This is a genomic window from Providencia sp. PROV129 (assembly GCF_028482245.1).
Lineage (GTDB): Bacteria > Pseudomonadota > Gammaproteobacteria > Enterobacterales > Enterobacteriaceae > Providencia > Providencia vermicola.
Map to the genome: position 1 here is coordinate 1 of NZ_JAMPQD010000023.1, position 109,083 is coordinate 109,083.

Consider the following 109,083-nt stretch of genomic DNA (forward strand, 5'->3'; position numbering starts at 1 on the left):
AAAAACCTAACAGTTTGATTCTGTCTCCTTTTAGAAAAGGAGTCAAGAGGAATGGCCAAAATTGCCCTTGTAGGGTTAATTACCGTGTGTCTTACGGTATTGAGTTTTTCAGGCATGATGCAAGAAAGATTGTGCTCGTTAAGCATCAGTAGCGGAAATACTCTGGTTCAAGCTACTTTATCGTGCGGTAAGTAGTCTTGTGGGGGGGTTATCTCCCCCACATTTCTCTTTGATAAGTTTTGGATGATACAAGCACCCTGTCTCGCTTATGGGCGGTAAACCTTAATATTATCAAACCCTTGTTCTTTGAGGTACAACGCCTGTAAACGGCTCATCACCCCACGGTCACAATATAATAGATAGGTTTTATCTTTTGGTAAGTCACCAAATTGTGTGCTGAGTTTGTAGAATGGAATATGTTTGATTTCCATACCTTCAACTTTCAAAGGTTTATCTTCGAACTCATCAATAGAGCGGATATCCACAATCACTTCATTTTCCACTGAAAGCTCACTGACCATTTCAATTTCAGGGACTTTCTCTAGACTTTCTTGTGCGATTTGGCGAATATCGATATTTTGTGCCTGCTCAACAACAGACTCTAAAATACAAAAGTCAAAGTTAGCTTCTTCCGCTTCGATCCGTGCTTTTACCGCTTTCACTGTTGGGCTTTTCGAAATCACACCACAATATTCTGGCATGGTTTTCGCAAAATCTTCCGTCCCAATTTGACGAGCTAATTTGATAATGTGCTCTTTGTCATGGGAAATCAGCGGTCTTAATATTAACGTATCAGACGCATTATCAATCAAACGTAAGTTTGTTAAGGTTTGGCTAGAAACTTGCCCAAGTGCTTCCCCCGTCACAATCGCTTGCACACCATAACGCTCTGCAACTTTCGACGCCGCACGCACCATCATACGTTTTAATACAACACCCATTTGGCCATCGTCGACTTTTTCTAAAATTTCTGCGACGACAGGTTCAAAGTTAACGGCAATAAAGCGCACTTTATGGGAGCTCCCAAAACGGTTCCATAAATAGTGAGCAATTTGTTTCACACCAATTTCATGGGCTGCGCCGCCTAAATTAAAGAAACAATAGTGCACGCGACAGCCGCGGCGCATTAGCATGTAGCTGGAAACGCCTGAGTCAAAACCGCCTGAAATTAACGATAAAACATCTTCTTGAGTACCAATTGGGAAACCACCGATCCCTTCAATACGCGCTTTCACTAGGATGAGTTTGTCATCTTCAATTTCTAAATGTACGGTGGTATCAGGGTCTTTAAGCTTCACTTTCGCAGAAGCAATGTGTTGATTTAACCCACCGCCAATGTAGCGCTCAGCTTCAATAGATGAAAACTCATGTTTACCGCGGCGCTTTACACGCACACAGAAGGTTTTATTTTCCAATGATGGGCCGTAAGCTTCGTGAGCCATTTCAAAGATATGGTGCAAACTGGTAAACGGTTTTTCTTCAACTTCAAGAATATGGTGAATACCTGGAATACGACTGAGCATGTCACAAATTTCGTCATGCTTCGTTTCCCCTTTCACACGCACTTCTATGTTATCCCAATTACGGACAACCGAAATTTCTTCGCCAAGTGACTTAAGCACGTTACGGATATTACTGGTCAAAATTTTAATAAAACGTAGCCTAACAGTTTGGCTTTTAATGGTAATTTCTGGGAATAACTTAATGATAAACTTCATAATAGCTGCATGTTCATGGTTGTTGGGGCTAACGAATGTATCTCACAGTGACACATGTACACGTTACCAATTGTCAATAAAGAGGCGTATTATAACACTATCTTGCGGACTGAATCTAAAAACACCAATAATAAATTGTAACCGTAGCAAGACTGCGTTAGTCTGCTAAATATTTAAAATACTCCAAATATATTGATTTAACATTAGTGGCTAAATAACATGGCTAAAGAAAAATCTCAGCAAGTTCCAACTGTTAGTTTCGAAAACTCACTTCAAGAGCTGGAGCAAATTGTTGCTCGCCTCGAATCTGGCGATCTTCCACTAGAAGATGCGCTCAATGAATTCGAGCGTGGTGTCCAAATCGCCAAACAAGGTCAAAAAGTACTGCAACAGGCCGAACAACGCGTACAAATATTGCTTAGCGATGATGAAAATAAACCCCTTGCCGATTTTTCACCTGAAACTGAATAAATTATGTCTGAACAACTTCCAGATAGCTTTGCACTGCAACAAAAACATGCCTACGACAGAGTTAACCAATACCTATTAGATACGCTAAATGCACTGCCTTTTGCAGAACTGCCATTAGCCAATGCAATGCGTTACGGTGCATTATTAGGTGGGAAACGTTTACGCCCCTTTCTAACCTATGCAGTCGGCTCCATGCTGGGTGTCAGTGAAGAAAACCTTGATGCCCCCGCCTCAGCAGTTGAATGTATTCATGCTTATTCATTGATTCATGATGATTTACCCGCTATGGACGATGATGATTTACGTCGCGGCCAGCCGACTTGCCATATCAAGTATGGTGAAGGTAATGCCGTTTTAGCGGGTGATGCCTTACAAACCCTCGCGTTTCAGTTACTTGCTTCAGCGAAAATGCCTGATATTTCTGATAAAGACCGTATCGCGATGATAGCTGAACTAGCTTACGCCAGTGGCCTAGCAGGAATGTGTGGTGGCCAAGCCCTTGATTTAGATGCAGAAGGCAAACATGTTGACCTTGCTTCATTAGAACGTATTCATCAACATAAAACTGGTGCACTCATTCGTGCAGCGATTCGTCTTGGGGCATATGCCGCTGGCGATAAAGGCCATCAATTGTTACCAGCCTTAGATAAATATGCTGAATCCATTGGACTTGCCTTTCAAGTTCAAGACGATATCCTAGACGTCATTGGGGATAGTGCGGTAACGGGTAAGCGCCAAGGCGCGGATGCTGAACATGAAAAGAGTACTTACCCATCGCTACTCGGCCTTGAGGCTGCACAGAAAAAAGCGCGTGAGCTATATCATGATGCAATAGACGCTTTAGAGACGATCCAATCCCATGGGTATAATATAGAGATGCTAAGTGCTTTAGCTAATTTTATTATTGAGCGTAAAAGCTGACAATATGCTTTGCCTTTAGGCATTAAGAAGACTGATAATTACGGCATTGATTACCCGATGTAGTTTAAGCTGTAAAACGGGCTTTACCTTAACTATTTGATGTGATGGGTCAGTGGCTAATAGAACAAATCGCGAAACATCGATTTTTATGTATGTCTAGCGTAAGAAAATACAGCCCCTTACTGTCGCTGAAAATAGGATGGGTATTTTTGATTAATTATAAGTGAGCACCTAATGAGTATTGATATCGCTAAATATCCAACGCTAGCATTGGCTGAGACGCCTGATGAGCTTCGTCTGCTGCCCAAAGAAAGCTTACCTAAGCTTTGTGATGAACTCAGACAATTTTTACTGAGTAGCGTGGGTCGCTCTAGCGGTCACTTTGCCTCTGGTCTTGGTGCAGTAGAACTGACTGTTGCCTTGCATTATGTCTACAAAACCCCCTTTGATAACCTAGTTTGGGATGTCGGCCACCAAGCGTATCCCCATAAAATCTTAACGGGACGCCGTGACCGTATTGATACTATTCGTCAAAAAAATGGTTTACATCCATTTCCATGGCGTGGTGAAAGTGAGTATGACATTTTAAGCGTTGGCCATTCCTCAACATCCATTAGTGCTGGTTTAGGTATGGCCATTGCGGCAGAAAAAGAGAAACAAAACCGTAAAACCGTGTGTGTCATTGGCGATGGTGCAATCACGGCAGGGATGGCATTTGAAGCCATGAACCACGCAGGAGATGCCGCGCCAGATATGCTGGTTATCCTCAACGACAACGAAATGTCGATTTCAGAAAATGTTGGCGCGCTCAATAACCATTTGGCGCACTTACTTTCTGGCAAGCTGTACACCACATTACGCGAAAGTGGCAAAAAAGTGTTCTCTAACATGCCACCGATTAAAGAATTACTGAAGAAAACCGAAGAACACATCAAAGGTATGGTGGTGCCTGGTACAATGTTTGAAGAGCTTGGCTTCAACTATATTGGCCCTGTCGATGGACACGATGTTGTTGCACTCACCCAAACATTGAAAAATATGCGTGACTTAAAAGGGCCACAATTTCTGCACATCATGACCAAAAAAGGCCGTGGTTATGAGCCTGCGGAAAAAGACCCAATTAGCTGGCATGCAGTACCTAAATTTGACCCAAGTACCTTTACGTTACCGAAAAGCAAAGAAACTGGCCCAACATTCTCCAAAATTTTTGGTGATTGGTTGTGTGACGAAGCAAAAGATGATGGCAAATTAATGGCTATCACGCCAGCCATGCGTGAAGGCTCTGGTATGGTGCGTTTTTCAAAAGAATTTCCAGACCAATACTTCGACGTCGCTATCGCTGAGCAACACGCTGTAACCTTTGCTGCAGGTTTAGCGATTGGTGGTTATAAACCGATTGTCGCTATCTATTCAACGTTCTTGCAACGTGGCTATGACCAAGTTATTCATGATGTAGCAATCCAAAAAGTCCCCGTGATGTTTGCAATTGATCGCGCAGGGATCGTAGGTGCCGATGGGCAAACTCACCAAGGGTCTTTTGATATTTCATTCCTGCGCTGTATACCAACCATGGTTATCATGGCCCCTAGTGATGAAAATGAGTGCCGCCAGATGCTACACACTGGCTACCACTATAACGATGGTCCAAGTGCTGTCCGTTACCCTCGTGGTACGGGTACAGGGGCTGAACTCCAGCCTTTAGCACCATTACCTATTGGTAAAGGAGTCATCCGCCGCAAAGGTGAAAAAGTGGCTATTCTGTGCTTCGGGACCTTACTCAGCCACGCGCTTGAAGCCGCAGAGCAATTAAATGCGACCGTTGTGGATATGCGCTTTGTGAAACCCTTGGATGAAGCATTGATCCTCGAGATGGCAAATAGCCATGATGTGTTAGTGACACTCGAAGAAAATGCCATCATGGGTGGCGCAGGGAGTGGCGTGAACGAGTTTTTAATGCATGAAAAGAAAATAATTCCTGTATTAAACCTTGGCTTGCCAGACTACTTTATCTCCCAAGGTAGCCAAGAAGAGCTGATTGCCGATCTTGGATTAAATGCCAAAGGCATTGTTAATTCAATCACAAGCTACCTGAATAAATAACCTTTTATTAAATGAGAGTCATTATTTCGTGTAATGACTCTCATTTTCTTTCAAATACGCATTAATTGAGTATTAGATTAGTTTGTTATAAAAATAGTCATCTAAAATAACAACATTTACATATTCCCCTTAGTTTAATAACATCCCTTTCAATAAAAAAACCAAATATAATCAGATAATAAACAACAATGTTTATCTCTTCACCCAAAAATAGAATATAAACAAAATTATTACCTTGAATGTAATTTTCAAAAATAAACACATGCAAATTATTTTTAAATCTATTATTATGAACCTTGTCACTGTATGACTGCGCAATTTAGGCTCTGACTTATATTCGTTATAAATTACTTAACTATCTAAAAGCAAAGTAAAATAAATCAATAACAAATATATTATTTTAACAATTTTAACCAGGCTTTAATAATTAATTATTTTCCTTTAATTTATTACGGGAGATAAATAACATTATTCCAACTACAATTTACATATAGTTTCTCTTTATTTATTCAATTTTAATAATTAGATTTGGGAGCGCTTATGTGTGGACAATATATTAACGAACCCTTGTATTTATCCATAGCACATTGGGTAATGAAGCAAGGTCGTTGGACAACCGCCAGAGAAATATCTAACAATTTCGATATTCCGCATCCTAATGCTGTTAATATTGTTTCTTATATTCTATCGGATGTGGCTGAGATCCAATGTGAAGTTAAAATGATCCCGAATAAACTATCGGGTCGTGGGTGCCAATGCCAGCGTTTAATTAAAGTGAGTAAAATTGATAACCAACTTTATTCTCGTTTAAGAAACCACCAATCGGAAAAAGTCACCATAGATTCCCCCGTGAAAGCGGCTTCAATGCCACCAAGTGAACTGAATAGAGAACAGAAATGGCAATGGATGTTATCCAAAGCACAGCGCCGCTAGTTAATATGTTATATCAATAAAAAAACGCAGGTTTTAAACCCGCGTTTTTTTATTTCCGACCAATACCTATTATTGCCCTTTAGGCTTCACTTCTGTGGTACCAAATAGTTTTGGTCGATTAATTTCAATTTCAGTGAGGGGCTTAGTCTCGTCTAACCCAACAAGATAACGCCCAGCAAGATCCTGGTACTCTTTTGTATTCAATTGCTTCCAATGTAGTTCTTCATCCTTAACCTGACGAAGAAATCGTGCGGGGCTCCCCACTAACATTTGCCGTGGTTCGCCTTGAAAACCAGCTTTAACAAAACTCATTGCAGCAACAATGCTTTCCTCACCAATCACGGCGCCATCCATGATGACGCTATTCATTCCGACTAAAGCATCGCGGCCAATGATACACCCGTGTAAAATAGCGCCATGACCAATATGCCCGCACTCCCGCACAATCGTTTCTACATCACTGTAACCGTGCATAATGCAGCAATCTTGAATATTGGCCCCTTTTTCAATCACTAAGCGCCCATAATCCCCTCTGAGTGACGCATTCGGCCCAACAAATACTCCTTCTTTGATAATTACATCACCAATCACGACCGCGGAAGGATGAACATACGCCGTTGGGTGTATCACGGGCCTTACGCCTTCAAATGAATAGAAGCTCACAATTGACCTCTCAGGTGGCTAGATTATCGGCCTTTCCAACTTGGAGAACGTTTCTCTGCAAACGCTAACGGCCCTTCTGTCGCATCTTCAGAGTGTAAAACCGCTGGGTAATTGGTTAATACCCCACTGCGCATCAGTTTGTAACCCTCTTCGACAGTCAACTCCCCAGTTGCACGGAAAATTTCTTTTAATGCCGCAACCGCTAATGGCGCGCTTTGCGTGATTTGCTCTGCCAGCTCACGGGCTCTATCCATCAATTTTTCAATAGGCACCACATCATTCGCAACGCCCCAACGCAATGCTTCTTGAGCATCCATGCGCCTGCCTGTCATTACCATTTCATTCACGATAGGTGCAGGCACTATTTTTGGCAGACGTAAAACACCGCCACTGTCTGGAACAATCCCTAATTGGGCTTCTGGCAACGCAAAACTGGCATTTTCTGAACAAATAATCATATCTGCCGCCAATGCGAGTTCGAAACCGCCACCAAATGCATAACCGTTAACCGCCGCAATCACGGGTTTATTAAGATTAAAAATCTCAGTCAACCCAGCAAAGCCACCTGGACCAAAATCAGCATCAGGGGCTTCACCTTCCGCAGCGGATTTTAGATCCCACCCTGCAGAGAAAAAACGTTCCCCTGCCCCTGTAATAATGGCGACTCTTAAAGATGGGTCATCTCGAAAGTTAAGAAAAACTTCACCCATTTTGAAACTGGTTTTTGCATCTATCGCATTCGCTTTAGGCCTATCGAGTACGATTTCCAAAATGGAGCCATTACGGGTAATTTTTAATGATTCACTCATAGTGCAATCCTTTCGTCATCATAGGGGGATACCTCTGTTTTAAGTAATAAACAGAGGTATCCTCAGAATTAATAGAATGATCCGATTATTGCAGATGTTTTTTCAGTACTTTCCCAGAACAATTTCGCGGCAAATCTTTGCGCACTTCAACACATGTTGGTACTTTAAATTTCGCCATTTGTTTTTCACAAAAGGCAAAGAACTCCTCCTGCGTTAAGGTTTCCCCTTCTTCCAGCACAATAAACGCCTTAATGGCTTCGTCACGTATATCATCCGCAACACCAATGACCGCTACATCCACAATGGCAGGGTGTGAGGCAATGATATTTTCGATTTCACTACAAGAGACGTTCTCACCACCGCGTTTGATCATATTGCTGCTTCTATCAACAAAATAGAAAAAGCCGTCTTCGTCTTGGTAAGCGAAGTCCCCTGTATGCATCCAACCTGCGCCATCAAAGGCTTTTTCTGTAGCCTCGGGGTTATTGTAATACGCTTTAAACAGCGTTTTACCGCGCTCACCTTTAACACACAGTTCGCCAATCACTCCTGTTTCAACGGGTTGGTTGTTTTTATCCCGAATTTGCGCTTGGTAGCAAAAACCAGGGCGGCCAATTGATGGCCAGCGGCGGATATCACCAGGTCTGTCCCCAATCAACCCCACTATCGTTTCGGTCATACCATAAGAAGTTAAAAAGCGTTTCACGCCAAAACGTGCCATAAATTGCTCTTTTTCTTCATCGCTTAAATTGAGATAAAACATGGCTTCTCGCAGGCAATGCTCTTTTTCGTTATCCGCCAGCGGTTGGCTTAATAACGTTCGGATCATCATTGGGATTAACTCAGTCACAGTGGCACGATGCCTAACAATTTGCTGCCAAAAACGCCGCGCACTGTATTTTTCGATTAAGACAAACGTTGCACCAACGGAGAAAGCTGCCATCGATGCCGTACATTGACAGTCAATGTGGAAAGCAGGCATCACCGTTAAATACACATCATCGGCACGTAACGCGTTTTGCCATGAAGAGTAGTACCCCGCAAAACGTAAATTATAGTGGGTGATAATCACCCCTTTAGGCTTTGACGTTGTTCCTGAGGTAAATAAGATTTCCGCAGTATCGCTCACACTGAGCTCAACAATTTGTGTGAGCGCCGCTGGCTGAGCCGCTTGTTCTGATAAAAAGTCCGAAATGCCATCTTGTTGTCGGACGGGTGTATCTGCAATTAAAAAAACATGTTCAAGACAAGTGCTTTCATCCGCCAAAACACGTTGATAAATATCTAAAAATACGGTGCAAGTCACTACCATACGAGGTTGGCAGTTCTGCATAATCCACGCGCTTTCGTTATATTTATACCGTGCGTTGATGGGCACCATAATTGCGCCGATTTTCGCTAAACCAAACCAGCAAAAGAAAAATTCAGGGCAATTATCCAGATGTAAGGCAACTTTATCCCCTTTTTGAATGCCATAGGCTAAAAAGAGATTCGCTGTGCGATTGATTTGCTCATTCATTTCTAAATAGCTGAATTCACGAATATTTCCATCGCAAGACTCAAAGATAAGCGCCTTATTGTCTTGGTGAGTTAACGCAAGGTCGTCCCACATTTGACGCAAATTTTGTCTACCGATTACATCCATTAATTGTTTTCCCTCTATTTCCCCAATGAACATTCAGGCCAACAGGAAAGATTGACCTGAATAATCACTTAATTACTCAACAATTTTCGCTAGCCCTTTATCGACCAGCTCCCGAATATCATTTTCGTTGTAGCCAATGTTTTTTAGTATTTCAGTGGTGTCCATACCGTGAGATGGCATACCACGCCAGATTTGTCCTGGATTGTTTTTGAATTTTGGCATCACATTTGGGCCACGACAGGTTTCCCCATCCATGGTTTGCCAACTGGTGATGGATTCACGGGCAATATATTGTGGGTTAGTTTCTAACTCAGGAATGGTTAACACTTTAGCGCTCGCAATATTCAGCTCAGCTAACCTTGCAAGTACCTCTTCGATGGAACGTGCGCCTAACCACTCATCTAATTTTTCCTCAACGAGTGGCCCATATGGGCATTCAACACGGTGAATCAGTTGTGTGCCTTCTGGGATCTCAGGAGTACCCAATAAATGTGCGAGACCAATATCTTTGAAAATTTCTTGGATTTGCGTGATACCGACAATTTCCATGACAATATAACCATCGTTACAGCTATACAGGCCGCAACCTGCATAGTACGGGTCTTTCCCTTTGGTCATACGTGGGCAAACTTCACCACCATTGAAATAATCCATCATGAAGTATTGCCCCATACGCAGCATCACTTCATACATTGCCACGTCGATGCTTTCCCCTTTCCCTGTTTCGCGCGCTTTATATAACGCAGCTAATGCCGCGGTTGTGGCGGTCATACCCGAGAAATAGTCTGCCGTATATGGGAAAGCGGGCATTGGTTGGTCTTTATCACCGTTTTGAATCAGGTAGCCACTGAAGGCTTGAGCAATGGTGTTATATGCAGCAAGATTGGTATATTGCGGGTCGCCATACTGGCCAAAGCCCGATAAGTGAGCGATAACCAATTTTGGATTGTGCTCCCACAGCACTTCATCCGTGATCCCTCGGCGGGCAAAAGCAGGGCCTTTACTCGCCTCTATAAATATATCCGTCGTTTCCATTAACTTAAGAAATGCTTCTCGTCCTTCATCCTTAAAGATATTCAATGAGAGCGCCCGTAAATTACGTCGCGATAGCTGCGGGTAATTTGGCTGGACACGAATAGTGTCTGCCCATGCCACGTTCTCAATCCAAATAACTTCTGCCCCCCATTCCGCAAACATTTGCCCCGCGAATGGGCCTGCAATTTCAATTCCTGAAAATACGACTTTAACCCCAGAAAGCGGGCCAAATTCAGGCATAGGTAAATGCGCTGCCATGTTCGATTCTCCTGTGAAACTCGGTTGACCCTCTAACCATGATCAAAGGGTCAATCCACGACGGTTACGTCATTAGCGGTACTGTTTCAGTACACTGCGGCCTAGTGTCAGTATTTGCATTTCATCTGAACCACCCGATACGCGGTCAACACGCAGGTCGCGCCAGAAACGTGCGATCCGATGTTCACCCGCGATACCAACGCCACCCAGTACTTGCATCGCAGAGTCCACCACTTCGAATGCGGCATTTGCACAGAAGTATTTACACATTGCTGCATCACCTGAGGTGATCAGCCCGTTATCACTCTTCCATGCAGTTTCGTATAACATGTTGCGCATTGAATTGAGCTTGATCGCCATATGTGCAAATTTTTCTTGAATTAATTGATAACGACCGATTGCTTCGCCGAATTGAACGCGTTGGTTGGCATAACGCGCCGCATCTTCAAATGCACACATCGCTGTACCGTAGTTAGTTAGCGCCACTAAGAAACGTTCATGGTCAAACTCTTCTTTTACGCGGTTAAAGCCGTTTCCTTCGCGACCGAACATGTCTTTTTCATCCAGTTCGACGTTATCAAAAGTAATTTCACAGCAGCTATCCATGCGCAGGCCCAGCTTTTCAAGTTTGTTAACCTTGATACCTGGTTTGCTCATATCCAAGAACCACTCAGTAAAGACGGGTTTATCTGGCGAATCTGCATCACGACTCATCACGACGATATATGGCGTATAGGCACTACTGGTGATGAAGCATTTGCTACCATTAAGGTAAACTTTGCCATTACGACGCTGATAAGTAGTTTGTAGGCTACCGACGTCAGAACCTGCGCCAGGTTCTGTAATCGCAGAGTTCCACATTTGTTTACCTGTACCACGGAACGCCATGATTTTATCAATTTGCTCTTGAGTCCCTTCTCTCAGTACGGTATTGAAACCACCCGGCAGTTGATACAGCACGTATGTTGGCGCACCTAAACGCCCCAGTTCCATCCACACCGCAGCAACGGTGATAAACCCTGCATCTAAACCACCATGCTCTTCTGGAATCAGCAGGTTATCGATTTCCATATCCGCTAACGCTTTGACAAAGCGTTCAGGGTATTGGCTGTCGCGGTCGCATTGTGCGAAGTAGCTTTCCCAGTTTTCACTGGCCATCAGTTCACGGATCCCTGCGACAAACAGCTCCTGCTCATCATTCAATCTAAAATCCATATCAATAACCTCTTAAATGTTGTTTCTGAGTAAATTAGTCATTTTTCCAATGCACTCTGGCATCTTTAATAAACGAGAGCGTTACCATTATGTTGACGAAAAAAAGTGGGCATCCTCCGGCAATTATCGCTGTTTGAATTGGTTTCAATCCGCCTAGAGCCAGTAAAACAATGCCGATGACACCAACTAAAACAGACCAACCGATGCGCACTAACAATGGCGGCTCTTCACCGTCTTTCACTGCGCGACAAGTCGACATGGCGAGGGTGTAAGAACAAGCATTAATTAGTGTCACAGTGGCGATAAAGCAGAGGATGAAGAAGCCCCAAATTGTTACAGTACTCAAAGGTAAGGCAGCCCATGTCTCAATGATGGCGCGTGGAACGCCAAACTCATCAATCAGTTTTGGAATGTTAATAATATTTTGGTCGACAAGTTGCAGTGTGTTACTGCCTAAAATCGTCCAAATCAGAGTGGTACCTGCGGTCAGACCCGCGACCATACCAATACACAGTTCACGAACGGTACGACCTTTAGAGATACGTGCGAGGAAAATACACATTTGAATTGCGTAGATAACCCACCAAGCCCAATAGAATACTGTCCAGCCTTGTGGGAAACCGCTTTTACCGACCGCATCTGTATAGAACAGCATGCGCGGCATATACATCATTAATACCCCGATAGAATCGGTAAAGTAGTTAACGATAAAACTTGCACCACCAACAATGAATACCCATCCAAGCATTAAGAAACTCAGGTAGCTACGTACATCACTGGCAATTTTCACCCCTTTTTGCAGACCGAATGCCACACAGATTGCGTTCAAAACAATCCAGCAGAAAATAATGATCGCATCAAGCTGTAAAGTGTGAGGGATACCGAATAAATACTGAATACATTCAGTCACTAGCGGAGTTGCTAACCCTAAACTAGTGCCCATCGCAAGGATTAACGCCACTAAATAGAAGTTATCAACAATTGTTCCGAACCAACCATTAACGCGTTTTTCACCGACCAGCGGTACTAATGTACTACTTGGGCGGATAACATCCATTTTACGTACAAAGAAGAAGTAACCAAAAGCAACCGTTAAGAAGCTATAGGTTGCCCACGGTAATGGCCCCCAGTGGAATAAGCTATAGGCAAGCCCAATACTTTTCGCCTGAGTTGAATAAGGGGCAAATTCAAAAGGCGGCGTTGAAATATAATAATAAATTTCAATAGACCCCCAGAAAAGTACCGCTGCCGATGTACACGAAGCGAACATCATGAAAATCCAGCTCGCACGGCTAAATTCAGGCTTCTCTTCCCCTAGACGTTTTTTAGCGTATGGCCCTAAAATCAACCAAAACCAGCCACCAAGCATCACGACCATATACCATTCAAATGCCCAGCCCCACACGTTTGTCACGTAGCTAAACACTTGGTTGATCACTTCATTCGAAGCATCAAGGTCACGGACGGTTAACCAACACAATAGTCCAACAATGATCAATGGAGGAAAAAACACTTTCGGTTCTATCCCACCCTTTTTATTTTCTTTGCTCATAGTTCGATCCCGATTTATTATTTAATACATAAGTTTTAAAATAGATATTATTCGCAATACCTCTCCACTTATTTATTATTTAATTCCTATAAATTTAATTAACTATTAATCCAATCACTATTCAAATCATGTCGGCTCGTCATTAACAATTCTGTTATTAAGGTCACAATATTATTCGTGATAAATATTTGTTACTGTTTTTTCGTGTTTTTATTATCAAAATAACCAATTAATACAAACAGATAAAATATCTTGTAACGGCAATGTTATTAAATACCTTCAGTATTGGTGATTAGGGTAGCAATATTGAACATTTCGTCGCTAAGTTGATGATTTTTACAATATTGGTGAGTAAGGTAGCAGTATGAATATTTAAAACACGTTTAATTTCAAGTTTTCAATATTGGTGACCTAGGTTTTATTTTTAAATATCCAGTTCATGATAATTATATAATCCGAAACCAAAACGGATCATATTTATTAAATATATTTTTAGGAGATGTAATGAATATTATTACATGCTATAAATCTGTTCCTGATGAACAAGATATTATTATTAATAGCTCAGATGGCTCTTTAGATTTTTCCCGTGCGGATACCAAAATTAGTCAATATGATTTGAATGCCATCGAAGCGGCTAATCAAATTAAAGCACAACAACCCGATAGCAAAATCACAGCATTAAGTATTGGTGGCAAAGCGCTGACCAACATGAAAGGCCGTAAAGACGTGTTATCTCGCGGCCCAGATGAATTAGTCGTGGTTATTGATGACCAATTCGAACATGCCCTTCCTCATCAAAGTGCCATTGCCCTTGGTGCAGCCGCACAAAAAATAGGTTTTGACTTAATCATTTGTGGTGACGGTTCTGCTGACCTCAATGCGCAGCAAGTCAGCATTCTACTGGGTGAAAGCCTGCAAATTCCTGCCATTAATGGCGTGAAGAAAATTGTTTCTCTTGGGGCTGATAACATTGTCGTTGAGCGCGAACTTGAAGATGAAATTGAAACATTGTCGCTTCCGCTGCCAGCCATTATTGCAGTGACCTCCGATATTAACGTCCCTGTTATTCCGTCTATGAAAGCAATTTTAGGCGCTGCGAAAAAGCCAGTTCAAGCATGGGGCATCGCTGATATTGCACTCGCAGATGTCGCCGCTTTATCGGCTCAATCGATTGCAGCACCGAAGCAAAAAGTGCGTCAACGCATCATTATTGAAGGTGATGGCGAAGACCAAATTGCACAATTTGCTGAACATTTAAGAAAAATTATTTAATCGGAGGCGTCATGAGCAAATTATCAACCGTTTGGGTCTTTAGCGATATGGCTTCTCGTCTACCCGAATTGATTGGCGGAGCACTCACCCTCGGTGAGCAAGTGAATGTATTAGCATTAGATGAAGCACAAAGTTCCCAAGCATTTCAATTGGGTGCAACACAAGTCTTTCAATTAACGGGCAAACCTGATGACCGTATTTTGGAAGACTACACTGACACCATCGTTGCGACCATTAAACAACATGGCGACAAAGGCCTGTTACTACTACCGAATACACGTCGTGGAAAATTACTGGCTGCTCGTTTAGGTGCAAGACTGCAAGCTGCCGTATCGAATGATGCGGCATCGATTGCTATCGAAGCCGACAAAGCAGTCATTAAACATATGGTCTACGGCGGCTTAGCTTTTGGCCAAGAAACCTTAAATAGCATCTTTTCCATTGCAACCGTTACCACAGGCACCTTTGAAGCAGCTGCAAGTGATGCATCACGCAGCGGGACGGCTCAAACTGCACAATGGGTCGAACCAAAACAATCTGTTGTACGTACCTCGGTTCAGAAAAAAGCAGGCAACTCCGTGGAATTAGACAAAGCTCGCCTTGTAGTGAGTGTGGGTCGCGGAATCGGCAGCCAAGAAAACATTGCCATTGCCAAAACGCTTGCGGATGCCATAGGTGCTGAAATTGCCTGCTCCCGCCCTGTCGCTGAAAATGAAAAATGGATGGAGCACGAGCGCTACGTTGGGATTTCCAACTTAATGCTCAAACCTGAACTTTACCTTGCTGTCGGTATTTCAGGGCAAATCCAGCACATGGTCGGGGCAAATGGCGCACAAACTATCGTTGCCATTAACAAAGATAAAAACGCACCTATCTTCCAATTTGCCGATTACGGCATTGTCGGTGATTTATTCAAAATTCTGCCTGCTTTAACGCAACAATTGGCGAAATAAGCCTATCGCAGTGGAGTTGTCACTCCACTGCTTAGTATGATTTGGAGAAACTATGTCCGATGATATTTTTGATGCAATCATTGTTGGCGCAGGCCTAGCGGGTTCTGTCGCTGCACTGGTGCTTGCCCGTGAAGGTGCGCAAGTTCTCCTAATTGAAAGAGGAAACTACGCTGGCGGGAAGAACGTCACAGGTGGGCGGATGTACGCCCATAGTTTAGAACGCATTATTCCTGGATTTACCCAAGAAGCGCCTATCGAACGCATGATCACCCGTGAAAGGCTGTCATTTATGACTGAAACTGGTGCCGTCACCGTCGATTTTCAAAATAGCGCCGAGCAGAGCCCAGACGAAACATCTTGGTCTGTTTTACGGGGAAAACTCGATCCGTGGCTGGTAGAACAAGCTGAAAATGCGGGAGCGCAATGCATTACAGGTATCCGAGTTGATAAACTGGTCGAGCGGGACGGCAAAATCGTTGGTGTCGAAGCGGATGGTGATGTGCTTGAAGCCAAAGTTGTTATTTTGGCTGATGGGGTGAATTCACTGCTCGCCGAACAAATTGGCATGACGAAGCGTGTGAGCGCTGAACATGTCGCTGTTGGGGTTAAAGAATTAATCGAACTCCCTAAAGATGTTTTATGTAATCGCTTCAATATTAAAGACAATGAAGGCGTTGCATGGCTATTTGCTGGCTCGCCAACTGATGGGCTAATGGGGGGAGGATTCTTATATACCAATGAGGACACTGTCTCTTTAGGTCTGGTTTGTGGTTTGCATCATATCAAAGATGCCAAAAAATCTGTTCCACAAATGTTAGAAGATTTTAAGCAGCACCCCGCTGTCGCCCCGTTAATTGAAGGCGGCAAGATGATTGAATACGCTGCACACGTTGTGCCAGAAGCGGGCTTAAAAATGCAGTCGGAACTTGTCCGTGATGGCGTGTTAATTGCGGGTGATGCAGCGGGTATGTGTATGAACCTTGGGTTTACCATTCGCGGCATGGATTTAGCCGTTGCCTCGGGTGAAGCGGCAGCTAAAACTGTGCTTAATGCAATGAAAAAAGAAGACTTTAGCAAGCAAGGGCTCAGTGAATATCTTTCACTATTAAATGAAGGCCCACTGCGTGACATGAAGATGTACCAAAAAATGCCTGAGTTTTTGGATAACCCACGTATGTTTACCGCTTACCCAGAAATGGCAATTGGGATTGCGAAAAAATTATTTACCATTTCGGATGAAGCGCCTGTTCCACTGCGTAAAACCATGCTGCAACATGCGAAAAAAGTGGGCTTCATGAATTTAATCAAGGATGGAATTAAAGGAGTGAGAGCAATATGAGCCAGCCAGTTAACGTTGATGTCAAACTTGGTATCAATAAATTTAATGTCGATGAAGAAAATCCACATATCGTCATCAAAGAACACCCTGATATGCAAGTGCTCGACACTTTAACAAAGGCCTGCCCCGCAGGTTTATATAAAAAACAAGAAGATGGCTCAGTCCGTTTTGACTATGCTGGCTGCCTTGAGTGCGGTACTTGCCGTATTTTAGGCTTAGAGAGTGCACTCGAAAAGTGGGAATACCCACGTGGCACTTTCGGCATTGAATTTCGTTACGGCTGATTAGTATTACTCTCGAAGTTTCAAAGACTTCGAGAGTTTTATAGCGTATTTTACGCTGACACTGGGATACACAATGAAACCGAAAAGTTTTGATGATATTCAATTCTCCTCCGTGCATCGGCGGATCATGCTGTGGGGCAGCGGCGGGCCTTTTCTTGATGGTTATGTATTGGTTCTGATCGGTGTCGCACTTGAACAACTCACCCCTTTACTCAATTTAAGCAGCGAGTGGATAGGCTTACTCGGCGCAGCAACCCTTGCAGGGTTATTTATCGGTACATCACTCTTTGGCTATATATGTGACCAAGTCGGTCGACGCAAAATGTTCCTCATTGACATTGTGGCGATCGGCGTCATTTCTGTCGCCACCATGTTTGTCTCCACGCCATTGCAGCTACTTCTCATGCGCTTTTTGATTGGCATTGTGATTGGCGCTGATTACCCCATCGCTACCTCAATGATCACCGAATTTTCAAACACCAAACAAAGGGCATTTGCCGTCGGCTTTATTGCGGCGATGTGGTATGTGGGGGCAACTTGCGCCAACCTTGTGGGCTATGTGCTGTACGATGTCGAAGGCGGCTGGCGCTGGATGCTAGGCAGCGCAGTAATCCCTTGCATCGTTATTTTGATCGGTCGCTTTGATTTGCCTGAATCGCCACTGTGGTTGATACGTAAAGGGCGAATTAAAGAATGTGAAAAAATGATGGAAAAACTATTCGGGCAACCCGTGGTGTTTGAAGCGGAAGAACAGAAGAAAACACATTTCCTGCAATTATTCACTAAACGTCATTTTTCCTTCGTCTTATTTACCGCAATTATTTGGACTTGCCAAGTGATCCCAATGTTCGCCATCTATACCTTCGGCCCACAAATTGTTGGGCAGCTCGGTTGGGATCAAGGTAAAAACGCCGCACTTGGTAACGTCGTGATCAGCCTATTCTTTATGTTAGGTTGCCTGCCTGCCATGTATTGGCTCAATAAAATGGGCAGACGTCCCTTACTTATTGGCAGCTTTGCCATTATGACACTTGCACTAGCGACCCTCGGGCTATTTTCCAACCTTGGGATCTGTCTGGTGATCATTATGTTTGGGATCTACGCCTTTTTCTCTGGAGGGCCTGGGATCTTACAATGGCTCTATCCAAATGAACTGTTCCCAACGGATATCCGTGCTTCTGCCGTCGGTGTGATCATGTCAATTAGCCGTATCGGAACCATCTTTTCTACGTGGGCTCTGCCTGTGTTTATCAGTGAATATGGTATTAGTAATGTGGTATTGATGGGGGCGGGAGTGTCGTTATTAGGTTTAGTCGTTTCGATATTGTTTGCTCCAGAAACCAAAGGGTTAACGCTAGCACAAACATCAGTAATGGGAATTAGTCGTCGAAAGGAATAATTTTGTTAATGATGACAAGCAAGCAAGGCCATCCATTGATGGCCTTCTTATTTTACTCATAAAAATGAGAGCAAATTAAACTTAACACATAGCCAGACAGTTACATAAGCGAAAATCGCAGCGATGATATCGTCGATCATAATGCCAAAACCGCCGCCAACTTTACGGTCAAAAATACGGATCGGCCAAGGCTTCCACATATCGTAAATACGGAAAATAAAGAAAGCAGTGACAACCCACTCAAAATCCACCACAGGGATCGCCATCAACGTAATCCACATACCGATAAACTCATCCCAGACAATACTACCGTGGTCATGAATTTTCATGTCGTCCGACGTGCGTTGGCAAATCATACAGCCAATCCAGAAGCCTGCAACAATCACCACCCATAAACTCCAAACGGGCATCCCTGACATCAATAGCCAGAATGGGATTGCAGCGAGTGAGCCCATCGTTCCAGGAACAATCGGCGATAATCCACTGCCAAACCCCGTAGCAAGTAAATGCCATGGGTTACGCATGTTTAGCCGTTTTTTCGCTTCTACTTTTTCTTGGCTAGTCGCCATAAACACCTTCCGAAACAAAGTGATCGAAACCTTTAAGGTTTACATCAACTTCTTGGTTATTGCAAAAGTAGCGGATCCCTTCGGATTGGGGTTTGATCTGCCCAATACAGGTAAAACCAGAGCCTGTATGTGCTAACGCCATTTCTAGCGCACCACGGTTGATTTCAGGTACTGTGAAGCACAATTCATAATCTTCACCGCCACTGAGCGACCATAAGCGCCCTTGTTCTACACTACAACTTTGTTTTAACGCCTCCGATTGTGGCAACGAATCTAAGTTGATCCGCGCACCGCAGCCACTGGCTTTTAAAATATGGTTTAAATCGGAAACCAAGCCATCAGAAATATCAATCGCTGAAGAGGCTAAATTACGCAGGGCTTGGCCTTGTAAAATACGCGGTTGAGGACGCAAATGGCGAGCAACTAACCACGCATTGTCTTCGGTGTTCGCAACATGCAGTCTATCTTGCAAAATAGCGAGCCCTGCCGCGCTATCCCCCAATGTGCCTGTCACATAAATCCAATCGCCATTACGCGCACCAGAACGGGACATTGCTTTACCAACTGGCACTAAGCCATGCACTGTATAGGTTAAGCTCATAGGCCCACGAGTCGTATCACCACCAATTAATTGCATTCCATAATAATTTAGTTGTTCGAACAAACTATCACTAAAAGACTGCAACCATTCACAATCGACACAAGGCAGTGTAATAGCTAAAGAAACCCATGCAGGATCAGCTCCCATTGCAGCAAGGTCACTTAAATTAGAGGCTAATGATTTGTACGCAAGGTCAGCGGGAGAAATCGTAGGTAGGAAATGAATGCCGGAAACGAGAGTGTCAGTACTCACAGCAAGTTGCTGTTTTTCCGGGATGGTCATCAACGCACAATCATCACCAATACCGATATTCACATCACGTCGGTTAGTGGTTTGACGGTTAAAGTAACGTGCGATGAGGTCAAATTCGCCATATGACATGGTAGATTTTCCGTTTTCGCTATCTCTATTTTCGTTTTAAACGAAATAAATAATTTATACTCTGAATAATTCAAGTTACAAATAGGCGGCAAATGACTGCACTTCCTAAAATAGACTAAAACCTGCATTTGAGCCAATTCTAGCCAATACACCCGTAACTTAAAGTACGACGAGCCTATAAGTACAAAGGTAGACTGAAACCCAGCCTACCTCTCGACTACTGTAGTGTTACAGGAGGGAACCCTGATATTATTATTTTTTACGACGAACCGCTGGTGCCGCTTTATCTAATACACCGTTAACGAATTTATGGCTATCTTCTGCGCCGAATACTTTCGCTAATTCAATACCTTCATTAATTGCGACTTTGTAAGGCACATCTTCACGGAAGCTCAATTCAAACATAGAGACACGTAAAATCGCTTTTTCTACCTGACCCAGCTCTTCGAGTTGACGAGATAAATATGGCGCCATCAGTTGATCAAGCTTAGTTGCATTGGTCGCAACGCCTGATAACAGTTCACGAAAATAGTTTACGTCAACGTCTGACATGTCCTGTTCAGCAATAAACTCATATTCGACTTCAGCAATTGGATTGCCAGATAATTGCCATGAATAAATGGCCTGTACAGCACACTCACGAGCGCGGCGACGAGCAGCAGGTTTCACAAGATTCCCCTTAAATTTAAAAACTATACACAATAATTTGTGTCGCAAAGAGGTTTACACACTCTCCGCGACGTCACATTATTTGTGTATTATTTGCCTTTGATGGCTTTAATCACATTAATCATTTCAAGTGCTGTTAAGGCAGCTTCAGCGCCTTTGTTGCCCGCTTTAGTACCCGCACGTTCAATAGCTTGCTCGATATTTTCAGTGGTTAATACACCAAAAGTTACAGGCACTTCGCTATTCATTGCAACATGGGACAGGCCAGAGCTGCACTCACCCGCAACGTATTCAAAATGAGCAGTACCACCACGGATAACCGTACCTAGTGCAATAACGGCATCATATTTTTTAGTTTCAACTAGCGCTTTCGCGGTTAATGGCAGTTCATAGGCACCCGGGACCCAAACGATAGTAATGTTGTCGTTTGAAACTTGGCCAATACGCTCTAACGCATCAACAGCGCCTTCCAGCAGACTATCATTAATAAAGTTGTTAAAACGAGCAATAGCGATAGCAACACGCGCTTTCGGCGCAGCAACAACACCTTTAATTACGTTCATAGTCTTCCTCTAATATTAATTATAACCCGCGGGGCGCGGATTTTATCACATTCTTTCGTTTATCGTATGCGCGAATTTCAAAAAAACGCACTTACCAGACAGGGCGTAGCCTGACACGCAGGTCATCACCGACTTTCGTCACATCTGTAAATTCAAATCTTGGCGCATCCACCAAGGCATTTAATGCAGGGAAATCAACCAAACCACGTGCATTGTTGCCCAGTAATTTAGGGGCAATATACACAATCAGTTCATCAACAATACCCAGCTTGAGTAACGATCCCGCTAATTTGGCCCCCGCTTCTACCCAAATACTGTTTACGTTACGTTTCGCCAGCTGCATCATTAAAATAACCAGATCAGTGCCGTTATCATCAGCGGGAACGGCAATCTGCTCAACTTTTCCTTGCCATGATGTGTTTGCTTCTGGGGTTGCGCGAACTAACCAACACTCACCATCAAGTTGTGTGACTTTATGGTCAGCCGTCACGCGGTTGTGGTTATCCAGCACAATACGGATTGGCTGGCGCACTTGGCTTTCTGGGTAAACGTGTTGAATATCCGCGGGGAGCTCGTTCCAACGCACTGTCAGAGATGGGTCATCCGCAATCACAGTGCTACTGGTGCTTAAGATGGCGCTAGCCTGGGCACGAAACTCTTGGACATCTTTACGCGCCGCAGCACTGGTGATCCACTTACTTTCGCCTGTCTCTAACGCGGTTTTACCATCGAGTGAGGCGGCAAGTTTTAACTGAATATACGGGAAGCCAGTACGCATGCGTTTTAAGAAACCGCGGTTTGCCGCTTCGGCTTCCTCTAATAAAACATTACTGCGAGTTTCAATTCCCGCTTGAGACAACATGTACAGACCACGCCCAGCGACCTGTGGGTTGGGGTCTTGCATCGCGGCAACAACACGACTCACGCCTGCGTTAATCAATGCTTCTGCACAAGGTGGTGTACGGCCATGATGGCTACAAGGTTCAAGGGTGACATACGCCGTTGCCCCTTTCGCTTTCTCGCCCGCCATTCGCAGTGCATGCACTTCCGCATGGGGTTCACCCGCTTTTTGGTGATAGCCTTCACCCACAATTTCGCCATCACGTACAATCACACACCCGACGTTCGGATTCGGTGATGTGGTAAAACGGCCAAGACGTGCTAATTCAAAAGCACGCGCCATGTAAATGTTATCTTGTTCAATCATTGGCGCTAATCCTGTAATTTCGCGATTTCTTCGCCAAACTCACGCACATCTTCAAAACTACGATAAACCGAGGCAAAACGGATATACGCCACTTTATCGAGCTTTTTCAGCTCATCCATTACCAAGCTACCAATTAATTTCGACGGAACTTCACGTTCCCCTGTCGCACGGAGCTGGGACTTAATAGAAATAATGGCTTGTTCAATATCATCAGAGCTAACAGGGCGTTTTTCCAACGCTTTTTGCATACCGCGATTGAGTTTTTCTTCATCAAACGGCTCACGCACTTCATCACTTTTAATGACTCGGGGCATGACAAGTTCTGCCACTTCAAACGTGGTAAAACGTTCATGACAAAGCAAACATTGGCGGCGTCTACGGACTTGAGCACCTTCACCAACCAGACGCGAGTCGATGACTTTCGTATCTACAGCTGAGCAAAATGGGCAATGCATAGCGTTTCCTGAGTCCTATTTACGGAGGGATAGTTTACCCTACTATGCAAGAAAAAACACCTTGTAAGGTAACTTACAAGGTGTTCGTAACTCTTCATATTTCGTGTTGTGAGGGTGTTAGCTGCACTCCGATACCCTAGTCACATAGTTTACTATGTTCCTAGGGATATCGCTCGCTTGCTGCCTACTCACAACACAAACTATTTTGAGTACTAATTGGCTTAGTTATTTATCGTTTTTAAAAACTAAGGCAGTAATGACTCTTGGTCTGCGCCTTCTTTTTCGACTTTTACTTGCATCAAGTGTTCACGCTTCATACCCATCTTCAGTGCTAATGCAGAAGCCACATAAATAGATGAGATAGTACCGATAGTTACACCGATTAACATAACCAGTGAGAAGCCTTCCAACATTGCACCACCGAACAGGTACAACATCAGAACCACTAATAATGTGGTGGCTGATGTCATGATGGTACGGCTCAATGTTTGCGTCAAAGAGACGTTCATGATTTCGTACGGTGTACCACGACGAATTTTGCGGAAGTTTTCACGGATACGGTCGGAAACAACGATACTGTCGTTCAGCGAGTAACCAATAACCGACATCAATGATGCTACGATGGTCATATCTATCTCAATATGGAACAGAGACAGAATACCCAAGGTAATCACCACGTCATGGGCAAGAGACAATACGGCACCCGCTGCCAGACGCCATTCGAAACGGAAACCGACATAAATCAAAATACAGATAAGCGCAGTTAACAGAGCTAATGCCCCTGTTTGCGCCAGCTCTGCACCGACACTCGGCCCCACGAATTCGATTCGTTTTACAGTGGCTTTATCATCAACGTTTTGGTTGATAATCGTAATAATCTCTTTGCCGACTTCTTGACCCGCAGTACCTTCAATTGGCGGGATACGGATCATGATGTCACGGCTGCTACCAAAGTTTTGAATCAATGGGTCTTTATGGTTCGAGTTAGACAAGCTATCACGAATTTTATCCAAATCAGCAGGTTGACTTAGGTTAATCTCAATAACCGTCCCCCCAGTGAAATCTAGACCCCAGTTAAACCCTTTTAGTCCGATAATGACAACTGATGCAACCAATAACAGAGCTGAAATCGTGAAGGCAACGTTGTCCCAGCGCATAAAGTCATAGACTTTACGGCCATAGTTCAATTGTTCAACAGTATAATCCTGTGCCACAACGTGCTCCTTAAATTGACAGCTTGTTAATACGTTTACCACCATATAGCAGGTTCACAATCGCACGTGTACCTACAATCGCTGTAAACATAGAGGTTGCGACACCAATCGCTGTCGTAATTGCAAAGCCTTTAATCGACCCCGTCCCCACTGCATATAGAATGATAGCGGTGATCAATGTCGTTAAGTTTGCATCGATAATACTTGAGAAGGCACCTTTATAACCTTCATGAATCGCTTGCTGAACGGATCGCCCGTTTTTCAGCTCTTCTTTAATACGTTCGTTGATCAGTACGTTAGCATCGACCGCAACCGCAAGGGTTAATACGATACCCGCAATACCTGGCATGGTAAGTGTTGCACCTGGCAACAACGACATCACACCCACAATTAACACCAAGTTCGCTAACAGCGCGCTACTCGCAATCAAACCAAATTTACGATAGTAGATAATCATAAACAGGATAGACGCTAACAGACCCGCGATACACGCCTTCAGACCTTGCTCGATATTTTGCATACCCAGTGTTGGACCGATAGTACGTTCTTCAACGATTTGAATTGGCGCAATCAACGCACCTGCACGTAATAATAATGAAAGCTGGCGTGCCTCATTACCATTATTGATACCAGTGATACGGAATTTGCTACCAAAACGTGCAGAAATACGTGCAGCATTGATAACTTTTTCGTCTTTCACCAAGATTGAACGGCCAGTCGCATCTTTTTTACCGCTGTCTTTATATTCAACAAACAGCGTTGCCATTAGCTTGTCTTGGTTATCACGCGTAAAGTCAGACATGATAGAACCACCAGAACTATCAAGGCTGATGCTCACTTGCGGTGCACCGTTTTCATCAGCTTCAGAGGTGGAGTCAGTGATATGATCCCCCGTTAAAATAACGCGTTTATACAGGACATATGGCGCCCCTTCACGGTCATATTTAACTTCAGAGTCACCTGGTACACGGCCACTTTCTGCAGCGGATGAATCCACGCTGGTATTGACAAGGCGGAATTCTAATGTAGCGGTTGCGCCTAAGATTTCTTTAGCACGTGCTGTATCTTGAATACCCGGTAACTCAACCACAATGCGGTCTGCACCTTGGCGTTGAACTAAAGGCTCAGCAACACCTAATTGGTTTACACGGTTACGGATGATAGTAATGTTTTGAGAAACAGCATAGTTACGAGCTTCGCGTAAGCGCTCGTCGGTCATCACAGCGATCATCGTGTTGTCGCTGCCATCACTAAACACGAGGTCTGGATATTTACGTGCTAGTGCTTTTTCTGCTTGGCTACGATCGTCAGCATTACGGAAGCGAACTTCAACGCTGTAATCATTGCCTTTACGAATAGAAGAGTACGCAATGCCTTCTTGACGCAGGTCATTACGCAAACCATCCATGTTTTGTTCCTGCAACTTACCTAATGCAGTGTCCATATCAACTTCCATCAGGAAGTGAACCCCACCACGCAGGTCAAGACCCAGCTTCATCGGCTCACCGCCGACAGCTTCGAGCCACTTAGGCGTCGCAGGTGCAAGGTTTAATGCAACAACATACTGGTCACCCAGTGCATTCATGATGACTTCACGAGCACGTAACTGAACATCAGAGTTGTTGAAACGGGCTAAAATTGCCCCATTTTCCAGAGAGATAGACTTACTCTCAATGTTGTCATCTTGTAACGATTTTTGGACTTGGACCAGCGTTTGTTCATTGGCGGCGGTTCCCCGCACGCCAGTGATCTGAACAGCCGGATCCTCACCATATAGGTTAGGAAGCGCATAAAGCAGACCGATGAGGATCGCAACGATCAACATCAGATACTTCCACAAAGGATAACGGTTTAGCACGGCAGTTCCCTTCGGGAAAATCAGAATTAAATTGCTTTCATTGTGCCTTTAGGTAAAACAGCAGCAACGAAATCACGTTTGATGGTTACTTCTGTGTTCTCACTCAGTTCAAGAACAACATAACCTGTTTCAGACACTTTAGTCACACGTCCGATTAAACCGCCAGTTGTTAAAACTTCATCACCTTTAGTGATAGATTCCATCAATTTACGGTGTTCTTTCGCACGTTTTTGCTGTGGACGCAAAATCATGAAATAGAAGATCAGCGCAAAAACAACAAGCATGATAACCATGGTGTATGGGCTACCTTGCGCTGGTGCACCTGCTGATGCCGCTGCTTCAGAAATAAAAAAACTCATTCAACTTTCCTCATTGTTTTATTGAAAGCAATTTTAAGTACAGACTCTAACTAATTCAGTGCGTTTATATTCGAAGTCTAACGAATAAACCAAGCTAACTATGCTACACAGATTAGCGTGATTTCGCACTTAAATTCATTCGATATTTAACGAAGGTTCAGGTTTTCCAATCTTTTGATAGAAATCTTTCGCAAACTCTTCGAAATTACCGTCTTCAATGGCTTGGCGGATACCCGCCATTAAACGTTGATAATAACGTAAATTATGGATGGTATTGAGCCTTGCGCCAAGAATTTCATTACATCTATCAAGATGATGCAAGTAGGCACGACTGTAATGACGACAAGTGTAGCAGTCACAATCCGCGTCGAGCGTTGATGTGTCAGATTTATACTTCGCATTACGAATTTTTACCACGCCATTCGTGACAAATAAATGCCCATTTCGTGCATTTCGTGTTGGCATCACACAGTCGAACATGTCGATACCACGACGAACGCCTTCCACTAAATCTTCTGGTTTACCGACTCCCATTAAATAACGCGGTTTTTCTGCCGGAATTTGTGGGCAAACATGCTCTAAAATACGGTGCATGTCTTCTTTCGGTTCGCCAACGGCAAGGCCGCCTACAGCGTAACCATCAAAGCCGATTTCCACCAGCCCCTTAACCGAAATATCACGTAAATCTTCGTAAACACTGCCTTGGATGATACCAAACAGGGCATTTTTATTGTTTAACTCGTCAAAACGTTGGCGGCTACGTGCAGCCCAACGCAGTGACATTTCCATTGAGGTCTTTGCATAATCCCAATCTGCTGGATATGGCGTACATTCGTCGAATATCATTACGATATCTGAACCGAGGTCGTACTGAATTTCCATCGATTTTTCAGGGCTTAAGAAAACTTTCTCACCGTTAATTGGGTTACGAAAATGTACGCCTTCTTCTTTAATTTTACGCATCGCGCCAAGACTAAAGACTTGGAAACCGCCAGAGTCCGTTAAAATCGGGCCTTGCCATTGCATAAAGTCATGGAGGTCACCATGCAACTTCATGATTTCTTGGCCGGGACGTAACCACAGGTGGAAAGTATTGCCTAACAGGATTTGGGCACCCGTTTCTTTCACTTCTTCTGGGGTCATACCTTTTACGGTACCGTAGGTGCCCACTGGCATAAATGCAGGGGTTTCAACCACACCGCGCTCAAACACTAAACGGCCGCGGCGTGCATTGCCATCGGTCGTTTGTAATTCATATTTCACGTTTGCCTCCAAACATCAGAAAAACAGTCTGATGTTATCGATAATATTAATTTGCTAAGCAAGCAGCTGATGCCACCGCTTATCACTGATTATTCGCCAATTTTTTCGAATTTTGCATTCGCATTGGGGGTGATAAACATCGCATCACCATAGCTAAAGAAACGGTATTGCTCAGCAACCGCTTCTTTGTACGCATTCATTGTGTTTTTATATCCAGCAAATGCAGAAACCAACATAATTAATGTCGATTCAGGCAGATGGAAGTTAGTGATGAGTGCATCAATCACCTGATATTCATAACCTGGATAAATAAAAATTTGGGTATCATCAAAAAATGGAGCAATTAAGGCATCTTGGCTGGCTTTAGCTGCGCTTTCTAATGAACGAACTGACGTTGTTCCCACTGCAATAACACGGTTACCACGCGCTTTACACGCCAATACCGCATCAACCACATCTTGTGGCACTTCCGCATATTCGGAGTGCATGATGTGGTCTTCGATGGTATCAACACGAACAGGCTGGAACGTCCCCGCGCCAACATGTAACGTGACAAACGCCATTTCGACACCTTTTTGGCGCAAAGCTTCAAGCAAAGGCTCATCAAAGTGTAGGCCAGCCGTTGGTGCTGCGACAGCCCCCGGTTTTTCACTATACACGGTTTGATAAAGCTCTTTGTCCGCTTCTTCATCAGGTCGGTCGATGTAAGGTGGCAATGGCATATGACCAATTTGGTTCAAAATGCTCAACACATCCCGTTCATCATCAAAACGGAGCTCAAATAAAGCTCCATGACGCGCCACCATCGTGGCGTTGACGCTTTCATCTTCACCCAGCAACAATTCAGAGCCTTCTTTCGGCGCTTTTGAGGCGCGAACATGTGCTAATACACGGTGCTCGTCCAACATGCGTTCAATGAGAACTTCAATTTTACCGCCGCTAACTTTACGACCAAATAGCCTTGCAGGGATCACGCGAGTATTGTTGAATACCAGTAAATCCCCTTTCTCCAATTTTTCTAGAACATCCGTAAAAACACCATGCGTTAGCTGCCCCGATCCGCCATCTAGACTTAATAAGCGGCAAGCGCTACGTTCAGCCTGTGGGTAGTGGGCAATCAGTTCTTCAGGTAATTCAAAAGTAAAATCAGAAACACGCATTGTATTGACATCAATCTAAAAAAAACAGGCGACTAGTCTAGTGCCGCACCGCCTTTGGCGCAAGAAATAAGCGCAAAATCGCACAAAAAACCACCATTATTTAACAAATATTTTGTTAGCAAAAAATTCTGTACGCTATTTATCCATTCGATGAATGAATTATTTCTGTTTTTCCTTTTATCTCTCAATACTCATACCTCATGAATTTCGAATTAGAGCAAGGCAGCAAGCAAATTGATCCCTAGGAGCATACACAAGTATGTGACTAGGGTCGGTTTGTGCCGCTAACACAGCTATAATTTGAAAGACTTAAGGACTTTGGTTTTTATCTCAATATTTATACCTCATGAATTTCGAATTAGAGCAAGGCAGCAAGCAAATTGATCCCTAGGAGCATACACAAGTATGTGACTAGGGTCGGTTTGTGCCGCTAACACAGCTATAATTTGAAAGGCATCAGGTATACTATAAGAGAATGAATTACCTAGCGCACCTCCACCTAGCCCACCTCGCTGACAGCTCCCTGCTCGGCAATACAATGGCTGACTACGTTCGCGGCAACCCTGCGGGCATTTACTCGTCCGAAATTGTCTCTGGCATTATGATGCACCGTGCCGTCGATCGAATTACTGACACACATCCCTTAGTCAAAGAAGCCAAATTGCTGTTTCGTGAGGAATATCGGCGTGTTGCGCCGATCACCTTGGATTTAGTATGGGATCATTTTTTGTCTTTGCATTGGTCGACAATTGAGCCAGCCATTTCATTGCCTGAATTTGTGCGTTATTGTCGAAATATTATCGAACCTCAGCTTTGTCATACCCCTGAAAAATTTCAGGAGCTAAATGAGTATCTCTGGCCGCAGCAATGGTTAATTCGCTACGCAGACAAAAGCTATATCGGTAAATCCCTGAATGGGATGGCGAAAAGAAGGCCTAAACTGAGTGCGCTAAGTGGTTCATTTGATGATTTTTTATTGCAGTATAGTGAACTTGAAAATATTTTCTTTCAATTTTACCCACAAATGATGGTGAATGCGCTGCAACAAATTTTTGTACAAGATGTCACAATACAGGCAAAGGAATAAATTAATGCTTGCACTTTGGCAGAATAAAACTATCTTATTGATATTAATTTATTAAACCAGTACAATTGATAGCTAAAACCTATCACAATAATTGGTTTAAATGTCTTTATTATCAAAAGATAATTTTTTATCCTTTTGGAAGTCTATGTCCGAAAATACATAATTTTTTGTAAAATCTCTCGGACAAAAATCAAACTCATAGGAGTAAATTATGGTTCTGGTAACACGTCAAGCCCCTGACTTTACTGCTGCTGCTGTTTTAGGTAACGGTGAAATCGTTGAAAACTTCAACCTGAAAACCCACCTGAACGGCCGTCCAGCTGTGATCTTCTTCTGGCCAATGGACTTTACTTTCGTTTGTCCTTCAGAGCTGATCGCATTTGACCACCGCTATGAAGAATTCAAAAAACGCGGTGTTGAAATTGTTGGTGTTTCTTTTGACTCTGAGTTTGTTCATAACGCATGGCGTAAAACCCCAGTAGATAACGGCGGTATCGGTGAAGTTAAATACCCGATGGTTGCTGATATCAAACGCGAAATCATGAAAGCTTACGGTATTGAACACCCAGAAGCAGGCGTTGCCCTGCGTGGTTCTTTCCTCGTTGACAAAAACGGTGTTGTTCGTCACCAAGTGGTTAACGACCTGCCATTAGGCCGTAACATCGACGAAATGCTGCGTATGGTTGACGCACTGCAATTCCACGAAGAGCACGGTGATGTTTGCCCAGCTCAGTGGGAAAAAGGAAAAGAAGGTATGAATGCTTCTCCAAAAGGCGTTGCTGACTACCTGACCAAAAACTCTGCAAAACTGTAATCAATCGATTTAGTTTTTCGAAAGCGGGCACTGCCCGCTTTTTCTTTTCATAAGCTCGTCCTAAGAAACATCTCAAACAACCCCAAAATCTTCCTTATCATTTATCTCTGACTATAAACCTTTCCTTATTTATATTACTGTTACAATTAGAATCATTTAATTACAAATAAATAACAAAGCTAGGTATCGGAAAATGAAATTAAAACTCATCACCTCAATCGCCCTCATCAGTGCATTACTTGCAGGATGTGATAGCAGCCAAACCGCATCAGAAAGTAACTTCAAAAAGTCTATCCAAGATTACCTCGATACTAAGAAAGCGATTTGTATCAATGTAGATCCTATGCCAGCAGGCTTTATCACCAAATTCAGCTACCGTAATATTGAACAACTGGATACTTTAGTGAATGCAGGTTTACTGGCAAAAAGCGAAAAACAAGTCACCGTGAAAGATATGTGGAGTGGAGAGCAAGTAGGGGATGGCGTCGAATATACATTGACCAGTGAAGGGCAAAAATTTTATAACGAGAAGCAAGCCCAATCTTCAGGCCGTGGCAGTTTCTGCACGGGTAAGTTAGTCGTTAACGAAGTCACTAATTTTACTGAGCCAGCTGAGCGCGGTGGTCAGCAGATTTCTATCGCCAACTACACGCAAAAACTGGAGGATGTTGCTGCATGGGCAAAAAATGAAAAAGTGATTGCGGCTTATCCTCAAATTAAATCAGCACAAACACATGCTGAACGTGCACAGCAAAGCCCTCTCATTTTAACCAATAATGGTTGGGTCCACATGGCATTGTTTAATAAGAAATAATATACTTCATGGGCTCTTTTTGAGCCCTTTTCCTATCCATATTTAAATCCTGCTTATTGATAAATAACCCTACCCAGTTAACACTTCTTAACTCAAATATTCAACGTTCTGCACTATTGTATGCTATACATTAAAAACACAAATAATTAACAAATTATTCATATTATTGATTTGTGTTACATCAAACTTTACCTTAACTGGGAGATACGAATGATCAGAACATCATTACGCCCTGCTGCATTATTGCTTTCCTTATTATTTTCAAGCCAACTCTTTGCTGCATCAGAACCTGCCGTTGAAGCCAAAAAAGGCATGGTCGTTTCATCTCAACATTTAGCCTCACAAATTGGCGCAGATATCTTGAAATCAGGCGGAAACGCTGTGGATGCTGCAGTGGCAGTTGGCTATGCCCAAGCCGTTGTTAACCCGTGTTGTGGCAATATTGGCGGTGGCGGCTTTATGACCATTCACTTGGCTGATGGTAAAGACCTCTTCATTAATTTTAGAGAAACCGCCCCTGCCGCAGCAAGCGCTGACATGTATCTTGATAAAGACGGTAAGTTAATCAAAGACGCAAGCCTGTATGGCTACCTCGCTTCGGGTGTGCCAGGTACCGTAAAAGGCCTTGATTACGCATTAGAAAAATACGGCACGATGAGCCGCCAACAAGTGATGGAGCCTGCAATTAAGCTTGCCAGAGAAGGCTTCACCCTAACCCGTGCAGATACCGATGTGCTGGATACAACCACCGAGCGCTTTAAACAAGACCCTGAAGTTGCGCGTATATTCTTAAAACCTGATGGTAGTGCTTTCCAGCCTGGTGACTTATTGGTACAAACCGATTTAGCCAATACCCTTGAAAAAATTGCCAAAAATGGGCCGTCCGCTTTCTATGAAGGTGAAATACCGAAAGCTGTCGAGGAGGCGTCAAAGAAAAATGGCGGCATACTCACCGCGAAAGATTTTGCCGATTTTACTATCACGGACACAACACCAATTAGCTGTACCTATAGAGGCTATCAATTTATTTCTGCGCCACCGCCAAGCTCTGGTGGTGTTACTATCTGCCAAACCTTAAATATTTTAGAGGGTTATGACCTTAAAGAGATGGGCTTTAATTCTGCTGAATATATTCATACCCTAACCGAGGCTATGCGCCACGCCTATATGGACCGAAATACGTTTCTTGGCGATCCTGAGTTTGTGGATAACCCAACCGAAAAATTGTTAAGTAAAGCCTACGCCGAAGAGCTGCGCAAAGAAATCAAGCCAAACCAAGCGACACCTTCAACACAAGTTCAGCCAGGTATGGGGCCTCATGAAAAGCCAGAAACAACGCATTACTCGGTTGTTGATGAAAAAGGAAATGCCGTTTCAACTACTTACACAATCAACGGTCGATTTGGCTCCGTGGTTATCCCTCCAGGAACAGGTTTCTTCCTTAATGATGAAATGGACGATTTCACCACAAAAGTTGGAGAGAAAAACCTTTATGGCTTAGTACAAGGTGAACGAAATTCTATCGCGCCGGGTAAACGTCCACTTTCATCAATGAGCCCAACTATTGTCACCAAAGACGGCAAAGTATTCTTAGTGCTTGGCTCACCGGGAGGCTCACGAATTATTTCTATCACCCTGCAAACTGCTTTGAATATCATTGACCACGGTATGCCACCACAAGAAGCCGTCAATGCACCGCGTATTCACCATCAATGGCTACCTGATGAGGTATATTACGAAGAGCGCGGTGTGTCGAAAGATAGCTTAGCCCTCCTCGATAAGATGGGCTATAAAATGGTTGAGCAAACACCTTGGGGCGCCGCTGAGCTAATCATGGTTGCTATCCCTGATGGTGCTGGCGTCAGTGCTAAGTCATCGGGTAATGACTCCGCCGTTTCTGGTAAAGTCCGCGAAGGCTTTATTTACGGCTCTAATGATGTTCGCCGACCAGCAGGTAGTGCGGTAGGCGTGGATTAATTCAGCGTAATAAAACCAAGCCCTGTACTATCATGGGCTTGGTTAAACCCGAATATTCCTTAACTCATCGATAATGCTAGGTTTTTTTTCAATAAGAAATAAAATTTTAAGTGCCATGCCCGATGGGAATCTACGCTTTTGCTCCCAACTACGGACTAAATCCACACTTGAGCCAATCGCCTCAGCAAACTCTTGTTGCTTCATTCCAGTATGTTTGCATCCGCTAGTGCGACTTATCGTGTCACCATATTCATAATTTTCTAACAAAAATGTCTGAAATAATTGAAACTCATCATCGTCCATCAATAACTTTCGCTCACGACTAAATACTGTCGTTTCAATAAGCTCTAAGTAGTTCATCTGCACCTCCTTGCGCATACACACCACTTCATTCGTACCGAGTACTAATTCCAACAAAAAAACTCTACATTTACTTGGTAAGTACATTTCAGTTTTGAAAACACTCAAAAAGAAAAAGGGAGCCAATCGGCTCCCTTTTATTTGATAATTCAGATAATTAAGCTTGCTTATGCTGCACTGATGGTGACACCACTTTGTCACAGACAATCGCGACAACTAAGACAACAAGCGTAGGTAATACCCAAACTAAATCTTGTTTATACAATGGCATCGCTGTCATCCACTCTGGGATATAGACTTTCAAATGTTCGGACGCTTTCACCGCACCAATTAAACCGACCACAAAGCTTACCAGCATCGTTGGGGCTATCACCACCGTTGGATTTTTCCACCATTTCAATGTAAAGCTCAGTAAGATCAAGACAATACAAGGTGGATAAATTGAAACCAGTACAGGTAATGAGAAGGCAATTAATTTACTCAAACCTAAGTTTGAGATGACCATAGAGAAAATACCTAAGATCAACACCAGCTTACGGTAAGAAATTGGCACGTAGCGGCTAAAGAACTCTGCACAAGCACAGGTCAAGCCAACCGCAGTCACCATACAAGCCACAAAAATCAATACCGCAAGGAAGAAGCTACCGTAGCCACCAAACGTGTATTGCACATAAGTATGTAGGATATCCGCACCATCTTCTGGATTTGGGATCAGCGAGCCACTGTTTTCACCCAGTTTAAACAAGGATAAATACACCAGCGTCAACAGTACCCCAGCAATTAAGCCTGCCCACATGGTGTAGCGAGTGAGTAATGATGAGTTTTCGATACCCCTTGAACGCGCCGCATTCACGATAACAATCCCAAACACCATCGCCCCGAGGGTATCCATAGTGAGGTAACCGTTAATAAAGCCATTTGAAAAAGCCATATCACGGTAGTCTACCGTCGACGGGATTGGATCGCCCGCAGGCCACATCACCGCTGCAACACCCAAAATAGCCAATGCCAGCATTTTAACAGGCGCCAAAATGTGCCCTACGCTATCCAGCAGTTTCCCTGGATATAGCGAAATACCAATTACCAACACAAAATAAACCGCGCTATAGATAAACAGTAACATATCAGATTCGCCACCAAATAATGGTGCGATCCCGACTTTATACGATACTGTTGCAGTTCTTGGTGTGGCAAATAACGGGCCGACAGATAAATAAGCGACTACCGCTAGCAGTAAACCTGCTGTTTTCCCCACTGGCGAACTCAGGGCTTCAATTCCGCCCCCAACTTTCGCCAATGCAATAACGGTTAATACAGGTAGACCCACACCCGTGACTAAAAAGCCAAGTGCGGCGGTCCAAACTTGTTCCCCTGCCTGTAAGCCAACCATCGGAGGGAAAATAATATTTCCTGCCCCGACAAATAACGCAAAGGTCATAAAACCTAATGCGATGATATCTCTTGATGATAAACGATGAGCCATATTATGTTAATTTTTAGTAGCGAAAATAAAAAATTACGGATATGCACTTAGCAACCCTTTGAAATATATATAGCGAGATAGAATTCTGATAAACATACTGTTAACAATATAAAAAAGTATGCCTGCTTGCCTATGACAAAACGAAAAATCAAAAAACAGAAAAAATCGCCAATAACTGACAACAAGTAGAACTTTTATAGGGCAAAAAGGCAATAGCAAACCCGAAAACAAGAGGAAATAACTAAACTAATTTTCAGAACCAGTGATTCCTTTCAGTAAAATCACAATACTCGTTATATGATTTGCTCGAAAAATAATCAACTCATCATTTTGTCATTCATTTTTTTTACTAATTGGTAGGATATATAATATCAAAATCATTAATTGGCAGGATAATATAAAAAAATAATGTATTAACAAAATTAATTAATAGGTAAGCAAACAGGATCCACTTTATTAAAAAGTTGATTATATTAATAAAGTGGGATCATTTAGGATTTTTTCAATTTTTTATCATCAACGATTAGCACAGGTGGCAAAGTAAATGAGAACTCACTCCCTTTACCAACTTGGCTAGTGACCACCAGCTGGCTGCTATGGTGCTGAACGGCATGTTTCACAATAGCCAACCCAAGCCCTGTTCCACCACCACCTTGACGTGAACGTGCTTTATCCACACGGTAAAAACGCTCTGTCAAACGTGGAAGATGCTCTGACGGGATCCCTGGCCCATTATCCTTCACACTAAATTGAGCACCAAGACTGGTTTTACGCCAATCCACACGAATTTTTGTGCCTTCAGGCGTATGGTTAATAGCGTTATACACTAAGTTCGCCACAGCACTGCGCAGTTGCTCCTCATTGCCATGTACTCGCAGTGATTCATCGATATTAAACTCAAATTGCTGGCGGCCCTGGCTTAAACTTAACGCTTCTTGCTCAATCATTTTGAGGATTACTGGAATGTTTACCTGCTCATCAAGGTTGATTTGTGGTGCAATTTCGATACGAGATAACTGCAAAAGCTGTTTAACCAAATTATCCATTCTATGAGCTTGCTCTTGCATCACATTCAGCGCTTTTTTATTGACGGCTGGCATACCTTCCTGGTCATCCATTACCTCAAGATATCCCTGAATAACGGTAAGTGGAGTGCGTAGTTCGTGGCTAACGTTAGCAAAAAAATCCCTACGCGCTTTCTCCAACCGACGTTTTTCAGTGACATCTCGCGCCACCATCAGTAGTTGCCCTTCGGTATAAGGCAAGATACGAAACTCAACAATTTCCCCACTATTCAGCTCAATGGTTAATGCTTGGTCGTAGCTTTTGATTGAAAAATAACGACTAAAATCAGGGTAGCGCAATAAATTGAAAATATGTTGGCCATTATCTTCTGGCCAGCGAAAGCCTAACAAAGCCTGAGCGTGGCGATTACACCAAAAAATATTGCCTTCCGTGGTCATCATCACAACGGCGTCGGGTAAGGATTCAGCGCCACTACGAAAACGTTTAATCAACTGCCCTAATTCGCGGCGACGTTTACGATTACGCTGCTGCATCTGGTAAATACCGTAAAATATCGGCTCCCATCCTCCTCGCCCCTCGGGTGGTAACATACTTTTATCCAACCAAAGCCAATAAGATAGTTTTAGCAGGTTATATGCATGCCACACTAAGGCTGCCAGTAACGAAACCACCAACAGCCAAGGCAAATGCCCGATAAAAATGGACAAAATCAGCGCTGGCAAGATAAATAAAAACAGCCCCCAAACCAGCTGTTTAATCGATAAGCGTTCAAGCACGCATGTCTCTCCCTAGTTTGTCGTTAATAACGAACAGAGAAACGGTAACCCGTACCGCGTACTGTTTGCACCATTTTATCATGACCTTCAGTTTCTAGCGCTTTTCTTAAACGCCGAATGTGCACATCCACCGTTCTATCTTCGACGTAAACATTCGCGCCCCACACATAATTCAAGAGCTGCTCACGGCTGTATACACGCTCAGGGTGAGTCATAAAGAAATGCAGAAGCTTATATTCCGTTGGCCCCATATCAATCGGGGTGTCATTACTCGTCACACGGTGGGAGGTTGGGTCTAACGTTAACCCATTCATTTCGATGATATCTTCTGTCGACATCGGAGAGATCCGACGGAGAATAGCTTTAACGCGAGCAATTAACTCTTTCGGGGAAAACGGCTTAATCAAATAATCATCAGCGCCGACTTCAAGCCCTTTCACACGATCTTCTTCTTCCCCGCGTGCTGTTAACATCATCACGGGAACATCACGCGTCGCGCTATCGCGCTTCATATGTTTAATCACTTGGAGACCTGAACCACCAGGGATCATCCAATCCAATAAAACCAAATCAGGGAGAGGATCAACTAACTGTGCAATTGCGCTGTCATAATCATCAGCTTCAATTGGCTGAAAACCATTCTGTTCTAATACAAAACAAACCATTTCTCGGATGGGCGCTTCATCTTCAACCACTAGAATGCGTCTTGCCATGATTGTTCCTGTAAATAAGAAGACATTGTTAATGTGAACGCATTATGCGTCACTTTTATGACAGAATTATGAATGTCTATTCGCAAATCAAATATTTCTCCTTATATTAGCGGGTAAATGTCATCTAAGTGAAATAATTCCGCCATAACACGAGAAAAACACGAGGTTTTGATAGGATCAGGTATACTGGATAGCAGTAATTTATGCCCTTTATCAAAGACAGGAACGGATGGCTCATGCGCATTATTCATACCTCTGACTGGCATCTTGGCCAATACTTTTTTACCAAAAGCCGTGCGCCTGAGCACCAACACTTTTTAGATTGGTTAGTAAACCAAGTCGAAATTCATCACGTTGATGCCGTTATCGTAGCAGGGGACATTTTTGATACAGGGTCACCACCTAGTTATGCCCGCGAGTTATATAATAAATTTATTGTGGACTTGCAAAAAACGGGTTGCCAGTTGGTTATTTTGAGCGGTAACCACGATTCCGTCTCCGTTCTGAATGAATCGAGCGCATTATTAAGCTACCTCAATACCCAAGTGGTCACCTCTGGCAGTGAACCGAATGTTATTACTCTACACAATAAACAATCGCAACCCATTGGCCTCGTGTGTGCCATTCCTTTTTTACGCCCTCGGGATATTCAATTGAGTGTTGCAGGGCAAAGTATTGAAGAAAAACAGCTTTCGCTACAAACCGCTATTCATGACCATTACCTAGCCAGCTACCAATTTGCCCTCGAACAACGCGCAATGCTCGGCGTGGATATTCCAATTATTGCTACGGGGCATTTAACTGTCATTGGCGCGGAATTAACCGATTCCGTGCGTGATATTTATATTGGCACATTAGAAGCCTTCCCTTCAGGGGCGTTCCCCCCTGCGGATTATATTGCTCTTGGCCATATTCATCGCCCTCAAGTGATTGGTGGAAAACAACATATTCGCTATTGCGGATCCCCTATTGCCCTCAGTTTTGATGAAATCGCCCAACAAAAAAGTGTCTGTTTAGTTGAATTCACAGGCAGCGAATTAACCGAAATCACCCCGTTAGCGATCCCTATTTTTCAGCCCTTACAGACGATTAAAGGCTCATTAAAAGAAATAGAACAACAACTTAGCGTATGGCAAGATTACCAAGGTGAAAATGCAGTTTGGTTGGATATTGAGGTGGCCTCTCAAGATTATCTCGCGGATATTCAACAACGCATCGAAGCACTCACACAAAACCTTCCCGTTGAAGTCGTGTTACTGCGCCGTGCAAGAAAGCAAAAACAAGGGCAAAACCTTGCGTTGGCCAATGAAACCCTGAATGAACTTACAGTAGAAGAGGTTTTCTTACGCCGCCTTAGCGAAGAAACGCTAGAAGACCCTGAACGTGAACAGCGTCTAACCCAACTTTTCCAACAATCCTACGACGCATTACGCCAAGAGCAAGGGTAATTGATATGAAAATCTTAAGCTTACGCCTCAAAAATATTAATTCTCTCAAAGGTGAATGGAAAATCGACTTTACGCAAGAGCCGTTTGCCAGCCAGGGGCTATTTGCCATCACAGGCGCAACGGGTGCGGGGAAAACCACCTTATTGGATGCCATCTGCTTAGCGCTATATCATCGGACACCACGATTAGATTCAATTTCCGCAAGCCAAAACGAACTGATGACCCGCCACACCGGGGACTGCCTTGCAGAAGTGGAATTTGAAGTCAAAGGTGCGGCCTATCGCGCATTTTGGAGCCAACGCCGCGCAGGTAATAAACCAGATGGCAACTTGCAACCACCGAAAGCGGAACTTGCCCAAGTGGCTGATGGCAAAATCATTACCGTTAAGGTATCTGAAATTCGCGACCAAATAACCAAAATTACAGGGTTAGATTTTGGCCGCTTTACAAAATCCATCTTGCTATCGCAAGGGGACTTTGCCGCTTTCTTAAACGCTTCCGAAAAAGAACGCGCTGACCTACTTGAAGAAATTACAGGCACAGAAATTTATAGCCAAATCTCCAAATATATTTTTAACCAACACAAGCAAGCAAAAACAGATTTAGATCTCTTAAAAGCCAGAGCGCAAAGTATTAATTTACTTACGGAATCAGAATACCAAGAGCTGCTAGAACAGCAAAATACGTTACTGAAACACGAAACTGAAATAAAGCAAAAGCGTGCACAGCATCAACAGGAACTTAATTGGTGGCAACAACACAACCAGCTCACTGTGAGATTACAATCACTTGATAATGAACTAAAAAATGCCCAACTTGAATACCAAACGGCGCAACCACAACTGAAGAAACTGTCGAATGGCGAACCTGCGGAGTCGCTACGCCCTCTTTGGCAAAATATTGAAAGCCTACAGAGGCAACTCACTGAATACACAGAACAACAACAGCAGTTACAACTCAATCTGGAAAAACAACAGGCCGAACGAACGCCGCTACAAGCCACACTCATTCAATCTCAGGATGAACACCGCAAACATATTGATTTTGTAAAACAACAAAACCAAATGATTGATGAAACAGTTCGCCCTCTCGATAACCAAATTTTGCAGTTAACGCAGCAACAACACGAATTAAAACAACAAATAGCTGAAAAAAAGGTAACTTTTGAACAAAAACAACAGTGGATAAATGAGACACAAGGCCAGATTCAACAAGCAACCCATCAACTTAACGAGTTGAACATATTTCTAAATGAAAAACAAAAAGATGCAGATATCAACGCGCAAATAGGCAGTTGGAAACAGCAAGGGCGTTTTATTTTTGAATTAGGTGATCAGCTCAATACCTTATTACAGAAACAAAAGAAACTCTCAAACGAAATTGAACAACTGCAAGTGGATAAACAAAAACGCACAGAAGAATTAACACAAACTACGTCCACCTTAGAAAAACACACACTCGCGTTTAAAAGACAAGAACAACAATACAAAGCCGACCAAGAAAAATACGATATTTACGCAGTTAATCAACAGATTGAGCAACTGCAAACGCGTTTACAGCATGCCAAATTATTACCGTTAATGCTGTCCCAATACCTGAGTGCGCAAGCCCAATTACAGCAACACAATCAGCAACATGCTGATTTACAGCAACAGAGCAGCCAAACACAAAAAGAACGCGAACTGACTGAGTCTCAAATCAATGAGTTGGCACCTCGCATCAAACTAACCAATGAAAAGTACCAATTAGAACAGAAAATTGTCAGTTTAGAGCAAGAACGTCAACAACTCGTTTCAGGAAAACCGTGCCCACTATGTGGTTCCACGCAACATCCAGCGGTACAAACATACGAATCCATTCACCTGAGCGAAACACAACAGCAACTCATTCACTTAACTGAGCAGCTTGACCACCTTAAACAACAACAAACTAAGTTATCCACGCTATCCGAAACACAGCAGCTACGCCAAAAAGAGCAAGCACAACAATTGCAGCAAACCACTGCTCACCTAGATAGCTTGGTTCACAACTGGAAAAAAACATGTGAGCAAGCACTTACACCTGAATTAGCACTGAACGAGCAGGCTGTGAGTGCCTTTATCAATGAGCTAACCGCTAAACTAACACAACAACAAAAAATCACCCATGAATTCATGACATTAGAGCGTGAATATCAGCAAGCTAAGCAGTTGCAGCACGACCAGCAAACGTATTTAACTCAACAACAAGCAGGCCTTTCACTCATTGAAGAGCGATTAAAATATCAAACCCAATTATTTGATGAATCGCAGAGAGAACTAGCTCAATTACAGCAACGAAAAAATGAACAAACTGAGCAATTTCAAACAGCTTTAGTCCATTTTGATCTGAACTTACCAGAAAGTGAAAACTTTGATAAATGGGTGAGTGATATCACTCAACGTGGTGAGTTTTACAATACTCAAAAAGTCACCGCGCAGGCTCTAAACCAAAAAATTGAGGTCACAGGCGCCACACTTAAATCTGAATCCGACCAATTAAAGCAACTCAATCAGCAAATTGAAAAAGAAGAAACTCAATTTAAACAAGCTAATATAGTCCTTCAGCAAAAAAACGCTGAGCGCAAAACACAACTTTCAGGACTACCTATACCTCTATTTATCCAACAGATGAATACTCAACAAGAGGCGCTTTCGTTAGCTCAAGAACAACTTAGTCAACAGCTAAATGAAGTTGATAAAAATATTGCCTCACTTAATGGTCGCTTGCAGGAGATTATCAAGACACTCAATAAAGCCAAATTCGAACATCAACAAGCGCAAGAGCAATTTAATGATGCACTGGCAAAAAGCCCATTTAGCACGCAACAAACCTTCCTTGAGGCATTGTTAAACCTTGAAGAAAAACAACAGTTAGAAGCGTTAAAGCAACGAGTCAGCCAAACGCTATTGCAAAGTGAGACCCGCCATCAAGAAAGCATGCAAGCACTCGAAGCCCTTAGTCAGCAACGTTCCACAGATTTTTCGTCACTTTCTGAGGCACAATTAAACGACATTATCACAACCCTCGATGAGGAAATTAAACAATATAATCAACAACAAGGGCGCATTATTAATCGCTTAGATACCGATAGACAACAACGCCACCAGCAACAAGATTTACTGCAAGAAATAGAAAAAAGCCAACTCAGTTACGATGATTGGAGTTATTTAAATGCACTCATTGGTTCCGCTGAAGGGGATAAATTCCGCCGCTATGCACAAGGCCTAACGCTTGATTGTTTGGTAACGTTAGCCAACCAACAACTCGATAAGCTCCATGGCCGCTATATATTGCAACGTAGCCACCAAGCTAACTTAGAGTTACAAGTTATCGATAGCTGGCAGGCTGATTCTGTCAGAGATATCAAAACGTTATCTGGGGGGGAAAGCTTTCTTGTTAGTTTAGCATTAGCACTGGCACTTTCAGACATGGTCAGCAACCGCACACAATTAGAGTCACTATTTCTAGATGAAGGATTTGGTACTTTGGATGCCGAAACACTAGATATTGCCCTTGATGCTCTTGAAAGTCTGAATGCTTCAGGGAAAATGATTGGCGTTATTAGTCATGTAGAAGCGATGAAAGAGCGTATTCCAGTACAGATTAACGTGAAAAAAGCCAATGGCCTTGGTTTTAGCGAGCTACCATCTCAATATCGGTTAAATTAGTCAAGAAAATGGAGAGGAGCAAACCTATTCCTCTCCATAATATTTAATCGCTTAGATGGCGTCTAATGCTTGCTCTAATGCATGTTTTAGGTCATTTACATTCTCGATACCAATAGATAAACGCACTAAGTTATCACTAATCCCAATTTTCTCACGTACTGCTTGTGCAACACCTGAGTGCGTTGTTGAAGCAGGGTGGCTTGCCAATGATTCCGTTCCCCCCAAGCTCACTGCTAGTTTAAAAATCGCGAGATTATCTAAAAAACGGAACGCATCAGCTTCATCTTTTCCAACATTAATGGAGAACGTTGAACCTGCACCACTACATTGTTTCTGATAAACGTGGTGTTCAACACTGCCTTTCGGAAAAAATGCAGGGAAATGCACTTTGCTCACTTTCGGGTGCTGATATAAAAATTCAGCCAGCGTTTGTGCACTGTTATTTGCCCTCTCCATCCGCAATTGCAGCGTTTCCAAAGAACGTCCTAACATCCAGCTTGAATGCGGGTCTAATTGCGTTCCGATGGCATTACGTTGCGCTTTGACTTTTTTCACCAGTTCATGACTACCTGCAACAGCCCCTGCAACAAGGTCCGAATGTCCACCCACATATTTAGTTAGTGAGTACACACTTAAATCCGCACCTAATGCGAGAGGTTTTTGAAATACAGGGCCCAATAACGTATTGTCACAAATCAATAGTGGGGCTTCTCCACCTTGTTTTTGACCAATTAGTTTCGCTGCTTGGCTCAATAACTCAATATCAACCACTGTATTTAGCGGGTTTGATGGCGTTTCAATATAAATGGCCGCAATCTTTTGGCCTTGCTCAATACTATTTGCCACGTCTAAAACAGCGTTTAAATCACAGCCATTTTGAAAAGGCACTGATGTAATACCAAACCGCTTTAACGTATTGAGAAACAAAGTTTCTGTTCCACCATAGAGTGGTTGTGAATGCAGTAATACATCTCCAGGTTGTAACACCGCCATCAAACAAGTGGTAATCGCTGACATACCGGATGAAAATAAAGCGGCACTTTGTGCCCCTTCATACAACGCTAACCGGTCCTCAACAATTTCACTGTTGGGGTGATTAAATCGTGAATAGACGAGCCCTTGCTTCTGGTGACTAGGCGCTTGTGTGCGCCCACTAACCAAATTAAAGAAATCTTTTCCTTCCTGAGCCGTTTTAAATACAAACGTTGACGTCAGAAAAACGGGAGGCTTAATCGACCCTTCTGAAAGCTGCGGGTCATACCCATAACTCATCATTAAGGTTTCAGGCGATAATGCCCTTCCATTTAAGTCTTTTTTGTAACTTTGATCTGACATACTTAGCTCCAACTGATTTTCTTTTATCAATGTCAATTTGTTCTATTCGTTATAGGATATTACTGTTATTTATTATTTGCGCATATTCCGCAGGGTAAAATCTGCGTGTTACCGCTAAATGTGAACGTAAACGGCCTTTAATCACATTTTTTCCTAAATTGGTAAATAAAGGGTTGAGAGGATCGCTATCAGGCCCTAAAGCTTGTTGTGCTAAATAACTTGGTAAGGTTAATAATGGCACTTCATCAGCAAAAATACTTGGTGTAATAAAGTAAGCGATGGAATAACGGGAATCACTGTTTTTCTTTCTCACAACTTGGTGCACGTTAGCTCGTAAATAACCGTTAGTTGCTAATTCAAACACTTCACCAATATTTACAACAAATGCATTTTCCAATGGCGCGACATCAATCCAGCCATTATCCGTTTCGACTTGTAGGCCGCCACTGTTGTCTTGCCACAATAAGGTTAAAATACCTGCATCTTTATGAGCACCAACACCTTGTTCTCCATCGTTATTATCTTCTCTCGCGGGATAGTGTATAAGCTTCAATAAATGCTGGGCAGGTTCAGCAATAATGTGCTCAAAGCTATTTTCAGGGAGATCTAAAGCAACCAAAAATGCTTTGATGAGCTTCACTGCAATGGCACGCATATCACTTTGCCATGCCAGCGCTTGCTGTTTCAGCTCGGGTAAGGCCTGAGGCCATTGGTTTGGTCCATGTAAGTTAAACCAAATTGGGTCATTTTCTGTCAGTTCGAGCGCGGGTAACTCTTCACCAATATCAATTTGTTCACGGTAATCAGGCTGATTTCGAGTGCTTTCTTCTGTTGACGCAGTGTAGCCGCGAAAATGGCGAGAATGCGCCATAGAAATCGTTTCTTTTTCTGCCTTTGGTAAGGCAAAAAATTGTTTTGTCGTGGTTAAGAGCTGCTCACGAGATTCTGGTGTAATGTTATGACCAACTAAATAAAAGAAACCGATTTCACGAGCGATAAAACGTAGCTTTTTATAAAAGTCATCTCTGGTTTCAGGATTATCAAGTTCATGTAAATCAATAATAGGCAATTGTGTTAAAGACATAATTAATCAACCTTTTAAATTATTTTTTAGATGGTGAAGAATTTTCACGTTTATTTTTAATATCTGATTAGATACCACAATAAATATTGCTAAAAATAATTTAAAACTATATCGATATAACAATTTCGAATGAGTTCATGTGTATTTTCTGTATATAACCAAAAGCTTAGAGTCTGAATAAAATATTATTTATAAAAAACTATTTTTGTTTGATTAGATATCACCAACAAAAATTATTAGAGATAATCGAATGAAAAAAATATCTGCATTATTATTAGCTTTGTCATTTTCTACGCTAACCGCTTGTTCACAAGAGGAAAGTTCAACCGATAAGCCAAATCAGCAAGAACAAACATCGCAAAAAATTATTATTGGCAGCCATGGAAGTGATGCTGATATATGGAAATTTATTGCGCAATCTCCAAGTGCGAAAGAAGCAAATTTAGATATTGATGTCAAAATCATTGATGATGGGATCACACTTAATGTGGCAACAATTGATGGGGACGTTGATGTCAATGCATTTCAATCATGGGGTTTTTTAAAAGACTTCAATAAAAACCATAATAATAAATTGGCCGCGATTTCCACCACTTATTTTGAACCAATGGGCATTTATTCGGTAAAACATAAAAACCTTGCAGATTTGCCTAAACAAGCCATTGTGGCTATCCCTAATGATGCAGCTAATCATATACGCGCACTAAAATTACTTGAAAAGGCTCAATTAATCACATTAAAACCTGATTTTAATCAAGCGACTGGATCGACTAATGATATTATTGCAAACCCAAAAAATTTGGTATTTAGACAAATAAAATATGCACATGGCCCAAGAGCTTTGCCTGATGTCGATATTGCCATTATCGGTAATACTGCAGCACAAGAAGGTGGACTTAATGTGTTAAAAGATTCTTTATTTAGAGAACAAAATGATGACACTATCAAGAACAATATTAATTTATTAGTCGTAAAATCGGATAATAAAGATGACCCTAAATTTGCTAAATTAGCACAGTTGTACCACACTGAAGCTGTCAGAAAATATATCATTGATAACTTTGGTGGAACTAAAATTGAAATTACCAAAGATGTCAGTGAACTCAATTAAGTAAAACTAGTTATCATTTTTGTCTAGCGGGATTACGCCCCCGCTAGACCCTTTATCTTGATACATCTTTCCCCCTTTAATATCCTCAATTTTTTTCTACCCATTTGATGCCCAATGTCCTATTTTAACTTATCAAAAACTAAATACTGCAAAAAAATAAATTTAATATATTGAATTTATTACTTATTTATAAAAATAAATCTTAGCCTAAAATTTTGAACCTTACGGTTAAATTTTTTTTCTATGATTTTAACTTTCCCCCGTTATAGTAGTTACTATTGAAACGAACTGCGGCTTCTAAGATAGATTCTATAAAATGCCGTGCGCTAATGAAGATCTAGGAGACTAAAATGTCTAACGCATTTATCGAAATGATTAAAAATCGTCGTACTATTTATAACCTCGGCGATGCTTTACCTGTATCTGAAGAACACGTAACAAAATTAATTAAAGAAGCTGTAAAGCATTCACCATCGTCGTTTAATTCACAAACTTCGCGTGTGGTCATTCTGTTTGGCGCTGAACATAAGAAATTATGGAATATGACCAAAGAAGCTCTGCGTAAAATTGTGCCAGATCAAGCTTTTGCCGCTACCGAACAAAAAATTGATAGTTTTGCAGCGGGAGCAGGTTCTATCCTGTTTTTTGAAGACCAAGACATTGTAAAAGGTTTGCAAGAGCAATTCCCTTTATATGCAGATAACTTCCCAATTTGGTCAGAGCAAGCAAGTGGTATTGCACAATTCGCTGTGTGGACTGCGTTGTCTCAAGAAAATATCGGCGCATCATTACAACACTACAATCCATTAGTGGATAATGATGTACAAAAAACGTGGAACACACCTGCTAATTGGGTCTTACGTGCTCAAATGGTATTTGGTTCGATTAATGCGCCAGCAGGTGATAAAGCCTTTATGGATGACGATGTACGTTTCAAAGTTTTCAAATAAAATGAAACAGTAAGATTTTAAAATAAATGCCCTTATAAAACTATTTATAAGGGCATTTTATTTTCACCATTTATTAAATCCCCCACAAAATAAATCATCACTAACGATTACCTTAATAAAGAAAATAGAACACCAAATTACTTTTATATTTAAAATTTATTTAATGGAACAATAAATTCAAAAAACATATTTACCAATAAAATTTAACTTAAATAAAAAGATAATTTCACACTACCCTTCTTTGCTATTAATTCAAAAAAAACAATGATTAACGATCAATCGCATGATATAAGAATCAAATAAATTTTGATGTTTATCAATGAACTAAATCGCTCCAATACTAAAATCCAAATATATTTAGAAAATTTAGTTTGCATTACTAATAATTGAACTACACTAAAAGTGAAGGCAAAAAAACACTGTTCTCAGTGTTATTTAGGGGGTGGACTATGAAACGTTTATCTTTACTCACATCTGTAGTTGCTATAATCATTTCAAGTTGTTCTTTCACCTATGCTAGTAATAACTCATCAGGAGGGACAATCACATTCACTGGTTCTGTGTATGAACCACAATGTGCTATAAATGCGAATGACCAAGAACGTGTCAATGTTGTGTGCTACCGAAAAGGAAAAGACATTTCAATGACAGGCTCTTTAAAAAATGGCAAAAAAATAGAATCTGAGTATGTTAAAGTCGAATACGATAAGTTCAGTAAACTACCTATGTTGAATGTGTTTTATGAATAATTTATTAGGTGTCAAAAATCAATAACCGCTCGACGTGTTTCGATAGTTGTCAGTAAAATGCGCCGAGCGTTATTTATTTACCATCAAAATATCTTCCTACCCCATTTTTCTTATTTTATTAATATAAAAAAGCCCACCCAATAGGGCAGGCTCACTATAACGTTAATTAAAACGCTTACTTAGCCGTTAGATCCACTTGGTAGATAGCGAAACCAATGTCATCAGTACCCACTTTTTTCATTGGATACTGTGCATTTTCTTTAATAAAGTTAGCCGCTTTTTCACTTGGTGCAGTTTCAAAGCGAACATCCAGTTTTTTGTCTGTCTTAATTGGTGTAAATGACCAGTTGTTTGCCGCTTTCGTTGAAATTTCACCTTTTTCTTTAGACACTTTAGCAATATACGCGGCTAAAATTGAACGGTTTTCATCTGGAGAAGCAAATGCAATATTACTATCACCTGTACCTGCGAATTTACCACCGTAGCCACGATAGTTGTTGGTTGCCACTAAGAAAGTTGCTTTTGGATCAATCGGTTTACCTTGGTAAGTGACGTTTTTGATTCGGTTAGCATCTTTATTCACGGTTTGGCAATCAACATCATATTTCGCAGGCTGGGTCAGGTCGATTTGATAATCCACGCCACTTATTGTGTCGAAGTTATACGTTCTGAAACCGTTCCAGTTCAGCAAGCTTTGTGGCGCCGTTGATTGTGGGTCGATTTGGTTATACATACCCGCAGAACATTCTAGCCATTCAACTACATCCGCCCCCGTTGCTTTAACCACAACTAACGTGTTTGGATACAGGTAAAGATCCGCTGCATTACGGAACGTTAAATCACCTTTTTCGACTTCAATAAATTCAGTTGGTGAATTCTTACGACCACCCGCTTTAAACGGTGCGGCTGCTGCTAACACGGGTAAATCGGCCAGATCAGGGTCACCCTGAATGAAATTTTTGGTGTAATCGATTTGCGCATCATTGACAATTTGTACCGTTGGGTCACTTTGCACCAACGCTAAGAAGCTGTACATGTTTTCAGACGCTTTACCAATATGTTTACCGACAAACTTACGGGTATCTTCGTGCTCTTTTTCGATAATTTTCGCAAGGTCGCCATCACGTTCAACAAGGGCTTTTTTATTTGGTTTGTCATAAACAGGGCGAGCATGTGCTGTTGCATCAACCACTTTCCATGCACCATCGTCATTGCTAACCACTAAGTCGACAACCCCTAAATGATCCCCCCATTGACCTGGCATAACAGCTGGAACACCATTGACAGTTCCTTTTGCAATGTCGACACCTTTGATATCGCTAAAGTCTTTACTTGGGAACACACCATGTGAGTGACCAAACATAATGGCGTCAATTCCTGGGACTTCACTGAGATAATACACGGAGTTTTCAGCCATTGCCTTGTAAGGCTCTTGAGAGAAACCTGAGTGAGGAATAGCAACAACTAAATCAGCGCCTTCTTTTTTCATTTGAGGCACAAATTTTTTCGCCGTTTCAGTAATGTCATTAACTAAAACTTTGCCTTCTAAGTTTGGTTTATCCCAAATAAGAATTTGAGGTGGAACAAAACCGATGTAACCCACTTTAATGGTATGCGTTTTCCCGTCTCTATCTTTAACTGGCGTATCAACAATAATGTATGGGTTGAAGTAGTTTTTACCTGTTTTTGCATCAATAATATTGGCATTGATATATGGGAATTTTGCCCCCTCAATGGCTTTATGCAAGAAATCTAATCCAAAGTTGAACTCATGGTTACCAAAGTTACCGACGGTGTAACCCATTGTATTCAGTAGTTTGTGCGCAGGGTGAGATTCGCCATCTTTTAGGCCTTCACCAACGATATAGTCAGCCAGTGGGCTACCTTGGATTAAGTCTCCGTTATCCACGAGTACAGCGTTTGTAGCTTCTTGTTTTGCCGCTTTAATTAAAGTCGCAGTACGAACATAACCAAATTGTTCTGTTGGTTTATCTTTATAATAGTCGAAGTCTACAAGGTTACTGTGAACGTCTGATGTTTCCATAACACGTAAATCAACCGTTGCCGCGTTCGCATTAAATGCGACTAACATAGCAAGTGTTGAGAGCTTCAATACTTTATTCATTTGATCCCCTTAGTTGCCTTTATTGAGAGAAAATTGCCTCTCGAATCCGTATACACACCTTATGCCATTGAGCAAATAACCAACAAAATGGCATTAAAATTTTACACAATGTGCATAACGTCAATTTTTAATGATAATACACTGCAAACAGTAACCATTTTTTGTGACTAAATCACGGTTTTCATCTTTTTATCGAGCCTGATTTTTATATCTGTCACAAAAATGAATTATTCATGACAAATTCACGCCAAATAACTGAAATTATTTTTTTAGTGTTTTGTGAATAATTTTCGTAGGAAAAAAAGAATTGTGATTGATATCACTTAGTATTGAGAAACTTATTTAACTTAAATTTTATGTTTTATAAATATACGTATTATTTAATTTTTAATTAATATAAATTTAATTTAAGCAATAAAAGATGATTATTTAAACATGAAAACTAACACTCTATTTCTTGTTAATTTTCATCACATCCACGCTTTTTCTAAATAATGCGAGTTGTGGCAAGGCGGCAAAATGAAGACATCCCTAGGAGCATACACAAGTATGTGACTAGGGTGGCTGAATGAAGCCAACGTAGTCACAGCTTGAAGTATGATGAAAAAATGAGTAGCCGAGTACAACTGACACCGCCACAACGTAAATTAGGACAAATAGAGAACCCTATTATTTTCTAACTAATTTTCGGTGTGGCTAGGCGGCAAAGGAGGCTAGCTCAGGGAGCATACACAAGTATGTGACCTGAGTAGCCGAGTGCAGCTAACACCGCCACAACGTAAATTAGGACGAAAATAGCCAAGCCGCGCCGCGTACCCCGCTCGAATCGCCATGCACCGCTTTACGAATGGGTGTATCACACTCACGCCCAAATACCCATGAGCGAATGCGTGTGGGTAGCTCTTCATAGAGGCTATCTACGTTACTCATTCCTCCCCCTAACACAATGACATCAGGGTCAAGCATATTGATCGCCTGCCCTAATGCTTTTGCTAGTCGATTCAAATAATTATCCATCGCAATTTTAGCAAATTTATCCCCTTCTTGGGCTAACTTAACAATGTCTAAACCTATTTTTGCCTCACCCGATAATTTAGCATAATCGGCCATAAAGCCTGTCCCAGAGACAAACAACTCTGTGCAGCCTGTTAAGCCACAATAGCAGTTTTCATTTGATAAGAACTGCCTGTCGCTATCATCTTGCCAGGGTAATGGATTGTGTCCCCATTCCCCTGCTACGCCATTGCCGCCTGAGTGTAGTTGCCCATCAAGTGCAATACCTGCGCCACACCCCGTCCCAATGATCACGGCAAAGACCACTTTTGCCCCCGCACCTGCGCCATCAACTGCTTCGGATACCGCTAAACAATTCGCATCATTCGCGACTTTAACTTCACGCCCTAATAATTTTCCTAAATCGGCATCAAAAAACTGGCCATTCAGCCATGTTGAATTGGCATTTTTCACTTTTCCAGTCACAGGAGATAAGGTGCCTGGAATTCCAACTCCCACACTTCCTGTTTGCCCAGTTGCCGTTTCCGCATCATTTACCAAACCGACAATAGCGCTGAGTGTTGCAGGATAGTCGCCTTTTGGTGTTGAAACACGCTTACGAAATAAGGTTTCACCATCATCATCTAATGCAATCACTTCAATTTTCGTGCCACCTAGGTCAATTCCTATTCTCATTGCGCAGCTCTCTTTGATTTTCTTGTTTATCTTCACCATCATGACCTGTCTAGGATGCTTTTTTCAAGTATAAGAGATAAAAACTGAGGGATTGCTTAACTTCCTTAATAGGACCTTAGGCCAAATATATTTTTTTCGCTTAATAACCGACAATTCGTTATCATAGGCCTTTGCTCTAACTGGCTATTTATCAACAAAGGTAGGTTTTTCATGTGGTTCAAGAATATATTGGTCTATCGCCTGAATCGAGATTTGGCACTCTCTGCAGACGATCTGGAAAAACAACTTGCCGCACTTGCCTATCACCCTTGCGGCAGCCAAGACATGATGCAAACAGGTTGGGTCGCGCCGATGAATGGTGCAGATGCCTTAACCCACGCTGCAGGTAACCAAATTCTGATTTGTGCTAAAAAAGAAGAAAAAATGCTGCCATCTCCTGTCATTAAACAAGAAGTACAGGACAAAATAGAGAAACTCGAAGCAGACCAAGGCCGAAAACTCAAAAAAACTGAAAAAGATGCCTTAAAAGACGAAGTCGTTCACACCTTACTACCTCGCGCATTCAGTAAATTTAGCAAAACCTATATTTGGATTGATACCGTCAATCAACTCATTATTGTCGATGCAGCAAGTGCGAAACGCGCTGAAGATAACTTAGCCTTATTACGTAAAAGTTTAGGCTCTCTTCCTGTTGTTCCTCTTACATTTAAAGACCCAATTGAACTCACACTCACCGAATGGATCCGTTCAGGCTCACTCCCTCAAGGCTTTGCTGTGATGGATGAAGCTGAGCTAAAAGCTATCTTAGAAGAAGGCGGAATTATTCGCTGTAAGAAGCAAGATCTGATCTCTGATGAAATTGCGACACATATCGAGGCAGGTAAACTCGTCACGAAGCTCGCTTTAGATTGGGAAGAGCGCATTCAATTTATGTTATCTGATGATGGTTCGCTAAAAAGACTTAAATTCAGTGATACATTGAAAGACCAAAATGACGACATCGGCAAAGAAGATTACGCACAAAAATTTGATGCGGATTATGTTCTAATGACAAGCGAACTGAGCGCCTTAATCGCTCGCTTGGTTGATGTTCTGGGCGGTGAAGCAGAACACTAACCCTTCTTAAATTTTCTTTCTTATCTCACGATGGCAACGCACTAAAAAGTAAGTTGCCATTTCTTTTTAGACTCCGCTTGCATAGCCACAATTAAGTCATTGACTGGTTGTGAAATCTCTGGTTGATTAAATTACAATCCTGTAACAAATTTACTTTAGTTTCAAATTTGTTAAATAAAAATAATAAATATCAGCCTCCATTATTGGAATTATGGTCAATATTCTATCGAAGGAATAGTCATGAAAGAGCTTATCGAACCTGAAGTGGATGAAAATTCATTAGTTACCTTACAAAAAATCACTGCGGACAATTTCTCAGAAATTTGCCTACTTAGCCACACACTGAGTGAAGCACAACGTAATATGGTTGCTGATAATGCTTACTCAATGGTTGAGGCACAGTTTTCAGACTGTGCCTGGTACAGAGGGATTTATGCGGATGATACCCCCGTTGGATTTATCATGCTGCACTCTGGTTTAGATGATGACGAGCTCGAATATGATGGCATCATGCTCTGGCGCTTCATGATAGCGGAGCCTTACCAAAAATTAGGCTTTGGTCGCGAAGCATTAATCCAAGTAATACGTTATCTAAAAAAGAAAGGTTATCCACGCCTTTATAATAGCTGTGGTGAAGGGGAAGAAAGCCCATTTGAGTTTTATAAAAAACTGGGGTTTATTCCAACTGGCGGATACATCGATGATGAATGTGAGCTGGTGTTAGATATTGCTAGCTGGCAGGACGAATAACCACCACTAATTTAAAATATGAATGCATTGCATCATGATAATCACTGCATTGCTCTAAATAGTCATGAGGTGGCAAGACGGCGAGTGAGGATACGCGGCGGCAAGAATTCATCTCGTCAATCAATGAATGATATGGCCTATCATACCGCCAAGATACCCTAAATAATTTGTGTTGCAGCTAGGCGACCACCGAACAAGCTCTAGGAGCATACTAAAGTATGTGACTAGAGCCTGTGAGTGCAGTCAACAACGCGGCGGCAAGAATTCATCTCGTCAATCAACGATTGATATGGCCTATCATACCGCCAAGATACCCTAAATAATTTGTGTTGCAGCTAGGCGACAATCGAATAGGCTCTAGGAGCATACTAAAGTATGTGACTAGAGCCTGTGAGCGCAGTCAACAACGCGGCGGCAAAAATTCATCTCGTCAATCAACGAATGATATGGCCTATCATACCGCCAAGATACCCTAAATAATTTGTGTTGCAGCTAGGCGACCACCGAACAAGCTCTAGGAGCATACTAAAGTATGTGACTAGAGCCTGTGAGTGCAGTCAACAACGCGGCGGCAAGAATTCATCTCGTCAATCAACGATTGATATGGCCTATCATACCGCCAAGATACCCTAAATAATTTGTGTTGCAGCTAGGCGACAATCGAATAGGCTCTAGGAGCATACTAAAGTATGCGACTAGAGCCTGTGAGTGCAGTCAACAACGCTGCGGCGCAAAGTATGACGGGTATCTCGGGTATCCGTTATTTTTGGATAAGATAACGTATCGTCGGCCCATCTTGCTGGATATCCAAAACCGTATAGCCGTAGTTTTTTGCATCTAACGGAATATTATTAATGGATTGTGGGCAATCGCTTACCACTTCTAATATTTCGCCACTTTTTAGTGATGGCATCGCTTCTAATGTTGCGACTGCAGGGTATGGGCAAGGTTCCCCGACCATATCTAAACGATAATCAGGGATAATTTCTTTCTTACTCATATTGCCTCCGCTGATGTTTGCTGTGATTTTTGTGTACGCTTACGGAAAAAGTGCTTCTCCCAGACTAACATCAGCACAAAAGCCACTGCCAATAATGCATACGTCACCAACAGACCACCTTGTGGCCCAAAGGTCTCTAATAAATTCACTTTGTCAAAATCGGTCGCTAACCAAGGGCCTAAATCATCCCAATAATAAGCGAGGATAGTGGCACCAATAATATTACCAAAACCAACCCACCAATAGTGAACCTGGCCTTCCACTGCTCGGTACATCCAACCTGTTTCACAGCCACCCGCTAGGACAATACCAAAACCAAATAGTAAGCCGCCAATCACTGCATTTGGGCCTGCCCATAAAATTTTAGGTGTAGCCCCCAATTGAACATAGCTAAAGATACCAATCGCACTGACAGCCATCCCAATAATAATGGCTTTAGCCATATGGGTTCGACCAGTGATCCATAAATCACGAAAAGCAGAAGTAAAACAAATTTGAGCTCGTTCAATTAATAAGCCGAAGCCAATTCCACAAAGGATAGCAAAACCCATCACTGGAGAGTCAAGCAAGGTATAAAAACCCCACGCCAATGCTAAGGTAAAAATAATCATCCCTAACTTAAAACGTCGTTTCGCCACATCATGATTTTGCGTTAATGGTGATGCCGCACTGACTTTTTTCAGTTTGACTGGGATCCTAAACATCGGCATCAATGTAAACTTAGCGCCAAAATATGACCCTGCCGCAGTCGCAACAGCAAAATACCATGCGTGTAGAGAAAACTGAGGGATCCCAGTAAAGAATGCTGCCAAATTACATCCCATCGCTAAACGCGCACCAAATCCAGCAATAATACCACCAAGAATAGCTTGGAAAATGCGAATACGATGCTGTGGCATTCGTAATTTAATATTATTGGCCCAAAGCGCTGCGGCAAAACACCCCGCAAACATACCAATAATCATGACACCATCGATACGATCAAGTGGTGATCCTTCAAAGCCAATGACTTTGAAATAACCCCACGTTTCTGGATGAGCGCCAAAGAGTTGCATAATGTGTCCACCCCAGCGAGTGAACTCACCCGTAACGGCCCAAAATGTACCCGTTAAGCCAAAGTAGTAGGTTGATAAAATACCTGCGGCAATCACTGCGGGCAAAGGTTTCCAAAAACCGATGAGATAGTGAGATTTGAAATCAGACCAAGTCATTGTTACATCCAATTTATTCACGCCAGATCCTGGCAGAGAAGTTCGCCGTTGTATAATTATCTTTATAATCTGTTATATCGATACCCCACAGCGAAGTGAAAATATCATACGCGGATATTTCTTTTCGTGAAGTTCTTTTATCAAAAAATAGGGAAAAGATTGATTTTCTGCATTATTAAGGGGCATTTGGTGCTAGATTGGCGGTTATTCCATTCTGATTATGTTATTGGTGCGAAAAAATACACATTTATTATACGATAAAATATTGAGTAAAAAAAAAGCGTTACCTTAAAGGTAACGCTGGAAATGTAGTCTTATTTTATCTATAGAGGAGTATAATATGAAATTGCCATTTCTGGCTTCGCTTGCTATGCGTAGTCTGTAGTCAGCCCATTTGACTCCAGTAATAACATTCATGTTGACTCAAAAATATAATGTTCTACCTGAGTTACCCAATTAAGTAGTTATATCTACTTTTAATATAAAGCCTAAAATCTTGCTAATCTAAATTATTTTTAAAATTAGCATGGCTTGATTATTTCCCTAGCTCGAGTAAATTTCAAAAATAAATAACTTGGTATAATAAAATATTTAAAAGTGTTTCCAAATGTTATTGATTGTATTATAGCCTAACACTTAGGTTGCGCAAGTGTTTTTTTGTTTAACTTAAGAAGTCATCTAAATTTAATTAAATTACTAAATATCAAATAGTTAAAGAAATCAAGCAACATAAAACGCCTATTGTTAAGATATTACAATCTATTTACATATATACATATTTACTATTCATTCACTATTTACTTTATATTTAAATTAAATATATTTATATTATTTTAAATATAAAGTGCTGATGTAAATATATTCAAAATAAATACTCGATTCTAATTTCATAAAAAATACTTACATAATCATTATCTTTCTTCGAAGTAAAAATAATCCTTTTTTTATTTACATCCATATACCTATTCTATCAAAACTAAATTTCCCCATAAAAAACAATCATTTTATCTAAATTTTAATTTTTTAATTTACCCATGTGATTTCTGTGGTTTTATTATTATATTGATAAAATAGTCATTATTAATAAAACCATTCAAATATAATGGTTTATTTTTTGTTATGTTTTGTTGGTTTAATCACATTGAAAGTAGTCAAATACACCCTATTTCAGACTACACTAAGCTACATTTTCAATGAAAAACCGCATTAAAAAAAGAAGCTCAGCTTATAATTGAGTCAAAAATGTCACGTTGAAATACGGTTTCATTCAATTACCTTATCTGAAGCCAGATAAAAAATATCGAATATTCATCAGTTATTTTAATATACTTCTTGTTTTATCACTTTATCTTAGCTCTAAATACCCCATAAGAGAGTATTTTACATGCGACTAAGGCTCTGTCCTCTCAATCAAACACAAATAAAACGTGTGAATATAGGATAAAAATCTTTTAATCATGATTTAATCATACAAATAAAGATGATATTACACAGAATAATTAGCATTCGATAGAAAAATCAGGCAGCTATACACTCGCTTTGATGCACTTTTGTTTGATTCATAAAAAACGCGCTTTATCCTTAAAGATAAAACGCGTGATAACCGCTGATATCGTTGATATTGACTATTTAGACGAAGTAGCTTCCATTCCAACTAAGCCAATTTTTAGATAACCCGACTGGCGTAATGCATTCATCACATCCATCATCGTTTCATAATCAACACTTTTATCTGCTTGGAAGAAGATCGTTGTTTCTTTATTTGAACTTGTTGCTTGGTCAAGTGTTGCAGAAAGCTGTTCTTTTGATACAGCTTGATCGCCAATAAATAACTGGCTATCCGCTTTAACTGTTAAGAACACAGGTTTTTCTGGCCGTGGCTGCGGCTTCGCGGTTGAAGCAGGTAAGTCAACTTTAATATCTACAGTTGCCAAGGGGGCCGCGACCATGAAGATAATTAATAAAACCAACATCACATCGATAAACGGTGTTACGTTAATTTCATGCATTTCACCGCTATCATCTTGTTCGTCACCTAAACGCATTGCCATAATAATTACCTTGCTTTGCTATTTGCCAGATCAAGATCACGCCCTAATAATAATACAGACTGTGCAGCCACATCCCCTACCTGACCACGGTAGTTATTAATCATTCTGGCGAAAATGTTATAAATTACCACTGCTGGGATCGCAGCGATAAGACCAATTGCCGTTGCAAGAAGTGCCTCTGCGATACCAGGCGCAACCACTGCTAAGTTAGTGGTTTGTGAATGAGCGATCCCGATAAAGCTATTCATGATGCCCCATACCGTTCCAAACAAACCAACAAAAGGAGAGATAGCACCAATAGTCGCTAAGTAACCATTACCACGGCCCATATATCGGCTGATTGCAGCAACGGCCCTTTCAAGGCGGAATGACGTCCGCTCTTTCGTACCAGACAGGTCGGTACTATTTGCCGATAACGCTCTTTCTGTTACTGCTTCATTAAGCAGCATTCGTGTAATACTATTTCCTTTGAAACCTTCAGCAATTTTCACGGCTTCATCAAGGGATTTCACTTCTGCGATCGCTTTCGCTTCGTCTTTTAAACGACGACGAGCAACTAAAATTTCGAGGCCTTTAGAGAAGAAGAGTGCCCATGTAATGACTGATGCAATAACCAAACCTATCATCACCGTCTTCACGACATTATCCGCATTTTGGTACATGCCCCAAACAGATAAATCCTGATCAAAACCCCCTGTTGGCGCCTCTGTCGCAATTTCGATATTTTCATTCACAACAGCAGTATTGACTGCAGGCTCAGAAGATACGGGAGCAACTTCACCATTTGGTGCTGTAATTGGCGCCGCAGGATTTGCAGCAGGTGTCGATGATGTATTTTGAGACGCAGCTGGTGTTGTTGCTGGTGTGGTTTCAGCGACCGCCGTCCCCATCAAGCCGAACGCCAATAGAATAGAAGCTGTTAGTTTACGCATCAGTTGGCCTTTACTCTCTTTTTAGTGTTGTATAAAAAAATTCATATCGATGATTGTGCCATTCATCGACTAACCTTTAAAAGCGAAATTTAACTCGCGCTGTTCGTCTCTTTTCAAAAAGACGGTGCTGATGATATCAAAGACAGCGCGAATTGATAGTAATTATCATTAGTATTCACAAATTTTTTTATATTTTTTGTTCTCAAACAATGAAGTCCACGCCTATTACACGGGTATTACTTGTTTATTCTTATTAATGCAATAAAGGTATTCAATGGACAAATATACTCCCCCCTTCTTCTATACCAATACGATTTATTGAACTTTGTAATACTGAAGAAAACTCAAGTTACATTTCCCCACGAATGCATTAACGTCATAGTATCCACGCCTCTGGATAGGCTAAATTTGAAACCATAAAGGAAAGATCATGGCAAACACCAAACCAGAAACCCAATTAGTGCACATTGGTCGGAACCCTAAATTCACACAAAAAGGTGTAAATCCTGTCATTCAACGAGCATCTTCGATTATCTTTGACACGCTTGAAGAAAAACGTCATGCAACTCGGCATCGTGCGGATGGTGTGCTTTTTTATGGCCGCCGAGGCACACAAACCCATTTTGCTTTCCAAGAAGCCATGGCTGAATTAGAAGGTGGAGCAGGTTCTGTACTTTACCCATCAGGTGCTGCTGCCATCACCAATGCAATCTTATCCTTTATTTCTGCAGGAGAGCACATTTTAGTCACAGGCTCCGCTTATGACCCAACACAGAATTTTTGCGACCATATTTTAACCAAATTACAGGTTAAAACGACCTACTTTGACCCGCTCATTGGCGAAAAGATTACAGATTTGATTCAACCGAATACGCGCATTGTCTTTTTAGAATCTCCAGGTTCAATTACCATGGAAGTCCACGATTTACCTGCTCTCGTTCAAGCTATACGTAACAAAGCACCTGAAATCATCATTATGATTGACAATACATGGGCAGCGGGTGTCCTGCTCAAACCTTTATTGTTCGATGTGGATATTTCAATACAATCCGCAACAAAATATATTAATGGGCATTCTGATGGCATGTTAGGAGTCGCAGTAGCAAATAAGCGCTGCATCGAAACTTTACGTGAAAATTCATATCTGCTTGGGCAAACCGCAGACCCCGATACCGTTTATATGGCTAATCGTGGTTTGCATACCCTCCCTACGCGCCTAAAACAGCATCAAGAAAACAGTATACAAGTAGCAAACTGGCTGCAAGAACGCCCCGAAGTCGAACAGGTTTTTCATCCAGCCCTGCCAACTTCGCCTGGTCATGAATTCTTTATTCGGGATTTTTCAGGGTGTAATGGCTTATTTTCTTTTCAACTTAAGTCACGCCTATCCACTGAACAGTTCGCTGCTTTTATCGAAAATTTAGCTCATTTTAAAATGGGGTATTCATGGGGTGGATTTGAATCGCTAATTTTAGGTTACCAAAAAGAAGATTTACTCAGCATGAGACAATATGATTTTCAATTGAACGAAGGGACTTTTTTCCGTGTTCACGTGGGGCTTGAACACCCACAAGATTTAATTGATGACCTACAATTGGCTTTTGAACGCATTTAAAATAAAAAATGAAAATTGCGGAAAACACTAAAATGTTTTCTGCAATTCATCGACTAATGAATGAATACCCCCAAACAAATCAAACCCAATCTTATTTTTTCCTGTAATATAAATAAGGAAATTCGCTTTTAGACAAATACAGGAATGATTATGGAAGTCCTACGCGAAATCGTACTAGCGCTTTGGGATCACGATTTCCTAAAACTCTCCAACCCCGAAGTACTTTGGGTTATTTATACCGTACTTTTTGTTGTTATTGTTTTGGAAAATGGGGTTCTTCCCGCCGCTTTTCTGCCTGGAGATACCTTGTTAATCCTTTCTGGCGCATTAATCGCCAAAGGAGTTTTGCACTTTATCCCAACCATTTTATTGCTCGCCACAGCTGCGAGTTTGGGTTGTTGGTTAGGGTTTATGCAAGGTAGATGGCTCAGTGAAACGAAAACGGTCAAGCGTTGGCTAGCCCAAATTCCTGATGAGTATCATGCAAAAGCAAATAATATGTTTAATAAACAAGGTTTATACGCCTTACTTATTGGTCGTTTTTTAGCTTTTGTTCGTACATTATTACCTTTACTTGCAGGGCTCTCTGAATTAAGCCATCGCCGTTTTCAGTTTTTCAATTGGCTAAGCGGGCTTTTGTGGGTAGGTATTATCGTTTCTTTAGGCTATGCCCTTAACCAAATCCCGTTTGTAAAAGAGCACGAGCAAGTGGTTATTAGCGCATTAATGATCATCCCTGTTATCTTATTAATTAGTGGATTAATTGGCTCTATTGTGATGTATTGGAAACACCGCAAGGCATTAAGTAGCAATAAATAACACAAATATCTATGGCCGCAATATTGCGGCCACTTGCATTATTTCCCCATCAAAATATTCACCGCTGAAAATAAATATTGCCCGATTTCTGGCGTCATCCAAGTACCTTGAGAAACTTTAGGCTCTTCACGGTAAACTGTGCGGATCTTTTCCTGAATGATAGGGTCACCTCCAGTGAATTGAATAAACATGTCTAACCATGTACGAGCCAGCACTTGTACTTCAGGTGAGTCTGGAGATTTATGTGCTTTCAATGCATTATGCAGCCCAGCAATCAGCTCAGGCCAAACTTGCCCCGCAGTAAAATAATGTTGCCGAACAAGCGCAAACTGCTCTTCTGTTAAATGGGGCTTAAACAGCGCTAATTGATATTCACTAAACCCTTGTGCAACAAATTGGATCATTGACTCAGAAATACCTGATGAATAAGCTAACGCGTTGTCTGTTAAGTGAATTTTATTCAACCTTGCAAAAAAATCTGGGTTTCCACCCGTATCTCTTTCCAGAGCGACCATCCATTCATACCCCAGTTGCTGTGCTTCAATTGATTGAGGTGTCATACCTTGTTGCATTAATGCATTCACCGCCGCCACTCGTTGCTGCCACTCTTGGTTTTTCAGCGTATGTGCGGTGTATAGCGGTAATTGTTCTAACTCTTGCGGTGTAAAATATTTATCAAACATCGTCATCATCTCCAATACAGAGAACCAATCGACCTGAGTTGAGGTATCGCCCATTTGCATCTGTTTTTGAAGTTGCTCCAACCGAAAACGCAATGTTGCCATTTGCTGCATTTGTTCAGTTAATAAAGCAATTCGTTCCTGCAGAAGGTTTGTCATATCTCCACTCTGACCATCCAATATTTCACCGATGTTTTTGAGTTTGACTCCAACTTGGCGCAGTAATTGAATTTGCGTTAATCGCTCAATACATTGCATGTTATAGAGTCTGTAACCTGCATCGGTTCTTGCAGTTGGAAGCAATAAGCCAATTTCTTCATAATGATGAAGTGTTCGGATGGTTAACCCCGTTTTTTCCGCGATTTCACCCACTTGAAATAGCATACGTTCCTCCTGTAAGTGAGACTGAGGTTACGGCCTCACGTTACGTGAGAGTCAATGACCATTTTGCCTTTTTTTATTTTTTTTGCACCTTTCCCCTTCAAGTAAGCAATATATAAAAAAAGCCCCAGTCGGCAGGCTACCGCTGGGGCTCAATTCAATACGCGTTGATTACTTAATCAACGCGTGCATCTCTTGGACTGAAATCACTTTTTCAGTCGGATCTGCACTCAGTGACATTGTGGTTGCAAAACCACCATTCAACGTCGTGTCATAGTGAACCTTATACTGCAATGCGCTGCGACGGATTAGTTTTGAGTCTTCAATCGCTTGACGCCCTGCGGTTGTATTCACGATGTAATCGTACTCACCATTCTTAATTCTATCTTGAATGTGTGGGCGACCTTCATGTACTTTGTTAACTAAGCGCGGGTTAATCCCTGCTTCACCAAGAACAATCGCCGTACCGTGCGTTGCATCTAGCTCGAAGCCATGTTTTAGCAATTTAGCCGCTAAATCAACAACGCGAGTTTTATCGCCTTCACGCACGGACAACAATGCTCGACCTGATTTTTTCATGGTTGAGCTGCTACCTAACATCGCCTTAGCAAACGCTTCTGCAAAAGTACGACCAACTCCCATGACTTCCCCTGTTGAACGCATTTCAGGGCCAAGAATTGGGTCAACACCTTGGAATTTGTTAAATGGCAGAACCACTTCTTTGACTGAATAGTAAGGAGGAATAACTTCTTTCGTCACACCTTGCTGGGTCAATGTCTGGCCAACCATAACACGAGCAGCCACTTTTGCCAGCGGTACGCCCGTTGCTTTTGAAACAAATGGGACAGTTCGCGCAGCACGAGGATTCACTTCAATCAAATACACTTCGTTATTTTTGACTGCGAATTGAACATTCATTAATCCACGTACACGTAATTCGAATGCTAAGCTGCGAACTTGCTCACGCATCACATCCTGAATTTCTTGGCTCAGTGTATACGCTGGCAATGAACAAGCAGAATCACCAGAGTGAACGCCCGCTTGTTCGATGTGCTCCATGATCCCGCCAATCAGCACCATTTCACCATCACAAATCGCGTCAACATCCACCTCTACAGCGTCATCTAAGAAACGGTCAAGTAGTACTGGTGCATCATTTGAGACACTGACTGCAGTTTGGAAATAACGGCGCAGGTCGATTTCATCATACACGATTTCCATCGCACGACCGCCGAGAACATATGATGGGCGTACAACGAGTGGATAACCAATTCCAGCCGCTTTTTCAACAGCTTGCTCAATCGCTGTCACCGTCGCATTTTGCGGTTGTTTTAAATTCAAACGATTAACCGCTTGTTGGAAACGTTCGCGGTCTTCTGCACGGTCAATCGCATCAGGGCTAGTTCCAATGACAGGAACACCGGCGGCCTCAAGTGCACGTGCCAATTTCAGTGGCGTTTGACCACCATACTGTACGATCACACCTTTTGGCTGCTCAATACGCACAATTTCTAGCACATCTTCGAGCGTAACAGGTTCGAAATAGAGACGGTCAGACGTATCATAGTCAGTTGAAACGGTTTCTGGGTTACAGTTAACCATGATAGTTTCATAGCCATCTTCACGTAGCGCGAGTGAAGCGTGCACACAACAATAGTCAAACTCAATACCTTGACCAATACGGTTAGGCCCTCCCCCCAGAACCATCACTTTTGGCTTGCTATGGTTTGGGTTGGATTCACACTCATCTTCATACGTGGAATACATATAGGCAGTATCGGTTGCAAACTCAGCAGCACAGGTGTCAACACGCTTATAAACGGGGTGCAAATCATAACTTTGGCGTAATTTACGTAGCTCAGCTTCTGATACACCAACTAAACTTGCTAGGCGTGCATCCGCAAACCCTTTACGTTTTAATACGCGTAAGAAATCTTTGGTTAAGCCGTTGATACCTAACTCCGCAACTTCTTCCTCTAGACGCACCAGCTCTTCAATTTGTACTAAGAACCAGCGGTCAATGTTGGTTAAGTTGAAGACACCATCAACGGACAAGCCCGCTCGGAATGCATCTGCAATAAACCAGATGCGTTCTGCGCCTGCATCTTTTAATTCACGACGAATGCGCGTCAGTGCTTCAGGGTCATCCTGTTCAACTTTAGGATCAAAACCTGTTGCGCCCACTTCTAAGCCGCGTAACGCTTTTTGCATCGACTCTTGGAAAGTGCGGCCAATCGCCATCACTTCACCCACCGATTTCATCTGCGTGGTTAAACGGTCATTGGTACCCGCAAATTTCTCAAAGTTAAAGCGTGGAATTTTAGTCACAACGTAGTCGATAGAAGGCTCAAACGAAGCAGGTGTACGGCCACCAGTAATATCATTCATCAGTTCATCGAGGGTATAACCGACCGCCAGTTTCGCTGCAATCTTCGCGATTGGAAAGCCCGTCGCTTTAGAAGCTAGCGCTGACGAGCGAGAAACCCGCGGGTTCATTTCAATAACAATTAAGCGCCCATCTTTTGGATTAACCGAAAACTGAACGTTTGACCCCCCCGTCTCAACACCAATTTCGCGTAAAACTGCCATCGAGGCATCGCGCATGATTTGGTATTCTTTATCTGTTAAGGTTTGAGCGGGTGCAACGGTGATTGAGTCACCAGTGTGGATCCCCATTGCGTCAAAGTTTTCGATTGAGCAGACAATAATGCAGTTGTCATTTTTATCGCGAACAACTTCCATTTCATACTCTTTCCAACCAATCAATGACTCATCAATTAATAATTCATTGGTTGGCGATAAATCTAAACCGCGCGTACAAATCTCTTCAAATTCTTCACGGTTGTAAGCGATACCACCCCCCGTTCCGCCCATCGTAAACGATGGGCGAATAATACAAGGGAACCCCACATCGTCTGCAACGGCATACGCTTCTTCCATGTTGTGAGCAATACCTGAGCGTGCAGTACCTAAACCAATTTTTTTCATCGCTTTATCAAAGCGTTGACGATCTTCGGCTTTATCAATGGCGTCTGCTGTTGCACCAATCATCGTAACGCCAAACTCAGCAAGAACCCCTTTACGCTCAAGTTCAAGCGCACAGTTAAGCGCTGTTTGCCCACCCATTGTTGGTAAAATTGCATCAGGACGTTCTTTTTCAATAATTTTACGAACCACTTCCCAGTGAATCGGCTCAATATACGTCGCATCGGCCATCTCTGGGTCGGTCATAATCGTCGCAGGGTTAGAGTTAACTAAAATGACACGATAACCTTCTTCACGTAAGGCTTTACATGCTTGAGCCCCAGAATAATCAAACTCGCATGCTTGACCGATAACAATTGGACCCGCACCTAAAATCAGAATGCTTTTTATGTCTGTACGCTTTGCCATGATTTGCTCCCGATTATTGTGCGTTTTGACGTGGTGTGGTTTGACGATATTCGTTAATCAAATCAATGAAGTGATCGAATAAATTGGCTGCATCATGTGGCCCTGAACTTGCTTCAGGATGGCCTTGGAAACTAAATGCAGGTTTATCTGTACGGTGAATACCTTGTAGTGTTCCATCAAATAGTGACTTGTGAGTCACACGCAATGTATCGGGAAGTGTAGATTCATCGACTGCGAAACCATGATTTTGTGCCGTGATCATCACAACATCTCGATCCAAATCTTTCACAGGATGATTTGCTCCGTGATGACCAAATTTCATTTTCAGGGTATTTGCACCGCTAGCTAAAGCCAATAATTGGTGCCCTAAGCAAATACCAAAAACAGGGATATCCGTTGTTAAAAATGTTTTAATCGCCTTGATTGCATAATCACATGGCGCTGGGTCGCCAGGGCCATTCGACAAGAAAATTCCGTCTGGATTCATTGCGAGTACTGCTTCTGCTGATGTTGTCGCAGGCACCACCGTTAAACGACAACCACGGTCAACTAACATGCGTAGAATGTTGCGTTTTGCACCGAAGTCGTAAGCAACAACATGCAATGGTAACTCTTCAACTGATTTAGCACCTTGTTGGCCGTTTTCTAGCGTCCATGAGCCTTGGGTCCAACTATAGGCTTCTTTAGTACACACTTCTTTTGCCAAATCTAACCCATTAAGCCCAGAAAAGTTACGTGCTTTTTCTAGCGCAAGCGCCACATCAGGGTTATCTCCTGCAATAATGCACCCATTCTGAGCCCCTTTCTCTCTTAATAAACGGGTCAGTTTACGTGTATCGATATCTGCAATTGCCACAACCTTGTGGCGCTTCAGATACTCGGATAGCCCTTCTTGCCCACGAAAGTTACTGTAAACCAATGGTAAGTCACGAATGATTAAGCCTTGAGCATGAACATTTAGGGATTCTTCATCATCAGCATTAGTGCCGACATTACCAATATGGGGATAAGTGAGAGTAACAATTTGGCGGGAATAGGAAGGGTCTGTAATTATTTCTTGATATCCGGTCATTGACGTATTGAAAACGACTTCTCCAACTGCGGCCCCTTCAGCACCGATGGCACGCCCGTGGAATTGGGTTCCGTCTTCCAGAACCAATATAGCTGACTTAATCAAAACACCCTCCGGAGAATAATAAATCACGTTTTTTGCATATTAATTCAGATTTTGCGATCTAAATCAATGCCAAAATGAGTTTTTAAGCAAATTTTTGGCAAATTGCGCGCATTCTAATGATGAGATAGGGTCTTGTCTAGAAAAAAATGCATTTTTTACACTTTTATCTTACTTTTATAGACAACAACCCCAGTTTACTTAACGTGAGCACTGAAAATGATAGCCAATATGAATAAGTAAACGGTTGCCAAGTAAGATAACTGCACAATTGATAATAACGCAGCTTGAATTGAGATTAAAGGGAAATTAACTCGAATAAAAGTCAGTTTTACAGATAAATTAAACGGAAAATATCAATTTAAAATAAAATAATAACAAAAGCCATTATAAACCAATAAATAATAAATAATTTATTGATTTATAATGATAATTTAAAATAAAAAATCAAAGATCATCAAGACAAAGCACATCTTTCATATCATATAACCCAGATTTTTTAGAAAAAACCCAAGAAGATGCTTTAATAGCACCATTTGCAAAGGTCATCCTGCTCGATGCCTTATGTGTGATCTCTACGCGTTCGCCGATATCAGCGAACATCGCCGTATGTTCACCAACAATGTCTCCTGCTCGAATTGTTGCAAAACCGATAGTGCCAGCTTCACGCTCACCAGTATAACCTTCACGGGTATATACTGCGCAGTCTTTTAGATCCTTTCCTAGCGCACCCGCAATAGATTCCCCCATAGCTAATGCAGTACCAGACGGAGCATCAACTTTATGACGATGGTGAGCTTCCACAATTTCAATATCGGTGTAAGTTCCCATCACTTTTGCTGCTTTTTCCAGTAATTTAAGGACTAGATTAACACCGACGCTAAAGTTTGCCGCGAACACAATTGGAATGACTTTTGCCGCATCAGCAATAGCTTGTTTCCCTTGTTCATCAAAACCTGTTGTGCCAATAACCATGCCCTTTTGGTTAGCTTTGCAAAATGCTAAATAATGCAGCGTGCCTTCAGGCCGGGTGAAATCAATAACAACATCAAAATCATCAACGACTTTATCAAGAGAATTCGTAATATAAATTCCTAGTTTACCAACTCCTGCAAGCTCACCTGCATCTGCGCCAATCAGCGAAGAGCCTTCTCGCTCAATAGCAGCGCCTAATTGAATGCCATCTTGTTGTTGTGCCGCTTGAATTAACTGCCGTCCCATACGACCACCTGAGCCGACAATCGCAACACGTACCACTGAATTTTCCATGGTTCATCCTTTTTCATTATTGATGCAAATGACTAAATTTAAACTGAGTATCTCACGTGAATATCAATATTTTTCACAAACAATTTAGTTTATTATTGCGTTACAGATTAACCATCATGATGAGATTCTGCCAGTATTAATCGACAGTTATTAACAAAAACGTAGAACGCGGACTGATTATCAGAAAAAGTGTTGATGATAAGAAAAGTAGGAAAGAAAAAATCAGAATAAAAAAGACCGAGCCACCTTGATGATACAAAATGACTCTTTGAATAATATGCTGCTATGTATGCTATGTATTAGTTAATTTCTTTAACTTCGACTCGCAATTCTTTTGGCACTTCAAAAACAATATTTTCTTCACGGCCTTGTAGTTCAACAACAGAGTCTGCACCAAGCTCTTTTAATCTATCAATAACTTGACGAACTAAAATATCAGGCGCTGACGCCCCAGCCGTTAAACCAATAATATTTTTATCCGTTAGCCACTCAGTTTGGATGTCTTCTGCACCATCAATCAAAAATGCAGGTTTTTGCATTCTTGATGCAAGTTCAGCAAGACGGTTTGAGTTTGATGAGTTTTTAGAGCCTACAACTAGCACAATATCTGCACGCTCAGCCAGCTCTCTTGCCGCTTCCTGCCTATTGGTTGTTGCATAACAAATATCATCTTTACGTGGCCCAACAATACTAGGGAAACGTGCGGTTAGTGCATCAATGACATCTGAAGTGTCATCCACAGAAAGTGTCGTTTGTGTCATAAACGATAAATTATTTTCGTCTTTAACTTTCAATTTCCAAACATCTTCTGGGCTTTCAACAAGATACATACCACCTTCAGGGTTGCTATATTGCCCCATTGTCCCTTCGACTTCTGGATGCCCCGCATGCCCAATCAAAATCGCTTCTTTACCTTTACGGCTTGCACGAGCGACTTCCATGTGTACTTTAGTCACTAGTGGGCATGTTGCATCAAATAGCATGGTCAAATCACGAGAACGTGCTTCTTGGCGGATAGCTTGTGACACACCATGTGCAGAAAAAATTAAGATTGAACCATCTGGTACTTCAGAAATTTCTTCAATAAAAATAGCACCACGCTGACGCAAATCATCAACTACATAACGGTTATGAACCACTTCATGACGAACATAGATAGGTGCGCCGTATAGTTCTAATGCCCTTTCTACAATGCTAATTGCGCGGTCAACACCAGCACAAAAACCACGAGGGTTAGCCATTAATATTTGCATTGTGATTCTCCAATTGCGGGTCTACTTCAAGCACTTCAATTTCAAAGCTAATTTGTTGCTCAGCGAGTGGGTGATTAAAATCAACAGTGATCGATTCACCTTCGATCGATTTTACTACACCAGGCATTTCGCTGCCATTCATTGCGGTAAATAACATGATAGTCCCAATTTCAGGGATACCTGTATCCATAAAATCACGCAATGAAAAATACTGCACTAAATCAGGGTTATGTTTACCAAAAACAGTATCACCAGGTAATGAAAAATTTTTCTTTTCACCTTCGTTAAGCCCAATTAATTTGTCCTCAAGTTCAGGTGATAACGAATCATTCCCTAACACAAACAACGCAGGCTTTCCTTGTGCGTGTGAAGAATCGGCTGTAGAGCCATCTTCCAATTTCAATGTGAAATGCAGTAAAACTGCGCTCTGAGCCTGTATTTGAGTAGACATAAACCAAACCTATTTTGTCATAAAATTCAGCCCAGAAAATCTGGGCTGTGTGTCATTACATTGTAACCTATTGTGCTACCAATTTATTTGGCTTTTTCCTGCTTTGGCTTTTCTGGTAAAAAACCTTCCAAAATAACTAAAGCAGCACCAATACAAATTGCCATATCAGCTAGGTTGAATGTTGGCCAGTGCCAATTACCGACATAAATATCAAGGTAATCAACGACAAACCCATGAACCAGACGGTCGCTAAGGTTGCCAATTGCCCCGCCAATAATGAGTGCGTAAGCAATATTGGATAGGCGTTTTTGCGCGCTTTGGCGGTACATCATCACCATTAAAATAATGGAAATTCCCACCGCAATACCCGCAAAGAACCAACGCTGCCAGCCGCCTTCATCAGCCAAGAAACTAAATGCCGCACCAAAATTTTGGGCGTACATGATGTTGAAAAATGGCATTACAGCATGTGGTTCATACAGATTCAGGTCTTTTAGCACCAACTGCTTTATTCCTAAATCTGCCACGATAATCACGATGGTTAGCCATAACCAACGCAGGCCAGTAGAACAAATAGGCGTCTTCATTAAGCAAACTTACGCAATTCGCCGTCACCGGCTACGTTCGTCACACAGCGACCACAAATTTCTGGTTGCTCGCTTGATGAGCCGATATCGCTCGCATAATGCCAGCAACGTGGGCATTTTTCGCCTTCCGCTTTACTAAAGGCAATTTTAAGGCCTTTTAACTCGCTCTCTTGCGCATCAGCAGACGCCGTTGCAATATCCGCGACAGTCGCTTGAGAAGTCAGCAGAACGAAACGCAGTTCATCACCTAAACTTTGCAGTTTGTTTGCTAAGTCTTTATCTGCATATAACGTCACCGCAGCCTCTAGTGAGCCACCAATGTGTTTATCTGTACGCGCTTGCTCTAACACTTTATTCACTTCACCGCGAACCGCCAGCAGTTCAGACCAGAAGCTGTTATTCATTTCATTTGACTCATCTAAACCAAATAAGCCGTTATACCATTCTTCGGTTAGAACGAATTGAGCATGTTTTCCTGGTAATTCATTCCAGATTTCGTCTGAAGTGAAAGAAAGTACTGGGGCTATCCAACGTACTAACGCTTCAACGATATGGAACAGAGCTGTTTGGCAGCTACGACGCGCTAAGCTGTCGCCTTTCGCTGTGTACTGACGGTCTTTAATGATATCCAGATAGAACGAACCCATTTCGATAGAGCAGAAATGCATTAAACGCTGAATAACGGAAAGGAAATCATATTCATCATACGCTTTGGCGATTTCTTGTTGTGCTTCAAGCGCACGGCTAACCGCCCAACGGTCTAACACCACCATGTCTTCAGGTTTCACCATGTCCGTTTCTGGATTGAAACCATTAAGGTTCGCCAACAAGAAGCGGGCAGTATTACGAATACGGCGATATGAATCCGCTGCACGTTTTAAGATTTCATCAGAGACCGCGATTTCACCTGTATAATCCGTCGAAGCAACCCATAGACGCAGAATATCTGCACCCAGTTTATTCATGACATCTTGTGGACTTACCGTATTGCCTAATGATTTAGACATTTTACGGCCTTGGCCATCAACGGTGAAACCGTGCGTTAACACTTGGCGATATGGCGCTTTGCCTTTCATTGCTGTTGATAACATCAATGAGGACATGAACCAGCCACGGTGTTGGTCAGAGCCTTCCAAGTACATGTCAGCTGAATTACCATGGAATTCAGGACGTGCATCAACCACGGCAAAGTGTGTAGACCCAGAGTCAAACCAGACGTCTAGTGTATCTGGTACTTTACGGTAGGTTTCAGCTTCATCACCCAGTAATTCAGCTGGGTCAAGATCCCACCATGCTTGAATACCGTCAACTTCAACACGTTTAGCGACTTCTTCCATTAATTCTAACGTACGAGGATGCAGCTCTTCCGTATCTTTATGAACAAACAAAGACATCGGCGTTCCCCAAGTACGCTGGCGAGAGATACACCAGTCAGGGCGGTTTTCAACCATTGACTCAATACGTGCGCGACCCCAACCAGGGATCCACTGAACGATATCAATTTCTTTCAATGATTGTTCGCGTAAGCCATTTTTATCCATGCCAATAAACCATTGTGGTGTTGCACGGAAAATAACGGGGGTTTTATGACGCCAGCAACATGGGTAGCTGTGCGTGATTGCTTTTTTATACAGCAACGCGCCTTTTTCATTTAACAGCTCAACAATTAAATCATTAGCTTTAAAAATGAACACACCATCCAGTGTTGGATAGGTATTGGCTAAGAAACAACCGTCTGGCCCAACAGGGTTTGCTGTCTCTAAACCGTATTTTTGGCCAACCACATAGTCCTCAGGACCATGGCCTGGCGCAGTATGAACGGCACCTGTACCTGCATCTAATGTAACATGGTCACCTAAGATAGCAGGAACATCAAAGCCCATAAATGGATGTTCAAAACGCAGCAGTTCAAGCGCAGAACCTTCACATTCACCTAAAACTGCCCATTCGTCGATACCAACAGTTTTCATTACATCTTCAACAAGGTCAGCTGCTAAAATGACTAATTCGCCATTCGCTTGTACCAAGTTGTATTTAAATTCAGGATTCAACGAGATTGCGCGGTTAGCAGGCAATGTCCACGGTGTTGTTGTCCAGATAACCAGTGATGGCGTTTTATCACTCGTAACCCCGAATTTTTCACACACCACTTTGCTATCTACTGCAGGGAAACGAACGTAGATAGATGGGGAAGTTTTGTCATAATACTCAACTTCAGCTTCAGCTAATGAAGAACCACATGCTGTACACCAATGAACAGGCTTAGCACCTTTCACTAAATGGCCGTTTGCAATGGTTTTTGCTAACGCTCTGATGATGTGGGCTTCGGTTTTGAAGTCCATGGTTAAGTAGGGTTTATCCCACTCACCTAATACACCAAGACGTATAAAGTCAGCTTTTTGGCCTTCAATTTGCTCTTTTGCATATTGGCGGCATTGTGCACGAAATTCAGCGGCGGAAACTTTTTCTCCTGGTTTACCCACGATTTGTTCAACTTTGTGTTCAATCGGTAAGCCATGGCAATCCCAACCAGGAATATACGGGGAATCATAACCCGCTAATCCTTTGGATTTAATAATAATATCTTTGAGAATTTTGTTAACTGAGTGACCAATATGAATACTGCCGTTAGCATATGGAGGGCCATCGTGCAGAATAAAGGTTTTCTTGCCCGATTTTGCTTTACGGATTGCTTGGTACAAACCTTCTTTGTACCAGCGCTCTAACATCTGTGGTTCGCGTTTAGCGAGATCGCCACGCATTGGGAACCCTGTTTCTGGTAGATTCAGGGTATTTTTATAGTCACTCATCGATTCTCAGTTCCAATTTTCCGCTAAATTATCTGATTCCTATTGCAGTAAGATATTCTCTTGCTGCAATTACATCATTAGCAATTTGCTCCTTAAGCGCTTCCAACGAAGCAAACCGCTGCTCATCACGTAATTTCTTACGTAACACTACATCGATATGACGCCCATATAAATCCATAGTGGCATCAATCAGATGAACTTCTAACTGCGTTCCTTTTCCAGATACAGTCGGTCGTGTGCCGATATTCGCCACACCAGGCAAAGGCTTATCACCTAAACCATAAACTTCTACAGCATACACACCCGTCACTGGTGTGACTAAACGTTTTAATGGTAGGTTTGCCGTCGGAAAACCTATTGTTCTGCCAAGCTGGTTACCATGAACCACTCGCCCACTAATACGATAGGCATGCCCTAACAGGTTTTCCGCCAATTCAAGGTCGTTAACCTGAATAGCCTTACGAATGGCCGTGCTGCTGATGCGAAGACCTGAATCACAAAAGCTTTCTGTATCAGCAACCTCAAACCCAAACTCTTCACCTGCTTGCTGCAAAAAGGCAAAATCCCCCATGCGATTTTTCCCAAAACGGAAATCATCACCGATGGCGAGATATTTCACCCCTAATTTGTCAACCAGTAAATCTGAGACAAACTCAGCGGGTGTTAAAGAGGCAAAGTGCTGGTTAAATTCAACACAAAGAAGGTAGTCAATACCACTGTCTGCGAGGTATTTAACTTTATCTCTTAAACGTGTCAAACGCGCAGGCGCTTTGTCACCAATAAAAAATTCAAGAGGTTGTGGCTCAAAAATCATCACAACCGTAGGTAAGCCAAGTTCCTTACCCTTGAGTTTCAAATTTTGAAGTAATACTTGGTGCCCACGATGAACACCGTCAAAATTACCAATAGTCAGCACGCAACCATGATGGCACGCCCGGATATTCTGTATACCGCGAATTAGCTCCATAACAGGCTCAATACCGAGGAAATTGCAGGATTATACCTTGTACGACGCATAAGGTTAACCTTAGTTCGCAAAAGGTTACATTAAACCCTATTTTTTTGATTCTAACACGACCTAATAGCCATCTATTTTACGTGAACAACAAGCCACAATGCTACCCAATATGAGCAATTAGGCATAGATATCAAAAAATGTTGGGATAACCAATGGATTATCAATACAACAAATTTGTTCCGAGGTCTCTAAAAATATTCAATTTTTATCGTTTTCTCATCAATGCCTATAGCTAAACACATTTCGTGATTAATAAGCAATCAATAAGCGAGCAAATATCATACTCCCCTCTTATTGATGGGCTAAAATTTTTTTCTATCGTGATTGTTTTTAATTTTCTGACATCAATTACGCATTTTTTCACGCTAAGATCTGTATTCTTCTCATATTTGCTGATAGAATCTTGCACCATTCACAGCGCATGGACATCGAAGTACACGATGTTTATTTGCACAAATCCATTGACAAATGCAGGGCGAAAGGGCATATTCCTCGACCTTTGAATTGTCCTCAATAGAATACATTTGGGAGTTGGACCTTGGCTAATATCAAATCAGCTAAGAAACGTGCCGTTCAGTCAGAGAAACGTCGCCAGCACAACGCTAGCCGTCGCTCTATGGTACGTACTTTTATCAAGAAAGTTTACCTTGCTATCGCTGCAGGCGATAAAGAAGCTGCTCAGAAAGCATTCAATGACATGCAACCTATTGTTGATCGTCACGCCAGTAAAGGCCTGATCCACAAAAATAAAGCAGCACGTCATAAAGCTAACTTAGTTGCTCAAATTAAAGCAATGTAATTTTGCTTCTTGATTAGCTAAAAAAACCGGCCTAGGCCGGTTTTTTTATTTGCTTAATTTACTGCCCTAACTTGTCAAATGACACTGAAAATAATTCTGAAAAATCTTTATTGCAAACTCGCTGCACTGCTGGATGCTGAATCATTCTTTCTGCAAAAATAACGTAATATTCTTCTTTTACATTTTCTAATCGCCCTAATTCTACAATATCTTCTCCGCCTAAAAGGTCAGGTGTATACTGAGAAGGAGCAACAAAAATAGCATTATAATGCATGCCAAACGCTTTCATTAATGCAGCATCATCGAACTCGCCTAATACCTCAACTTGTAAATTTTTATTCCGTATCCAAGCTAAAATATGCCGACCTAAAAGATAACGTCTTCCAGGAATCAGTAAGCGACGCTCTTCTAAACATTCAGGAAATGGCTTTTTCGGTATTGGCTGACGGCAAAAAAAGCTCATACTGCATTCACCCAATTTAACGGAAAACAGGCCTTCCTGCTGTGATGAATCAACTGGGCAGTCCGATAAAATCATATCCAACTTATGTTGGCTAAGTTGCTCTAATAACAGTTCGTGAGTTGATTCAAAACAGCGCAAGTGAATCTGTTCATGCTCAACAACTGTCGTTTCCAATATTCGGCTAACTAACTGTTTTGACAATGTATCAGCAACACCAACATCAAATAGTAAGTTGGACTCTCTGCTGTAATTAACTATATCGAGCATTTCTTGGCTAAGCATAAACATTTTATCTGCGTAGCGAAAAATAAGTTGCCCGAGTTCGGAAGGCACTAAACCACGCCCCTGTCGCTTAAATAATTTACCACCTAAACGCTCTTCTAGCGCCTTTATTTGGCCTGTTATGGTCTGAGGAGTCAGGTAAAGTGCTTCAGCCGCCCCCACGACAGAGCCCTCTTTACATACATGCCAAAAGTAGTAAAGATGGTTAAAATTTAAATGTGAAACCCGCATATCGATTCCTTTTGTATCGTCAATAACCACACTTGGTGCTATTCACCATACATATCTACCTGTCCCCATGAATCAGGGGCTTTTATTATGTATAACCGTAGTGTATCTGCAAAAGATACACTACGGCATATCATAGAATATTAGTTCGGAAATTCTTACTAAGAATTAACTAAATTACTTTATAATTCTAGTTCACGCTAACTGTTTTTGTTTCGGTAAGACTACTCTTAACATAAAATAACCGAGCACTGCTGCCACTGTGGAGCCAATTAAAATACCTAGGCGTGAGTAAGTACTATATACCTCATCAATACCATCGAATGCGAGCCCAGTTATAAAAATAGACATAGTAAAACCGATCCCACATAACACCGAAACAGCAAAAACTTGCTTCAAATTAATCGACTCAGGTAATTTCGCAAAGCCAAGTTTTACCGAAGTCCAACTAAATAAGAAAATCCCAATTGGCTTACCCAATACTAACCCTGCAGCCACACCAAGCGGTAACGGACTCAATAACCCATCAAAGGTGATGCCTTGTAATTGAACGCCTGAATTTGCAAATGCAAAAATAGGTAAGATTAAATAGACAACCCACGGATGTAAGACATGCTCAAGCTCTTCAGAAGGTTTTGTTTGATTTGTGCCCCTTAATGGAATTAAGAAACCAACAATCACCCCCGCCAATGTAGCATGAACACCTGACTTTAATATACATACCCACAATATCAGCCCTATAACTAAATAAGCTGCTGTATTTTCCACTTTGCGCCAATTCATAGTGACCAATATTGCAATACATAAAGCAGCTAAGCCGAGCGCAATCATTGATACAGAGCTTGTATAGAAAAAGGCAATAATCACAATAACACCAAGATCATCGATAATAGCTAGCGCCAATAAAAAGACCTTTAACTCAGTGGGTACGCGCTTACCTAATAACGCCATAACACCTAAAGCAAATGCAATATCTGTTGCCGCTGGTATTGCCCAACCTTGTTGAGTGATTTCATTTCCACCATTAAAAAGCAGGTAAATTAGTGCAGGAACAATCATCCCACCTAATGCTGCAATTGCTGGAAATATAGCTTTATCACGACCAGCTAAGGATCCTTCCAATAATTCACGTTTAACCTCAAGACCCACGACTAAGAAAAAAATAGCCATTAGGAAGTCATTAATCCATAAAATTAATGGTTTATCTAGCCCAAAGTCTGAAATTTTAATCGATACTGGGATCGTTAAAAATTGCTGATAAGCGCCTTGCAATGGCGTATTAGCCATAATCAAAGCAACTATGGCAGCAATAATCAGGAGTAAGCCCCCTGCTGCTTCTAACCTTAAAAATTTACGAATAATTGCTGTCATTTATTTTAACCTCAATATTTTTTGAATGTTAATATTATGCTAATTATTAATTCGTAAAAAATCGTTTATTCATCCATTAAAGCTCGGAATTAGCGATCTATTTAGGTTAGGGATCACTCAAAATGATAAAAAAACGTTAATTTCACTATAGACAACTTTTATAAAAACAAATAATAAATTTTTTAAAAAGTGACTTTATAAATTCAACTTTTTCTCGTTTTTCTAATTTACATTTTTTGATGTTCTTGTCGCAATCATCTATTTTTTCTGTTCGAAGGGTTTCGCAATAATTTTTAATATGGGAGACTGAGTTACAATCGTTTTGCGAAGCGCTTCGCAACAACAACGTTATTTATTTTTCAAACAAAAAAATAATCTTTATCCTTAAATTATGACTACTTACGTATTACTCGCCGTCCTTTTTGCTGCTTTTTGCCATGCAACTTGGAACGCCTTAGTTAAATTTGGTAATGACCGTTTTTTTGGTCTCGTCATGATTTCTTTTTTTTCGGGTGTGCTCGCCATTCCAGCAATATTTTGGTTGGGGCTACCTTCTCCCCAAGCAATGCACTGGTTGGCCTTATCGGTATTGTTCCACATTGGCTACACCTACTTTTTAAGCCAGGCCTATACTCACGGTGATTTGAGCCAGATTTACCCTATTTCACGAGGTTCCGCGCCACTGATTACAGCATTGCTTGGCGCTGTATTATTCAATGAGTTTATTCCATTAATGGGTTTTATTGGCATACTGCTCATTATTAGTGGTGTTTTACTCATCGCCTTTGCTGGAAGAAAATTTCAATTAAATATCAAAGGAAAAGCGTTAACTTTTGCCTTATGTACAGCCTTTTTCACAGCCTGCTACACACTTTCAGATGGCCACGGAGCTCGAGCCAGTGAAGACCCTGTCGTCTACACACTTTGGCTATTTTTATTAAATGGTATCGTCTTAACTATTTCAGGTATTATTAAATATCGCACAACACTTGTGCTCGGTATTCAGCAATATTGGCGTTCTGGGTTATTAGGTGGGTTAATGCAATTAGTGAGCTATGGCATTGCTATTTGGGCAATGAGCCAAGCACCTATAGTTATGGTAGCAGCCATCAGAGAAACCAGCGTACTCTTTGCAATGTTCCTTTCGATTGTCTTTTTAAAAGAAAAGTTCAACTTAATGCGAGTTCTTGCCTGCATAGTTATTTTATCGGGTGTTTTACTTGCCAAACTTAGCAGTTAGCCCGCGATAAGGGACTGAACATAAATATCAATCCCTTATATTTAGGTATTAGAGTGTGGTTTTTAATAAATCCACTTGAGCCTTTTATAAAGAATAAAAACTGATTTTTCATTTGGATATGAGGTAGCAATGTCTTTTACAAAGTCTTTATTAGCACTTGCAACAATGACGTCTTCTTTTGCAAGCTTTTCTGTCACACCTGTGGATATGATGATAGTTGATGGTACAGTCTTAACGATGGATGCTAAAAACCACATCATCAAAAACGGTACCGTTGTCATTAAAGAAAATAAAATCATTGCCGTAGGTGGACCAGAGCTTGCAAAAGACTATCAAGCTACGAATGTGCTCAATGTCGAGGGAGACATTGTCATGCCAGGTCTAATTAATACCCATACTCATGCATCAATGACTGTTTTTCGTTCATTGGCGGATGATGTTCCAGACCGCTTACATCGTTATATATTTCCCCTAGAAAACAAGATGGTAAGCCGTGAAATGGTACGCGTTGGTGCGAATCTTGCCAATATTGAAATGATTAAGGGGGGCGTCACAACATATGTCGATATGTATTATTTTGAAGACGAAGTGGCAAAAACGGTTGATAAAATTGGCTTAAGAGCTGTTTTAGGTGAGTCCGTGATCCAGTTTCCTGTTGCTGATGCGCAAAATGCAGATGAAGGTATTCAATATGCAGTGAGTTTTATTAATCAATACAAAGACCATCCACGCATAACTCCAGCTTTTGCACCCCATGCTCCATATACCAACTCAACTGAGCATTTACAGCAAATTTCAACATTATCTCAAGAATTAAATGTTCCAGTCATGATCCACTTAGCCGAAACCGATCGCGAGCAAGAAGAAATTGCTAAGCGAACAGGTGGTAAAAGCCCTGTTCAATACATGGCTGATATTGGCGCACTGAATAATAAAGTCATTGCTGCACACGCAATTATGGTGAATGAGCAAGATATGGATTTGCTGAAAAAATACGATGTCGGTGTCGCACATAATATCAGTGCCAACACCAAATCAGCAAAAGGCGTTGCGCCTGTCACGACTATGTTAGAAAAAGGCATTCGGGTAGGGTTAGGAACCGATGGCCCAATGTCGAGCAATACTCTAACAACATTAAATGAGCTTAATTTAGTCGGTAAAATTCATAAACTAGAGAACAAAGACCGAGCTGCAATGCCGCCGCTCACTGTTGTCGAGCTAGCCACCAAAGGCTCAGCTAAAGTTCTGCATATGGAAGATAAATTAGGCTCACTTGAAGCGGGTAAACTTGCAGATATTATTGTTATTGATACTAAATCACCTAATATGGTTCCAATGTATAGCCCATATGCCGCACTTGTTTATGGCGCGAATGGGGCTAATGTTCGCCATACGATAGTAGACGGTAAAGTTTTGATGCAAGACCGCCAATTACTCACCGCTGATGAAAAAGTGATTATCCAAGAAGCACAAGACTTTGCAAACAAAGTACGTGAAACCGTTATTGCTAGCGGGGAAGTGGTTAAATAACATAATAAAATGGCTGGTTCTGTATTTCACAGACCAGCCATTCTAATTTATTAAATAATTAACACATTATTTGTTCGTTAAATCATCAAAGAATTTTTTCACGCCATCTAGGAAGCTTTTGGAACGCGGACTATTTTTTTCTCCGCTTTTGCCACCTAAAGACTCGCCAAACTCTTTGAGTAACGCTTTTTGCTTCTCATTCAGTTTTACGGGAGTTTCAACAACAATGTGGCACATCAAATCGCCTTGCAGACCTCCACGCACAGATTTCACACCTTTTCCTTTCATACGGAAAATTTTACCTGTTTGTGTCTCTGCTGGAATTTTCAGTTTTACACGACCATCAAGGGTTGGAACTTCAATTTCACCGCCCAAAGCTGCATCGGCAAAGTTAATTGGTACTTCGCAATGCAGGTTATTACCATCACGCTCAAAAATGTTATGAGGTAATACATGAACTTGAACGAATAAATCGCCTGCTGGAGCTCCGTTCTCACCCGCTTCACCTTCACCCGATAAGCGAACGCGATCACCCGTATCAACCCCCGCTGGAATTTTAACTGATAGTGTTTTATATCTTTCAACACGACCATGACCATGGCATTTGTTGCATGGGTCTTTGATAACTTTTCCGCGACCGTGGCAAGTTGGGCAAGGTTGTTGTACCGAGAAAAAGCCTTGGCGCATATGCACTTGGCCCATACCATGACAAGTGGAACAAGTATCAGCACTGGTTCCTGGTTTCGCACCATTACCATGGCACACATCACAGGTTTCTAGCGTCGGAATACGAATTTCTTTGGTCACTCCACGGACAGCCTCTTCAAGAGTCAATTCCATGTTGTACTGCAGATCAGAGCCACGGCTTGGGCGTTGCTGTCTGCGACCGCCTCCGAAAATATCACCGAAGACGTCACCAAAGATATCGCTAAAGTCAGCGCCACCGCCAAACCCGCCGCCGCCCATTCCGCCTTGTTCAAACGCAGCATGACCATATTGGTCATAAGCGGCACGTTTTTGCTCATCGGAAAGAACTTCGTAAGCTTCTTTAATTTCTTTAAATTTTTCTTCAGATTCGTCTTTATTGCCCTGATTACGGTCAGGATGGTATTTCATTGCTAAGCGCTTATACGCTCTTTTTATGTCTTTTTCTGAAGCATTCTTTTCAAGTTCTAAAACCTGATAAAAGTCTCTTTTTGCCATTTAATTTACCCTTAACATGCGGAACGGGCGCAGAGTTCCCTCAACGCCCGTATCCGGTATCAGTAACTATTAACCATCTTCGCTACAGCTACTGCGCCCGCTAAGGGCATTATTTTTTGTCTTTGTCGTTAACTTCTTCAAACTCAGCGTCAACAACATCATCATCTTTCTTCGCTTCTGCGCCAGCTGCACCGGCACCGCCTGATTGAGCTTGTTGCTGTGCGATTTCCAGAAGTTTTGCAGATGCAGTGACTAAAGCTTGGATTTTCGCTTCGATATCTGCTTTATCTTCGCCTTTCGCTGCAGCTTCTAACTCAGATGTTGCTTTTTCGATGTTTGCTTTATCGTCCGCTGGTAATTTGTCACCTGCTTCTTCGATTTGTTTACGTGTACCGTGAACCAGTTGGTCAGCTTGGTTACGAACCTGCACTAACTCTTCAAATTTACGGTCAGCTTCTGCGTTCGCTTCTGCGTCACGTACCATTTTTTCGATTTCTTCGTCGTTCAGGCCTGAAGAAGCCTTAATGGTGATGTTTTGCTCACGACCGCTGTTTTTGTCTTTCGCAGACACATGTAAGATACCATCAGCATCGATGTCGAAAGTCACTTCGATTTGTGGCATACCACGTGGTGCTGCTTGGATACCGTCTAAGTTAAATTGACCCAGTGATTTGTTATCACACGCACGTTTACGTTCACCTTGCAGAACATGGATCGTCACGGCTGCTTGGTTATCTTCCGCGGTTGAGAACACTTGGCTGTGTTTTGTTGGGATAGTGGTATTCTTCGAAATTAACGAAGTCATCACGCCACCCATGGTTTCGATACCTAAAGACAGAGGCGTTACGTCAAGTAACAGAACGTCTTTAACATCACCTGCTAAAACACCACCTTGTACTGCAGCACCCATTGCAACCGCTTCGTCTGGGTTAACGTCTTTACGTGGTTCTTTACCAAAGAAGTCAGCAACAACTTTTTGAACCATTGGCATACGTGTTTGGCCACCAACTAAAATAACATCGTTGATTTCACTCACACTTAAACCTGCGTCTTGCAGTGCAACTTTCACTGGCTCCATTGAACGCTTAACTAAGTCTTCTACCAGTGACTCTAATTTTGCACGAGTCACTTTGATGTTCATGTGTTTTGGACCTGTTGCATCAGCAGTGATATATGGCAGGTTCACATCAGTTTGTTGTGCAGAAGACAGCTCAATTTTCGCTTTTTCTGCAGATTCTTTCAGACGTTGCATTGCTAACGGATCGTTACGCAGGTCAACACCTTGTTCTTTTTTGAATTCTTCAACTAAGTAGTTGATTAAACGTGTATCGAAGTCTTCACCACCTAAGTGAGTATCACCATTGGTTGCTAACACTTCATAGGTTTTTTCGCCATCAACTTCATCAATTTCGATGATTGATAAGTCGAATGTACCACCACCTAAGTCGTAAACAGCAATTGTACGGTTACCAACTTCTCTATCTAAACCATAAGCTAATGCTGCTGCTGTTGGTTCGTTGATAATACGTTTTACTTCTAAACCAGCGATACGACCCGCATCTTTAGTTGCTTGACGCTGAGCATCGTTAAAGTAAGCAGGCACAGTGATAACCGCTTCTGTGACTGGCTCACCCAAGTAATCTTCCGCTGTTTTCTTCATTTTTTTCAGAACTTCAGCTGAAACTTGTGGCGGTGCCATTTTTTGGCCTTTCACATCTAACCAAGCATCGCCGTTATCTGCAGCAATGATTTTGTATGGCATGATAGCGACATCGCGCTGAACTTCTTCGTCTTGGAAACGACGACCAATCAAACGTTTGATTGCAAATAAAGTATTTTCTGGGTTAGTAACAGCCTGACGTTTTGCTGGCTGACCAACTAAAATTTCACCATCTTGAGTGTACGCAATGATGGAAGGAGTAGTTCTGTCACCCTCGCTGTTCTCCAGAACACGAGCGGTAGTACCATCCATAATTGCAACGCATGAGTTAGTTGTACCCAAGTCGATACCAATAATTTTACCCATCTAAAACGCCTCCAAAGGAATTCTTTTCACTATGATTTCGATATCAATCTATATGCGGCTCAATATTTCTTTTTCAAGGGCGTTTTTCACCCTGAGCCTAAATTATTTTTCAATACGCAATAATTCACAGAGATATCGGTTGATGCTTTAAAGATGGGGTCGTAAATCCATTCATCAAGGGGGGAATTAAAAAAAATTTGCATTTATTGCAAAAAAACCTGTCTTGTGATCATTGTTTAGGCAACTAAAACTGCGTATGATTCGCCGCCACTGCCATTTTAGCGGTGTTTATTTCTTTTTATCTATTTGAATTTTATATATTTTACCAGAGGTTATATGCAGTCTAGCTCTCTTGCAAATCCAGGCCCACTTGGTTTACTAGGCTTTGGTATGACAACCATCCTGTTGAATATTCATAACGCAGGATTTTTTCCACTTTCATCCGTTATTTTAAGCATGGGTATTTTTTATGGTGGGATTGCCCAATTTATCGCAGGGCTGATTGAATATAAAAAGGGCAATACATTTGGCGCAACCGCATTTACCTCTTATGGGATGTTTTGGATTGCATTAGTTGGTTTATTATTTTTACCAACTATGGGGTTAGCCGAAGCCACCTCGCCTGAATTTTTAGGCGTTTTCCTTGCTATTTGGGGGATTTTTACCTTTTTCATGTTCCTTGGCACATTTAAAGCTAACGTTGTGCTGCAATTTGTTTTTGGTAGCTTAACAGTCTTATTTGCCTTACTTGCTATTGGCAATCTAACGGGCAACGCTGCGCTACTCCAATTTGCAGGTTTCGAAGGAATTATCTGTGGTGCGAGTGCGTTCTATTTAGCGGTCGCAGAAGTGTTAAATGAGCAATACGGCAGAACTGTGCTACCTATTGGCCAGCGCGGCTAATTATTGCTAATGGTATTTAATCAGGTGAGTGAATGCTCACCTGATTGTATTCAAAACTTATTCAGTACGGATCGCCGATTTTGGCCTAAACGCCTTAACGATTGTAGGATCAGTTTCCACATACGGGCCATCGAGCAATTGAATGCAATAAGGAACACTCGCAAAAATCCCTGATACCAGTACATTTCCTTCCTTATCTTTCAACCCTTCCAATGTTTCAGCAATGGCTTTTGGCTGCCCTGGTAAGTTTAAAATTAAGGCCTGATTGCGGATCACGCCGACTTGACGCGATAAAATAGCAGTGGGAACGAATTTCAAGCTAATTTGGCGCATTTGCTCACCAAACCCTGGCATTTCACGATCGGCGATGGCTAATGTTGCATCTGGTGTCACATCACGACGAGCAGGCCCTGTGCCACCTGTGGTAAGCACTAAATGGCATGCAAACTCATCCACCAGCTCACACAAAGTTTGTTCAATCATGACTTGCTCATCTGGAATTAACCGCGTTTCAATGCGAAAAGGCGTTGTTAGCGTTTTTGCTAACCACTCTTCTAATGCAGGGATGCCTTTATCTTCATAAATACCGCTCGAAGCACGATCAGAAACAGAAACCAGACCTATGCGCAATTCATTCATACAAACCTCAAAAATTGACTTATCAGAAACTGTTTATTTGCCCATAAACAGGTGTAATATCATACCATGAAGCATATTTTCATGCAGCGTTGTGGCTTTTTTATATTTAAATTGAGATATAAATCAATGAAAAATAGCCATAAAAAAACCCAACCAATTGGCTGGGTTTTGACGACGCTAGAAAAATTACAGTAAATCCGCAATCATTTTTTCCAGTTTTTCTTGGTCTACAGCAAACTTACGGATACCGTCAGACAGTTTATCAACCGCCATTGGATCTTGGTTATGCTGCCAGTAGAATTCAGCTTCAGTCAGTTTAGCACCTGGCTCTTGCGTTTTACCCGCGTCAGTCAGTTTACGTACTAATGTGCCTTCAGACTCAGACAGCTCTTTCAGTAAGCCTGGGGAGATTGTTAAGCGATCGCAACCTGCTAATTCAATGATTTCGCCCACATTACGGAAACTTGCACCCATAACAACTGTTTTATAGCCGTGCGCTTTGTAGTAGTTATAGATTTCAGTTACAGAAACCACACCTGGATCTTCTTGTGGTGCAAACTCTTTTTTGTCAGTATTTGCTTTGTACCAGTCAAGGATACGGCCCACGAATGGAGAGATCAGGTAAACACCTGCTTCTGCACAAGCGCGTGCTTGAGCAAAAGAAAATAATAAAGTCAGGTTACAGTTGATGCCTTCTTTTTCCAGTTTTTCCGCTGCACGGATACCCTGCCAAGTAGACGCTAATTTAATCAGGATGCGATCATTGCTGATACCCGCATCGTTGTACATTTTGATTAAATGACGTGCTTTAGCAATACAGGCTTCTTCGTCATAAGAAAGACGCGCATCAACTTCGGTAGAAATACGACCCGGAACTAATTTCAGAATTTCCAGACCGATATTCACAGCCAGTTTGTCACAAGCATCAATAATTTGTTGCTCACGATTGCTGCTTTGCTTACGTGCCCATTCAACCGCTTCATCAATTAATTTACGGTACTCAGGAATTTGTGCAGCATTTAAGATCAGCGACGGGTTGGTGGTCGCATCTTGTGGTTTGTAAAGCTTCATTGCTTCGATGTCGCCTGTATCAGCAACAACAGTTGTCAGACTACGTAAGGAGGTCAGTTTATCGGTCATTTCTTTAATCTCGTTGTTATACCCGTTATATTTCAAGTTGTAGCGGTGTTGGCTACGCTCTCTCGCTCTAGTCACATACTAATGTATGCTCCTAGAGACTCGTTTACTTGCCGCCTACCTACAACTTGAAGTATTTAGGGTAACCCGTCATGCTTCAAGTTGTAGATGTATTGGCTAACAGACTGCAACTTGAATTACTTTGCGTATTATAAAGGAATTGTGGCTATCGCCGCACCGTCTACAGATAATATCATGCATCCATATTGCTGCAAGCAAGGAAATCTAGTCAAAAGCAACTATTTGATTGGCAATCGGTTTCGCAACTTGATATCAAGCTGAATCCTTTTAGCGAAATATCTCGTCAGCTAACAATAGCAAAGAATAATATTGATTTGCCTTATTGCATCAATTAGCTATTTAGGATGAATTTTTGCTAAAGTAAGCGTTATTATTCTTTTATAAAGGGTCAAGTCATGCTTATTACTATTTCACCTGCAAAAACACTAGACTACGAAAGCCCGCTTGCGACAGCAAAATTTACGCAACCTGAGTTATTAGCAGAATCGCAAAAGCTCATCAAAGAATGCCGTAAGTTAACCCCTGTGGATATCGCCAGTTTAATGAAAATCAGTGATAAATTGGCAGGCCTCAACGCCGCTCGTTTTGCAGAATGGCACGCAGACTTTACCCCTGAAAATGCACGCCAAGCCATTTTAGCGTTTAAAGGTGATGTTTATACGGGAATGAAAGCAGAGACATTTTCCCCAGCAGATTTTGAATTTGCCCAATCCCATTTACGTATTTTATCGGGTCTTTATGGTATCTTGCGCCCATTAGATTTAATGCAGCCTTATCGCCTTGAAATGGGAATTTCACTAAAAAATACCCGTGGTAAAAACCTCTATGAATTCTGGGGCGATATCATTACCAAACAATTGAATCTGGCTCTTGCTCAGCAAAAAGACCAAGTCTTAGTCAACCTTGCATCTGACGAATATTTTAAATCGGTAAATACCAAAAAATTAGATGGGAAGATTATTAAGCCTGTTTTCCTTGATGAGAAAAACGGTAAATACAAAGTCATCAGCTTTTATGCAAAGAAAGCACGCGGTTTAATGAGCCGATTTATTATTCAAAATAAACTGACAAAAACCGATCAATTGTCTGACTTTAATTTAGAAGGTTATCAATTTGATGAAAGCCAATCTAAAGGTAATGAGCTCATTTTTACTCGCCCAGAACAAATTTAATCTTCTAACAGAGGGTATTCACTCACAGTGAATACCCTCTGTTTTCAATGCATCCCAAAATTCTTCGTACACCATCACAATTTAGCGATAAAAAGACCATACTAAATTAAATTAGCATCGATTCCTCAGCTCACATTTGGGGTTTATGACAATATCAGAATGATTTTTGCTCACTATTTTGGAGGTGAAGTATGCCTTATGTCGCATCATCAAAGCGCTATACTGAAATGGAATACCGTTTATGTGGCCGCAGTGGACTGCGTTTACCACTGATTTCATTAGGGTTATGGCATAATTTTGGCGATAACAAATCGTTTGATAACTGCCAAGCCATGGTGCGCCATGCTTTTGACCTTGGTATTACGCATTTTGATCTTGCCAATAACTATGGCCCTCCTCCAGGATCTGCCGAAACGAGGTTTGGCCAGATCTTACAGCGAGATCTTCTACCTTATCGCGATGAAATGATCATTTCATCAAAAGCGGGGTTTACCATGTGGGATGGCCCCTATGGCGATTGGGGAAGCAAAAAATATTTGGTTGCCAGTCTCAACCAAAGTTTAAAGCGTATGGGGCTTGATTATGTGGATATTTTTTACCACCATCGCCCAGACCCTGATACGCCATTAGAAGAAACCATGACTGCTCTTGACTTAATTGTTCGCCAAGGAAAAGCACTGTACGTTGGGATTTCAAACTACCCCGCCGATTTAGCGAAAGAGGCCATTGGTATTCTGACTGAATTAGGAACACCCTGCCTTATCCACCAACCAAAATATTCCATGCTTGAACGCACGCCCGAAGAAGGTTTGTTTGATGTTCTTGAAGAAGAAGGCGTAGGTTCAATCGCATATTCCCCACTTGCTGGCGGGATCTTAACGGATCGCTATTTAAATGGTATCCCCGCCGACTCACGAGCTGCGGGTAATCCGTCATTGCCTCCTGAGCGACTGACTTCTGCTATCTTAGCAAAAGTTAAACAGTTGAATGAAATTGCGGCAAAACGCGATCAAAAGCTAAGCCAAATGGCATTAGCGTGGTTATTACGCCATGATAGGATCACTTCCGTTTTGATTGGGGCAAGCCGTATTAGCCAAATTGATGACGCAATAGGGATCTTAAAAAACCGCGATTTTAGCCAAGATGAACTAAAATCTATTGAGCTGATATTAGAAAGCTAACCACCGTCACAAAAGTTGCAGGTTCCCCTGCAACTTAATCTATTTTTCTGAACTAACGGTATTCGCCATTGGCTTTAAATTGAACCACTGAATACGGCTGCGTTCTTCCATCTGGCTGCTCCATCCCTAAGCTGCCAATTGGCATACCTGGTACTGAAATTCCAACCACATCCGCAGGCAACGTATCAATCGCATCTAAACTGCTCACAGGCACATGCCCAACAATCACTTTACCTTTATATTTCGCGATATGGCAGCTGCGTAAGTTATATGGCACATTCAGCTCATCATTCAGCTTGTTCAATTCATCATAACTGATTTCATTGACCACAACGTCATACCCTGCTTTTTTTACTCCTTCTCCCCATAACTGGCAGCAACCGCAATTGGCATCTTTATACAGTTGCACGCTCTGGTTTTGAGAAAATGCAGAAAATGACAGTAAAAACATTCCACCTAAAATTATCTTTTTCATTGCTATTTACCTTATCAATAATAATGATTAATACCTGTAAAATTTCTATTTCTTATGGCGTATTTGGCAAATTAATTTATATGCAGCTGGAATGATAAATAACGATAATAATGGTGCCGTTATCATCCCGCCAATCATTGGGGCAGCAATTCGGCTCATCACCTCTGACCCAACTCCTGTTCCTAATAAAATTGGCAATAATCCCGCTAAAATAACAGCAACTGTCATCGCTTTAGGTCGGACGCGCAATACTGCCCCTTCATATAACGCACTATCTAAATCCTGATTGGATAATGTATTTATTCCTTGCAGTTTTTCTCTGTCTTCAATGGCATGCCTTAAATAAATCAACATCACCACACCAAATTCAGCGGCAACCCCTGCTAATGCAATAAAGCCAGTCCCTGTTGCAACGGATAAATTAAAGTTCATCCCATATAGGAACCAAATCGCACCCACTAATGCAAAAGGCAAACTTAATAAAATCAACAGAGCCTCGCTAAAGCGCCTGAAGGCTAAATAGAGCAAGACAAAAATAATCATAATAGTAGCAGGTACCATTAACATTAATTTTTGGTTGGCTCTTTCAAGTAATTCAAATTGCCCTGTGAAGGAGTAGCTGACCCCTGGTTTCATTTGAATATTATTTTTTATTGCCATATCAATATCATTAATGACAGAGACCATATCCCTATCCCGCGCATCGATATAAATCCAACTGGTGGGCCGTGCATTTTCTGTTTTTAGCATCGGTGGCCCCATTTGCACTACCACATCAGCCACATCACTGAGAACGATTTGTTGCTTATTGGGTGTTAAAATCGGTAATAGTTTCAATGCAGAAACACTGTTTCGATAATCCTGTGGGTATCTTAGGCTAATGGGATAACGCTCAATCCCTTCAACGGTTTCTCCTATCATCTCCCCCCCTGTCGCCATAGAGATATAAACCTGTACATCGCTGATACTCATACCAAAACGAGCGGCTTTTTCCCTATCGATTTTGACATCAACATACCGACCGCCCACCAGCCGTTCGGCTAATACAGAGACGACCCCTGGGACTGTTTTCGTCACTTTTTCAATCTGTTGCGCAAATGCATCGATTTCTTCGAGGTCTTTCCCTGAAACTTTAATGCCTATCGGGCTTTTGACCCCTGTGGAAAGCATATCGATTCGATTACGAATCGGTGGAACCCATAAATTAGCAACTCCTGGCAAACGCACAGTTTCATCTAACTCATCGATAATTTTTTCCAATGTCATCCCTTCACGCCAGTCAGACTGTGGCTTTAAACGAATGGTGGTTTCGATCATTTCCATCGGTGCCGAGTCAGTAGCAGTTTCTGCTTTCCCCACCTTGCCAAAAACGGTATCAACTTCAGGAATAGTTTTGATTAGCTTATCGGTATTTTGTAATAAAAACGCCGCTTGAGCAGGAGATACCCCTGGTAGTGTCGAGGGCATATACAGCAAATCACCTTCATTAATTGACGGGAGAAATTCACCCCCTAAATGCTTTAATGGCCATATCACAGTAAACAATGACAGAATGCCAATCAGCAATGTCGTTTTCGGCCATGCCAACACTTTTAATAAAATTGGGCTATATATTGCAATTAGCCAACGGTTTAGTGGGTTTTTATTTTCATTTGGGATATTACCGCGGATCCAATATCCCATTAATATCGGAATTACGATTAATGCTAGTGCAGCAGCCCCAGCCATCGCATAGGTTTTGGTAAATGCCAGAGGGCCAAATAAACGCCCTTCTTGGCCTTCCAACGTAAAGATGGGAATAAAAGACAACGTGATAATAAGTAAGCTGATAAATAATGCAGGCCCGACTTCAACCGCTGAGTCAGTAATTAATTTCCAACGCTGTGTATTATCAAGAATTTGCCCTTCATGTTGATGTTGCCATTTTTCTAATTTTTTATGGGCATTTTCAATCATCACAATAGCCGCATCAACCATTGCGCCAATCGCAATCGCAATTCCCCCAAGCGACATAATGTTTGCATTTATTCCTTGGTAACGCATAACAATAAACGCAATAAATAGCCCTAGAGGTAAAGAAATAATCGCTACTAAAGCAGAGCGGAAATGCCATAAGAAAACTGCACAAACTAAAGCAACAACAATAAACTCTTCTAACAATTTATCGCTGAGGTTATCAATCGCATTATCAATCAGAATGCTTCTATCATAGGTTGTGATGATTTCAATACCGTCTGGCAAACTCGCGCTCAAATCTTCAAGCTTTTGTTTTACATCATGAATAACATTTCGCGCATTTTCACCTGAACGTAATAAAATGATCCCACCGACAACTTCACCTTCCCCGTTAAGCTCAGCAACACCACGGCGCATTTCAGGGCCTTCTTGAATGCGAGCCACATCTTTCAGGTAGATTGGGACGTTATTTTCCGCCATTTTTAGGTAGATTTTATTAAAGTCATCCATGGATTGCAGGTAACCATTGGCTCTAACCATAAACTCAGCTTCGGCAATTTCGATGGAAGACCCACCAGCCTCTTGGTTCGCCATTTCAACTGCTTGTTTTATTTCAGGTAACGTCACTGAAAACTGCGTTAATTTAAGTGGGTCAACAATAATTTGATAGGACTTCACTACACCACCAACTGTTGCAACTTCAGAAACATTTGGCAGCGCTTTTAATTCATATTTCAAAAACCAATCTTGCAGCGATCGTAATTCAGCTAAGTTATGTTTACCGCTTTTATCAACCAAGGCATATTCAAACACCCAACCTACACCCGTTGCATCTGGGCCAATTGAGGCGACTGCACCTTTTGGCAGTTTTGCCTGAACTTGGTTTAAGTATTCCAAAACCCGTGAACGAGCCCAATATAAATCCGTATTATCCTCAAAAATCACATACACATAAGAGTCACCGAAGGCAGAAAAACCGCGAACTGTTTTCGCCCCTGGTACGGATAACATTGTGGTCGTAATCGGGTAAGTAACTTGATTTTCAACCAGCTGGGGAGCTTGCCCTGGGTAAGTGGTTTTGATGATCACCTGCACATCAGATAAGTCAGGCAGTGCATCAACAGGCGTACTACGGATACTCCATATTCCTATTATGACTAAAAATACCACCCCCATTAAAACTAAAAAGCGATTCGCAACCGAGCGTCTTATAATCCATTCCAACATAGCCTACTCCTTAGATTTATGCGATGAATGATTTAATGACGTGGATTGCACAGGAAGCGCCTCCATTCGGGCTAATGCACCCGCAATATTTGCTTCTGAATCGATCAGGAAAATACCTTGAGTCACAACCTTTTCGCCAACTTGTAACCCTTGTGAAATAGCCGTTGTTTGCTGGGACTCTGCCATAATACGCACGTTCTTAGGGATAAACTCCCCTTGCTCCCCCACCACAATAACGTGTTGTTCTTTCCCTGAATCCACAATAGCTTGAGAGGGGACTAATAAACTTTCTTGGCCTTTCGCCAATACGTTTAAATAGGCGGTCATTCCTGGTTTTAATACATTGGCGTTATCTTCAATTTCTGCACGGATATTGATGGTACGGCTTGCTTGATCCGCACTTGGTAATACTAACCAGTTTTTCACTATAAATTGCTGAGTTGAATAAGCGGGAATAGAAACAGAAAACTGGGCTTGTTTAGTCAATAATTCCGCCGCTGATTGGGAGACGGATGCATTCACCCACAGGGGATTAGTTCCCTGTATTTGGGCGATAGTCACTTCTTTAGAAATATTCATTCCTAAACGTAGATTTAATGCAGTAATAACACCGGATATCGGTGCTTGAATGGTAAAGCGTGTTTGCACTTTCCCCGTTTTAATAAATTGGGAGAGCGATCCTTCAGGCATTCCATTTAATCGTAAGCGCTCGATCACGCTATTAAGATCAGATTGGTTAGCACCCATTTGTTTTAACGCTAAATATTCACTTTGCGCCTCAACCCACGCAGGGATCGTTAAATCTGCAATTGGAAAGCCTTTTTGAATTCGTTCACCAACGGTAAATGGATAAACTTTTTCCACAAAGCCGCTTTCCCTTGCTTGTACAATCGCAAATTGGTGATCATTAAACGTAATTTCAGCAGGAAATGTTAGGTCATAGCTTAATTGCCCCCATTTTACCTCAACCGTTTTTAACCCTAAATTTTGGGTTTGAGTTGGGTTAATGGTGACTCCTTTACTCTTTGCTGATCCTTGGTTTTCATCGGCATATTTAGGCACAAGATCCATGTCCATAAATGGCGACTTACCTGGTTGATCAAACTTGGTATTTGGATACATAGGGTCATACCAATACAATACCGTTCGTTCTTGTTTTTCCATCTGTTGACTATTATTTTCTTCAACAAAAAAATAGCGATAAAACAAGATTGAAATAACGCTCGATACAATAATAACCAACAGCAATTTAGTGAGGTTAATTAATGACATAACATCTCTCTATCTAATTAGTTTATTTTTTCGACGGATTTCAATATTGAAAGATTGCCTTTTTGCTCAAAGGAAAATTTTAATTCGTCATTGTCTTGTAAGCCTTTAATCATATTTTCATCTTCATAAGTGAAGCGCATCGTCATTGGTGGCCAACCAATACTTTCAATCTCTTTGTGGTTAATCGTTAATTTCTTATTTTCTTTATCAATAGAAATTAATTTCCCTTCCGTATTGATAACAGGTTCTGCAACTTTTTCGGGGTAAACTGAGTGATTATGATCCGCTGTATTTGCGTAACCTGTCGCAGTGAACATGCCGATTGAAAGGGCAAAAATAATGCCGTTTAACTTTTTCATACTTATCCTTATGATTTAATAAACCCACCACCTAGTGCAGAGAATAAAGTCACCTCATTCTTCTGCTGTTCGATTTTTAACTTCAGTAAATTTTGCTGCTCAGTAAATAAGCTTCTCTGTGCTTCAAGTACATCAAGGTAGCTAGCCCCCCCATGGCGGTAACTTGATTGTTTCTGTGTTAAGACACTCTGCAATGTATTGACGTACAGTACCTGCTCACTTAATTGCCTCTCCAAACTCGACTTAATAACCAACGCATCTTTCACTTCACGAAATGCTACTTGAATACTTTTTTCGTAGTTCACTATGGCTTTATTTTTACGAATATTTGCGAGCTCTAGATTTCGGCTATTTGTTCCCCCAGTAAAAATAGGTAAGGTGATTTTAGGAATAAAATTCCAAATACCATTAGAAGAATCAAATAAGCCAGATAACGAGTCGTTACTGTTAGCAACACCAGTATTGAAGGAAATCGACGGGAAAAAGGCGGCTCTTGCTACGCCAATATTGGCATTTTCAGAAATAATATTTTGCTCTGCTGCTATAATATCTGGGCGGCTTAATAGAATGTCAGACGATAAGGCTGAGGGGGCTGTAATCAACGGGTAATTAAGCTCAAAACCATCTTCTGGCATTTTGACTTGTTGAATATAGTCATTCGTTAAAAAATTCACTAAGTTTTCATTTCTGGCAATTTCGCGGTGAATGTTTTCGATATTGATCTCAATTGACTGAACTTGCCCTCTCGCTTGTTCTAAATCAGCTAATGTCGCTTTTCCCGCTGCCACTTTTTGTGCCACAATCGACTGGCTATTGAGGTAACTGGCTTTCGTCTCTTGTGCAATCAATAAGAGTTGCTGGTTATACGCCACATCTAGATAAGCCTCAGCGACCGTTTTAATGGTTAAAATTTGAGTCGCTCTGAGCATCTCTTCTGAGGCAATAAATTTGGCTCTATCGGCTTCAGTTAAGTTCCTTATTCGCCCAAAAAAATCCAATTCATAGCGAATATCTACGCCTGCATTATATTTTTTATCGAATACAGCGCCTTGCTGTAACCCTTGGCTATACTCGCTCCCCATTGAAGCATTCATTTGCGGATATTTTTCTGCACTGGCTAACCCAAAACGGGCTCGAGCTTCTTCGACATCCAATACCGCTAAATAAAGATCACTATTTTTTTCAAGCGCACGCTGAATAACCGCTTTTAGTTGCGAGTCTTGAATAAATGCTTGCCAGCTTGGTACTGAAAATGTTGATTTTTCACTTGAGGTGGGTGCACCGCTGTTTAATTGGTTCGGGACATTTAAATTTGGGCGTTGGTATTCAGGCGCTAATGAAACACAGCCACTTAAAATTAGGGCATTCGCTATCAATAATATTTTGGGAAAATACATGGTATAGCCATGCCTCTAGTGATTTAAATTAGCGTTATCGTAAAAAAAACCATCTGTTAGATTCATGACATGAAAATGACAAATTTGTCATTTTACATTTGTGGATTTCAATGCTTAGAATGAAGTCGTACAAATATTGTCGTTGAGGTGACTGTGAAATTACTGATTGTGGAAGATGAACATAAAACCAGAGAATATTTATCCAAAGGATTAACAGAATCTGGCTTTGTGGTTGATGCAATAGAGAATGGGATCACAGGCCTACATATGGCGACAACTGAAGCGTATGATTTAATTATTCTTGATGTGATGCTACCCGATATTAATGGTTGGGAAATTGCCAAAAACTTGCGATCAATGGGAAAAAATGCCCCCATATTAATGCTAACAGCATTAGGTAATGTTGAGCATCGAGTAAAAGGGCTCGAATTGGGAGCCGATGATTATTTAATCAAACCTTTCGATTTTTCTGAATTACTAGCACGCGTTCGTACATTACTGCGCCGTGGTAATAATAGTATCCAAAAAACTCAATTTCATATTGCAGACCTTCATGTCGATTTAATAAAACGACGCGTTGCTCGTGCCAACGATAAAATTAATTTAACCAGTAAAGAATTCGCGCTACTTGAATTTTTTGTTTTACACCAAGGTGAGGTTTTATCTCGCTCTTTGATTGCCTCAAAAGTGTGGGACATGAATTTTGACAGTGATACCAATGTCATTGATGTGGCGATTAAGCGTTTAAGATCAAAAATAGATCTCAATTACGAGCCAAAATTGATCCATACCATCAGAGGAATGGGATATTTACTAGAGATCCCAGAAAATGATTAAATTATTTAATACGCCTGTCTCTATCTTAACTCGACTCGTCATTTTGATCGGTGCGACACTATCACTGGCTTTATTATTATTTAGTTGGATCATGATCAACTCCGTTGTGTTACATTTTAAGCAACAGGACGAATACACCTTAAGCCAGATAAATTTAACCATTAGTAGCTTATTAAGTGAAAACTCAGATCCACAAAATGAACAATTTTCTCGTATACAAACTATTTTAAATGAGCACCAAGATATTGCTGTTTACCTTTCAGATAATCAGGGTAATACGTTAGTTTCCCCCAATACGAATAAAGAAATTATTGAAGCATTAAAAAACTATAATGTTGAAAAAGATAACCACGACCAATATCTTGAAAATTACCGTATTGCTGAAAGTCATATTCAGGTTCGCGTGCCGAATGACACAAAAAAATATCGATTAGTAACCGCACTTTCTCTTAACTTTCATCATGATTACCTGAGCTCCTTAATCAATAACTTAATCATTAGTGCTGTTTTACTCTGTTTATTAACAGTTATTATTGTCTATTTTCTCGTCATTAAAGGGCTTAAGCCCCTTAAAGAAGTCAGTGACAAAATTAAAAATGTCACGTCGGAAAATTTGAGCATTCGGTTAGACCCCACATCCGTACCAAAAGAATTAAAGCAGCTCACTGAATCATTTAACCAAATGATAGTGAAAATTGAGGATGTTTTTGTTCGGCAGACTAATTTTTCTGCCGATATCGCTCACGAGATGCGAACACCGATTACAAACTTAATGACAGAAACTCAAATTTCGCTAAATAAAAATCGGACAAAAGAGGAGCTTGTCGAAGTCCTTTATTCAAACCTAGAAGAATATAACCGACTTTCCAGAATGATATCCGATATGCTTTTTCTTGCTCAAGCAGATGATAATATGCTTATCCCTGAAAAAAAACTTATTCATATTAAAGCTGAGATTGAGTTAATTTTTGATTATTTTGAGTATCTTGCTGAAGACAATGAAATAGAACTGAAGCTTATTGGAGATGCAGAACCAATTATGGCTGACAAAGATATGCTTAGAAGAGCTATCACAAATTTAATTTCAAATGCTATTCGTTATACGCCCAAGGGTGACTCTGTTAGTATTAATATATCCAATATAAAAAATGGTATTGAGCTTATTATAAGTAACCCTGGAGTTAAAATACCAGAAGAACACTTACCAAAACTTTTTGACCGTTTTTATCGAGTTGATAAGTCAAGACAACGAAAAAATGAAGGAAGCGGAATTGGCCTAGCAATTGTTAAATCAATTATTTTAGCGCACAAAGGATATATAACAGTCTCTTCAGATGATTATTCAACACGTTTCACTTTAATTTTGCCAAAAAATTTTTAATCCCAATAACGCTTAAATGGCATTTTTGTCATTTAAGCGTCAGCATGAAGACAGAAATGAAACCTTATTATAGTAACAAGAAAAGCAATTTAATTTAATAAGGATTTATTATGAACAAGTTTGTCTTTGCCTTAACGCTTCTGGTATCAACAACTCAGGTTGCATTAGCCCAAACTAATGCTGAAATACATGAAAATGCGGCTACAGCACTAAGTTTCACCAAGAACAATACGGCTTATTCCAATCTAAAAGCGATTAATCGTCATTTAAACCAAGCTGGTATATCCACAAATAAAAACTCTCGTTCTACCGAACCATTTTCGCAACTGGATAGTCATGAACAAGCCGCTATTGCTTTAAGTTTTACCCACAATAATACCTCAGCATCTATCTTGAATATGATTGAAAAACATCAAGAAAAATCAAAAAAATCGACCAAAAGTGAAACCTCAGTAGCAAAACTATTTAGTGATATGAATGAGCATGAAAAAGCCATTGCCATGCTAAACTTCAACAAAAACAGTTCATCTGAATCAATTCAAAAAGAAATACAGTTTCATTCCAATAGAATGAATTAGAGTATAATTAAAAGCCATATTAATATACAAATATGGCTTATTCTTAACATATCAAATTATTAAAATTAATTTTTATTATTTAATTGACTAAATTAAATTTTATTACGTTATCTATTCTAGATTTGCTTTTAACCTGACCATAAATAAACTAGTCTTTTTTATGCAGTTCAATTTTAACTTTTAAAAAAGGAAATTATATGTATATAAAATCCACTCTATTCTCATTAATATTATTCCCTCTAGTATCTTCTGCCTTACCAATTTTTCCACCGATTCTAACTCCACCTATTATTTATCTACATTCAAATCAGACTCAAGCAACAAATGGAGATGAGGGCGATGTCTGGGTTAACAACAATAAAGGCCATAAACATTCTTAAGTTATTAAGATATAACATTGCACTTAATTTATTCACCTGAGCAATAGTTATATAAACAAATGATAGTTATTTTTTGGCAATACTTACAAATAAAGTGGGATATTCTCTTTGTTTATCCCACTTTGTATTATTTTTACGAATGATTTCTAATTATGATTTAGGTGCAAGTTTCATCAAAAAGTGACGTAGCTGCGCAAAATCAGAGGGTAAGAAATGCGATAACAATGGCAAATCTGCACGCTCAGCTAATTCTTTCGGTAAAGGTATTTCCTTATTAAGGATTTCTTCAACACTTTCCTTAAACTTAGCAGGATGTGCCGTACCTAAAAATAGACCATATTCACCCGCTTGGAGTTGATCACGTAACACACGGTAAGCAACCGCCGCATGAGGTTCAGATAAATAGCCTTTTTTATCCAATTCGCGAACAGTATCTTTTGTCACTTCATCATCAACTGCACCAAATCCAAGTTCTTTCAAAGACCAACCTTTGCGGCGGAAGAGTTCTTCAATACGTGGCCAGTTATTTGGCTGGCTCACATCCATCGCATTAGACAATGTTGCGACAGTTTGATGCGGTTTCCACTCACCTTCGACTAAATAACGTGGAACAGTGTCATTCACATTGGTTGCCGCAATAAAGCGTTTAACAGGTAAGCCCATGGATTTCGCCAATAAACCTGCCGTGAGATCGCCAAAGTTGCCGCTAGGAACCGAGATCACCAGTTGATCGCGTTTTTCTGCTGGGATCTGTGCAACCGCTTCAAAGTAATAACAGATCTGCGCTAATAAGCGGCTGATATTGATCGAGTTCGCGGAGTTTAAAAATAACGCTTTTTTCAACTCTTCATCATCAAACGATTGTTTAACTAATGCTTGGCATGCATCGAAATCGTCTTTAATTGCCACAGTGTGAATATTTTCACCCAGCGTACAGAACAGTTTTTCTTGTAGCGGGCTAATTTTGCCTTCTGGGTAGAGGATCACGACTTGGACGTTATTTAAACGATAGAAAGCATGTGCCACTGCCGCACCTGTATCACCAGACGTTGCGGTTAAAATAGTCACAGGTTGCTCACCTGCAACTTGCCCCAGAGCCTGTGCCATAAAGCGTCCACCAAAGTCCTTAAATGCCAATGTTGGCCCGTGGTATAGCTCTAGGGTTGCCACGTCATCTTCCACTTTAGAAACAGGTGCAGGGAAAGTAAATGCCGTTTTAACACGCGCCGCAAGCTCTGCTTCTGGAATCTCATCACCAATAAATGCGCTCAGAATTTTACTACTGCGCGTAACGAAATCTAATTTTAATAATTCGTCGATTTCTGCTGTGCTAAATTCTGGCAAATCTTGTGGAAAAAATAGGCCTTGTTGCTTGCCTAAACCTTGCTTGACGGCTTGCGCAAAGCTGACTTGTTCGTTGTTATCTTTTAAATTATACAGTTTCATTGTTTACCCTATTGTCCTTGCCCCGGCGAGATCCAAACGGCAGATATGCACAAAGCCTTCATCATTCTGAATATAATGTTGTTGCAAATACGTGGCCATTTTTTCGGCGATGAGTTTGTCATCACAAATAGCAAATAATGTTGGCCCTGAGCCAGAGATCCCGCAAGCTAATGCACCAATTTCTTTAGCATTTTGACGAGCCTCAGCAAAGCCAGGCAGCAATTGTGTACGGTATGGCTCTGCGACAACATCTTGGATCATCGTCGCCGCCAATAATGGCTGGTGAGTATGACAAGCGTGAATAAAGCCCGAGAGATAACGCCCATGATTAACGATATCATGACGCGGATAGCTGTTTGGTAAGATAGCACGCGCTTCAGCTGTCGAGACTTTAATTCCTGGATACGCCATTACCCAATACCAATTTTCAAATGCTGGTACAGGTTGTGAAATAATACCATTTTGCTCAATAATCAGCTGTAATCCGCCAAGGAAACACGGTGCGACGTTATCGTAATGCACGCTACCTGAAATACGCCCTTCCAATTCTCCCATCATGCCAAGCAGCTGAGTGTCATCGAACGGCTTTTGCGCAAATTCATTCAGCGCCATCAGTGCAGCAACAACAGAACATGCGCTCGAACCTAAGCCAGAGCCAATTGGCATGTTTTTCTCCAGCGTCATTGCCACATTCAAGGTTTTCCCCAAACGCTCACAAAACAGCTGCCAACATTGGTAAACGATATTGTGCTCGTTTTTCTTTGGTAGCTTAGAAACAAATTTGCCTTTATTGGTTAACGAAAACGTCTCTGCCGCTTCGACAGTCACACAATCGCCTAATAATGAGCCGTCAGCGGGTGAAACCGCCGCTCCAAGGACATCAAACCCGACACTAACATTACCAATTGAAGCGGGTGCATAAACTTTAATCACTTATTAAACTCCCAATTTCCATGACAGAGTACGTAACATATCTGCAAATACACCCGCTGCTGTAACATCATTACCCGCACCATAACCTCTTAATACTAAAGGAATTGGTTGGTAATAGCGTGTATAGAAAGCCAATGCGTTTTCGCCATTTTTGACTTTAAAGAGCGGGTCATTACCATCCACTGCAACAATCTTAACTTGGCAGCGCCCTTCTTCTATCAATCCAACATAGCGTAACACTTTTTGTTCTGCTTCAGCGGCTTTTATGCGTTCAGCAAATTGAGCATCGAGTTGCGGTAAACGTGCCATAAACTCAGGAACTGGGCCTGAGCTGTCAAAATCAGCTGGGAGAACGGCTTCAATTTCAATATCTTGCAACTCTAATTTATAACCTGCTTCACGGGCTAAAATTAATAATTTACGCGCAACATCCATCCCTGATAAATCATCACGAGGATCTGGCTCAGTAAAGCCTTTTTCTTTCGCCAAGGTTGTTGCTTCAGATAATGACATCCCTTCATCTAACTTACCGAAAATAAAGGATAATGAACCTGATAAGATACCGCTAAAGTGCACCAGTTCATCACCTGCATTCAATAAATTTTGCAGGTTTTCGATAACAGGCAGACCCGCTCCCACATTTGTATCATATAAAAACTTACGCTTTGACGTTTCACTTGCGGTACGTAATTGATGGTAATAATCCATGGATAACGTGTTTGCTTTCTTGTTCGGTGTCACCACGTTAAAACCATCTTTTAAGAAGTTCACATATTGTTCAGCAATTTCTTGGTTAGAGGTGCAATCGATGATCACTGGGTTTAAGAAATGATATTCACGTTCTAAACGGATCAAACGACTTAAACTAAACGGTTCTTTTGCTTGTGCTAATTCTGCTTTCCAATTATCCAGATCAATGCCCTGCATATTGGTCAACATTGCGCGCGAATTAGCAATACCGCACACACGCAGGTCGATGTGTTTTTGCTTCAACCATTGCTGTTGGCGATGAATTTGTTCAATCAATGCATTACCCACACCGCCGACACCAACGATGAATGCTTCAATCACTTGTTCTGCATTAAACAGCATTTGGTGACAGAGGCGAACCGCTGTTGTCGCTGACTCATTTGCAATCACAGCAGAAATAGAGCGCTCAGACGAACCTTGGGCGATTGCCACTATGTTGATATTACCGCGGGTCAATGCCGAGAAGAAACGCGCAGAGATGCCTTTTAATGTGCGCATACCATCACCAACAACGGAGATGATAGCCAGTTGCTCCATCACATCCAGCGGGTCTAATACGCCATCTTTAAGTTCTAGATAGAACTCTTCTTCAAGAGCTGTACGTGCACGCTGCAATTCTTCTTGAGGCACACAGAAGCTAATACTGTATTCAGACGACGATTGAGTGATTAGCACGACAGAGATCCCCTTACGAGACATCACTGAGAAAATACGTGCAGCCATCCCTACCATCCCTTTCATTCCAGGCCCTGAAACGTTGATCATCGCCATATTGTTCAGGTTAGTAATGCCTTTTACTGGTGTGCTATCATCTGTTTGACCGTCACCAATTAGGGTGCCTGGAGCGCTTAAGTTAGTGGTGTTTTTGATTAGGCAAGGGATTTGGAACTGGGCAATTGGGGCAATTGTTCGAGGATGAAGAACTTTAGCACCGAAATAAGAAAGCTCCATGGCTTCTTGATACGACATCCCTTTCAATAAACGGGCGTCAGGTACAAGACGTGGGTCACAGGTATAAACACCATCAACATCAGTCCAGATTTCACAACAATCTGCGCGTAGACAGGCAGCTAATACGGCTGCTGAGTAGTCAGAACCGTTACGCCCTAAAACGACTAACTCCCCTTTTTCATTACCTGCGGTGAATCCAGCCATTAACACAAAGTGGTCTTTGGGAATATTTAGATCAGCTATACGCTTTGTTGACTCATTAATATCAACTGTAGACTCGAGGTAGTGCCCCTTGGCTAATAAACTTTCGACAGGATTGATTACCGTGACGTTATGACCCCGAGCTTTTAAAACGGACTCCATAATGGCAATTGACAGTTTTTCACCACGACAAATAATTGATGCGTTAATGCTATCAGGACATTGGCCTAGAAGAGTAATACCATGCAGTACTTGTTTAATTTGCGCGAATTCTTGTTCAGTGAGTTTTTTCAACCTGTCATATTCAAAACCAGGCTGTTTTTCTTTCAATCCTTTTAACAAGCTAGCAAAAATCATTTCGGCATCATTCACATGCGTGATGACATCCTGACCTGCAACCGTTTTATCAATCATTGCAACGAGATGGTTTGTGATTTTTGCTGGTGCTGACAACACCAGAGCCACTTGCCCATCTGCTAATTTACTTTCAGCAATGTCAGCAACATTCAGTACTCGTTCATCATTCGCAACCGAAGTACCGCCAAATTTAAGCACACGCATGGTATTTCTCTCCTGAATTAACACCAAAAAAAAGCCCGCATCTGGTAGGGATGCGGGCTTTTTCATTTTTATTTTTTGGATGCGTCAGCCCGCCCCGTTTCCTGTGGTTACGGTGGTGGTGGTAATAATAATAGTCAGGCTGATATTACGCATAAATTCTGTCTGTCTCATTTGATTCATTAGGTTTCTCCCTATACGGTTAAAGCAATTGCTATAAATTGTCAAATTTATTTGTAAAAACATATGGCTAAAATTGCTTTTTTTTGATTAAAAACTATCTACAAAAAGAGCTAAACCTTGAATAAAAACAGAGTGAATACAAAAAATGCAGTTTTTAACACCATAAAATATTAAATTTTAAGTTTAATATCTTTTTGAAAATTTTAATTCAAATCAGGTCATTAAATAACCAAAAATAACAAGAATTCTGGCTTTACTGTGAGCGATGTACATCTCTAAAAACAAAAAATTCATTGTTATTTTGATTTTTTCTTCTCAAGTAAAATCACCTATCCAAAACTAAGTTTTTTTACTTAGTATTATGATTTTATTGGTATCTACCCAACAACAACACTGAGTAATATGTTTCTTAATTGTAAAAAAAACCAATTAATTAAAATAAAATAGAGAACTTTCCAAACTAAACACCACAAAACCCCAAGATAGATGTTTTTATTTTATCTTCCCGCTATCACTGATTCTCCAAAGAGGCTTTCTGGCAATACAAATAACCCTCTAGAATTCGAACTAGGTCACAAATTGAGCATTAATAGTCATGGTATATTTAGCCAGCTAAAAACTTATTGCTTTAATATCAATCCCAAACAGGAATCCCTCTCATTAGCTCCTGCAATTTTAAGCTCCTATCTGATATCTAAACCACAAGTTAATTTATATAATTATCTACCTAACAATTTTTGTTAACGTGCTACAATTGATTTTGATATGTATCAACAAAAGTTAGTTTTTTAGGTGGTAAATGCAGTATTAGCTGTTATATTGCTGTTAACAGCCCAATATTGGGAGAGTGCTTATATTTTGATTCACTTTTAGAGTCAATTGCTAGAAACGGCAACATAAAGTCACTGTTGAATTTCAAAACAAATTTATACTCATAAACGTGTTTTCCCAGAGAACAATATTAATAACCACCTAACTGGAAACGGCTTGTGAGTTCAGTATTTTTATTTTAATACTTAGGTAGCAACTATGCAGACCCCACACATTTTGATTGTTGAAGATGAGATTGTCACACGCAATACGCTGAAAAGTATCTTTGAAGCGGAAGGCTATGTGGTCCATGAGGCAACTGATGGCGAAGAGATGAACAATATCCTCTCTGAGCATGACATCAATTTAGTCATCATGGATATTAACTTACCAGGTAAAAACGGTTTATTATTGGCACGTGAGTTGCGTGAGCAAGAAAGCATCGCTTTAATGTTCCTAACAGGCCGTGATAACGAAGTCGATAAAATCCTTGGCCTCGAAATTGGCGCTGATGATTATATCACCAAACCATTTAACCCACGTGAACTGACCATTCGTGCGCGTAATTTATTATCTCGTACCATGAATTTAGCAGGTGGCACTGAAGAACGCCGTCTTGTTGAAAGTTATAAATTCAATGGTTGGGAATTGGACATTAACAGCCGTTCATTAGTCAGCCCAGCAGGTGAACACTACAAATTACCACGTAGTGAGTTCCGTGCGATGCTGCATTTCTGTGAGAATCCAGGCAAAATTCAAACCCGTGCTGATTTACTGAAGAAAATGACTGGTCGTGAATTAAAACCACACGACAGAACGGTTGACGTAACTATCCGTCGTATCCGTAAACACTTTGAATCGACACCAGACACGCCAGAAATCATCGCGACTATTCACGGTGAAGGCTATCGTTTCTGTGGTGATTTAGACGAATAATTAGCTCTCTATTTTTCGATGTAAAAAAGCACCTGAAAAGGTGCTTTTTTGTGTTTATCACTCGCTCAGCATCACCAAGGCATAATCGGCACAGCACTTAAGGCATTTTTCGGGGAACCGTCGATCATTTTATCTGAGTAAGTTAAATAAATTAGTGCATTCCGTTTTGGATCATAAAAACGCACCACTTGCAGCTTCTTGAAAACTAACGACGTTCTTTTCTGGAAAACAACCTGACCTTTTGTTGGCTTGCGTTTTACACGGTCGCTCAGCTCAATAGGGCCAACTTGTTGGCAGGAAATTGCTGCATCTGAAGTATCTTCCGCTAACCCCAACCCGCCCTTGATCCCACCCGTTTTTGAACGACTCAAATAGCATGTGACATTTTCAACATCAGGGTCATCAAAGGCTTCAACAACAATTTTATGGTCTGGCCCAAAAATTTTAAACACAGTATCCACTGAACCAACTTCTTCAGCGAGCGCTGAACCAGACGCCACCGCTAATAATGACGCAAATACAACCTTTTTTAATGTGGAAAAACGCATACTGGGTTTCCTATTCAATTTAAACCAATAAAACACCGTTACAGAGTTAATTATTCACTTTTCTAACTAATTCTCAAATACAACTCATTTACTATAAACGAAAAAGATAACTTGATATAGAATAGCAATTCATTGATAGATTATATCTGTTCGATAAGTCGCATTGGCTGGGGATATACATGGATCAAACTAATATTATTCGCGACTTGCTTCGCTGGATAGATGATAACCTCGATAAACCGCTTTCGCTGGATAATGTCGCCGCAAAAGCAGGCTACTCTAAGTGGCACTTGCAACGTATGTTTAAAGAGGTCACTGACCAAGCGATTGGCGCTTATATTCGAGCCAGAAGGCTTTCTCGTGCGGCTGTAGCACTACGTTTAACCAGCCGACCAATTTTAGATATTGCTCTGCAATATCGCTTTGACTCGCAACAAACATTTACGCGCGCCTTTAAAAAGCAGTTTAACCTAACGCCCGCTTTTTATCGCCGCAGTGAAGAATGGTGCGCCGCGGGTATTTGCCCGCCAATTATTTTAGATAACCACGTCAATATTGATCATGAGTTTATGCAAATGCCTGAGCTGTCACTGGTTGGCTTAGAACAAAGCTGTTCATATGCTCTCGAAGAATGGTCAACTGCGTGTTCGAAAATGCGCCAATCGTTCTGGCACTACTATTTGGATAACACTACAACTATTGCCTCTGAGGTTTTTGGCTTGCATCATGCGATCCATAATCCCGAAAAAGAGGATGAGCAGACGGTGTTTTATACCACGGCTGTAAAACCAGAAGATGCGAGTTTCAATACGGATCAATACTCGAATATCACCCTACCGAGTGGAAATTACGTCAAATTTTCATTTAGTGGTGTGCCAACTCGTGATGCACTACAAGAGTTTCTGTATCAAATCTACGGTGTTTATTTACCAAAACTTAATTTAACCCGTCGACCAGGTTATGATATCGAACACTATCGATTAAAAAACATAGAGCTACATAACATAAAACCTGACAGTGATGACCCCAAAACGCACATCGATACGTTTGACTATTATGTCCCTATCAAAACGGATGTTGCTGCAGCAGCTTAAACAAAAGGCGTTTCACCGTTGAAACGCCTTTTTTCTATCACTATCCCTGCTGTTCATCTAACGCGGGTTGCGTAAGATGAGTAACTTCCCCTGCCGTTTCAACAATCCAACCACTCGCTAACCAAGGGCTGTTTTGGTAATCCACGCGAGATAACGAGCAATTACGTAAACGTAAACGACGCTCTGAGTATGCAGGAACCCCCATGATACGGCTAATTAATGAACTCAATGCAATACCGTGACTCACTAATAATGGACGACTACCTTCGGGTAAATCTAAGCAGCTATTCAACGCGGCAAACATACGAGTGTAGAGTTCCTCCATGGATTCACCATTCGGGATACGTCCACCACGAGTGCCATCAATCAAACTTTTGCGCCATTGTTCTTCTTCTGCCGTCAATGATTCAATCGCTCTTTGCTCTAACACGCCCATATTTAGTTCACGTAGACGCGGTTCTGTGATAATTTCACATCCGCATACACTTGCAATGATTTGTGCAGTTTCTAGTGTGCGCCCCATATCACTAGTGATAATATGGGTAATGCCTTCTGATTTTATCCTTTCAGCCACCTGCTTTGCTTGCAATCGTCCTGTGGCTGTCAGAGGGCTATCAGATTGTCCCTGGATGCGACGAGCCAAATTCCATTCAGTTTCGCCATGGCGAACAAGATAAACCTGTAACATAGATGTGTTCCGTTATTACTTTTCGAAGTATGTGTTCAAAGGAAAATAATGAATGTACCAAGTTATAGCTGCAACGACTAACCCTGCCAAAATTAAAGCGATCAATCTAGCTTTCGATGCTGTATTTGGGCCTGGCAGTTATCAAATTGAAGATATTAATGTCGATAGCAGTGTTCCACAGCAACCTATCGGTAATAATGAAACCCGTACAGGTGCTAGACAACGCGTGATGGCTTCAAGACAAGTTCGCCCTGAAGCCGACTTTTGGGTCGGTATTGAAGCGGGTATTGATGATGACATGACTTTCGCTTGGATTGTCATTGAACACAAACAAATTCGCGGTGAGTCTCGCTCTGCAAGTATTATGATCCCAGAAAAAATTCTGGCAGGTATTCGCGAAGGTCGTGAACTTGGCGATGAAATGGCCTTTTTGACGGGTATCGATAATATCAAACAACAAGGTGGTGCCATCGGTTTTTTCACTGACGGTGTATTAACCCGCACCAGTGTTTACCAACAAGCCTTGATACTGGCTTTGGTTCCCATTAAGCATGAAATTTATAAAGAGCTAAACCAAGTCGAAGACTAATTATACTCAAAATAATTAAAATTGCATGTAGGCAAAAGCACCACTTTTATACACACTAAAGTATGGGAAACCATACTTTTTTTTGCCTATCAATTCAAAATATGAAGAGTATTAATATTCTAAATAATTCTTACTGTGACTAGGGCTAGCAAGCGCAGCCAACACCCCTACAATTTGAAGTATGACGAATATCAAAGGAGTTGCTGCTCCAACCACACCTTCACAGGAATAGGCGCTGATTTTAAGCTATTTGACCCACGTGTAATTGTTGCGATCCCAACGCCGAGCTCATTTTTCAATTCTCGTTGGCTCATTTCACCGCGCATCAATTCTTGCACGATTTTTACTCGGGTTGCTAACGCCGTTCGTTCATCAGGGGTGAGTAATAATTGCAGAACTGGCAATTGAATATCTTGTTCAAATGCCAATTGAAGTAAATTCACAAAGCGCAGCCAGTCAGCGTTCTCATCGGCCGTTAGCGCCGGATCATTGTGTTGATTTGCTGTCATCGTTTATCCATCCATACTATTTAACTAGTACAAATGATAACACACTCTGATTAGAAATCATCAACCAACCAAACAAAAAAAAACGAATTTCATTTAGTTACTGCATTAATACGCTAAATAATTTGAGTTGTGACTAGGCGACCAGCGAGGATAGCTCGGGG

At 41.4% G+C, this 109,083-nt stretch carries 92 protein-coding genes and 1 other annotated feature; of the genes, 35 read left to right on the forward strand and 57 right to left on the reverse strand.

Features of this window, described 5'->3' with window-relative positions; all coding sequences use genetic code 11:
* Positions 1–51: 51 nt before the first annotated feature.
* Entirely contained in the window at positions 52–195 is a 144-nt protein-coding gene (locus PSF27_RS16710; RefSeq protein WP_206084588.1) for a Hok/Gef family protein, read from the forward strand.
* Positions 196–266: 71 nt separating this feature from the next.
* Here the strand turns inward: PSF27_RS16710 and thiI are convergent, their stop codons facing one another.
* Positions 267–1,718: a tRNA uracil 4-sulfurtransferase ThiI gene (gene thiI / locus PSF27_RS16715; protein ID WP_272681894.1), complete on the reverse strand. Its 1,452-nt coding sequence runs from the start codon at positions 1,716–1,718 to the stop codon at positions 267–269.
* Positions 1,719–1,937: 219 nt separating this feature from the next.
* Here thiI and xseB point away from each other — a divergent pair, with 219 nt between their 5' ends.
* The 4 genes from xseB to caiF all read left to right on the forward strand — a co-directional run bounded on the left by xseB (position 1,938) and on the right by caiF (position 6,143).
* Positions 1,938–2,189 carry an exodeoxyribonuclease VII small subunit gene (gene xseB, locus PSF27_RS16720; protein WP_206084586.1) on the forward strand — a complete coding sequence of 84 codons (252 nt, stop codon included), beginning with the start codon at positions 1,938–1,940 and terminating at the stop codon, positions 2,187–2,189.
* Positions 2,190–2,192: 3 nt separating this feature from the next.
* Positions 2,193–3,110 carry a (2E,6E)-farnesyl diphosphate synthase gene (gene ispA / locus PSF27_RS16725; RefSeq protein WP_206084585.1) on the forward strand — a complete coding sequence of 306 codons (918 nt, stop codon included), beginning with the start codon at positions 2,193–2,195 and terminating at the stop codon, positions 3,108–3,110.
* A gap of 234 nt (positions 3,111–3,344) precedes the next feature.
* Positions 3,345–5,210 carry a 1-deoxy-D-xylulose-5-phosphate synthase gene (gene dxs / locus PSF27_RS16730; protein ID WP_272681895.1) on the forward strand — a complete coding sequence of 622 codons (1,866 nt, stop codon included), beginning with the start codon at positions 3,345–3,347 and terminating at the stop codon, positions 5,208–5,210.
* Positions 5,211–5,750: 540 nt separating this feature from the next.
* Positions 5,751–6,143 carry a carnitine metabolism transcriptional regulator CaiF gene (gene caiF, locus PSF27_RS16735; RefSeq protein ID WP_206084583.1) on the forward strand — a complete coding sequence of 131 codons (393 nt, stop codon included), beginning with the start codon at positions 5,751–5,753 and terminating at the stop codon, positions 6,141–6,143.
* A 69-nt stretch (positions 6,144–6,212) separates the two neighbouring features.
* Here the strand turns inward: caiF and caiE are convergent, their stop codons facing one another.
* From caiE to caiT, 6 genes are all read right to left on the reverse strand, one after another.
* Positions 6,213–6,806, reverse strand: a complete 594-nt coding sequence (gene caiE, locus PSF27_RS16740) for a carnitine operon protein CaiE (protein WP_272681896.1) — start codon at positions 6,804–6,806, stop codon at positions 6,213–6,215.
* Between the two features lie 23 nt (positions 6,807–6,829).
* A complete protein-coding gene (gene caiD, locus PSF27_RS16745; RefSeq protein WP_206084581.1) occupies positions 6,830–7,615 on the reverse strand; it encodes a crotonobetainyl-CoA hydratase in 786 nt (261 codons plus the stop codon).
* An 85-nt stretch (positions 7,616–7,700) separates the two neighbouring features.
* Entirely contained in the window at positions 7,701–9,260 is a 1,560-nt protein-coding gene (gene caiC, locus PSF27_RS16750; protein WP_272538993.1) for a crotonobetaine/carnitine-CoA ligase, read from the reverse strand.
* 72 nt (positions 9,261–9,332) lie between these two features.
* A complete protein-coding gene (gene caiB / locus PSF27_RS16755; RefSeq protein WP_206084579.1) occupies positions 9,333–10,553 on the reverse strand; it encodes an L-carnitine CoA-transferase in 1,221 nt (406 codons plus the stop codon).
* Between the two features lie 72 nt (positions 10,554–10,625).
* A complete protein-coding gene (caiA, locus tag PSF27_RS16760) occupies positions 10,626–11,768 on the reverse strand; it encodes a crotonobetainyl-CoA dehydrogenase (RefSeq protein WP_102139025.1) in 1,143 nt (380 codons plus the stop codon).
* Positions 11,769–11,802: 34 nt separating this feature from the next.
* Positions 11,803–13,320, reverse strand: coding sequence for an L-carnitine/gamma-butyrobetaine antiporter (caiT, locus tag PSF27_RS16765; RefSeq protein ID WP_272681897.1), 1,518 nt, complete (start codon positions 13,318–13,320; stop codon positions 11,803–11,805).
* A gap of 504 nt (positions 13,321–13,824) precedes the next feature.
* On the opposite strand from caiT, the gene fixA reads away from it, so the two are divergent.
* The 5 genes from fixA (at position 13,825) to PSF27_RS16790 (ending at position 18,570) form a co-directional block, all read left to right on the forward strand.
* Positions 13,825–14,595, forward strand: coding sequence for a putative electron transfer flavoprotein FixA (gene fixA / locus PSF27_RS16770; protein WP_272538991.1), 771 nt, complete (start codon positions 13,825–13,827; stop codon positions 14,593–14,595).
* Between the two features lie 11 nt (positions 14,596–14,606).
* A complete protein-coding gene (locus tag PSF27_RS16775; protein ID WP_272681898.1) occupies positions 14,607–15,548 on the forward strand; it encodes an FAD-binding protein in 942 nt (313 codons plus the stop codon).
* Between the two features lie 52 nt (positions 15,549–15,600).
* Complete coding sequence (fixC, locus tag PSF27_RS16780; RefSeq protein ID WP_206084575.1) at positions 15,601–16,887, forward strand: FAD-dependent oxidoreductase FixC; 1,287 nt, start codon at positions 15,601–15,603, stop codon at positions 16,885–16,887.
* Positions 16,884–17,171 carry a ferredoxin-like protein FixX gene (gene fixX / locus PSF27_RS16785; RefSeq protein ID WP_206084574.1) on the forward strand — a complete coding sequence of 96 codons (288 nt, stop codon included), beginning with the start codon at positions 16,884–16,886 and terminating at the stop codon, positions 17,169–17,171. Before fixC ends, fixX begins: the two co-directional genes overlap by 4 nt.
* A 73-nt stretch (positions 17,172–17,244) precedes the next feature.
* Positions 17,245–18,570, forward strand: coding sequence for an MFS transporter (locus PSF27_RS16790; protein WP_206084573.1), 1,326 nt, complete (start codon positions 17,245–17,247; stop codon positions 18,568–18,570).
* A 56-nt stretch (positions 18,571–18,626) separates the two neighbouring features.
* On the opposite strand, the gene pgpA is transcribed toward PSF27_RS16790, so the two are convergent.
* The 11 genes from pgpA to queA form a co-directional block, all read right to left on the reverse strand.
* Positions 18,627–19,139, reverse strand: coding sequence for a phosphatidylglycerophosphatase A (pgpA, locus tag PSF27_RS16795; protein ID WP_206084572.1), 513 nt, complete (start codon positions 19,137–19,139; stop codon positions 18,627–18,629).
* Positions 19,129–20,121, reverse strand: a complete 993-nt coding sequence (thiL, locus tag PSF27_RS16800) for a thiamine-phosphate kinase (RefSeq protein ID WP_272538987.1) — start codon at positions 20,119–20,121, stop codon at positions 19,129–19,131. Before thiL ends, pgpA begins: the two co-directional genes overlap by 11 nt.
* 252 nt (positions 20,122–20,373) lie before the next feature.
* A complete protein-coding gene (gene nusB / locus PSF27_RS16805) occupies positions 20,374–20,790 on the reverse strand; it encodes a transcription antitermination factor NusB (RefSeq protein WP_036958557.1) in 417 nt (138 codons plus the stop codon).
* 89 nt (positions 20,791–20,879) lie between these two features.
* Entirely contained in the window at positions 20,880–21,353 is a 474-nt protein-coding gene (gene ribH, locus PSF27_RS16810; RefSeq protein ID WP_206084570.1) for a 6,7-dimethyl-8-ribityllumazine synthase, read from the reverse strand.
* 91 nt (positions 21,354–21,444) lie between these two features.
* Positions 21,445–22,557 (reverse strand): bifunctional diaminohydroxyphosphoribosylaminopyrimidine deaminase/5-amino-6-(5-phosphoribosylamino)uracil reductase RibD, encoded by a 1,113-nt coding sequence (gene ribD, locus PSF27_RS16815; protein WP_272539039.1) that lies wholly within the window; start codon positions 22,555–22,557, stop codon positions 21,445–21,447.
* A gap of 8 nt (positions 22,558–22,565) precedes the next feature.
* Positions 22,566–23,015 carry a transcriptional regulator NrdR gene (gene nrdR, locus PSF27_RS16820; protein WP_206084569.1) on the reverse strand — a complete coding sequence of 150 codons (450 nt, stop codon included), beginning with the start codon at positions 23,013–23,015 and terminating at the stop codon, positions 22,566–22,568.
* 245 nt (positions 23,016–23,260) lie between these two features.
* Positions 23,261–24,229 carry a protein translocase subunit SecF gene (secF, locus tag PSF27_RS16825; RefSeq protein WP_206084568.1) on the reverse strand — a complete coding sequence of 323 codons (969 nt, stop codon included), beginning with the start codon at positions 24,227–24,229 and terminating at the stop codon, positions 23,261–23,263.
* Positions 24,230–24,239: 10 nt separating this feature from the next.
* Positions 24,240–26,087, reverse strand: coding sequence for a protein translocase subunit SecD (secD, locus tag PSF27_RS16830; protein WP_272538985.1), 1,848 nt, complete (start codon positions 26,085–26,087; stop codon positions 24,240–24,242).
* 26 nt (positions 26,088–26,113) lie between these two features.
* Positions 26,114–26,446 (reverse strand): preprotein translocase subunit YajC, encoded by a 333-nt coding sequence (yajC, locus tag PSF27_RS16835; protein WP_004905542.1) that lies wholly within the window; start codon positions 26,444–26,446, stop codon positions 26,114–26,116.
* Positions 26,447–26,581: 135 nt separating this feature from the next.
* Positions 26,582–27,709: a tRNA guanosine(34) transglycosylase Tgt gene (gene tgt, locus PSF27_RS16840; RefSeq protein ID WP_219245724.1), complete on the reverse strand. Its 1,128-nt coding sequence runs from the start codon at positions 27,707–27,709 to the stop codon at positions 26,582–26,584.
* 89 nt (positions 27,710–27,798) lie between these two features.
* Complete coding sequence (queA, locus tag PSF27_RS16845; protein WP_272681899.1) at positions 27,799–28,869, reverse strand: tRNA preQ1(34) S-adenosylmethionine ribosyltransferase-isomerase QueA; 1,071 nt, start codon at positions 28,867–28,869, stop codon at positions 27,799–27,801.
* A gap of 475 nt (positions 28,870–29,344) precedes the next feature.
* Between queA and PSF27_RS16850 the strand changes: the two genes are divergently transcribed.
* The 4 genes from PSF27_RS16850 to ggt all read left to right on the forward strand — a co-directional run bounded on the left by PSF27_RS16850 (position 29,345) and on the right by ggt (position 33,561).
* Positions 29,345–29,956 (forward strand): acyl carrier protein phosphodiesterase, encoded by a 612-nt coding sequence (locus tag PSF27_RS16850; protein ID WP_206084564.1) that lies wholly within the window; start codon positions 29,345–29,347, stop codon positions 29,954–29,956.
* Positions 29,957–30,167: 211 nt separating this feature from the next.
* Entirely contained in the window at positions 30,168–30,770 is a 603-nt protein-coding gene (locus tag PSF27_RS16855) for a peroxiredoxin C (protein WP_219245721.1), read from the forward strand.
* A gap of 193 nt (positions 30,771–30,963) precedes the next feature.
* A complete protein-coding gene (locus PSF27_RS16860; protein WP_206084562.1) occupies positions 30,964–31,584 on the forward strand; it encodes a hypothetical protein in 621 nt (206 codons plus the stop codon).
* 210 nt (positions 31,585–31,794) lie between these two features.
* Positions 31,795–33,561: a gamma-glutamyltransferase gene (gene ggt, locus PSF27_RS16865; protein ID WP_272681900.1), complete on the forward strand. Its 1,767-nt coding sequence runs from the start codon at positions 31,795–31,797 to the stop codon at positions 33,559–33,561.
* A gap of 42 nt (positions 33,562–33,603) precedes the next feature.
* Here ggt and PSF27_RS16870 read toward each other — a convergent pair whose 3' ends face one another.
* The 4 genes from PSF27_RS16870 to phoB all read right to left on the reverse strand — a co-directional run bounded on the left by PSF27_RS16870 (position 33,604) and on the right by phoB (position 37,919).
* Positions 33,604–33,921 (reverse strand): helix-turn-helix domain-containing protein, encoded by a 318-nt coding sequence (locus tag PSF27_RS16870; protein ID WP_272681901.1) that lies wholly within the window; start codon positions 33,919–33,921, stop codon positions 33,604–33,606.
* 157 nt (positions 33,922–34,078) lie between these two features.
* Complete coding sequence (brnQ, locus tag PSF27_RS16875) at positions 34,079–35,404, reverse strand: branched-chain amino acid transport system II carrier protein (RefSeq protein ID WP_206084559.1); 1,326 nt, start codon at positions 35,402–35,404, stop codon at positions 34,079–34,081.
* 491 nt (positions 35,405–35,895) lie between these two features.
* The gene (gene phoR, locus PSF27_RS16880) at positions 35,896–37,206 is read right to left on the reverse strand and encodes a phosphate regulon sensor histidine kinase PhoR (protein ID WP_206084558.1); all 1,311 of its coding nucleotides are present in this window, start codon (positions 37,204–37,206) and stop codon (positions 35,896–35,898) included.
* 23 nt (positions 37,207–37,229) lie between these two features.
* Entirely contained in the window at positions 37,230–37,919 is a 690-nt protein-coding gene (gene phoB / locus PSF27_RS16885) for a phosphate regulon transcriptional regulator PhoB (protein ID WP_206084557.1), read from the reverse strand.
* Between the two features lie 236 nt (positions 37,920–38,155).
* On the opposite strand from phoB, the gene sbcD reads away from it, so the two are divergent.
* The gene (gene sbcD / locus PSF27_RS16890; RefSeq protein ID WP_272681902.1) at positions 38,156–39,367 is read left to right on the forward strand and encodes an exonuclease subunit SbcD; all 1,212 of its coding nucleotides are present in this window, start codon (positions 38,156–38,158) and stop codon (positions 39,365–39,367) included.
* A 5-nt stretch (positions 39,368–39,372) separates the two neighbouring features.
* Positions 39,373–43,056, forward strand: coding sequence for an AAA family ATPase (locus tag PSF27_RS16895; RefSeq protein ID WP_272681903.1), 3,684 nt, complete (start codon positions 39,373–39,375; stop codon positions 43,054–43,056).
* 51 nt (positions 43,057–43,107) lie between these two features.
* On the opposite strand, the gene PSF27_RS16900 is transcribed toward PSF27_RS16895, so the two are convergent.
* Entirely contained in the window at positions 43,108–44,391 is a 1,284-nt protein-coding gene (locus PSF27_RS16900; protein WP_206084554.1) for a cystathionine gamma-synthase family protein, read from the reverse strand.
* A gap of 49 nt (positions 44,392–44,440) precedes the next feature.
* A complete protein-coding gene (locus tag PSF27_RS16905) occupies positions 44,441–45,475 on the reverse strand; it encodes an isopenicillin N synthase family dioxygenase (protein WP_272538979.1) in 1,035 nt (344 codons plus the stop codon).
* Positions 45,476–45,725: 250 nt separating this feature from the next.
* Between PSF27_RS16905 and PSF27_RS16910 the strand changes: the two genes are divergently transcribed.
* The 3 genes from PSF27_RS16910 to PSF27_RS16920 all read left to right on the forward strand — a co-directional run bounded on the left by PSF27_RS16910 (position 45,726) and on the right by PSF27_RS16920 (position 48,285).
* Complete coding sequence (locus PSF27_RS16910; protein ID WP_272681904.1) at positions 45,726–46,586, forward strand: MetQ/NlpA family ABC transporter substrate-binding protein; 861 nt, start codon at positions 45,726–45,728, stop codon at positions 46,584–46,586.
* A 350-nt stretch (positions 46,587–46,936) separates the two neighbouring features.
* The gene (locus PSF27_RS16915) at positions 46,937–47,536 is read left to right on the forward strand and encodes a nitroreductase family protein (RefSeq protein WP_206084551.1); all 600 of its coding nucleotides are present in this window, start codon (positions 46,937–46,939) and stop codon (positions 47,534–47,536) included.
* Positions 47,537–47,985: 449 nt separating this feature from the next.
* Positions 47,986–48,285, forward strand: a complete 300-nt coding sequence (locus PSF27_RS16920) for a type 1 fimbrial protein (protein ID WP_206084550.1) — start codon at positions 47,986–47,988, stop codon at positions 48,283–48,285.
* 175 nt (positions 48,286–48,460) lie between these two features.
* Here PSF27_RS16920 and PSF27_RS16925 read toward each other — a convergent pair whose 3' ends face one another.
* Together PSF27_RS16925 and mak are read right to left on the reverse strand one after the other, a co-directional pair.
* Entirely contained in the window at positions 48,461–50,410 is a 1,950-nt protein-coding gene (locus tag PSF27_RS16925; protein ID WP_206084549.1) for a bifunctional 2',3'-cyclic-nucleotide 2'-phosphodiesterase/3'-nucleotidase, read from the reverse strand.
* Between the two features lie 783 nt (positions 50,411–51,193).
* Positions 51,194–52,099, reverse strand: a complete 906-nt coding sequence (mak, locus tag PSF27_RS16930) for a fructokinase (RefSeq protein WP_272681905.1) — start codon at positions 52,097–52,099, stop codon at positions 51,194–51,196.
* Between the two features lie 210 nt (positions 52,100–52,309).
* Between mak and rdgC the strand changes: the two genes are divergently transcribed.
* Both rdgC and PSF27_RS16940 read left to right on the forward strand, forming a co-directional pair.
* Positions 52,310–53,215: a recombination-associated protein RdgC gene (gene rdgC / locus PSF27_RS16935; protein WP_272681906.1), complete on the forward strand. Its 906-nt coding sequence runs from the start codon at positions 52,310–52,312 to the stop codon at positions 53,213–53,215.
* Positions 53,216–53,455: 240 nt separating this feature from the next.
* Positions 53,456–53,965, forward strand: a complete 510-nt coding sequence (locus PSF27_RS16940; protein ID WP_206084546.1) for a GNAT family N-acetyltransferase — start codon at positions 53,456–53,458, stop codon at positions 53,963–53,965.
* 760 nt (positions 53,966–54,725) lie between these two features.
* Here PSF27_RS16940 and yedF read toward each other — a convergent pair.
* The 4 genes from yedF to exbB form a co-directional block, all read right to left on the reverse strand.
* A complete protein-coding gene (yedF, locus tag PSF27_RS16945) occupies positions 54,726–54,965 on the reverse strand; it encodes a sulfurtransferase-like selenium metabolism protein YedF (RefSeq protein ID WP_206084545.1) in 240 nt (79 codons plus the stop codon).
* A complete protein-coding gene (gene yedE / locus PSF27_RS16950) occupies positions 54,962–56,176 on the reverse strand; it encodes a selenium metabolism membrane protein YedE/FdhT (protein ID WP_206084790.1) in 1,215 nt (404 codons plus the stop codon). Before yedE ends, yedF begins: the two co-directional genes overlap by 4 nt.
* Positions 56,177–57,801: 1,625 nt before the next feature.
* Positions 57,802–58,227, reverse strand: coding sequence for a TonB system transport protein ExbD (exbD, locus tag PSF27_RS16955; protein ID WP_206084544.1), 426 nt, complete (start codon positions 58,225–58,227; stop codon positions 57,802–57,804).
* 5 nt (positions 58,228–58,232) lie between these two features.
* On the reverse strand, positions 58,233–59,159 hold the full coding sequence (gene exbB, locus PSF27_RS16960) for a tonB-system energizer ExbB (protein WP_272681907.1): 927 nt from the start codon (positions 59,157–59,159) through the stop codon (positions 58,233–58,235).
* Between the two features lie 430 nt (positions 59,160–59,589).
* Between exbB and metC the strand changes: the two genes are divergently transcribed.
* Positions 59,590–60,774, forward strand: a complete 1,185-nt coding sequence (gene metC, locus PSF27_RS16965) for a cystathionine beta-lyase (RefSeq protein ID WP_206084542.1) — start codon at positions 59,590–59,592, stop codon at positions 60,772–60,774.
* Between the two features lie 150 nt (positions 60,775–60,924).
* Positions 60,925–61,593 carry a DedA family protein gene (locus PSF27_RS16970; protein WP_206084541.1) on the forward strand — a complete coding sequence of 223 codons (669 nt, stop codon included), beginning with the start codon at positions 60,925–60,927 and terminating at the stop codon, positions 61,591–61,593.
* Between the two features lie 38 nt (positions 61,594–61,631).
* Here PSF27_RS16970 and PSF27_RS16975 read toward each other — a convergent pair whose 3' ends face one another.
* From PSF27_RS16975 to ribF, 9 genes are all read right to left on the reverse strand, one after another.
* Positions 61,632–62,657, reverse strand: coding sequence for a MerR family transcriptional regulator (locus PSF27_RS16975; protein ID WP_272538976.1), 1,026 nt, complete (start codon positions 62,655–62,657; stop codon positions 61,632–61,634).
* Positions 62,658–62,825: 168 nt separating this feature from the next.
* A complete protein-coding gene (gene carB, locus PSF27_RS16980) occupies positions 62,826–66,047 on the reverse strand; it encodes a carbamoyl-phosphate synthase large subunit (RefSeq protein ID WP_206084539.1) in 3,222 nt (1,073 codons plus the stop codon).
* 13 nt (positions 66,048–66,060) lie between these two features.
* Positions 66,061–67,224: a glutamine-hydrolyzing carbamoyl-phosphate synthase small subunit gene (gene carA, locus PSF27_RS16985; protein ID WP_272681908.1), complete on the reverse strand. Its 1,164-nt coding sequence runs from the start codon at positions 67,222–67,224 to the stop codon at positions 66,061–66,063.
* 444 nt (positions 67,225–67,668) lie between these two features.
* A complete protein-coding gene (dapB, locus tag PSF27_RS16990; protein WP_206084537.1) occupies positions 67,669–68,490 on the reverse strand; it encodes a 4-hydroxy-tetrahydrodipicolinate reductase in 822 nt (273 codons plus the stop codon).
* Between the two features lie 299 nt (positions 68,491–68,789).
* Positions 68,790–69,743, reverse strand: coding sequence for a 4-hydroxy-3-methylbut-2-enyl diphosphate reductase (ispH, locus tag PSF27_RS16995; protein WP_206084536.1), 954 nt, complete (start codon positions 69,741–69,743; stop codon positions 68,790–68,792).
* Positions 69,724–70,194, reverse strand: coding sequence for an FKBP-type peptidyl-prolyl cis-trans isomerase (fkpB, locus tag PSF27_RS17000; RefSeq protein WP_272681909.1), 471 nt, complete (start codon positions 70,192–70,194; stop codon positions 69,724–69,726). The genes ispH and fkpB overlap by 20 nt, the downstream gene beginning before the upstream one ends.
* A gap of 83 nt (positions 70,195–70,277) precedes the next feature.
* On the reverse strand, positions 70,278–70,781 hold the full coding sequence (lspA, locus tag PSF27_RS17005) for a signal peptidase II (protein WP_206084534.1): 504 nt from the start codon (positions 70,779–70,781) through the stop codon (positions 70,278–70,280).
* Positions 70,781–73,591, reverse strand: coding sequence for an isoleucine--tRNA ligase (gene ileS, locus PSF27_RS17010; RefSeq protein ID WP_272681910.1), 2,811 nt, complete (start codon positions 73,589–73,591; stop codon positions 70,781–70,783). Before ileS ends, lspA begins: the two co-directional genes overlap by 1 nt.
* A 28-nt stretch (positions 73,592–73,619) precedes the next feature.
* Positions 73,620–74,558, reverse strand: a complete 939-nt coding sequence (ribF, locus tag PSF27_RS17015; protein WP_206084532.1) for a bifunctional riboflavin kinase/FAD synthetase — start codon at positions 74,556–74,558, stop codon at positions 73,620–73,622.
* Between the two features lie 589 nt (positions 74,559–75,147).
* Between ribF and rpsT the strand changes: the two genes are divergently transcribed.
* Complete coding sequence (rpsT, locus tag PSF27_RS17020; protein WP_006662810.1) at positions 75,148–75,408, forward strand: 30S ribosomal protein S20; 261 nt, start codon at positions 75,148–75,150, stop codon at positions 75,406–75,408.
* 58 nt (positions 75,409–75,466) lie between these two features.
* Here rpsT and nhaR read toward each other — a convergent pair whose 3' ends face one another.
* Both nhaR and nhaA read right to left on the reverse strand, forming a co-directional pair.
* On the reverse strand, positions 75,467–76,384 hold the full coding sequence (gene nhaR, locus PSF27_RS17025) for a transcriptional activator NhaR (RefSeq protein ID WP_206084531.1): 918 nt from the start codon (positions 76,382–76,384) through the stop codon (positions 75,467–75,469).
* Positions 76,385–76,576: 192 nt separating this feature from the next.
* Complete coding sequence (gene nhaA / locus PSF27_RS17030; RefSeq protein ID WP_272681911.1) at positions 76,577–77,752, reverse strand: Na+/H+ antiporter NhaA; 1,176 nt, start codon at positions 77,750–77,752, stop codon at positions 76,577–76,579.
* A 391-nt stretch (positions 77,753–78,143) separates the two neighbouring features.
* On the opposite strand from nhaA, the gene PSF27_RS17035 reads away from it, so the two are divergent.
* The gene (locus PSF27_RS17035; protein WP_272574276.1) at positions 78,144–78,992 is read left to right on the forward strand and encodes an EamA family transporter; all 849 of its coding nucleotides are present in this window, start codon (positions 78,144–78,146) and stop codon (positions 78,990–78,992) included.
* 129 nt (positions 78,993–79,121) lie between these two features.
* A complete protein-coding gene (locus tag PSF27_RS17040; protein ID WP_206084528.1) occupies positions 79,122–80,522 on the forward strand; it encodes an amidohydrolase in 1,401 nt (466 codons plus the stop codon).
* 66 nt (positions 80,523–80,588) lie between these two features.
* Here the strand turns inward: PSF27_RS17040 and dnaJ are convergent, their stop codons facing one another.
* Together dnaJ and dnaK are read right to left on the reverse strand one after the other, a co-directional pair.
* Entirely contained in the window at positions 80,589–81,725 is a 1,137-nt protein-coding gene (dnaJ, locus tag PSF27_RS17045; RefSeq protein ID WP_206084527.1) for a molecular chaperone DnaJ, read from the reverse strand.
* 109 nt (positions 81,726–81,834) lie between these two features.
* The gene (gene dnaK, locus PSF27_RS17050; RefSeq protein WP_272681912.1) at positions 81,835–83,751 is read right to left on the reverse strand and encodes a molecular chaperone DnaK; all 1,917 of its coding nucleotides are present in this window, start codon (positions 83,749–83,751) and stop codon (positions 81,835–81,837) included.
* Between the two features lie 336 nt (positions 83,752–84,087).
* Here dnaK and satP point away from each other — a divergent pair, with 336 nt between their 5' ends.
* Positions 84,088–84,654, forward strand: a complete 567-nt coding sequence (gene satP, locus PSF27_RS17055; protein ID WP_272538973.1) for an acetate uptake transporter — start codon at positions 84,088–84,090, stop codon at positions 84,652–84,654.
* 57 nt (positions 84,655–84,711) lie between these two features.
* On the opposite strand, the gene mog is transcribed toward satP, so the two are convergent.
* Together mog and tal are read right to left on the reverse strand one after the other, a co-directional pair.
* Positions 84,712–85,293, reverse strand: coding sequence for a molybdopterin adenylyltransferase (gene mog, locus PSF27_RS17060; protein ID WP_206084524.1), 582 nt, complete (start codon positions 85,291–85,293; stop codon positions 84,712–84,714).
* A gap of 186 nt (positions 85,294–85,479) precedes the next feature.
* A complete protein-coding gene (gene tal, locus PSF27_RS17065) occupies positions 85,480–86,433 on the reverse strand; it encodes a transaldolase (RefSeq protein WP_272539038.1) in 954 nt (317 codons plus the stop codon).
* 473 nt (positions 86,434–86,906) lie between these two features.
* On the opposite strand from tal, the gene yaaA reads away from it, so the two are divergent.
* On the forward strand, positions 86,907–87,683 hold the full coding sequence (yaaA, locus tag PSF27_RS17070) for a peroxide stress protein YaaA (protein ID WP_206084523.1): 777 nt from the start codon (positions 86,907–86,909) through the stop codon (positions 87,681–87,683).
* 191 nt (positions 87,684–87,874) lie between these two features.
* The gene (locus PSF27_RS17075; protein WP_272681913.1) at positions 87,875–88,864 is read left to right on the forward strand and encodes an aldo/keto reductase; all 990 of its coding nucleotides are present in this window, start codon (positions 87,875–87,877) and stop codon (positions 88,862–88,864) included.
* A gap of 52 nt (positions 88,865–88,916) precedes the next feature.
* Here the strand turns inward: PSF27_RS17075 and PSF27_RS17080 are convergent, their stop codons facing one another.
* From PSF27_RS17080 to PSF27_RS17100, 5 genes are read right to left on the reverse strand one after another with little or no spacing between them, the layout of a single operon-like run.
* The gene (locus PSF27_RS17080) at positions 88,917–89,339 is read right to left on the reverse strand and encodes a DUF411 domain-containing protein (protein WP_206084521.1); all 423 of its coding nucleotides are present in this window, start codon (positions 89,337–89,339) and stop codon (positions 88,917–88,919) included.
* Between the two features lie 45 nt (positions 89,340–89,384).
* The gene (locus PSF27_RS17085; protein WP_272681914.1) at positions 89,385–92,522 is read right to left on the reverse strand and encodes an efflux RND transporter permease subunit; all 3,138 of its coding nucleotides are present in this window, start codon (positions 92,520–92,522) and stop codon (positions 89,385–89,387) included.
* 3 nt (positions 92,523–92,525) lie between these two features.
* Positions 92,526–93,794 carry an efflux RND transporter periplasmic adaptor subunit gene (locus tag PSF27_RS17090; RefSeq protein WP_272681915.1) on the reverse strand — a complete coding sequence of 423 codons (1,269 nt, stop codon included), beginning with the start codon at positions 93,792–93,794 and terminating at the stop codon, positions 92,526–92,528.
* Between the two features lie 17 nt (positions 93,795–93,811).
* Positions 93,812–94,153 carry a copper-binding protein gene (locus PSF27_RS17095; protein ID WP_241016854.1) on the reverse strand — a complete coding sequence of 114 codons (342 nt, stop codon included), beginning with the start codon at positions 94,151–94,153 and terminating at the stop codon, positions 93,812–93,814.
* Positions 94,154–94,161: 8 nt separating this feature from the next.
* On the reverse strand, positions 94,162–95,550 hold the full coding sequence (locus PSF27_RS17100; protein ID WP_272681916.1) for an efflux transporter outer membrane subunit: 1,389 nt from the start codon (positions 95,548–95,550) through the stop codon (positions 94,162–94,164).
* A gap of 153 nt (positions 95,551–95,703) precedes the next feature.
* On the opposite strand from PSF27_RS17100, the gene PSF27_RS17105 reads away from it, so the two are divergent.
* From PSF27_RS17105 to PSF27_RS17115, 3 genes are all read left to right on the forward strand, one after another.
* Positions 95,704–96,387 (forward strand): heavy metal response regulator transcription factor, encoded by a 684-nt coding sequence (locus tag PSF27_RS17105; protein WP_272681917.1) that lies wholly within the window; start codon positions 95,704–95,706, stop codon positions 96,385–96,387.
* Positions 96,380–97,768: a Cu(+)/Ag(+) sensor histidine kinase gene (locus PSF27_RS17110; RefSeq protein ID WP_272681918.1), complete on the forward strand. Its 1,389-nt coding sequence runs from the start codon at positions 96,380–96,382 to the stop codon at positions 97,766–97,768. The genes PSF27_RS17105 and PSF27_RS17110 overlap by 8 nt, the downstream gene beginning before the upstream one ends.
* A gap of 110 nt (positions 97,769–97,878) precedes the next feature.
* Positions 97,879–98,346, forward strand: coding sequence for a hypothetical protein (locus tag PSF27_RS17115; RefSeq protein ID WP_272681919.1), 468 nt, complete (start codon positions 97,879–97,881; stop codon positions 98,344–98,346).
* Between the two features lie 530 nt (positions 98,347–98,876).
* Here the strand turns inward: PSF27_RS17115 and thrC are convergent.
* The 4 genes from thrC to thrL all read right to left on the reverse strand — a co-directional run bounded on the left by thrC (position 98,877) and on the right by thrL (position 103,811).
* On the reverse strand, positions 98,877–100,172 hold the full coding sequence (thrC, locus tag PSF27_RS17120; protein WP_206084513.1) for a threonine synthase: 1,296 nt from the start codon (positions 100,170–100,172) through the stop codon (positions 98,877–98,879).
* 3 nt (positions 100,173–100,175) lie between these two features.
* Positions 100,176–101,105, reverse strand: coding sequence for a homoserine kinase (gene thrB, locus PSF27_RS17125; protein WP_206084512.1), 930 nt, complete (start codon positions 101,103–101,105; stop codon positions 100,176–100,178).
* 3 nt (positions 101,106–101,108) lie between these two features.
* Positions 101,109–103,568: a bifunctional aspartate kinase/homoserine dehydrogenase I gene (gene thrA, locus PSF27_RS17130; protein ID WP_272681920.1), complete on the reverse strand. Its 2,460-nt coding sequence runs from the start codon at positions 103,566–103,568 to the stop codon at positions 101,109–101,111.
* Between the two features lie 24 nt (positions 103,569–103,592).
* Positions 103,593–103,714, reverse strand: a sequence feature (Thr leader region).
* Positions 103,653–103,811, reverse strand: a complete 159-nt coding sequence (gene thrL / locus PSF27_RS21225; RefSeq protein ID WP_306803831.1) for a thr operon leader peptide — start codon at positions 103,809–103,811, stop codon at positions 103,653–103,655. It overlaps the preceding feature by 62 nt.
* 966 nt (positions 103,812–104,777) lie before the next feature.
* Between thrL and arcA the strand changes: the two genes are divergently transcribed.
* Positions 104,778–105,494 (forward strand): two-component system response regulator ArcA, encoded by a 717-nt coding sequence (gene arcA, locus PSF27_RS17135; RefSeq protein ID WP_206084510.1) that lies wholly within the window; start codon positions 104,778–104,780, stop codon positions 105,492–105,494.
* 71 nt (positions 105,495–105,565) lie between these two features.
* Here the strand turns inward: arcA and creA are convergent, their stop codons facing one another.
* Positions 105,566–106,042 carry a protein CreA gene (creA, locus tag PSF27_RS17140; protein WP_206084509.1) on the reverse strand — a complete coding sequence of 159 codons (477 nt, stop codon included), beginning with the start codon at positions 106,040–106,042 and terminating at the stop codon, positions 105,566–105,568.
* 179 nt (positions 106,043–106,221) lie between these two features.
* Between creA and robA the strand changes: the two genes are divergently transcribed.
* A complete protein-coding gene (gene robA / locus PSF27_RS17145; RefSeq protein WP_206084508.1) occupies positions 106,222–107,136 on the forward strand; it encodes an MDR efflux pump AcrAB transcriptional activator RobA in 915 nt (304 codons plus the stop codon).
* Between the two features lie 40 nt (positions 107,137–107,176).
* Here robA and gpmB read toward each other — a convergent pair whose 3' ends face one another.
* Positions 107,177–107,824: a 2,3-diphosphoglycerate-dependent phosphoglycerate mutase GpmB gene (gene gpmB / locus PSF27_RS17150; protein ID WP_206084507.1), complete on the reverse strand. Its 648-nt coding sequence runs from the start codon at positions 107,822–107,824 to the stop codon at positions 107,177–107,179.
* 52 nt (positions 107,825–107,876) lie between these two features.
* Between gpmB and yjjX the strand changes: the two genes are divergently transcribed.
* On the forward strand, positions 107,877–108,413 hold the full coding sequence (yjjX, locus tag PSF27_RS17155; protein WP_047756997.1) for an inosine/xanthosine triphosphatase: 537 nt from the start codon (positions 107,877–107,879) through the stop codon (positions 108,411–108,413).
* 191 nt (positions 108,414–108,604) lie between these two features.
* Here the strand turns inward: yjjX and trpR are convergent, their stop codons facing one another.
* Complete coding sequence (trpR, locus tag PSF27_RS17160) at positions 108,605–108,922, reverse strand: trp operon repressor (RefSeq protein ID WP_272574286.1); 318 nt, start codon at positions 108,920–108,922, stop codon at positions 108,605–108,607.
* Positions 108,923–109,083 lie beyond the last annotated feature (161 nt).

What these genes read in the sequence shown, in the direction of transcription:
- yaaA (WP_206084523.1), top strand. Translation starts at nt 86,907, where the DNA reads ATGCTTATTACTATTTCACCTGCAAAAACACTAGACTACGAAAGCCCG.
- thiI (WP_272681894.1), bottom strand. Translation starts at nt 1,718, where the DNA reads ATGAAGTTTATCATTAAGTTATTCCCAGAAATTACCATTAAAAGCCAA.
- sbcD (WP_272681902.1), top strand. Translation starts at nt 38,156, where the DNA reads ATGCGCATTATTCATACCTCTGACTGGCATCTTGGCCAATACTTTTTT.
- brnQ (WP_206084559.1), bottom strand. Translation starts at nt 35,404, where the DNA reads ATGGCTCATCGTTTATCATCAAGAGATATCATCGCATTAGGTTTTATG.
- ggt (WP_272681900.1), top strand. Translation starts at nt 31,795, where the DNA reads ATGATCAGAACATCATTACGCCCTGCTGCATTATTGCTTTCCTTATTA.
- PSF27_RS16860 (WP_206084562.1), top strand. Translation starts at nt 30,964, where the DNA reads ATGAAATTAAAACTCATCACCTCAATCGCCCTCATCAGTGCATTACTT.
- nhaR (WP_206084531.1), bottom strand. Translation starts at nt 76,384, where the DNA reads ATGCGGGTTTCACATTTAAATTTTAACCATCTTTACTACTTTTGGCAT.
- PSF27_RS16940 (WP_206084546.1), top strand. Translation starts at nt 53,456, where the DNA reads ATGAAAGAGCTTATCGAACCTGAAGTGGATGAAAATTCATTAGTTACC.
- caiA (WP_102139025.1), bottom strand. Translation starts at nt 11,768, where the DNA reads ATGGATTTTAGATTGAATGATGAGCAGGAGCTGTTTGTCGCAGGGATC.
- lspA (WP_206084534.1), bottom strand. Translation starts at nt 70,781, where the DNA reads ATGAAGACGCCTATTTGTTCTACTGGCCTGCGTTGGTTATGGCTAACC.
- PSF27_RS16790 (WP_206084573.1), top strand. Translation starts at nt 17,245, where the DNA reads ATGAAACCGAAAAGTTTTGATGATATTCAATTCTCCTCCGTGCATCGG.
- exbB (WP_272681907.1), bottom strand. Translation starts at nt 59,159, where the DNA reads ATGCGTAAACTAACAGCTTCTATTCTATTGGCGTTCGGCTTGATGGGG.
- thrC (WP_206084513.1), bottom strand. Translation starts at nt 100,172, where the DNA reads ATGAAACTGTATAATTTAAAAGATAACAACGAACAAGTCAGCTTTGCG.
- PSF27_RS17100 (WP_272681916.1), bottom strand. Translation starts at nt 95,550, where the DNA reads ATGTATTTTCCCAAAATATTATTGATAGCGAATGCCCTAATTTTAAGT.
- creA (WP_206084509.1), bottom strand. Translation starts at nt 106,042, where the DNA reads ATGCGTTTTTCCACATTAAAAAAGGTTGTATTTGCGTCATTATTAGCG.
- pgpA (WP_206084572.1), bottom strand. Translation starts at nt 19,139, where the DNA reads ATGGCGACTAGCCAAGAAAAAGTAGAAGCGAAAAAACGGCTAAACATG.
- PSF27_RS16970 (WP_206084541.1), top strand. Translation starts at nt 60,925, where the DNA reads ATGGAAGTCCTACGCGAAATCGTACTAGCGCTTTGGGATCACGATTTC.
- satP (WP_272538973.1), top strand. Translation starts at nt 84,088, where the DNA reads ATGCAGTCTAGCTCTCTTGCAAATCCAGGCCCACTTGGTTTACTAGGC.
- caiC (WP_272538993.1), bottom strand. Translation starts at nt 9,260, where the DNA reads ATGGATGTAATCGGTAGACAAAATTTGCGTCAAATGTGGGACGACCTT.
- yjjX (WP_047756997.1), top strand. Translation starts at nt 107,877, where the DNA reads ATGTACCAAGTTATAGCTGCAACGACTAACCCTGCCAAAATTAAAGCG.
- PSF27_RS16900 (WP_206084554.1), bottom strand. Translation starts at nt 44,391, where the DNA reads ATGTCAGATCAAAGTTACAAAAAAGACTTAAATGGAAGGGCATTATCG.
- fixX (WP_206084574.1), top strand. Translation starts at nt 16,884, where the DNA reads ATGAGCCAGCCAGTTAACGTTGATGTCAAACTTGGTATCAATAAATTT.
- PSF27_RS17075 (WP_272681913.1), top strand. Translation starts at nt 87,875, where the DNA reads ATGCCTTATGTCGCATCATCAAAGCGCTATACTGAAATGGAATACCGT.
- ileS (WP_272681910.1), bottom strand. Translation starts at nt 73,591, where the DNA reads ATGAGTGACTATAAAAATACCCTGAATCTACCAGAAACAGGGTTCCCA.
- exbD (WP_206084544.1), bottom strand. Translation starts at nt 58,227, where the DNA reads ATGGCAATGCGTTTAGGTGACGAACAAGATGATAGCGGTGAAATGCAT.
- PSF27_RS16915 (WP_206084551.1), top strand. Translation starts at nt 46,937, where the DNA reads ATGTCTAACGCATTTATCGAAATGATTAAAAATCGTCGTACTATTTAT.
- PSF27_RS16855 (WP_219245721.1), top strand. Translation starts at nt 30,168, where the DNA reads ATGGTTCTGGTAACACGTCAAGCCCCTGACTTTACTGCTGCTGCTGTT.
- caiB (WP_206084579.1), bottom strand. Translation starts at nt 10,553, where the DNA reads ATGGCAGCGCATTTACCTATGCCTGAATTTGGCCCGCTTTCTGGGGTT.
- thrA (WP_272681920.1), bottom strand. Translation starts at nt 103,568, where the DNA reads ATGCGTGTGCTTAAATTTGGCGGTACTTCGGTTGCGAATGATGAACGA.
- fixA (WP_272538991.1), top strand. Translation starts at nt 13,825, where the DNA reads ATGAATATTATTACATGCTATAAATCTGTTCCTGATGAACAAGATATT.
- PSF27_RS16975 (WP_272538976.1), bottom strand. Translation starts at nt 62,657, where the DNA reads ATGCTATTTCAAGTGGGTGAAATCGCGGAAAAAACGGGGTTAACCATC.
- PSF27_RS16920 (WP_206084550.1), top strand. Translation starts at nt 47,986, where the DNA reads ATGAAACGTTTATCTTTACTCACATCTGTAGTTGCTATAATCATTTCA.
- PSF27_RS16710 (WP_206084588.1), top strand. Translation starts at nt 52, where the DNA reads ATGGCCAAAATTGCCCTTGTAGGGTTAATTACCGTGTGTCTTACGGTA.
- queA (WP_272681899.1), bottom strand. Translation starts at nt 28,869, where the DNA reads ATGCGTGTTTCTGATTTTACTTTTGAATTACCTGAAGAACTGATTGCC.
- fixC (WP_206084575.1), top strand. Translation starts at nt 15,601, where the DNA reads ATGTCCGATGATATTTTTGATGCAATCATTGTTGGCGCAGGCCTAGCG.
- dnaK (WP_272681912.1), bottom strand. Translation starts at nt 83,751, where the DNA reads ATGGGTAAAATTATTGGTATCGACTTGGGTACAACTAACTCATGCGTT.
- nrdR (WP_206084569.1), bottom strand. Translation starts at nt 23,015, where the DNA reads ATGCATTGCCCATTTTGCTCAGCTGTAGATACGAAAGTCATCGACTCG.
- caiF (WP_206084583.1), top strand. Translation starts at nt 5,751, where the DNA reads ATGTGTGGACAATATATTAACGAACCCTTGTATTTATCCATAGCACAT.
- dapB (WP_206084537.1), bottom strand. Translation starts at nt 68,490, where the DNA reads ATGGAAAATTCAGTGGTACGTGTTGCGATTGTCGGCTCAGGTGGTCGT.
- phoB (WP_206084557.1), bottom strand. Translation starts at nt 37,919, where the DNA reads ATGGCAAGACGCATTCTAGTGGTTGAAGATGAAGCGCCCATCCGAGAA.
- PSF27_RS16910 (WP_272681904.1), top strand. Translation starts at nt 45,726, where the DNA reads ATGAAAAAAATATCTGCATTATTATTAGCTTTGTCATTTTCTACGCTA.
- gpmB (WP_206084507.1), bottom strand. Translation starts at nt 107,824, where the DNA reads ATGTTACAGGTTTATCTTGTTCGCCATGGCGAAACTGAATGGAATTTG.
- metC (WP_206084542.1), top strand. Translation starts at nt 59,590, where the DNA reads ATGGCAAACACCAAACCAGAAACCCAATTAGTGCACATTGGTCGGAAC.
- PSF27_RS16850 (WP_206084564.1), top strand. Translation starts at nt 29,345, where the DNA reads ATGAATTACCTAGCGCACCTCCACCTAGCCCACCTCGCTGACAGCTCC.
- PSF27_RS16870 (WP_272681901.1), bottom strand. Translation starts at nt 33,921, where the DNA reads ATGAACTACTTAGAGCTTATTGAAACGACAGTATTTAGTCGTGAGCGA.
- nhaA (WP_272681911.1), bottom strand. Translation starts at nt 77,752, where the DNA reads ATGACAGCAATTATTCGTAAATTTTTAAGGTTAGAAGCAGCAGGGGGC.
- arcA (WP_206084510.1), top strand. Translation starts at nt 104,778, where the DNA reads ATGCAGACCCCACACATTTTGATTGTTGAAGATGAGATTGTCACACGC.
- PSF27_RS17085 (WP_272681914.1), bottom strand. Translation starts at nt 92,522, where the DNA reads ATGTTGGAATGGATTATAAGACGCTCGGTTGCGAATCGCTTTTTAGTT.
- fkpB (WP_272681909.1), bottom strand. Translation starts at nt 70,194, where the DNA reads ATGTCTACTCAAATACAGGCTCAGAGCGCAGTTTTACTGCATTTCACA.
- PSF27_RS17110 (WP_272681918.1), top strand. Translation starts at nt 96,380, where the DNA reads ATGATTAAATTATTTAATACGCCTGTCTCTATCTTAACTCGACTCGTC.
- ispA (WP_206084585.1), top strand. Translation starts at nt 2,193, where the DNA reads ATGTCTGAACAACTTCCAGATAGCTTTGCACTGCAACAAAAACATGCC.
- PSF27_RS17095 (WP_241016854.1), bottom strand. Translation starts at nt 94,153, where the DNA reads ATGAAAAAGTTAAACGGCATTATTTTTGCCCTTTCAATCGGCATGTTC.
- robA (WP_206084508.1), top strand. Translation starts at nt 106,222, where the DNA reads ATGGATCAAACTAATATTATTCGCGACTTGCTTCGCTGGATAGATGAT.
- mak (WP_272681905.1), bottom strand. Translation starts at nt 52,099, where the DNA reads ATGAGAATAGGAATTGACCTAGGTGGCACGAAAATTGAAGTGATTGCA.
- PSF27_RS17035 (WP_272574276.1), top strand. Translation starts at nt 78,144, where the DNA reads ATGACTACTTACGTATTACTCGCCGTCCTTTTTGCTGCTTTTTGCCAT.
- PSF27_RS16905 (WP_272538979.1), bottom strand. Translation starts at nt 45,475, where the DNA reads ATGTCTTTAACACAATTGCCTATTATTGATTTACATGAACTTGATAAT.
- ribF (WP_206084532.1), bottom strand. Translation starts at nt 74,558, where the DNA reads ATGGAGCTAATTCGCGGTATACAGAATATCCGGGCGTGCCATCATGGT.
- xseB (WP_206084586.1), top strand. Translation starts at nt 1,938, where the DNA reads ATGGCTAAAGAAAAATCTCAGCAAGTTCCAACTGTTAGTTTCGAAAAC.
- rdgC (WP_272681906.1), top strand. Translation starts at nt 52,310, where the DNA reads ATGTGGTTCAAGAATATATTGGTCTATCGCCTGAATCGAGATTTGGCA.
- PSF27_RS17115 (WP_272681919.1), top strand. Translation starts at nt 97,879, where the DNA reads ATGAACAAGTTTGTCTTTGCCTTAACGCTTCTGGTATCAACAACTCAG.
- thrL (WP_306803831.1), bottom strand. Translation starts at nt 103,811, where the DNA reads ATGTTTTTACAAATAAATTTGACAATTTATAGCAATTGCTTTAACCGT.
- carB (WP_206084539.1), bottom strand. Translation starts at nt 66,047, where the DNA reads ATGGCAAAGCGTACAGACATAAAAAGCATTCTGATTTTAGGTGCGGGT.
- PSF27_RS16895 (WP_272681903.1), top strand. Translation starts at nt 39,373, where the DNA reads ATGAAAATCTTAAGCTTACGCCTCAAAAATATTAATTCTCTCAAAGGT.
- yedF (WP_206084545.1), bottom strand. Translation starts at nt 54,965, where the DNA reads ATGAGTAAGAAAGAAATTATCCCTGATTATCGTTTAGATATGGTCGGG.
- tal (WP_272539038.1), bottom strand. Translation starts at nt 86,433, where the DNA reads ATGACCGATAAACTGACCTCCTTACGTAGTCTGACAACTGTTGTTGCT.
- trpR (WP_272574286.1), bottom strand. Translation starts at nt 108,922, where the DNA reads ATGACAGCAAATCAACACAATGATCCGGCGCTAACGGCCGATGAGAAC.
- mog (WP_206084524.1), bottom strand. Translation starts at nt 85,293, where the DNA reads ATGAATGAATTGCGCATAGGTCTGGTTTCTGTTTCTGATCGTGCTTCG.
- PSF27_RS16925 (WP_206084549.1), bottom strand. Translation starts at nt 50,410, where the DNA reads ATGAATAAAGTATTGAAGCTCTCAACACTTGCTATGTTAGTCGCATTT.
- caiD (WP_206084581.1), bottom strand. Translation starts at nt 7,615, where the DNA reads ATGAGTGAATCATTAAAAATTACCCGTAATGGCTCCATTTTGGAAATC.
- caiT (WP_272681897.1), bottom strand. Translation starts at nt 13,320, where the DNA reads ATGAGCAAAGAAAATAAAAAGGGTGGGATAGAACCGAAAGTGTTTTTT.
- ribH (WP_206084570.1), bottom strand. Translation starts at nt 21,353, where the DNA reads ATGAACGTAATTAAAGGTGTTGTTGCTGCGCCGAAAGCGCGTGTTGCT.
- yedE (WP_206084790.1), bottom strand. Translation starts at nt 56,176, where the DNA reads ATGACTTGGTCTGATTTCAAATCTCACTATCTCATCGGTTTTTGGAAA.
- dnaJ (WP_206084527.1), bottom strand. Translation starts at nt 81,725, where the DNA reads ATGGCAAAAAGAGACTTTTATCAGGTTTTAGAACTTGAAAAGAATGCT.
- dxs (WP_272681895.1), top strand. Translation starts at nt 3,345, where the DNA reads ATGAGTATTGATATCGCTAAATATCCAACGCTAGCATTGGCTGAGACG.
- PSF27_RS17040 (WP_206084528.1), top strand. Translation starts at nt 79,122, where the DNA reads ATGTCTTTTACAAAGTCTTTATTAGCACTTGCAACAATGACGTCTTCT.
- yajC (WP_004905542.1), bottom strand. Translation starts at nt 26,446, where the DNA reads ATGAGTTTTTTTATTTCTGAAGCAGCGGCATCAGCAGGTGCACCAGCG.
- PSF27_RS17090 (WP_272681915.1), bottom strand. Translation starts at nt 93,794, where the DNA reads ATGTCATTAATTAACCTCACTAAATTGCTGTTGGTTATTATTGTATCG.
- ispH (WP_206084536.1), bottom strand. Translation starts at nt 69,743, where the DNA reads ATGCAAATATTAATGGCTAACCCTCGTGGTTTTTGTGCTGGTGTTGAC.
- thiL (WP_272538987.1), bottom strand. Translation starts at nt 20,121, where the DNA reads ATGTCATATGGCGAATTTGACCTCATCGCACGTTACTTTAACCGTCAA.
- PSF27_RS16775 (WP_272681898.1), top strand. Translation starts at nt 14,607, where the DNA reads ATGAGCAAATTATCAACCGTTTGGGTCTTTAGCGATATGGCTTCTCGT.
- PSF27_RS17080 (WP_206084521.1), bottom strand. Translation starts at nt 89,339, where the DNA reads ATGAAAAAGATAATTTTAGGTGGAATGTTTTTACTGTCATTTTCTGCA.